Origin of the sequence: Micromonospora sp. MP36 (genome assembly GCF_008119785.1) — a bacterium.
In the GTDB taxonomy this organism is placed as follows: domain Bacteria; phylum Actinomycetota; class Actinomycetes; order Mycobacteriales; family Micromonosporaceae; genus Micromonospora.
In genome coordinates, this window is record NZ_VSFA01000009.1 from 1 (window position 1) to 114,901 (window position 114,901).

The 114,901-nt window shown below is 72.8% G+C and carries 99 protein-coding genes and 3 tRNA genes (1 of these 102 cut by a window edge); 51 read left to right on the forward strand and 51 right to left on the reverse strand.

All coding sequences use genetic code 11. The annotated features are described in order from the left end of the window. Positions 1-368 precede the first annotated feature (368 nt). Both FXF52_RS10730 and FXF52_RS10735 read right to left on the reverse strand, forming a co-directional pair. On the reverse strand, positions 369-773 hold the full coding sequence (locus tag FXF52_RS10730; protein ID WP_148796006.1) for a hypothetical protein: 405 nt from the start codon (positions 771-773) through the stop codon (positions 369-371). A gap of 2 nt (positions 774-775) precedes the next feature. Next, positions 776-1,573 (reverse strand): GNAT family N-acetyltransferase, encoded by a 798-nt coding sequence (locus FXF52_RS10735; RefSeq protein ID WP_148796009.1) that lies wholly within the window; start codon positions 1,571-1,573, stop codon positions 776-778. 41 nt (positions 1,574-1,614) lie between these two features. Here FXF52_RS10735 and FXF52_RS10740 point away from each other — a divergent pair, with 41 nt between their 5' ends. The 5 genes from FXF52_RS10740 (at position 1,615) to FXF52_RS44015 (ending at position 6,205) form a co-directional block, all read left to right on the forward strand. Beyond that, positions 1,615-2,001: a DUF202 domain-containing protein gene (locus tag FXF52_RS10740; protein ID WP_148796011.1), complete on the forward strand. Its 387-nt coding sequence runs from the start codon at positions 1,615-1,617 to the stop codon at positions 1,999-2,001. After that, the gene (locus FXF52_RS10745) at positions 1,998-2,297 is read left to right on the forward strand and encodes a DUF202 domain-containing protein (RefSeq protein ID WP_148796013.1); all 300 of its coding nucleotides are present in this window, start codon (positions 1,998-2,000) and stop codon (positions 2,295-2,297) included. The genes FXF52_RS10740 and FXF52_RS10745 overlap by 4 nt, the downstream gene beginning before the upstream one ends. A gap of 28 nt (positions 2,298-2,325) precedes the next feature. Continuing rightward, a complete protein-coding gene (locus FXF52_RS10750; RefSeq protein WP_148796014.1) occupies positions 2,326-2,733 on the forward strand; it encodes a PLD nuclease N-terminal domain-containing protein in 408 nt (135 codons plus the stop codon). A 38-nt stretch (positions 2,734-2,771) separates the two neighbouring features. Further along, positions 2,772-4,880, forward strand: coding sequence for a BTAD domain-containing putative transcriptional regulator (locus FXF52_RS10755; protein ID WP_148796016.1), 2,109 nt, complete (start codon positions 2,772-2,774; stop codon positions 4,878-4,880). Positions 4,881-5,887: 1,007 nt separating this feature from the next. Then, positions 5,888-6,205, forward strand: coding sequence for a hypothetical protein (locus FXF52_RS44015; RefSeq protein ID WP_370517930.1), 318 nt, complete (start codon positions 5,888-5,890; stop codon positions 6,203-6,205). Here FXF52_RS44015 and FXF52_RS10765 read toward each other — a convergent pair. The 4 genes from FXF52_RS10765 to FXF52_RS10780 form a co-directional block, all read right to left on the reverse strand. Beyond that, positions 6,189-6,998 (reverse strand): ABC transporter permease, encoded by an 810-nt coding sequence (locus tag FXF52_RS10765; protein WP_148796018.1) that lies wholly within the window; start codon positions 6,996-6,998, stop codon positions 6,189-6,191. The genes FXF52_RS44015 and FXF52_RS10765 overlap by 17 nt on opposite strands. Beyond that, on the reverse strand, positions 6,995-7,969 hold the full coding sequence (locus tag FXF52_RS10770) for an ATP-binding cassette domain-containing protein (protein ID WP_148796020.1): 975 nt from the start codon (positions 7,967-7,969) through the stop codon (positions 6,995-6,997). The genes FXF52_RS10765 and FXF52_RS10770 overlap by 4 nt, the downstream gene beginning before the upstream one ends. 153 nt (positions 7,970-8,122) lie before the next feature. Then, a complete protein-coding gene (locus FXF52_RS10775; RefSeq protein ID WP_148796022.1) occupies positions 8,123-9,745 on the reverse strand; it encodes an acetolactate synthase in 1,623 nt (540 codons plus the stop codon). Positions 9,746-9,856: 111 nt separating this feature from the next. After that, on the reverse strand, positions 9,857-10,630 hold the full coding sequence (locus tag FXF52_RS10780; protein WP_148796024.1) for an enoyl-CoA hydratase/isomerase family protein: 774 nt from the start codon (positions 10,628-10,630) through the stop codon (positions 9,857-9,859). Positions 10,631-10,727: 97 nt separating this feature from the next. On the opposite strand from FXF52_RS10780, the gene FXF52_RS10785 reads away from it, so the two are divergent. Further along, a complete protein-coding gene (locus tag FXF52_RS10785) occupies positions 10,728-11,246 on the forward strand; it encodes a DUF6232 family protein (RefSeq protein WP_148796027.1) in 519 nt (172 codons plus the stop codon). Here the strand turns inward: FXF52_RS10785 and FXF52_RS10790 are convergent. Beyond that, positions 11,192-11,629: a nuclear transport factor 2 family protein gene (locus tag FXF52_RS10790; RefSeq protein WP_148796029.1), complete on the reverse strand. Its 438-nt coding sequence runs from the start codon at positions 11,627-11,629 to the stop codon at positions 11,192-11,194. The two genes, FXF52_RS10785 and FXF52_RS10790, sit on opposite strands and share 55 nt — an antisense overlap. Positions 11,630-11,790: 161 nt before the next feature. On the opposite strand from FXF52_RS10790, the gene FXF52_RS10795 reads away from it, so the two are divergent. Next, positions 11,791-12,273 (forward strand): DUF6232 family protein, encoded by a 483-nt coding sequence (locus FXF52_RS10795; RefSeq protein WP_148796230.1) that lies wholly within the window; start codon positions 11,791-11,793, stop codon positions 12,271-12,273. A 50-nt stretch (positions 12,274-12,323) separates the two neighbouring features. Then, positions 12,324-13,070: a hypothetical protein gene (locus FXF52_RS10800; RefSeq protein ID WP_148796031.1), complete on the forward strand. Its 747-nt coding sequence runs from the start codon at positions 12,324-12,326 to the stop codon at positions 13,068-13,070. Between the two features lie 46 nt (positions 13,071-13,116). Here FXF52_RS10800 and FXF52_RS10805 read toward each other — a convergent pair whose 3' ends face one another. After that, positions 13,117-13,569: a rhodanese-like domain-containing protein gene (locus FXF52_RS10805; protein ID WP_148796033.1), complete on the reverse strand. Its 453-nt coding sequence runs from the start codon at positions 13,567-13,569 to the stop codon at positions 13,117-13,119. Positions 13,570-13,640: 71 nt separating this feature from the next. On the opposite strand from FXF52_RS10805, the gene ftrA reads away from it, so the two are divergent. Continuing rightward, positions 13,641-14,609, forward strand: coding sequence for a transcriptional regulator FtrA (gene ftrA, locus FXF52_RS10810; protein ID WP_187413436.1), 969 nt, complete (start codon positions 13,641-13,643; stop codon positions 14,607-14,609). Between the two features lie 4 nt (positions 14,610-14,613). On the opposite strand, the gene FXF52_RS10815 is transcribed toward ftrA, so the two are convergent. After that, on the reverse strand, positions 14,614-15,513 hold the full coding sequence (locus FXF52_RS10815) for a ribokinase (RefSeq protein ID WP_148796035.1): 900 nt from the start codon (positions 15,511-15,513) through the stop codon (positions 14,614-14,616). 17 nt (positions 15,514-15,530) lie between these two features. Further along, positions 15,531-16,430 (reverse strand): ABC transporter ATP-binding protein, encoded by a 900-nt coding sequence (locus tag FXF52_RS10820; protein WP_370517931.1) that lies wholly within the window; start codon positions 16,428-16,430, stop codon positions 15,531-15,533. Between the two features lie 27 nt (positions 16,431-16,457). Here FXF52_RS10820 and FXF52_RS10825 point away from each other — a divergent pair, with 27 nt between their 5' ends. Together FXF52_RS10825 and FXF52_RS10830 are read left to right on the forward strand one after the other, a co-directional pair. Then, positions 16,458-17,477 (forward strand): ABC transporter ATP-binding protein, encoded by a 1,020-nt coding sequence (locus tag FXF52_RS10825; protein WP_148796037.1) that lies wholly within the window; start codon positions 16,458-16,460, stop codon positions 17,475-17,477. Beyond that, positions 17,474-18,484 carry an ABC transporter permease subunit gene (locus FXF52_RS10830; RefSeq protein ID WP_148796039.1) on the forward strand — a complete coding sequence of 337 codons (1,011 nt, stop codon included), beginning with the start codon at positions 17,474-17,476 and terminating at the stop codon, positions 18,482-18,484. The genes FXF52_RS10825 and FXF52_RS10830 overlap by 4 nt, the downstream gene beginning before the upstream one ends. 111 nt (positions 18,485-18,595) lie before the next feature. Here FXF52_RS10830 and FXF52_RS10835 read toward each other — a convergent pair whose 3' ends face one another. Next, positions 18,596-19,771: an ROK family transcriptional regulator gene (locus FXF52_RS10835; RefSeq protein WP_148796041.1), complete on the reverse strand. Its 1,176-nt coding sequence runs from the start codon at positions 19,769-19,771 to the stop codon at positions 18,596-18,598. Positions 19,772-19,893: 122 nt separating this feature from the next. On the opposite strand from FXF52_RS10835, the gene FXF52_RS10840 reads away from it, so the two are divergent. The 4 genes from FXF52_RS10840 to FXF52_RS10855 all read left to right on the forward strand — a co-directional run bounded on the left by FXF52_RS10840 (position 19,894) and on the right by FXF52_RS10855 (position 23,715). Then, positions 19,894-21,345, forward strand: a complete 1,452-nt coding sequence (locus tag FXF52_RS10840) for a glycoside hydrolase family 3 protein (RefSeq protein WP_148796043.1) — start codon at positions 19,894-19,896, stop codon at positions 21,343-21,345. 657 nt (positions 21,346-22,002) lie between these two features. Continuing rightward, the gene (locus FXF52_RS10845; protein WP_255471842.1) at positions 22,003-22,578 is read left to right on the forward strand and encodes a hypothetical protein; all 576 of its coding nucleotides are present in this window, start codon (positions 22,003-22,005) and stop codon (positions 22,576-22,578) included. Then, positions 22,575-23,075 carry a thiol-disulfide oxidoreductase DCC family protein gene (locus FXF52_RS10850; protein WP_148796044.1) on the forward strand — a complete coding sequence of 167 codons (501 nt, stop codon included), beginning with the start codon at positions 22,575-22,577 and terminating at the stop codon, positions 23,073-23,075. The genes FXF52_RS10845 and FXF52_RS10850 overlap by 4 nt, the downstream gene beginning before the upstream one ends. After that, complete coding sequence (locus FXF52_RS10855) at positions 23,008-23,715, forward strand: TetR family transcriptional regulator (protein ID WP_148796046.1); 708 nt, start codon at positions 23,008-23,010, stop codon at positions 23,713-23,715. The genes FXF52_RS10850 and FXF52_RS10855 overlap by 68 nt, the downstream gene beginning before the upstream one ends. A gap of 199 nt (positions 23,716-23,914) precedes the next feature. Here FXF52_RS10855 and FXF52_RS10860 read toward each other — a convergent pair whose 3' ends face one another. Beyond that, positions 23,915-24,580 carry a GNAT family N-acetyltransferase gene (locus FXF52_RS10860; RefSeq protein ID WP_148796048.1) on the reverse strand — a complete coding sequence of 222 codons (666 nt, stop codon included), beginning with the start codon at positions 24,578-24,580 and terminating at the stop codon, positions 23,915-23,917. A 135-nt stretch (positions 24,581-24,715) separates the two neighbouring features. Between FXF52_RS10860 and FXF52_RS10865 the strand changes: the two genes are divergently transcribed. From FXF52_RS10865 to FXF52_RS10880, 4 genes are all read left to right on the forward strand, one after another. Beyond that, positions 24,716-25,411 carry a response regulator transcription factor gene (locus FXF52_RS10865; protein WP_148796051.1) on the forward strand — a complete coding sequence of 232 codons (696 nt, stop codon included), beginning with the start codon at positions 24,716-24,718 and terminating at the stop codon, positions 25,409-25,411. After that, positions 25,404-26,432, forward strand: coding sequence for a sensor histidine kinase KdpD (locus FXF52_RS10870; RefSeq protein WP_148796053.1), 1,029 nt, complete (start codon positions 25,404-25,406; stop codon positions 26,430-26,432). The genes FXF52_RS10865 and FXF52_RS10870 overlap by 8 nt, the downstream gene beginning before the upstream one ends. A gap of 64 nt (positions 26,433-26,496) precedes the next feature. Next, positions 26,497-26,685: a DNA repair protein gene (locus FXF52_RS10875; RefSeq protein WP_148796055.1), complete on the forward strand. Its 189-nt coding sequence runs from the start codon at positions 26,497-26,499 to the stop codon at positions 26,683-26,685. A gap of 126 nt (positions 26,686-26,811) precedes the next feature. Next, positions 26,812-27,330: a hypothetical protein gene (locus FXF52_RS10880; protein ID WP_148796057.1), complete on the forward strand. Its 519-nt coding sequence runs from the start codon at positions 26,812-26,814 to the stop codon at positions 27,328-27,330. Between the two features lie 84 nt (positions 27,331-27,414). Here the strand turns inward: FXF52_RS10880 and FXF52_RS10885 are convergent, their stop codons facing one another. Continuing rightward, on the reverse strand, positions 27,415-28,143 hold the full coding sequence (locus FXF52_RS10885; RefSeq protein WP_148796059.1) for a Clp protease N-terminal domain-containing protein: 729 nt from the start codon (positions 28,141-28,143) through the stop codon (positions 27,415-27,417). Between the two features lie 73 nt (positions 28,144-28,216). Next, positions 28,217-29,440 carry a discoidin domain-containing protein gene (locus tag FXF52_RS41570; RefSeq protein WP_187413437.1) on the reverse strand — a complete coding sequence of 408 codons (1,224 nt, stop codon included), beginning with the start codon at positions 29,438-29,440 and terminating at the stop codon, positions 28,217-28,219. Between the two features lie 166 nt (positions 29,441-29,606). Here FXF52_RS41570 and FXF52_RS10895 point away from each other — a divergent pair, with 166 nt between their 5' ends. Then, the gene (locus tag FXF52_RS10895) at positions 29,607-30,614 is read left to right on the forward strand and encodes an XRE family transcriptional regulator (protein WP_148796061.1); all 1,008 of its coding nucleotides are present in this window, start codon (positions 29,607-29,609) and stop codon (positions 30,612-30,614) included. A 32-nt stretch (positions 30,615-30,646) separates the two neighbouring features. Here the strand turns inward: FXF52_RS10895 and FXF52_RS10900 are convergent, their stop codons facing one another. The 4 genes from FXF52_RS10900 to FXF52_RS10915 form a co-directional block, all read right to left on the reverse strand. Then, positions 30,647-34,945 (reverse strand): LamG-like jellyroll fold domain-containing protein, encoded by a 4,299-nt coding sequence (locus FXF52_RS10900; protein ID WP_148796063.1) that lies wholly within the window; start codon positions 34,943-34,945, stop codon positions 30,647-30,649. A gap of 10 nt (positions 34,946-34,955) precedes the next feature. Beyond that, the gene (locus FXF52_RS43845; RefSeq protein WP_148796065.1) at positions 34,956-40,529 is read right to left on the reverse strand and encodes an RHS repeat-associated core domain-containing protein; all 5,574 of its coding nucleotides are present in this window, start codon (positions 40,527-40,529) and stop codon (positions 34,956-34,958) included. A 168-nt stretch (positions 40,530-40,697) separates the two neighbouring features. After that, a complete protein-coding gene (locus FXF52_RS10910; RefSeq protein WP_187413438.1) occupies positions 40,698-46,346 on the reverse strand; it encodes an RHS repeat-associated core domain-containing protein in 5,649 nt (1,882 codons plus the stop codon). A 196-nt stretch (positions 46,347-46,542) separates the two neighbouring features. Continuing rightward, positions 46,543-47,520 carry a bacterial transcriptional activator domain-containing protein gene (locus FXF52_RS10915; protein WP_148796069.1) on the reverse strand — a complete coding sequence of 326 codons (978 nt, stop codon included), beginning with the start codon at positions 47,518-47,520 and terminating at the stop codon, positions 46,543-46,545. Positions 47,521-47,812: 292 nt separating this feature from the next. On the opposite strand from FXF52_RS10915, the gene FXF52_RS10920 reads away from it, so the two are divergent. The 4 genes from FXF52_RS10920 (at position 47,813) to FXF52_RS10935 (ending at position 51,116) form a co-directional block, all read left to right on the forward strand. After that, on the forward strand, positions 47,813-48,202 hold the full coding sequence (locus FXF52_RS10920; protein WP_148796071.1) for a GntR family transcriptional regulator: 390 nt from the start codon (positions 47,813-47,815) through the stop codon (positions 48,200-48,202). After that, positions 48,199-49,098: an ABC transporter ATP-binding protein gene (locus FXF52_RS10925; RefSeq protein WP_148796073.1), complete on the forward strand. Its 900-nt coding sequence runs from the start codon at positions 48,199-48,201 to the stop codon at positions 49,096-49,098. Before FXF52_RS10920 ends, FXF52_RS10925 begins: the two co-directional genes overlap by 4 nt. Next, positions 49,095-50,135: an ABC transporter permease subunit gene (locus FXF52_RS10930; protein ID WP_148796075.1), complete on the forward strand. Its 1,041-nt coding sequence runs from the start codon at positions 49,095-49,097 to the stop codon at positions 50,133-50,135. The genes FXF52_RS10925 and FXF52_RS10930 overlap by 4 nt, the downstream gene beginning before the upstream one ends. Before the next feature lie 159 nt (positions 50,136-50,294). After that, positions 50,295-51,116 carry a transposase gene (locus tag FXF52_RS10935; RefSeq protein ID WP_255471852.1) on the forward strand — a complete coding sequence of 274 codons (822 nt, stop codon included), beginning with the start codon at positions 50,295-50,297 and terminating at the stop codon, positions 51,114-51,116. 172 nt (positions 51,117-51,288) lie between these two features. Here the strand turns inward: FXF52_RS10935 and FXF52_RS10940 are convergent. Further along, positions 51,289-51,364, reverse strand: a tRNA-Lys gene (locus FXF52_RS10940). 187 nt (positions 51,365-51,551) lie between these two features. Between FXF52_RS10940 and FXF52_RS10945 the strand changes: the two genes are divergently transcribed. Together FXF52_RS10945 and FXF52_RS10950 are read left to right on the forward strand one after the other, a co-directional pair. After that, positions 51,552-52,817 carry an Ig-like domain-containing protein gene (locus FXF52_RS10945; RefSeq protein ID WP_148796077.1) on the forward strand — a complete coding sequence of 422 codons (1,266 nt, stop codon included), beginning with the start codon at positions 51,552-51,554 and terminating at the stop codon, positions 52,815-52,817. 217 nt (positions 52,818-53,034) lie between these two features. Continuing rightward, positions 53,035-54,342: an Ig-like domain-containing protein gene (locus tag FXF52_RS10950; protein WP_148796079.1), complete on the forward strand. Its 1,308-nt coding sequence runs from the start codon at positions 53,035-53,037 to the stop codon at positions 54,340-54,342. Positions 54,343-54,446: 104 nt separating this feature from the next. Here the strand turns inward: FXF52_RS10950 and FXF52_RS10955 are convergent. Continuing rightward, positions 54,447-54,522 (reverse strand) — tRNA-His (locus FXF52_RS10955). A 90-nt stretch (positions 54,523-54,612) separates the two neighbouring features. After that, a complete protein-coding gene (orn, locus tag FXF52_RS10960; RefSeq protein WP_148796081.1) occupies positions 54,613-55,203 on the reverse strand; it encodes an oligoribonuclease in 591 nt (196 codons plus the stop codon). 74 nt (positions 55,204-55,277) lie between these two features. Between orn and FXF52_RS10965 the strand changes: the two genes are divergently transcribed. Then, positions 55,278-56,537: a glycosyltransferase 87 family protein gene (locus FXF52_RS10965; RefSeq protein WP_148796083.1), complete on the forward strand. Its 1,260-nt coding sequence runs from the start codon at positions 55,278-55,280 to the stop codon at positions 56,535-56,537. A gap of 150 nt (positions 56,538-56,687) precedes the next feature. Here FXF52_RS10965 and FXF52_RS44020 read toward each other — a convergent pair whose 3' ends face one another. The 4 genes from FXF52_RS44020 to FXF52_RS10985 all read right to left on the reverse strand — a co-directional run bounded on the left by FXF52_RS44020 (position 56,688) and on the right by FXF52_RS10985 (position 60,963). After that, entirely contained in the window at positions 56,688-57,671 is a 984-nt protein-coding gene (locus FXF52_RS44020; protein ID WP_370517932.1) for a hypothetical protein, read from the reverse strand. A gap of 150 nt (positions 57,672-57,821) precedes the next feature. Further along, the gene (locus tag FXF52_RS10975) at positions 57,822-58,559 is read right to left on the reverse strand and encodes a YcnI family protein (protein WP_148796086.1); all 738 of its coding nucleotides are present in this window, start codon (positions 58,557-58,559) and stop codon (positions 57,822-57,824) included. Between the two features lie 14 nt (positions 58,560-58,573). Next, the gene (locus FXF52_RS10980; protein WP_148796088.1) at positions 58,574-60,289 is read right to left on the reverse strand and encodes a copper resistance CopC/CopD family protein; all 1,716 of its coding nucleotides are present in this window, start codon (positions 60,287-60,289) and stop codon (positions 58,574-58,576) included. Positions 60,290-60,333: 44 nt separating this feature from the next. Further along, positions 60,334-60,963, reverse strand: a complete 630-nt coding sequence (locus tag FXF52_RS10985) for a zf-HC2 domain-containing protein (RefSeq protein ID WP_187413440.1) — start codon at positions 60,961-60,963, stop codon at positions 60,334-60,336. A gap of 123 nt (positions 60,964-61,086) precedes the next feature. Here FXF52_RS10985 and FXF52_RS10990 point away from each other — a divergent pair, with 123 nt between their 5' ends. From FXF52_RS10990 to FXF52_RS11005, 4 genes are read left to right on the forward strand one after another with little or no spacing between them, the layout of a single operon-like run. Then, positions 61,087-61,674 carry a sigma-70 family RNA polymerase sigma factor gene (locus FXF52_RS10990; RefSeq protein WP_148796091.1) on the forward strand — a complete coding sequence of 196 codons (588 nt, stop codon included), beginning with the start codon at positions 61,087-61,089 and terminating at the stop codon, positions 61,672-61,674. A 32-nt stretch (positions 61,675-61,706) separates the two neighbouring features. Next, positions 61,707-62,231, forward strand: a complete 525-nt coding sequence (locus FXF52_RS10995) for a MauE/DoxX family redox-associated membrane protein (protein WP_148796092.1) — start codon at positions 61,707-61,709, stop codon at positions 62,229-62,231. After that, a complete protein-coding gene (locus FXF52_RS11000) occupies positions 62,224-62,940 on the forward strand; it encodes a thioredoxin domain-containing protein (protein ID WP_148796094.1) in 717 nt (238 codons plus the stop codon). The genes FXF52_RS10995 and FXF52_RS11000 overlap by 8 nt, the downstream gene beginning before the upstream one ends. After that, positions 62,937-64,052: a hypothetical protein gene (locus tag FXF52_RS11005; protein WP_148796096.1), complete on the forward strand. Its 1,116-nt coding sequence runs from the start codon at positions 62,937-62,939 to the stop codon at positions 64,050-64,052. The genes FXF52_RS11000 and FXF52_RS11005 overlap by 4 nt, the downstream gene beginning before the upstream one ends. A gap of 114 nt (positions 64,053-64,166) precedes the next feature. On the opposite strand, the gene FXF52_RS11010 is transcribed toward FXF52_RS11005, so the two are convergent. The 4 genes from FXF52_RS11010 to FXF52_RS11025 are packed head-to-tail and all read right to left on the reverse strand — an operon-like array spanning position 64,167 to position 66,886. Then, entirely contained in the window at positions 64,167-64,943 is a 777-nt protein-coding gene (locus tag FXF52_RS11010) for an energy-coupling factor ABC transporter ATP-binding protein (protein WP_148796098.1), read from the reverse strand. Then, complete coding sequence (gene cbiQ / locus FXF52_RS11015; RefSeq protein ID WP_148796100.1) at positions 64,940-65,710, reverse strand: cobalt ECF transporter T component CbiQ; 771 nt, start codon at positions 65,708-65,710, stop codon at positions 64,940-64,942. Before cbiQ ends, FXF52_RS11010 begins: the two co-directional genes overlap by 4 nt. Before the next feature lie 13 nt (positions 65,711-65,723). Continuing rightward, positions 65,724-66,170, reverse strand: a complete 447-nt coding sequence (locus FXF52_RS11020; protein ID WP_148796102.1) for a PDGLE domain-containing protein — start codon at positions 66,168-66,170, stop codon at positions 65,724-65,726. Continuing rightward, a complete protein-coding gene (locus FXF52_RS11025) occupies positions 66,167-66,886 on the reverse strand; it encodes an energy-coupling factor ABC transporter permease (RefSeq protein ID WP_148796104.1) in 720 nt (239 codons plus the stop codon). The genes FXF52_RS11020 and FXF52_RS11025 overlap by 4 nt, the downstream gene beginning before the upstream one ends. A 142-nt stretch (positions 66,887-67,028) precedes the next feature. Here FXF52_RS11025 and bcp point away from each other — a divergent pair, with 142 nt between their 5' ends. The 3 genes from bcp to FXF52_RS11040 all read left to right on the forward strand — a co-directional run bounded on the left by bcp (position 67,029) and on the right by FXF52_RS11040 (position 68,260). After that, positions 67,029-67,499, forward strand: a complete 471-nt coding sequence (gene bcp / locus FXF52_RS11030) for a thioredoxin-dependent thiol peroxidase (protein ID WP_148796106.1) — start codon at positions 67,029-67,031, stop codon at positions 67,497-67,499. A gap of 73 nt (positions 67,500-67,572) precedes the next feature. Next, a tRNA-Leu gene (locus FXF52_RS11035) sits at positions 67,573-67,658 on the forward strand. 65 nt (positions 67,659-67,723) lie between these two features. Continuing rightward, entirely contained in the window at positions 67,724-68,260 is a 537-nt protein-coding gene (locus FXF52_RS11040) for a GNAT family N-acetyltransferase (protein WP_148796108.1), read from the forward strand. A 35-nt stretch (positions 68,261-68,295) separates the two neighbouring features. Here FXF52_RS11040 and FXF52_RS11045 read toward each other — a convergent pair whose 3' ends face one another. Then, positions 68,296-69,129 carry a class I SAM-dependent methyltransferase gene (locus FXF52_RS11045; protein ID WP_148796110.1) on the reverse strand — a complete coding sequence of 278 codons (834 nt, stop codon included), beginning with the start codon at positions 69,127-69,129 and terminating at the stop codon, positions 68,296-68,298. A gap of 126 nt (positions 69,130-69,255) precedes the next feature. On the opposite strand from FXF52_RS11045, the gene FXF52_RS11050 reads away from it, so the two are divergent. Further along, entirely contained in the window at positions 69,256-70,332 is a 1,077-nt protein-coding gene (locus tag FXF52_RS11050) for an LCP family protein (RefSeq protein WP_148796112.1), read from the forward strand. 30 nt (positions 70,333-70,362) lie between these two features. On the opposite strand, the gene FXF52_RS11055 is transcribed toward FXF52_RS11050, so the two are convergent. Genes FXF52_RS11055 through FXF52_RS11075 form a run of 5 tightly spaced genes read right to left on the reverse strand, consistent with a single transcriptional unit; the run spans position 70,363 to position 76,422 of the window. Then, positions 70,363-71,517: an endo-1,4-beta-xylanase gene (locus FXF52_RS11055; RefSeq protein WP_255471843.1), complete on the reverse strand. Its 1,155-nt coding sequence runs from the start codon at positions 71,515-71,517 to the stop codon at positions 70,363-70,365. After that, the gene (locus tag FXF52_RS11060) at positions 71,514-72,692 is read right to left on the reverse strand and encodes a polysaccharide pyruvyl transferase family protein (protein ID WP_148796114.1); all 1,179 of its coding nucleotides are present in this window, start codon (positions 72,690-72,692) and stop codon (positions 71,514-71,516) included. Before FXF52_RS11060 ends, FXF52_RS11055 begins: the two co-directional genes overlap by 4 nt. Continuing rightward, positions 72,682-74,076: a lipopolysaccharide biosynthesis protein gene (locus FXF52_RS11065; RefSeq protein ID WP_148796117.1), complete on the reverse strand. Its 1,395-nt coding sequence runs from the start codon at positions 74,074-74,076 to the stop codon at positions 72,682-72,684. The genes FXF52_RS11060 and FXF52_RS11065 overlap by 11 nt, the downstream gene beginning before the upstream one ends. Then, positions 74,057-74,950: a glycosyltransferase gene (locus tag FXF52_RS11070; protein ID WP_148796119.1), complete on the reverse strand. Its 894-nt coding sequence runs from the start codon at positions 74,948-74,950 to the stop codon at positions 74,057-74,059. The genes FXF52_RS11065 and FXF52_RS11070 overlap by 20 nt, the downstream gene beginning before the upstream one ends. Next, positions 74,947-76,422 (reverse strand): O-antigen ligase, encoded by a 1,476-nt coding sequence (locus FXF52_RS11075; RefSeq protein ID WP_148796121.1) that lies wholly within the window; start codon positions 76,420-76,422, stop codon positions 74,947-74,949. The genes FXF52_RS11070 and FXF52_RS11075 overlap by 4 nt, the downstream gene beginning before the upstream one ends. 415 nt (positions 76,423-76,837) lie before the next feature. Between FXF52_RS11075 and FXF52_RS11080 the strand changes: the two genes are divergently transcribed. After that, positions 76,838-77,683, forward strand: coding sequence for a glycosyltransferase family 2 protein (locus tag FXF52_RS11080; protein WP_255471844.1), 846 nt, complete (start codon positions 76,838-76,840; stop codon positions 77,681-77,683). Positions 77,684-77,710: 27 nt separating this feature from the next. Here the strand turns inward: FXF52_RS11080 and FXF52_RS11085 are convergent, their stop codons facing one another. Beyond that, positions 77,711-79,591 (reverse strand): trypsin-like peptidase domain-containing protein, encoded by a 1,881-nt coding sequence (locus tag FXF52_RS11085; protein ID WP_148796124.1) that lies wholly within the window; start codon positions 79,589-79,591, stop codon positions 77,711-77,713. Between the two features lie 151 nt (positions 79,592-79,742). Between FXF52_RS11085 and FXF52_RS11090 the strand changes: the two genes are divergently transcribed. The 8 genes from FXF52_RS11090 to FXF52_RS11125 all read left to right on the forward strand — a co-directional run bounded on the left by FXF52_RS11090 (position 79,743) and on the right by FXF52_RS11125 (position 90,594). After that, a complete protein-coding gene (locus tag FXF52_RS11090) occupies positions 79,743-80,588 on the forward strand; it encodes a MurR/RpiR family transcriptional regulator (RefSeq protein WP_148796126.1) in 846 nt (281 codons plus the stop codon). Between the two features lie 12 nt (positions 80,589-80,600). After that, the gene (hutU, locus tag FXF52_RS11095; protein ID WP_148796128.1) at positions 80,601-82,265 is read left to right on the forward strand and encodes a urocanate hydratase; all 1,665 of its coding nucleotides are present in this window, start codon (positions 80,601-80,603) and stop codon (positions 82,263-82,265) included. After that, positions 82,262-83,461 carry an allantoate amidohydrolase gene (locus tag FXF52_RS11100; RefSeq protein WP_148796130.1) on the forward strand — a complete coding sequence of 400 codons (1,200 nt, stop codon included), beginning with the start codon at positions 82,262-82,264 and terminating at the stop codon, positions 83,459-83,461. The genes hutU and FXF52_RS11100 overlap by 4 nt, the downstream gene beginning before the upstream one ends. Beyond that, the gene (locus FXF52_RS11105) at positions 83,458-84,810 is read left to right on the forward strand and encodes a formimidoylglutamate deiminase (RefSeq protein ID WP_148796240.1); all 1,353 of its coding nucleotides are present in this window, start codon (positions 83,458-83,460) and stop codon (positions 84,808-84,810) included. The genes FXF52_RS11100 and FXF52_RS11105 overlap by 4 nt, the downstream gene beginning before the upstream one ends. Beyond that, positions 84,807-86,090 carry an imidazolonepropionase gene (hutI, locus tag FXF52_RS11110; RefSeq protein ID WP_255471845.1) on the forward strand — a complete coding sequence of 428 codons (1,284 nt, stop codon included), beginning with the start codon at positions 84,807-84,809 and terminating at the stop codon, positions 86,088-86,090. The genes FXF52_RS11105 and hutI overlap by 4 nt, the downstream gene beginning before the upstream one ends. Positions 86,091-86,388: 298 nt before the next feature. Then, positions 86,389-87,732, forward strand: a complete 1,344-nt coding sequence (iscB, locus tag FXF52_RS11115; protein WP_255471855.1) for an RNA-guided endonuclease IscB — start codon at positions 86,389-86,391, stop codon at positions 87,730-87,732. Continuing rightward, the gene (hutH, locus tag FXF52_RS11120; protein ID WP_148796247.1) at positions 87,729-89,267 is read left to right on the forward strand and encodes a histidine ammonia-lyase; all 1,539 of its coding nucleotides are present in this window, start codon (positions 87,729-87,731) and stop codon (positions 89,265-89,267) included. The genes iscB and hutH overlap by 4 nt, the downstream gene beginning before the upstream one ends. 70 nt (positions 89,268-89,337) lie before the next feature. After that, positions 89,338-90,594, forward strand: coding sequence for a hypothetical protein (locus FXF52_RS11125; RefSeq protein WP_148796132.1), 1,257 nt, complete (start codon positions 89,338-89,340; stop codon positions 90,592-90,594). 28 nt (positions 90,595-90,622) lie between these two features. Here FXF52_RS11125 and rdgB read toward each other — a convergent pair whose 3' ends face one another. The 11 genes from rdgB to FXF52_RS11180 all read right to left on the reverse strand — a co-directional run bounded on the left by rdgB (position 90,623) and on the right by FXF52_RS11180 (position 99,933). Further along, positions 90,623-91,237, reverse strand: coding sequence for an RdgB/HAM1 family non-canonical purine NTP pyrophosphatase (gene rdgB, locus FXF52_RS11130; RefSeq protein ID WP_148796134.1), 615 nt, complete (start codon positions 91,235-91,237; stop codon positions 90,623-90,625). Between the two features lie 49 nt (positions 91,238-91,286). Continuing rightward, a complete protein-coding gene (rph, locus tag FXF52_RS11135) occupies positions 91,287-92,012 on the reverse strand; it encodes a ribonuclease PH (RefSeq protein WP_148796136.1) in 726 nt (241 codons plus the stop codon). A 69-nt stretch (positions 92,013-92,081) separates the two neighbouring features. Next, a complete protein-coding gene (locus FXF52_RS11140) occupies positions 92,082-93,233 on the reverse strand; it encodes a glycosyltransferase (protein ID WP_187413441.1) in 1,152 nt (383 codons plus the stop codon). Next, entirely contained in the window at positions 93,230-94,372 is a 1,143-nt protein-coding gene (locus FXF52_RS11145; protein WP_148796140.1) for a glycosyltransferase family 1 protein, read from the reverse strand. Before FXF52_RS11145 ends, FXF52_RS11140 begins: the two co-directional genes overlap by 4 nt. A 92-nt stretch (positions 94,373-94,464) precedes the next feature. Further along, the gene (locus FXF52_RS11150) at positions 94,465-95,211 is read right to left on the reverse strand and encodes an MBL fold metallo-hydrolase (RefSeq protein WP_148796142.1); all 747 of its coding nucleotides are present in this window, start codon (positions 95,209-95,211) and stop codon (positions 94,465-94,467) included. Positions 95,212-95,436: 225 nt separating this feature from the next. Next, positions 95,437-96,402: a PLP-dependent cysteine synthase family protein gene (locus FXF52_RS11155; protein WP_148796144.1), complete on the reverse strand. Its 966-nt coding sequence runs from the start codon at positions 96,400-96,402 to the stop codon at positions 95,437-95,439. Positions 96,403-96,413: 11 nt separating this feature from the next. Next, positions 96,414-96,767 carry a MoaD/ThiS family protein gene (locus FXF52_RS11160; RefSeq protein WP_148796146.1) on the reverse strand — a complete coding sequence of 118 codons (354 nt, stop codon included), beginning with the start codon at positions 96,765-96,767 and terminating at the stop codon, positions 96,414-96,416. 70 nt (positions 96,768-96,837) lie between these two features. Then, the gene (locus tag FXF52_RS11165; RefSeq protein ID WP_148796148.1) at positions 96,838-97,326 is read right to left on the reverse strand and encodes a Mov34/MPN/PAD-1 family protein; all 489 of its coding nucleotides are present in this window, start codon (positions 97,324-97,326) and stop codon (positions 96,838-96,840) included. A 55-nt stretch (positions 97,327-97,381) separates the two neighbouring features. Next, positions 97,382-97,879 carry a DUF2017 domain-containing protein gene (locus FXF52_RS11170; RefSeq protein ID WP_187413447.1) on the reverse strand — a complete coding sequence of 166 codons (498 nt, stop codon included), beginning with the start codon at positions 97,877-97,879 and terminating at the stop codon, positions 97,382-97,384. Between the two features lie 73 nt (positions 97,880-97,952). Beyond that, entirely contained in the window at positions 97,953-98,243 is a 291-nt protein-coding gene (gene clpS, locus FXF52_RS11175; protein WP_111242404.1) for an ATP-dependent Clp protease adapter ClpS, read from the reverse strand. 115 nt (positions 98,244-98,358) lie between these two features. Beyond that, entirely contained in the window at positions 98,359-99,933 is a 1,575-nt protein-coding gene (locus tag FXF52_RS11180) for a hypothetical protein (protein WP_148796152.1), read from the reverse strand. Positions 99,934-100,132: 199 nt separating this feature from the next. Between FXF52_RS11180 and FXF52_RS11185 the strand changes: the two genes are divergently transcribed. The 5 genes from FXF52_RS11185 to FXF52_RS11205 all read left to right on the forward strand — a co-directional run bounded on the left by FXF52_RS11185 (position 100,133) and on the right by FXF52_RS11205 (position 106,503). Further along, positions 100,133-102,811 carry a LuxR C-terminal-related transcriptional regulator gene (locus FXF52_RS11185; protein ID WP_148796154.1) on the forward strand — a complete coding sequence of 893 codons (2,679 nt, stop codon included), beginning with the start codon at positions 100,133-100,135 and terminating at the stop codon, positions 102,809-102,811. 17 nt (positions 102,812-102,828) lie between these two features. Beyond that, positions 102,829-104,115 carry a nicotinate phosphoribosyltransferase gene (locus FXF52_RS11190; RefSeq protein ID WP_148796156.1) on the forward strand — a complete coding sequence of 429 codons (1,287 nt, stop codon included), beginning with the start codon at positions 102,829-102,831 and terminating at the stop codon, positions 104,113-104,115. Positions 104,116-104,128: 13 nt separating this feature from the next. Continuing rightward, complete coding sequence (locus FXF52_RS11195) at positions 104,129-104,710, forward strand: isochorismatase family protein (RefSeq protein WP_148796158.1); 582 nt, start codon at positions 104,129-104,131, stop codon at positions 104,708-104,710. Between the two features lie 65 nt (positions 104,711-104,775). Beyond that, positions 104,776-105,990 carry an MFS transporter gene (locus tag FXF52_RS11200; RefSeq protein ID WP_148796160.1) on the forward strand — a complete coding sequence of 405 codons (1,215 nt, stop codon included), beginning with the start codon at positions 104,776-104,778 and terminating at the stop codon, positions 105,988-105,990. A 303-nt stretch (positions 105,991-106,293) separates the two neighbouring features. Then, positions 106,294-106,503, forward strand: a complete 210-nt coding sequence (locus FXF52_RS11205; protein WP_148796162.1) for a hypothetical protein — start codon at positions 106,294-106,296, stop codon at positions 106,501-106,503. A 253-nt stretch (positions 106,504-106,756) separates the two neighbouring features. Here the strand turns inward: FXF52_RS11205 and ctaD are convergent, their stop codons facing one another. From ctaD to FXF52_RS11220, 3 genes are all read right to left on the reverse strand, one after another. Then, positions 106,757-108,514: a cytochrome c oxidase subunit I gene (gene ctaD / locus FXF52_RS11210; protein WP_148796164.1), complete on the reverse strand. Its 1,758-nt coding sequence runs from the start codon at positions 108,512-108,514 to the stop codon at positions 106,757-106,759. Between the two features lie 143 nt (positions 108,515-108,657). Continuing rightward, positions 108,658-109,764 carry an FAD-dependent monooxygenase gene (locus tag FXF52_RS11215; RefSeq protein ID WP_148796166.1) on the reverse strand — a complete coding sequence of 369 codons (1,107 nt, stop codon included), beginning with the start codon at positions 109,762-109,764 and terminating at the stop codon, positions 108,658-108,660. 171 nt (positions 109,765-109,935) lie between these two features. Beyond that, positions 109,936-110,724 (reverse strand): aldo/keto reductase, encoded by a 789-nt coding sequence (locus FXF52_RS11220; protein ID WP_148796168.1) that lies wholly within the window; start codon positions 110,722-110,724, stop codon positions 109,936-109,938. Between the two features lie 137 nt (positions 110,725-110,861). Here FXF52_RS11220 and FXF52_RS11225 point away from each other — a divergent pair, with 137 nt between their 5' ends. Both FXF52_RS11225 and FXF52_RS11230 read left to right on the forward strand, forming a co-directional pair. Further along, positions 110,862-111,896, forward strand: a complete 1,035-nt coding sequence (locus tag FXF52_RS11225) for a DNA polymerase ligase N-terminal domain-containing protein (RefSeq protein WP_148796171.1) — start codon at positions 110,862-110,864, stop codon at positions 111,894-111,896. 8 nt (positions 111,897-111,904) lie between these two features. Further along, a complete protein-coding gene (locus FXF52_RS11230) occupies positions 111,905-113,092 on the forward strand; it encodes a threonine synthase (protein ID WP_148796172.1) in 1,188 nt (395 codons plus the stop codon). 50 nt (positions 113,093-113,142) lie between these two features. Here the strand turns inward: FXF52_RS11230 and FXF52_RS11235 are convergent, their stop codons facing one another. Continuing rightward, positions 113,143-114,901, reverse strand: the 3' portion of a protein-coding gene (locus FXF52_RS11235; protein WP_148796174.1) for a glycoside hydrolase family 15 protein. It continues 26 nt past the right edge of the window; 1,759 of the gene's 1,785 nt are visible here — the last part of the coding sequence; its start codon lies beyond the right edge, outside the window — the gene reads right to left on this strand; the stop codon is at positions 113,143-113,145.

Below are 114,901 nucleotides of genomic sequence, written 5' to 3' on the forward strand. Positions count from 1 at the left end.
GTTTGGTGTAGCGATCACTCGCCCGGTCACGGGCGCAGCCTCCCGCGTGACTTAACGATCGGTCAACCACGGGCTGCTGTGCAGTTGCCCACGGGCCTATGTTACCCGCAAGTAGCATCAGCGCTCTGGGGGCTCAGAGTGACACAGGTCACGGAGGGTCGCTACGGCGGGTAGGCTCCCAAATCGGGAGGTGACGTACATGTCGGGAGACAGGGCTTCGATGAGCGGGCGCGATCCGGCGGGAGGCCTGCGTACCTCCCGCCGGGCCTGTCGCCGGATGATCCCGGACACCTACCGGTGTGCCTGCGGCCGGGTCCGCGACCGCTGCGTACGGGCCAGCGTCCGCGCACTCTGGTCCGCCGAGCCGATCAGGCGGGTCCGGCCAACGCGTCCCTGATCTTGTCGATCACCGCCGCCTCGCTGCCCGACACCCCCCGGTGCGCCTTTGCCACCTGGTCCGCCGCGGCCAGCACCACCGACCGGTACGCCTCGACGTCCGCCGGGGACTTCGCCCGGAGGATCTCCACCGCCCGACGCAACGCGGGCAGCACCGTCGCCTCGACCTCCAGCGCGGAGTCCCGGGGCAACTGCGGCAGCGGGCCGTTGGTGAGTGCCTCCTTCACCACCCCGCTGGCCTCGCCGAGCGCCCCGGACGCCGCGAAGCTCTCCCGGACCAGGGAGAGCATTCCCGGCTCGGCGTTGGAGACCAGGAATACGGCGCCGAAGGCCCCGGTCTTGAGGGTCAGCCGTTCATCCCCCGTCAACGATTCCATGATCACGGAGTGTAGACGTACGGAGTGGTCGTGGTGACCGCAACGAGCCCCAGCCGCTCCAGGACCGGGCGGCTGTCCGGCGAGCAGTCCACCTGCACCAGGGTCTTGCCGCGCTGCTCGGCCAGCCGCGCCCGGTTCGCCACCAGCGCCCGGTAGATGCCCTTCTTCCGCCACTCTGGCAGGGTCGAGCCACCCCAGAGCGTGGCGAAGCTGGTGTCGCGCAGATAGCGCACCCAGCCGGCACTGACCACCACGCCGTCCGCCTCGGCGACGACCACCGTGATCGACTGCGGGTCGGCCGCGATCTCCTTCGCCAACCCGATCACCAGGTGGCTGCGGTCCTCGTGCCAGACCGCCTCCTCCATCGCGGCGATCCGCTCCAGATCCTCGCGGGCGGTCACCTCACGCAGCCGTACCCCCTCGGGCAGGACCGGAACGGCGGCGGCCAGGGCCGCGACCGGACCGACCACGACGGTCTCCAGATCCTCCGGGACGAAGCCGGCGGCACTCAGCCGGTCGCCCAGGTCGGCCGGCTCGTCGTGGCCGTTGAGCTTCCACTCGACCGCCTCGCCCCGGCGGCGGAAGAACTCGACCTGCCGGGCGATGAGCGCGTCCAGCTCCGCGCCGGCCAGCCCGTCCAGCGTCCGGTAGGTGATGAAGCCGCGGTGGTCCAGGCCCAGGATGCGGACCAGGGGACCATCCCGGTCGACGGTCACGCCGGCCGGCAGCGGGTTCGGGATCTCCGGGCGGATCTGTGCGTCATAGATATCGCGCAGACCGCGCGCGTCAAGATCAGTCATCTCACCAGGCTACGCACGGGGCAAAGCGGATAATCGATGACGTGTGGAAGGCGATCCGAAGCTGGTTCGACCCGCGCGAGCTGCGGTCGGTCGGCACCACGCCCGACTACCGCTTCTCCCTGGCCAACGAGCGGACCTTCCTGGCCTGGCTACGGACCGGCCTGGCGCTGATCGCCGGCGGGCTGGCCGCCGCGCAGTTCCTGCCCCGGCTGCCGCTGGCCCACCTGCGCGAGGTGATCGCCGTCGCGCTGCTGCTGCTCGGCGCCGCGGTCGCGGTCCGGGCGGTCGACCACTGGGCGCGTACCGAGCGGGCGATCCGGCTCGGGGAGGAACTGCCCGCGTCCCGGTTCCCCGCGATCCTCGCCCTCGCCGTCGCCGTCGGCGCGCTGCTGCTCGTCGTCGCGGTCCTGGCCCGGGGGGTCGGGTGACCGGCGACCCGGGGCTCCAACCGGAACGGACCCGGCTGGCCTGGCGGCGTACGCTGCTGTCCCTCACCGGGGTCACCCTGCTGCTGGTCCGGCTCGCGCTCACCGGCGGCCGCCCGGGCGCGCTGCTGGCCGGGCTCGCGGTGCTGTCGTGGCTGGCCGCGCTCGCCGCGACCTGGCACCGCGCCACCGGCACCGGCCCGTCGCGGGGCCAGCGCTGGTCGTTCCCGCTCGCCGCGCTGACCGCCGCGGGTCTCGCCCTGCTCGGCGTCGTGGCGGTGGTGGCCGGGCTGCGCTGAACCGCGACGGTGGGCCATGATGTGCGGCATGGTTCGCCTGTACGGGCTTCTGTTCATGGCGCAGATCGTGCTCGCCATCTTCGCGCTGATCAGCTGTCTCTCCGCCGAGGAGGGTGAGATCCGGGTGCTACCCCGGATCGCCTGGGTGCTGATCATCCTGTTCTTCCCGCTGATCGGCTCGGTCGCCTGGTTCGCCGCCGGCCGGGAGCACACCGCCCGCCGGCCCCGCACCGCCTGGCCGATGGGCAACGGGTTCTCCGAACAGGACCGCCGCCGGCCGGTGGCACCGGACGACGACCCGGCCTTCCTGTCCTCCCTGGCCGAGCGGTCCCGCCGTGACGACCAGGAGCTGCTCCGACGCTGGGAGGAGGACCTGCGCCGGCGCGAGGAGGAGCTGCGCCGCCGGGAGAACGACAAGGACCGGCCGGAGGTCTGAACACGGCGACCGAGCGCCGGCCGGGCAGAATCGACGGCGTGCGGATCAGCCTGCTCGGCCCTTTGGAGCTGCGCGCCGACTCCGGTGCGCCGTTGCCGCTCGGCGGCGCCCGGCTGCGCCGGCTGCTGATCCTGCTCGCCTTGGAGCCCGGCCGGACGGTCACCGTCGGTCGGCTCGCCGAAGCGGTCTGGCCGCATGCCCCGCCGACCGCCAACGCGCTCCAGGCCCTCGTCTCCCGGCTGCGCCGCAGTGCCCCCGGGCTGCCGGTCGAGGCGCGACCCGGCGGCTACCGGCTGGCCCTGACGCGTGACGAGGTGGACCTGCACCGGTTTGAGGACGCGGTACGCGCCGGCTGCGCGATCCTGGCGGAGGATCCCGCCGACGGGTGCCGGCGGCTGACCGAGGCGTTGGCGCTGTGGCGCGGGCCAGCCCTGGCCGACGTCGCGGACGCCGACTTCGCGCGCGCGCCGGTGGCCCGCCTCACCGAGCTGCGGCTCGCCGCCACCGAGGACCTGCTCGAGGCGTGGCTGGCCGGGGAGCCGCCGGACGCGCTGCTGCCGCAGCTGCGCGAGATGGCCGCCGCCCACCCGCTGCGGGAACGGCCGACCGCGCTGCTGATCCGGGCGTTGCACCGAGCCGGCCGCTCGGCCGAAGCCCTGGCCGAGTACGAGCGGCTACGCACCACGCTGGCCGACACCCTCGGCACCGACCCGGGACCCGAGCTGGCCGCCCTGCACCTGGAGATCCTGCGCGGCGGGCGGGAGCCGGCGCACCCGGCTACCGGCGCTCCGCCGGTAGCCGCCGCCGTGCGGGTGGCCCCCACCCGCCGGCCTGCCCGGCCCCACGGTGGTCTCCCGGCCGACCCGACGGAGGCGCTGGAGGCGAACGGTGCAGCAGCAGCCTCGCGTGTGGTCAGCACCGGCCCGGCCGCGAGCGACCACCGCGCCGCGACCAGCGGGTCCGGCCGGCTCCCCGCGCCGGCGCGGGGCAACCTGCCCAACACGCTGACCAGCTTCGTCGGCCGGGAGGAGGCCGTCGAGCGGGTCGCCGCGCTGCTCGACCGGCACCGACTGGCCACGCTCACCGGCCCTGGCGGGGCAGGCAAGACCCGGCTGGCCGTCGAGTCGGGCCGGGCGGTGGCGGACCGCTTTCCGGACGGGGTCTGGCTGGTGGAGCTCGCCCCGGTCACCGACCCGGCCGAGGTGCCGCAGGCCCTGCTCGCCGCGCTCGGCCTGCGCGAACAGGCGCTGCTGGCCCGCGTCGGCCGGGGTGCCCCCGAACCGGTCGAGCCGGTCGACCGGCTGATCGACGCGCTCGCCAGCCGCTCCGCCCTGCTGCTGCTGGACAACTGCGAGCACCTGCTCGACGCAGCGGCGGGCCTCGCCGAGCGGCTGCTCACCGCCGGCCCCTGGCTGCGGGTGCTGGCCACCAGCCGGGAGCCGCTGGGCGTCACCGGGGAGGCGTTGCGACCGGTGGAGTCCCTGGCCCTGCCGCCGGCCGACGCGGACCCGACGACCGCGCTGACGTATCCGGCGGTGCGGCTCTTCGCCGACCGGGCCGGCGCGGTCCGCCCGGGCTTCGCCGTGGATGACACCACGGTCGGCCCGGTGGTGCGGATCTGCCGCGCGCTGGACGGCATGCCGCTCGCCATCGAGCTGGCCGCGGCCCGGCTGCGCGCGATGACCGCCGCGCAGGTGGACACCCGGCTCGACGACCGGTTCCGGCTGCTGACCTGGGGCAGCCGGACCGCGCTGCCCCGGCACCAGACGCTGCGGGCGGTGGTGGACTGGAGCTGGGACCTGCTGGACGACGGGGAGCGGACACTGTGGCGGCGGCTGGCCGTCTTCGCCGGTGGGGCAACCGCGGACGCGGTCGAGCGGGTCTGCGCTGACTCGCCACCACTCCCGCTCGCCACCACTCCCGCTCGCCGCAGCTGCCGCCGGGCAACCGCCCGGAGCCGTCGCGGACGTGCTCGACCGGCTCTCCGCGCTCGTGGAGAAGTCGCTCGTGGTCGCGGGCGGCGACGCCGAGCCGCGCTACCAAATGCTGGAGACCATCCGGGAGTACGGCCTGCAGCGGCTGGCCGAGGCGGGCGAGGCGGACCGGATCCGGCGGGCGCACGCCACCGAATACCTGGCCCTCGCTGAGACGGCCGAGCCACGGCTGCGCAGCCGGGAGCAACTCGACTGGCTGCGCCGGCTCACCGCCGACCACGACAACCTGCACGCCGGGCTGCGGCATGCCATCGCCGCCGGGGACGCCCCGGTCGCGGTCCGGTACGCCGCCGCGCTCGGCTGGTCCTGGTGGCTGAGCGGCCAGCGCGCGGAGGGCGCGGAGCTGGCCGCTCAGGTGCTCGCGCTGCCCTGGGTGGACGAGCAGGCCGACCCCGACCGGCTCGCCGTGACCCTCACCATGGCTGCGCTCAACCTGGTCTCCACCCACAAGGACACCGCCACCGGCATGGGTTGGCTGGAGCGCGCGGCAAAGCTGGCCGTCGGGCACGAGGCCAGGCATCCGGTGCTGCGGCTGGTCGGACTGGTCGTCGCGGCGTTCCGCAACGGATTGCCGCCGCAGGCACCGGAGATGCTCGTCGCGCTCTTCAAGGACCCGGACCCGTGGGTGGCCGGCACCGCCCGGCTGTTTCAGGCGCACGCGTACCTGAACGCGGGACTGTCCGACGAGACGGCCGAGGCGGACCTGCTCGCCGGGCTGGAGCATTACCGCACGGTCGGGGACCGCTGGGGCATGTCGTTCGGGCTGACCTCGCTGGCCGACCTGTTGGACCGACGGGGTGAGGCGGCCCGGGCCACCCCGTTCCACGAGGAGGCCCTCGCGTACTTCGAGGAGCTGGGGCTCGAGGAGGACGTGCCGGAGATGCGGCTGCGCCTGGCGCAGAACCTGTGGCGGCGCGGTGACCACGATCGGGCCCTGGCGGTGCTGGCCCGGGCCGAACGGGAGGCGGAACTGAGCCGCTCCCACGAGACCCGCGCGGCGGTGGTGCACGGGCGGGCCGAGATCCTGCGGGCCCAGGGCGACTGGGCCGGGGCGCGGGCGTGTCTCGCGGAGAGCATCGGGCTGCTCGGCGACCGTACCGCAGTGGCGGGCGCTGCACGCCAACAACCTGGCCGCCCTCGACGCGGTCGAGGGCGACCTGGTGAGCGCCCGGGCCCACCACGACCGGGCACTCGAACTGGCCCTCGGCTCGCAGGACGCCCCGGTGGTGGCGGCAGTGCTGGTCGGCTTCGCCGACCTGGCGGTACGGCTGGGCCGCCCGGCCGCCGCAGCCCGACTGCTCGGCGCGGCGAGCGGCGTCCGGGGCGGCCCGGATCGCGCGAACCTCGACCATCCCCGGGTGGAGGCCGCCGCCCGCGCCGCGCTCGGCGAGGCTGGTTTCGCCGAGGCGTACGCGGGCGGGCTGGGTTACCGGTTGGAGACCGCTGGTGAGGTGGTCCGGGTCACGCTCGACGCCTGAGCGCCCGGACCGCGAGCGGGGCGAACACGGCGAGCAGGACGGCCGCCCAGATCAGCGAGCGAGCCACCGGGCCGGCCACCGGGCCGGAGACCAGCAGGCCGCGCAGCGCGTCGGCCAGGATGGTGGCCGGGTTGATCTCGACCCACCGCTGCAGCCAGGACGGCATCTTGTCGGTCGGTACGAACGCGTTGCTGGTGAAGGTGAGCGGGAAGATCACCATGAAGCCGAAGATCTGCACCTTGTCAGGCTCGCTGACCAGCACCCCGACCAGCACCGAGATCCACGAGGCGGCCAGGGAGAAGACCAGCAGCAGGGCGAAGGCGGCCAGCAGCCCGGCGAACCCGGTGCCCACCCGGAACCCGAGGAGCATCCCGACGCCGAGCAGCAGCGCCACCGACCACGCCTGCTTGACGGTGTCGGCGACGATCCGACCGGCCAGCGGTGCCCAGCGGGCGACCGGCAGCGACTGGAGCCGGTCGAACACCCCCTTGGTCAGGTCGTTGTTCAGCCCGAAGCCGGTGGTCATGGTGGCGAAGAAGGCGTTCTGCACGATGATCCCGGGCAGCGCGAACGTCAGGTAGTCGCCCGGGGAGCCGGCGATCGCCGTGCCGAAGACGTACGTGAAGAGCAGCACGAACATCACCGGTTGGATGCTCAGGTCGAGCAGTTCCATCGGGTTGTGCTTGATCTGTACCAGGCTCCGCCAGGCCAGGGTGAAGGTGTGCCGCAGCCCGGCGGCGAGGCTCGGCCGGCGGGCTGGGGCGAGCGGAGCGGCGAGGGTTGCGCTGCTCATACGAGGATCCTTTCCAGGTCAGCGTCGGTTGGGGCGTCCTGCTCGGCCCGGTGACCGGTCAGGGAGAGGAAGACCTCGTCCAGGCTGGCGCTGCGCAGGGCCAGCTCGGCGACGGCGATCTCGGCGGCGTCGAGCCGGCGGACCACGGCCGGCAGCACGGCCGGGTCGTTCACCGGCACCGCTACGGTGGACTGGGCGACCTCGGGAGCGGCCCCGGTCACCTCGCCGGTGATGGCCAGCACGGTGGGCAGGTCGGCGGGGTCGATCGGCCGCACGGCGAGCACCTGGCCACCGGTGCGGGCCTTCAGCTCCTCCGGCGTGCCCTGGGCGATGACCCGGCCGTGGTCGACCACGGCGATCTCGCCGGCGAGCTGGTCCGCCTCCTCCAGGTATTGGGTGGTGAGCAGCACCGTCACCCCGTCGGCGACCAGGTTGCGGACGATGTCCCACAGCTCGTTGCGGCTGCGCGGGTCGAGCCCGGTGGTCGGCTCGTCGAGGAAGAGCACCTGCGGCCGGCCGACCAGGCTGGCGGCCAGGTCGAGGCGGCGGCGCATGCCGCCGGAGTAGGTCTTGGCCGCCCGCTCGGCGGCGTCGGTGAGCTGGAAATCGGCGAGCAGCTGCCGGGCGCGGGACCGGGCGTCGCCCCGGGACATCCCGAGCAGCCGGCCGATGAGCAGCAGGTTCTCGGTGCCGGTCAGGTTCTCGTCGACCGAGGCGTACTGGCCGGTGAGGCCGATCAGTTGGCGCACCCGGTGGGCGTCGCGGCGGACGTCGTACCCGCCGACGGTGGCGTGTCCCTCGTCGGCGGCGAGCAGGGTGGCCAGCACCCGGACGGCGGTGGTCTTGCCCGCCCCGTTCGGCCCGAGCAGCCCGAAGACCGTCCCGGTCGGGACGGCCAGGTCCACCCCGGCCAGGGCGGTGGTCGCGCCGAAGCGGCGGACCAGGCCCTCCGCGCGGATCGCGTACGTCATCGACAACTCCTGTCGTTCTCGCTGGTCACCCCACCTTGAGCGACGGCGCTGACGTTACGGCGACAACCGCTGACAAACCGCTGATTTACCTGCGGGCAGAAACGACGCGACCGCCGCGCCGGTCACCCGGCGACGGCGGTCGCAGTCCGGCCGTCAGGCCAGGTTGGACGAACGGGGGTACGCGTCGGCCGGGTCGGTCAGCACGTTGACCAGGTACGGCACGCCGGCGTCGAAGGCGCGGGTCAGGGCCGGGCCGAGGTCGGCGGTCTTCTCCACCGTCTCGCCCGCGCCACCGAGCGCCTCGACCACCTTGTCGTAGCGCAGCCCGGGCTGGAGGTCGGCGGCCACGTCGTAGCCGTACATGGCCCGCATCGGGTGCTTCTCCAGACCCCAGATGCCGTTGTTGCCGACCACGATGACCACCGGGAGCTGCTGCCGGACCAGGGACTCCACGTCCATCAGCGAGAAACCGGCGGCGCCGTCGCCCATCAGCACGCAGATCTGCCGGTCGGGGTGGCTGACCCGGGCCCCCATGGCGTAGCCCATGCCGGTGCCGAGGCAGCCGTACGGGCCGGGGTCGAGCCAGGTGCCCGGCTGCGCCGGCTCCAGGTACCTCCCGGCGTACGAGACGAAGTCACCGCCGTCGCCGATGGTGATCGCGTCGGCGGCGAGCACCCGGCGCAGCTCACCGTAGACCCGGGCCGGGCGGATCGGATCGGTCTCGGCGGCCATCTCCTCGGCGTCGCGGGCCTTCGCGGCGTCCTCGGCGACCCGCAGTTGGGCGATCCAGTCGGCGTGATCGGCCCGCTCGCCGGGGTGCTCGGCCAATGCGGTGAGGATGAGCCGCAGGTCACCGGCGGGGCTGGCGGCCGGCTGGACGTGCCCGGCACGCTGGCTGGGCGCGTCGACGATGTGCACGACCTCGGCGTCGCCGAAGTCGCCGAAGCCCAGCCGGAAATCCAGCGGGGTGCCGATGACCACGACCACGTCGGCGCCCTTGAGGGCGACCCGGCGGGCCTTGGCGAAGGCGAGCGGGTGCTCCGGCGGCAGGGCGCCCCGGCCCATGCCGTTGGTGAAGACCGGCACCTGGAGCGACTCGGCGGCGGCGCGCAGGGCGTCGATCGCGTCGCCCGCGTAGACGTCGGAGCCGGCGATGATCACCGGGCGGGTCGCACCGGCGATCAGCCCGGCGGCCCGCGTGAGCTCGTCCGGGTCCGCCTCCAGCGGGGCGACCGGAGCGACGGCCGGAAGGTCGGCGTCGCCGACCGAGAAGACCGCCTCGAGGGGGAAGTCGAGGAAGGCCGGGCCGCGATGCGGGGTGAGCGCCGCGGTGAGGGCGGCGGTGACCGCGCGCGGGATGTCGTCGGCGGTGAACACCGTCTCGGCGTGCTTGGTCACCGGGGCGACCAGGGGCAGGTGGTCCATCTCCTGCAGGCTGCCGGAGCCCCAGCGGAACTGCGGGGCCCGCCCGCCCAGCACCAGCACCGGCGAGGCGTTGAAGAAGGCGCTGGTCAGGCCGGAGACGCCGTTGGTGACGCCGGGGCCGGCGGTGAGCACGGCCAGGCCGGGGCGGCGCTGGAGCTTCGCCACGGCCTCGGCGGCGAAGACGGCGGACTGTTCGTGCCGGACGTCGTAGATCGGGAAGCCGGTCTTGTGCGCGGCGTCGTAGAGCGGGAAGACGTGCCCGCCGGAGAGGGTGAACATCTCCCGTACGCCGTGCGCGCGCAGCGCCGCCAGCGCCAGTTCGCCGCCGTGCCCCTCGACCCGTTCCGTCATCGCCGCTTCCCTTCGTAGCAGGACCGGAGTCACACGCTACTGGCCGGTAGCCCGGATGTGAACCGGCCCCGGGTCGACGGCGGCAGGTGGCCCGTCGACCCGGACCGGGGCTCAGCGGCCGGTGAAGTCCGGCTTGCGCTTCTCGACGAACGCGGCCATCCCCTCGCGCCGGTCGTCGGTGGCGAAGAGCGCCGCGAAGAGCTGACTCTCCCAGGCAAGGCCCGAGTTGAGGTCCATGTCCAGGCCACCGTCGACGGCCAGCTTGGCGGCCCGCAGGGCCTGCACCGGGCCGGTCAGGAACGGCTTGACGTAGGCGGCGGCGGCGTCGTACACCTCGGCGGCCGGGACGACCTGGTCGGCCAGGCCGATCCGCAGGGCCTCCTGCGCGTCGACCATCCGGCCCGTCATGATCAGGTCCTTGGCGCGCGCCGGGCCGACCAGGCGGGCCAGCCGCTGGGTGCCGCCGGCGCCCGGGATGATGCCGAGCTTGACCTCCGGCTGGCCGAGCTTGGCGTCGTCGGCCACGATCCGCCAGTCGCACGCGATGGCCAGCTCGCAGCCGCCGCCGAGGGCGTATCCGGTGATCGCGGCGACCACCGGCTTCGGGATCCGGGCGATGGCACCCAGCGCGCTGGACAGGTCGGCGGCACGCGCGGCCATGTCCACGTAGGACATGTCGGCCATCTCCTTGATGTCCGCGCCGGCGGCGAAGACCTTCTCGCCGCCGTACACGATGACCGCGCGGACCTCTGCGTCGGCGGTGGCCGCGGCCGCGGCGGCGCGCAACTCCTCCTGCACCTGGGTGTTGAGCGCGTTCATCGGCGGCCGCTCCAGCCGGATGGTGCCGATGCCGTCCTTCACTTCCAGCCTGACGAACTCGCCCACGCTGCCCTCACTTCCTCGTCGAAGTCGCGTGCCAACCTTACGACCCGGGTCGTTGGGCAAGTAGTCTGGTACACGCCCCGCCACCGGGAGTCCGGCCATGATCACCTATTACGACGACAGGTCCGTGCAGGTCACCTCGACCGCCGTGCGCGTCGACGGCCGGACGTTCCCGCTCGCCGAGATCAGCGTGGTGTGGCACCGCCGGGGCAGCCGCTCCTGGCGGGTGCTCGCCGGCCGAGGCGCCATCGGGGCCGCCCTCGCCGGGCCGGTGGCCGCCGCGCTGGTCGGGGTCGGGCTGGCGATCTGGCTGCGGCCCTCGCCCGTGGTGATGGTCGCCGTCGTCGGCGCCTCGGTGCTGGTCGGCCTCGGGGTCGGGCCGCTCGCCGACGTCCTCTTCGAGCACCTCGACCGGTCGTACGACCGGGGCAGCCGGGAGCTGGAGATGTGGGCGCGCTGGCGCGGCCGGCCGGTGCGGTTGCTGCGCAGCGGCGACGCGCTGCGATTCGGCCAGATCTACCGGGCGGTGCAGCGCGCCATGGAGAGCGGGCCGGCGCCCCGGCGTCAGAAGGCGAGCGACTCGTCCGGCAGCATCGTCAGGCCGCGCAGCAGGCCGTAGAGGTCCTGCTCGCCCCAGAACTGGACGATGCGGCCGCCGGCCAGCCGGTACATCTTGCAGGCGCTCTGCACGGCGGTCGCCCCCGTAGCGTCCCGGCGATACGTCTGCGCCATCGAGACGACCACCCGGTCCTCCGCCGCGAACAGCTCCAGGATCTCCTGGTCGACCACGGTCAGCCCGGGCGAAGAGATCGCGCCCTCGACGTGGTGCCGGCCGCGCACCGCCGCGCCCGAGCCGTAGATCTGCACGTCCTCGGCGACCACCTCGGCCAACTCGGCCAGGTCCTTGGTGACGAACGTCCGCAGGTACCGCCGGACCACCTCGACGTTGCGCTCCCGCTCGCTCTCCCCCGCCGGGCCGCCGGCGCCGTTCCGGTCCGTCATGGGCCCGGACGCTACCCGGTTGGTCGTCCCTCCGCTGCCCCAGCGGCTGCCGGGTCGAGTCGATATCGCAAGCGATTCAGCTCCACGGGAGGCGTGCATCAACCTGGCCGCCGGCCTGTCGCCGACAACAGACACTTGAACCGCGGTGGTTAGCCTTAATGATGGCCCTCTATTACCGGGACGACGCGGTACAGGTCACCTCCGAGGCCATCCGTGCGGGTGGGCACGTCGTCGCTCTCGCCGAGATCACGTACGTCTGGCACGCGCGCGGCCCGACCACGCTGGCCGTCCGGTCCCGGGTCCTCGGCCGCGGTGTGCTGGTCCTGCTCCTGTCGCTACCGCCGCTGGTGGCGGTGGTCTGCGTGCTGTCCCTCGCCTGGGCCGCGCAGGACCGGGGCAACTGGAAGCTGGCCCTGGTCGTCCTGGCGGGCTGCGCGGTCGCCGCGCTGGCGCTCGCCCCGTTCCTGGAGGTGCCGCTCGGCTGGCTGGACCGCTCGTACGACCGGGGCAACCGGGTGCACGAGCTGTGGGTGCAGCACCACGGGCGGGAGGTGATGCTGCTGCGTACGCCGGACGCGCTGCGGTTCGGGCAGATCTACCGGGCCGTGCAACGCGCCGTCGAGCAGCAGGGCGACCGACGGTGACCGGCCGCCGCCACCCGGCGGTGCTGGCTGCGGCGACGCACACTGTGGGCATGGCAATTCCCCTCCCCCGCCCCGGCGCCGTCGTCGGCCTCACCCGTTCCGCCCTGGACCAGGCGCTCGGCTCGGCCGCCGCGTTCGCCGCCGTGCCGGCCCGCGCCTTCGCGGTGCTCGACGACGTGGAGGCGCTACTGCGGCGGATCAACGCGGTGGTCGACCGGATCGAGGGCACCCTCGACCGCACCGACCGGGTGCTCGCCGACGCGGAGACGGCGGTCAAGGAGGTCGCCGTGATCAGCGCCGCCGCCACCGAGGCCGTGGAGACCGCCACCGGAGTCGCCACCGCCGCCGCCGTGCTGGTCGGCGAGGCCGAGCGGGTGACCCGGGCGGCGGGCACGGTGGTCGCCGAGGCCGACGCGGTGGCCGGGCGGGCAGCCGGCACGGTGGTCGCGGCCGAGGCGGCGGCCGGCACCGCCGGTGAGCTGCTGGCGGCGTACGAGCCGGCGCTGCGGCGGGCCGCGCCGATGGCGGCCCGGTTCGTCGAGCAGCTCAGCCCGGAGGAGGTGACCGCCGCGATCCGGCTGGTCGACGAGCTGCCGAAGCTGAAGGAGCACCTGACCTCGGACGTCCTGCCGATCCTGGCCACCCTGGACCGGGTCGGCCCGGACCTGCACGACCTGCTCGCCGTCACCCGGGACCTGAAGCTGGCCGTCGCCGGCATCCCCGGCCTCAACATGCTGCGCCGGCGGGGCGAACGCCGCAGCGACGAGCCGGCCGATCGCGAGGGCGTGGCCGACTGAGCCGGGCCGCCCGCTGGAGCCGACCGGACGAGGCCGGGCGGACGGGTCAGCAGGCGCAGACGGCAGCGGCGCGGGGCGCGGTCAGCTCGTCCACCCGGCGGCGGACGGTCCCCTCCGGGGTGACCACCGGCAGGCCTTCCCGCGCCCAGTACTCGAAGCCGCCGATCATCTCCTTCACCGGCCAGCCCAGCCGGGCGAACTCCAGCGCCGACCGGGTGGCCCCGTTGCAGCCCGGCCCCCAGCAGTAGGTCACGACCGTCGATCCGGCCGGCACCAGCTCGGCGGCCCGGGCGGCTGTCTCGGCGGTGGGCAGGTGCACGGCGCCCGGCAGGTGGCCCTGCCGCCAGGCCGCGGCGCCCCGCGAGTCGACCACCACCAGGCCGGGCGTGCCCGCCTCCAGCGCCGTGTGCACGTCGCTGACGTCGGTCTCGAAGCTGAGCCGGGCGAGGAAGTGGGCGGCGGCGGTCGCCGGGTCGGCCGGCGGTACGGAGAACGTCATGCGGTGATCCTGCGGCCTGGGCGGGCAGTGGCGGGAGTGGCGTGATCGCCGTCCTCCGCTAACATCCCGCCATGGCTCCCGTGGACCGGACCGTGGCGGTGCTCGCGTACCCGGGGATGTCGGTCTTCGAGACCGGCATCGTGACCGAGGTCTTCGGGCTGCCCCGGCCCGAGCTGGAGGTCGACTGGTATCAACTCATCGTCTGCGCGGAACGTCCCGGGCCGGTGCCGGTCGTCGGCGGCGCCGCGCTGCACACCCCGTACGGGCTGGCGGCCCTCGCCGAGGCCGGCACGGTGATCGTGCCCGGGGTGCCGGACGTCACCGCCGACCCGTCGCCGGAGCTGGTGGCCGCGCTGCGCCGGGCGCACCGCCGGGGCGCCCGGCTCATGTCGATCTGTTCCGGCGCGTTCGCCCTCGCCGGCGCGGGTCTGCTCGACGGTCGGCGGGCCACCACCCACTGGCGGTACGCGGATCTGCTGGCCCGCCGTCACCCGGCGGTCACCGTCGACCCGGACATGCTCTACCTGGACGACGGCGACATCCTCACCAGCGCGGGCAGCGCCGCCGGGCTGGACCTCTGCGTGCACGTCGTCCGCCGCGACTTCGGCGCGGCGGTCGCCAACGCGGTGGCCCGCCGGCTGGTGATCCCGCCGCACCGCGACGGCGGCCAGGCCCAGTTCATCGAGGCGCCGGTGAGCGTCGACCCGGACGACGACCGGATCGCCGCCAGCGTGGCCTGGGCGGTCCACCACCTGGCCGAGCCGCTGACCGTGGCGGCGCTGGCCAGGCAGGCGCACATGTCGACCCGCAGCTACCTGCGACACTTCGCCCGGGCCACCGGTGTCAGCCCGATCCGCTGGCTGATCGACCAGCGGGTCCGGGCCAGCCTGCCCCTGCTGGAGACGACCGACGCGCCGGTGGCGGAGATCGCCACGGCGGTGGGTTTCGACAGTCCGGTCACCTACCGGCACCACTTCGGCCGGGCGATGCACACGTCGCCGTCGGCGTACCGGCGGGCGTTCCGGGCCGGCGCGGCGTAGCCGGTCAGGCGGGCGGGGAGTACAACTCGTCGATTTCCACTCGGCGGGGCAGCGCCACCCACGCGCCGAGCCGGCGTGCGCAGGCCGCCCCGGCCGCGGCTGCCCAGTGCACCGCGTCGAGCAGGTCCCGGCCCTCGCCCCAGCCCACGGCGAGGGCGGCGGTGAAGGCGTCCCCGGCGGCGGTCGAGTCCACCACGTCGACCTTCACCGCGGGGACGTGCACCGACGCGCCGTCCCGGTCGCCGTACCAGGCGCCGTCGGCGCCGAGGGTCAGCACCGCCCGGGGCACCAGCTCGAGCAGCGCGTCCGGCTCGTCCCGGCCCCGCCCGGTGAGGGCGTACGCCTCGGGCTCGTTGACCACCAGCAGGTCCACCGCGGCGAGCAGCTCCGCCGGCACCGGCCGGGCCGGCGCCGCGTTGAGCACGACCCGGGTGCCAGCCGCCCGGGCCGCGACCGCCGCCTCGGTCACCGTCTCGACCGGCACCTCCAGCTGCGCGACCAGCACGTCCGCCGCGCGTACGGCGTCCAGCTCGCCCTCGGTGAGGCCGGTGAACGCGCCGTTGGCGCCGGGGGTGACCAGAATGGCGTTCTCCCCCGCCCCGCCCACCATGACCAGGGCGACGCCGGAGGCCCCGTACACCACCCGGAGCTGGCCGGTGTCGACGCCGGCCGCGGTGATCCGGGCCTTGAGGGTGACCCCGAAGGCGTCCGAGCCGATCGCGCCGAGGAAGACGCAGGACGCGCCCGCGCGCACTGCGGCGATCGCCTGGTTGGCGCCCTTGCCGCCGGGCAGCATCACGAAGTCGCTGCCGAGCACGGTCTCGCCGGGGCGGGGCAGCGCGGCGGCGGTGCCGACCAGATCCATGTTGGCGCTGCCCACCACGGCGACCCGGGTCTGCGGCACGCTGCTCCCTCCTCCGCTCAGGCGGCGCGGGCGGTCCACCGATCGCCGACGCGCTGCACGACCAGCGGCAGGCCGAAGGTCTTCGACAGGTTGTCGGCGGTGAGCGTGTCGGCGAGCAGGCCCTGGGCCACCACCCCGCCCTCGCGCAGCAGCAGGGCGTGGGTGAAGCCGGGCGGGATCTCCTCGACGTGGTGGGTCACCAGCACCAGGGCCGGGGCGTCCGGGTCGTACGCCAGCTCGGCGAGCCGGGCGACCAGGTCCTCGCGCCCGCCCAGGTCGAGCCCGGCGGCCGGCTCGTCGAAGAGCAGCAGCTCCGGGTCGGTCATCAGGGCGCGGGCGATCTGCACGCGCTTGCGCTCCCCCTCCGACAGCGTGCCGTACGCCCGCTCGGCGAGGTGGGCGACGCCGAGCTGGCGCAGCAACGCCTGGGCGCGGATCTCGTCGGTGCGGTCGTAGCTCTCCCGCCAGCGGCCCACCACCGACCAGGCCGCGGTGACCACGACGTCGGTGACCCGCTCGTCGGCGGGGATCCGCTCGGCCAGGGTGGCGGTGGAGAGGCCGATCCGGGTGCGCAGCTCGTTGACGTCGGTGCGGCCGATCCGCTCGCCGAGGACGTGCACGGCGCCGGTGGTCGGGTGCAGCCGGCCGGCGGCCAGGTTGAGCAGGGTGCTCTTGCCGGCGCCGTTCGGGCCGAGCACCACCCAGCGTTCGTCCAGCTCGACCCGCCAGTCGACGTCGTGCAGCAGCGCGTTGCCGGAGCGCTTGACACCGACCCCGTCGAGGCTGACCACCAGATCCAGGTCATCAGTCACCGGTCCATCCAACCACGCGGCCCGCGAGGTGCCCCCCACGGGCGGGGTCGCCGCCATAGGGTGGGGCACCGTGTCGTTGGTCACCACACCCGGAGGATGGTTCATGCCCGACACCTTCCAGGAGCCGCGGGGATGACCGCGGTCATCGAGATCGCCGGTCTCCACAAGGCGTTCCACTCGCTGCGCCAGGGGCGCCGGGTCGCCGTCGACGGCTTCGACCTGCTGGTCGAGTCGGGGCAGATCCACGGCTTCCTCGGGCCGAACGGCTCGGGCAAGACCACCACGCTCCGCGCCCTGCTCGGGCTGGTCCGGGCCGACGGCGGCCGGATGAGCGTGCTCGGGGCGAGTTCCCCGGAGCGGCTGCCGGAGGTGTCCGGGCGGGTCGGCGCGATCGTGGAGAGCCCGCAGTTCTTCGGCAACTTCACTGCCCGGCGCACGCTGCGGCTGCTCGCCGTGGCCGGGGGCGTGCCCACCAGCCGGGTGGACGAGGTGCTGGAGCAGGTCGGCCTGCGGGACCGGAGCGAGGAGCGGGTCAAGGGCTACTCGCTGGGCATGAAGCAGCGGCTGGCGGTCGCGTCGGCGCTGCTCAAGAACCCGGAGCTGCTGATCCTCGACGAGCCGGCCAACGGGCTGGACCCGGCCGGCATCCGGGAGATGCGGGACCTGATGCGCTCCCTCGCCGCGTCCGGGGTGACCGTGCTGCTGTCCAGCCACATCCTGGCCGAGATCCAGCTGATCTGCGACCACGTGACGATCATCAGCCGGGGCCGGCGGGTGGCGTACGGGCGGGTGGACGAGGTGCTGGCCGGCTTCGACCAGCACGAGTGGCAGGTCCGGGTGGCCGAGCCGGAGCGGGCCGTGGAGCTGCTGGCCGAGGCTGGCATGGCGGTCACCGTCCACCCGGAGCACCTGGTGGTGGCCGGGGTGGACGAGCCGGAGCTGATCACTCGCACGCTGGGCGAGCAGGGTCTCTGGGTGCGCGAGCTGATCCCGCTGCGCCCCGATCTGGAGAGCGTCTTCCTGGAGCTGACCGGGACCACCCCGCACCCGGCGGTGCCCCGGCAGGTGGACGGGTCGGTTCGCCCAGCCGGCCACCCGGACGACGTGGTGATCGATCTGGACGCGCGCGAGAACCAGGAGGTGGACGCGTGAACCTGGTCCGTGCCGAGCTGGAGCGGCTGACCGCCCGCCGCTTCGTGCAACTGATGGTGGTGCTGCTGCTGGTCGCCTTCGCGGTGACCGCCGCGACCACGCTGGCCGGCTCGCACAAGCCCTCGACGGAGGAGCTGAGTCGGGCCCGGACGCAGGCCGCGGAGCAGATCGCGCAGCTGGAGGCGACGCACGACCGGTGCCTGGCCATCAAGGCCGGGACGGTGCAACCGGAGGAGCACGACTACGTGCCCAAGGACTGCGCCGAGGTGGACCCGGCGCGGATGGAGAAGCTGCCGACCACGGCGGACTACCTCAGCGGGGTGTTCGTCTTCGCCACCGAAGCGAAGCCGCTGCTCTACTTCCTGGTCGCGTTCCTGGTGCTGTTCGGCTTCCTGGTCGGGGCCTCCTACATCGGCGCCGACCTGAACTCGGGCGGCGTGGTCAACCTGCTGTTGTGGCGGCCGCGCCGGTGGGCGGTGCTCGGCGCCAAGCTCGGCACGCTGCTCGGCGGGCTGCTGGTGTTCTCCGCGGTGGCCTCGGCGGCGTACCTGACGGTGTTCTGGCTGATCGGCCAGACGGTCGGGCATCCCGGCCTGGTGAACGGATCGTTCTGGGCGTCGCTGGGTGCCCAGCACGGGCGGGGGATGGTGCTGGTGCTGCTCGCCGCGGCGATCGGCTTCGCCATCGCGACGCTGGGCCGGCACACCGCCGCGGCGCTCGGCACGGTGGCCGCGTACGTGGTGGTGTGGGAGTTGGGCGCGCGGCTGGTGCTGCAGATCCTTGACGCGGCCCGGCCGGACCGGTGGATGCTCTCGAGCTACCTGGGCGCCTGGCTCAGCGGTGAGGTCGAGTTCTGGGACAACCACGCCTGCCAGGGTGACACCGCCGGCTTCTGCGAGGGCTTGTACACGTTGACCTGGCGGCCCGGGCTGGCGGTGCTGCTCGGGTTGGCGGTGGTGCTGGTCGGGGCCGCGTTCGCCGCGTTCCGCCGCCGGGACCTGATCTGAGTCGGCCGGTGCGGACCCGGCGGCGGGGCCGCACCGGCAACTCCTTGCAGACGCTCGCCAGCTGGTGAAGAATTCCTTCACATGGCGGGGTGGGCGACGACGAGCGGAAGGTCAGCCGACCGTCGAGCCGAACACCTCGTCGCGCACCGCGTCCAGCGCGGTGCGCAGCGCGCCGCGCAGGATCGGCTCCTCGGTGAGCCCGGTGGCGACCACCCGCGGCCGGACCAGGGTGATCGCGGCGACCTCGTGCTGCACCCGCTCGGCCAGCGCCGCCCCACCCGCCTGGCCCACGTCGCCGGCGAGCACCACCAGCGGCGGGTCGAGCACCACGCAGGTGCTGGCCACCCCGAGCGCGAGCCGGCGGGCCAGCTCGTCCAGCATCGGTCCGCCGGTCGTGCCGGCGGCGATGGCGGCGCGTACCGCGTCGGCCGCGCAGGCGGCGGCGAAGCCGTGCTCGGCGGCCACCGCGCGGACCGCGTCGGCGCCCGCGAGCTGCTGGAACGCCGGCTTGGCCCGCTTGGAGACGTCCCGCGGAATGGGTACGCCGGGCACCGGCAGGTAGCCGATCTCGCCGGCCGCGCCACTGCTGCCGTGGTGCAGCCGGCCACCGAGCATGATCGCCAGGCCGACGCCCGCGCCCACCCAGACCAGGACGAAGTCCGAGACGCCCTGCGCCGCGCCGGACTGGGCCTCGGCGACGGCGGCCAGGTTGACGTCGTTCTCGAAGACCACCGGGGTGTGCAGGTCCTCGCGGAGCGCGGCGAGCAGGCCACGGTGCCAGCGCGGCAGGTTGAACGCGAAGGTGATGTCGCCGGTGCCCGGGTCCACCAGGCCGGGGGTGCCGAGCACGACCCGCCGTACGCTCGACAGCTCCGCGCTGGCGCTGCTTGCCGCCTCGACCACCGCGTTGTGCACCACACCCACCGGGTCGTCGGTGTCCTTCGTCGACTGCTCGACCCGGCCGATCACTGCGCCGGTGATGTCGGCGCACGCCGCCACCACGCGCTCGGCGTCTACGTCGACGCCCACCACGTACGCGCTGCCTGGGCGGACCGCGTAGAGCTGGGCGTTCGGGCCCCGCCCGCCGGCCTGCTCGCCGACCCGGGTGACCAGACCGCGCTCCTCCAGCCGCTCCACGAGCTGGGACGCGGTCACCTTGGAGAGCCCGGTCAGCTCGCCGAGCCGGGCCCGGGTGAGCGGCCCGCGTTCGAGGAGCAGTTCCAGCGCCGCGCGGTCGTTGAGCGCCCGCAACAGGCGGGGGGTGCCGGGCAGCCGGGTCGCACTCATGCCAGGTCCTCTATTTTCAGTAAAGTTTGCTAACCACAAAAGTCCTGCCGAGGGTGTCCGCTAGCGTATCGGCCACCCCGATCCGGAGTCGTCGGACGACCCGGCAGGGAAAGGGGAGACTCGTGGGCCTGGATCCAGGACTTCGCCGGCTGGCGCTGGGCACGTTGCTGGCCGCGTACCCCGGCCCGGTCCCGCCCGACTGGGCGGTGGACCTGCTCGCCGAGGGACTCGCCGGACACACCCTCTTCGGCACCAACATCCACGACCCGGCCCAGGTGGCGGCGACCACCGTCGAACTGCGGGCCGGCCGCCCGGACGCGATCATCGCGATCGACGAGGAGGGCGGCGACGTCACCCGGCTGGCCCACGCCACCGGCAGCCCGTACCCGGGCAACGCGGCGCTCGGCGCGGTCGACGACGCGACGCTGACCCGGCAGGTGTACGCGGCGATCGGCGCCGAACTGGCCGCGCTCGGCATCACCCTCGACCTGGCGCCGACCGTCGACGTGAACACCGCCGACGAGAACCCGGTGATCGGGACCCGCTCGTTCGGCGCCGACCCGGTCCGGGTGGCCGCCCACTCGGCGGCGGCGGTGACCGGCCTGCAGTCCGTCGGGGTCGCCGCCTGCGCCAAGCACTTCCCCGGCCACGGCGCGACCGTCGCCGACTCGCACTACGAACTGCCCACCGTCGACGTGCCCCCGGCGGTGCTGCGCGAGCGGGACCTGCCGCCGTTCGCCGCGGTGGTCGACGCCGGAGTACGCGCCATCATGACCGCGCACATCCGGGTGCCGGCGCTGACCGGCGACGGTCCGGCCACCTTCAGCCGGGCGGTCCTGGTCGACCTCCTGCGCCACGAGTACGGCTTCACCGGCACGGTGATCACCGACGCGCTGGAGATGAAGGGGGCGGCGCTGGCCGCCGGCGGGGTCGGTCCGGCCGCCGTACGCGCCCTGGCCGCCGGGGCGGACCTGCTCTGCATCGGCGCGAAGGTGGACGCCGACCTGGTGGAACGGGTGGTCGAGGAGATCGTCGGGGCGCTCGGCGACGGCCGGCTGGACCGGGCCCGGGTCGAGGAGGCGGCCGGCCGGGCCGCCGAACTGGCCGCCTGGACCGGCGCCGCCGGCACGCCGACCCCCGGCCCGGACGGCCTCGGCTACGCCGCCGCGCTGCGCGCGGTACGCGTCGAGGGCGACGTCACCGGCCTGACCGCGCCGCTGGTGGTGCAGGTGCACGCCGCCTCCACCATCGCCGAAGGGCGGGTGCCGTGGGGCCTCGGGCCGCACCTCGCCCGAGCCGAGGAGGTCCGCGCCGTCGCGGGCGAGACCGACCCGGAGGAGCTGCGCCGGCAGGCCGGAGACCGGCCCATCGTGCTGGTCGGCCGCCACCTGCACCGACTGCCCGGAGCGCGGGAACTGGTCGAGGCGCTGGCCGCCGCGCACCCGGTGACCGTGGTGGAGATGGGCTGGCCGGGGGCCTGGCGGCCCGTCGGCGCCCGCGCTTTCGTCACCACCTACGGCGCCAGCCACGCCAACGGCCGGGCGGCGGCGGAGGTGCTCGGGCTGATCGGCTGAGCCGGCCCCACCGCAGCGGTGGGGGCTCGGCCTGGCCGGCTGAGCCGCCTCACCGCAGCGGTCGTCGCCGAGCGCGGACCGGGCCCGCTGCTCGGTCCGTGAGCACCACCAGGCTGACCAGACGCGCCAACTGCCACCGCAACTGCGATGTCGCCCCCGCCCGGCGCCGCGCCGCCGCGTCGGCGCAGCCGGGATCGAGCGTCGTCGTGTCGGGCGACCCACGTGGCGTGGCCGCCGCCTCCGCGGTTCGCGGGCGCCAGCCCGATGAGCGTTCGTGGGGCGACGCGCCACCCCGGCCACCAGCAGCCCGAGGGCGAGCACGCCGGCCGCCGGTCGGGTCCCTGCTCGGCCCCTACAGACCTGATGGCGTGAACGATTCAGCCCGGTCGCCGTGGCCGAGTCGTTCACGCCATCAGCTCGACAGGGCCCGACGAGGACAACCTCCGTCGGGCCGATGCGTTCACGTCATCAAGTTCGTAGCGCCGCGACAGGAACCCCGCTGACGGATTGGTTCCGCTTCGCCGGCCGCCCGCTCCGGCGCGGCCGGCGACCCGTCCCCGCGGCCGGGCCCTGGTATCACCCTCTCTTGAACGCGTTCAAATTCTGTCGTACGCTGAGCGCGACCTCGATTTGAACGCGTTCAAGAAGGGCGACGAGATGGACGTGAAGGTCTGGATGTACCTGGCCTACCTCGCGGTCAGCATCGGTCTGACCATCTGGGTGGCCCGGGCGCTGTCCCGCAACGGGCTGGTCTTCCTGGAAGACGTCTTCGCCGACAAGCGGCTGGCGGACGCGGTCAACAGCCTGCTGGTGGTCGGCTTCTACCTGCTCAACCTCGGCTACGTGACGGTGGCGATGAAGGAGGCCGACGCGGTGGGCACCACCAGCCAGGCGCTGGAGGAACTGTCCATGAAGGTGGGCTGGGTGCTGCTGGTCCTCGGCGCGCTGCACTTCTTCAACGTCTTCGCGCTCGGCCGGTACCGGCGCGGCCGGCTCCGCCAGCAGCAGGCCGCCGCCCACCCGCCGCTCGCCCCGGTGGGCTACCTGCCCGCCCAGCCCGGCGCCCGGCCGGTCAACCCCGCCACCCCGATGCCCCAGACCACCCCGATGCCCCAGACCGGCCCGATGCCCCAGACCGGCCCGATGCCCCAGACCGGCCCGGCGCCCCAGACCAGCCCGACGCCGCCCACCGGGCCCACGCCACCGGCCGGCCCGACGCCTCCGGTGCGATGACGCTCCTGCCGAGCGGGCAACCGGCGGATCCCACCGGGCACGGGGCCGGTGGGATCCGCTGGTTCACCGTCCTCTACGACGCGCACTGCCCACTCTGCCGGGCCGCCCGGCAGTGGCTCGCGTCGCGCGCTCAGCTCGTACCCCTGGAGTTCGTGCCGGCCGGCTCGGCGGAGGCCCGGCGGCGCTTCCCTGGGCTGGACCACGACGCGACCCTGCGGGACCTGACCGTGGTGGCCGACACCGGCGCGGTGTACGCGGGCGACGGCGCCTGGTTCGCCTGCCTCTGGGCACTGGCCGACCATCGCCGGACGGCGGACCGGCTGGCCCGCCGCGACCTGCTGCCGCTGGCCCGGCGGGTGGTGGCGACCGCCTCCTCGGTACGCGAACTGGTCCGCCAGCCCTGGCCGGACCCGGGATACGGTGACGACGATGACCGAGCAGACTGCGGCGACGACCGGTGCGGATGGCCCGACCACCGGAGCGACGGCCCGGGGTGAGCAGACCCGGCAGCTGATCCTGGAGACCGCGATGCGGCTGTTCCGGGAGCGGGGCTACGCCCGCACCACCATGCGCGCGATCGCCCAGGAGGCCGGCGTGGCGGTGGGCAACGCCTACTACTACTTCGGCTCCAAGGAACACCTGATCCAGGAGTTCTACACGGGCACCCAGCACGAGCACCGGGCGGCGGCCGCGCCGGTGCTCGCCCGGGAGCGGGACTTCGCCGCCCGGCTGGCCGGGGTGCTGCACGCCGGCGTGGACGTGCTGACGCCGTACCACTCGTTCGCCGCCACCTTCTTCAAGACGGCGGCGGAGCCGACCTCGCCACTCAGCCCGTTCTCGGCGGAGTCGTCGGAGCCCCGGGAGGCGTCGATCGCGCTCTTCCGCGAGGTGGTGGAGGGCTCCACCGCCCGGGTGGACGCCGAACTACGGCCGGCGCTGCCGGAGCTGCTCTGGCTCGCGTACATGGGTGTGGTGCTCTACTGGGTGCACGACCGCTCGCCGGGGCAGCTGAAGACGCGGCAGCTGATCGACGGCGCCGTGCCGCTGGTCGACCGGCTGGTCGGGCTGTCCCGACTGCGCGTGCTGCGTCCGGTGACCCGCCAGGTGCTCACCCTCATCCACACCCTGCGTCACTGACCCGCCGAGGCGGCCCGCCCGGAGTAAACCCGCAGGTCAAGTCCACTACCGGACAGCACCGAACCGCCGATCACCACTTGCTCCGGCACCTCGCCGACACTTAGCGTTACCCATGACGGGACCTGGGAGGAGAGGCTGCGGACCGTGGATCCGGCCCGGGATCCACGGTCCGCGCCCACCCGCGCGCCGGGCTCACCGGTCAGCGGGGGAAGACGCCGTACGAGGTCCAGCCCCGGTCCGGGAAGCCGGCCGCCTCGGCCACCCGCGCCGAGGCGTGGTTGTCGAAGTTGTGCAGGTAGGTGGGCACCGCCCCCTCGTCGAGCACCCGCCGGGCCGCCTGCGCCACCAGCCGCCGGGCCAGGCCCCGGCCCCGGGCGCCCGGCACCGTGCCGACGGCCAGCTCGTGCCCGTACGCGTCGTGCCGCTTGATCCCCGCGCCGGCCAGGTAACGGCCGCCGGCGTCGCGGACCACCAGTACCTCCTGGTCGAAGAGCCGCAGCCAGGGCGGCAGACCGGGCGCGGTCGGCGGGATCCACTCGCCGGCGTCGGGCAGCGGCGCCGGGGCGGTGCTCCACCGGAACCGGCCGGCGTGGGTGGTGAACTCCGGCAGCCCGACCGCCGCCGGCAGGGCCGGCAGCAGCTCCTCGACCGACCGCGCGGGCACCAGGGCCCGGACCGCCGGAACCCGGTCGGGTGGCACCGAGAGGATCGCGCAGTCGGGCGACGCGACCGCGAGGGCCGGCCGCAGCCGCCCGTCCCAGGCCGGCCGGGCCCGGCGGTGTGAGCGGACCACGTGCAGCCCGGGGCCGGCCGGCCACTGCCCCAGCCAGGTCGCCAGGTGCAGGAACAACCGCCGGTCCAGCACCGGGGCCACACCTCCTCGCCCGGCCGCACGCCCTGTCGTGATCACGGTACGCCCGGCCGATCCGTTCGTAAGGAACCCGCAATAGATCGACTACCCGACCCGTCGATACGCTGGCCCGACGACGGGAGGTACGCGGTGGCGCAGCGGGTGCTCGTGGTCGACGACGATCGGACGGTCGCCGACGTGGTCTGCCGGTACCTGGAGCACGCGGGCTACGCGGTGAGCCACGTCGGGGACGGGGCGAGCGCGCTCGCCTCGGTGGCCCGGCAGCCGCCGCAGCTGGTGGTGCTCGACCTGATGCTGCCGGTGCTGGACGGGCTGGAGGTGTGCCGACGGCTGCGGGAGCGGCCGGACGACGTACCGATCGTCATGTTGACCGCGCGTGGCGACGAGGCGGACCGGATCCTCGGCCTGCAACTGGGCGCGGACGACTACCTGAGCAAGCCGTTCTCCCCCCGGGAGTTGGTGCTGCGGGTCCGCTCGGTGCTGCGGCGGGCCGGCGGTGAGCCGGTCGACGTACCCCCGGAGGTGCTGGCCGACGACGGCCTGGTGGTGGACACCGGGCCCCGGGTGGCCCGGCTGCACGGCCGGGAGCTGACCCTGACGCTGCGGGAGTTCGACCTGCTGGTGCACCTGATGCGGCATCCGGCGCGCGCGTTCCGCCGGGCCGAGCTGCTGGAGCGGGTGTGGGGGTGGAGCTTCGGCGACCAGTCCACGGTGACGGTCCACGTGCGACGGCTGCGGGAGAAGATCGAGGCGGATCCGGCGAACCCGCGCCGGATCGTCACCGTCTGGGGCGTCGGCTACCGGTACGAGTCGGGCGATGCGTGACCTGGCGCTGATCTTCGGGGTGGCGCTGCTCGCGGCGCTCGGCGTCGGGCTGGTCGGCGCGGTCGCCCTGCGGCTGCTGCGCGGCCGGTCGATCACCGGGCACATCGTCGTGCTGCTGGCCGTCACGGTGGGGGCGGTGGTCGCCGGGGTAGCGGTGGTCGCCGAGGCGATGTTCCTCTCCCCGCACGACCTGGAGGTGGTGTTGATCACCGTCTCGGCTGCGGCGGTGGTGAGCCTCGCGGTCGGCTGGCTCTTCGGCCGCCGGCTGGCCGCCGCGGCGGTGTGGGCGGATCAGGCGCGGGAGCGGGAACGGCGGATCGAGAAGGGCCGCCGGGACCTGGTCGCCTGGGTCTCGCACGACCTGCGCACCCCGCTCGCTGGGCTGCGGGCGATGGCCGAGGCGCTGGAGGACGGGGTGGTCGGCGACCCGGAGACGGTGGCCGAGTACCACCGCCGGATCCGGGTGGAGACCGACCGGATGACCCGGCTGGTGGACGACCTGTTCGAACTCTCCCGGATCAACGCGGGCGCGCTGCGGCTGTCGCTGTCCGCGGTGCCGCTCGGCGACGTGGTCTCGGACGCCCTGGCCAGCACCGCGCCGCTGGCCGCCGCCCGGCGGATCCGGCTGGTGGCCGCCGAGTCGGGGTGGCCGACGGTGACCGCGAGCGAGCCGGAGTTGGCCCGGGTGGTGGGCAATCTGCTGCTCAACGCGGTCCGCTACACCCCGGACGACGGCACCGTCCGGGTGGATGCCGGCGGCGACTCCGACACCGCGTGGCTGGCGGTGACGGACACCTGCGGCGGCATCCCCGAGGCGGACCTGCCCCGCCTGTTCGACGTGGCGTTCCGGGGCGAACCGGCGCGTACCCCGCGCCCGGGCAACGGCGCTGTCGAGGCGACGGGCGGGCTGGGGCTGGCCATCGTCCGTGGGTTGGTTGACGCGCACGGCGGGCGGGTAGACGTACAGAACGTCGCCGGCGGCTGCCGATTCATCGTCCGGCTCCCGGCGGCGGGAACCTGACGCATCGGCGCTGCGTCATATCCATTTCCATGCATGTACAAATTTCTTTGGGACGGTAATGGTCATGCCGAATCAGCCGAATGACCGGTACCAGCAGGACACTGAGCGCAGCTGGCCGGCGGACGGGCCGGCCGGGCAGTTTCCGGCGCAGCCCGCGTACCGGGAGGCGCGGAGCGGTGGGCGGCTCTCCTGGGCCCAGCTGAACGCGCTGCCGGCCGGCGCCTCGACCCGGCACGGCCTCAACACCCGCTGACGTCCCACCGGCGGACGGGGGCGAAAGCGACGACACACCCGGGCGCTCCACCCGGGCTCTTCGCACATGTGTGCGGTAGCGTCTTGTGGTCCGAAATCCCGGTCTACGACAGGAGAAGCTCCGCGCATGGGCAAGAAGACGATCCACGTCTCCGACTTCAGTGGCACGGTGCTGGGCGCCGACGACGAGGTGGTCAAGGTCGTCGTGCTGGAGCACCCTGACCTGGTCGCCGGGCCCGTGCAGCTGGACGCCACCCCGGTCGAGGTGGAGAGCATCGACGACGCGGCGCTGGACGTGGCCGTGGTGGAGATCCACGACAGGCACGGCGGCGGCGAGCCGCGCCGGGTGGTGCTGACCGCCAGCGAGTTCGACGCGATGGCCACCGACGTGCCCATGGCGCAGCTCCTGCGTACCGCCGAGCGGGTCAAGCCGCCGAAGGCTCGGCGGAGCGCGGAGAAGATCGACTACGGCACCCTCGAGCACGCCGGGAAGCCGCATCGCGGCCGGGTCACCGAGGAGGAGGCGCGGCTGGTGCGCGAGCGCCTCGACGAGGTCAACAAGCGCCTGGCCGACGCCGGCATCCGCCAGATCGACCCGGCCGACCCGGAGCACGCCGAGCGGTACGGCTTCCCCACCGCCGGCTGACGTCGCCGGACCGGCCGGGTACGCGTCGCGTGCCCGGCCGGCGGTGCCACCCGGCCGACCGCCGACCCATGCCCGCGCCGGCGGTCAGCGCTGCCGCGTGATCTCGGCCAGAGCGGCGGCGACCGCCGTCTCGATGGCACCCTTCTCCAGCCCGAGGCCGGTCAGCACCCCGTCGCCGTCCTCCTCCTCGAGCAGGGCGAGCAGGATGTGCTCGGTGCCGATGTAGTTGTGGCCGAGCCGCAGCGCCTCCCGGAAGGTGAGCTCCAGGACCTTCTTGCCGCGGGCACCGTAGGGGATCAGGTCGGGGACCTGGTCGACTTTCGCCGGCAGGGCCGCGGTGACGACCTCCCGCAGCCGCTCCAGGGGTACGCCCTGCGCCGCGATCACCTGGGCCGCCAGCCCGTCCGGCTCGGCGAGCAGGCCGAGTGCCAGGTGCTCGGGGCCGATCTCGGCGTTGCCGGCGGTGCGGGCCTCCTGCTGGGAGGACATCACCACGTTGCGCGCCCGGGAGGTGAAGCGGCCGAACCCGGCGTTCGGGTCGAGCGCGGCGGCCGTCTCGGCCTTCGCGACGGACCGCTTCTGGGCGGCCTGCTTGCTGACCCCCATGCTGCGGCCGATCTCCGTCCAGGAGGCGCCCGAGCGCCGGGCCTGGTCCACGAAGTGCCCGATCAGGTGGTCGGCGATGTCGCCCAGGTGGTCGGCGACCAGGACGGCGTCGGCGAGCTGGTCCAGCGCGTCGGTGTGCGCCTTCTTGATGCCTTCGATCAGGTCGTCGAGGCGTACGGGGTGGGTCATCTTCAAGGGCTCCGTCATGCGTCAACCATAGGTTGACGCATCCTGGTCGTCAACCACCGGTTGACGGCCGTCGTGGCGCGTCAGCGGTGCGCTACGACCACACCGCGAGTTCGTTCAGCTCGGTTATCTCCTGACCGCTCTGCTGGGACAGCCGAACGTATCTGGCGCTGGTCCCGGTCGGCAGGGTGACTTTGAGGAAGCGCACTCGGCGGGCCTCCGCCCGCGGCGACCAGGTGGTTCCGTCGTCGCTCGTTTCGATCACGACCGGGCTCGACACGGACAGGCCATGCGCGAACACCGCCGCGACCGGACGTCGAGCGCCGAGGTCGACCTGGAGAAACGTGTTGGACCGGCAGGCTCTGGCCGATCGGGTCGCCGGCGGAGTTGGCGGAGCGCCGGAGGGACCCGTTTCCTGGCATCCCTGGTGGCGATAGGACTGTCCGTAGGCGCCGTCGGTCAGGGAACACGGCACGAGGGGTGTCGCCCGGCCTCGCTGGTCGGCGACCGCGCACTCCTCGTCACGTGATCGGGGCGGTCCGAGAGCCCCGACCAGCCTGACCCGCTGACTGTCCTGGCGGGTGGTGTATTTCGTGCCGTTGTCCTCGATCTCGGCGGTCGCGGTGACGTAGAGGTAGCCGCGAAGGTCCCCGATTGCCCGCGCGTCCAACGCTTGGCCCGGCCGCACGCCCTCGGCCACCCACACCACATCACCGGCCTCGTCGTCAGTGATCGCCGTGGCCGTGTACTGCGGGGATTTCCGACCCTGCTGGGTCGGGCGGTCGGCCCACCTCACGCTGACCTTGCTGGGGTCCGGACGGACGGCCAGGTCCGCCGGCTCCCAGAAGGCGAGGGTGGGTACGGCGAGCTCGGTGCGCTGGATCTTGAATCGGGCATGTACGGCGGGCCGGCCCGCCGTCTCGCCGGGGAGTTGGGCACTGAGTGCCATTGTCGACGCGGTACCGAACGTGCCCTGGGTATCTCGACCGGTGAGCCGGAACATGTAGGTGCCAGTGCTGTCGGTCTTCGCCTTCCGGGCGCCCTTGCACACTTCCACGGCGCGAGCGAGGCACAGCAGGCCAAGACTGGTGACCGTGGCCAGGACGCCACCGACGACCTCCGCCGCGTCCGGCTCCTTGTACAGCACGACGCTCACCCCGGCCGCCGGGGCACCATCGGCTCGGGTCAGCCGCCCGGAGACGGTCACCTCGGCGTCGTCCGGCACCTTGCTGGCCGTACAACCCGCGACGAGCAGGGCAACCAGTGCGAGAGGTGCGACCACCCGGCGGCGAAGACGAGTGGGACGGGATGCTCGCATGACGGAACCATATAGTTAAATGCGCTTCCTTCGCTCTTGCCGCACAGCGGTCCGGTGACGGCGATGCGATGAGGCACGGCAGGATGAGACGGGCCCCGCACGGCCGCCCTGGATGATGCATGCTGGCTCCGTGGTTGCAGGCGCTCCTCTGGAACGAGTTGATCCCATGGCAGGACCTCCCCGCCCCGAGGAGGCACAGGACGCCGCGGAGCTGGTGGCGGCGCTACGCCGGTTGCGGTTGTGGTCCGGGCTGACGTACCGCCAGCTGGAGCGTAAGGCGGCGGCGGTTGGTGCGGTGCTGCCGAGCAGCACGGTCGCCACCGCCCTGGGTCGCCCCACACTGCCCCGCGAACAACTTGTCGAGACGCTGGTCAGGGCCTGCGGTCGCGGCGACGCCGAGGTGGACCGCTGGCTCGCCGCACGCAAGCGCATCGCGATGCTGGACGAGGGCACCCCACAAGCGGACGCCCAGACCGTGGCGCTGGAGCCGACAGAGTCCGGGGCTGCTCTCTCGTCGACGCCTTCCGAACCTGGCCTGCCGCGCGCCCGCCGACCACGTAAGCCGGTGCTGTTGACGCTTGTCGGGGGCCTGTTCCTGGCCGGACTAGGCGCCAGCGGGTACGCGCTGTCCACCGATAACGACAGGCCGGCGACCGCGCGGACGCCGGCTGCGGAGGTCGCGGCGCCTGGGCTGGGCCCACCCATCGGCGATGCCGGTAGTTTCGTCCAGATCCGGGCGGCGCGAGCCCCCGAGTTGTGCCTCAGCGAAGGGCGCGACGAGCGGGACCGCTACCCGAACGCGGTCGCCGCCCTCCGACCCTGCCCGGCCGCGCCCCCTCGCACATTCCTCGAACCGATCAGCGCCGAACTGGTGTTCATCAAGTGGCACAGCCCCACGGAGGGCATCGGCTGCCTCACGCTGCTGACCGACGGCGTCGCCGCGGACATGCTCGAGCCGTGGAACGACTGCAGCGAAGCCCGCCTCCAACAGCTGTTCCGGTTCGAGCGGCTCGACCGGGATCCGGCCGACCATTACCGCCTACGGTCCGCGTACACCGGGCGGTGCATCGGATTGCTCGACGGCACCGCCATGGCGGGCGCGACCGTGGTGCAGGAAGACTGCACTGAAGGGCCGGAGCAGCAGTTCCTGATCGACCTGTTGCCACCTGCCTGAGCCCGGGCCGGCACTGCCGGCCAGGGCCGCGATCAACCGCACCTGCTGGTGTAGCCGGACCTGCTGTAGGACCTGCCATCGCTCAACGTGACCGTCACGGTCCAACTGGCCCCGCTACCGCCGACGAACTCCCAGCCTGACCTGCTCGGGAAGTTACCGGTGAAGGAGCGCCCGCTTGTGCTCAGCGAAACGGTGCCCGACGGCGATCCATAGCTGGGGTCGACACCGCTTGCGGAGTACGACACGTACGCGCTGCTGATGTTCAGCGGCGTATCCGCGATGCTGCCGCTGACATAGACCCCCCAACCGCCTGGATGGCCGGTTGCCTCACAGAAGCCGGAGGCGCTGACCACGGGGGTCGGCGGCGGCACCGGCGGACTCCCCTTGATCTGCCCGACCTCGCTGGCTGCGGCGGCATGATCCAGGACGTGCACGTCGTCGGCCTCGCCCTTCCACCAGTACATCGGCGCCCGATAGCCGCCGCCGAACTCGCGGCCGACGATGAATGCCCGGTCGGCGAACCAGGTCGCCCGGTAGCTGGTCGATCCCACCAGTGAACCGTTGACATAGAGCTTCAAGGTTCCGGCCGAATGGTCATACACCCCCGCCAGGTGGGTCCACACGCCTGCCTGCGGACTGCCGCCGCGGGCAGCGGCGTACTCGTCGCTGGTCAGGTTGTCCTGTTTGGCCATGCGGAACGACCACGCGTTCGCGCTCTTGTCATAGAGCAGGCTGAACCCGCTGTCGTTGATCCCATCCTGGCTCAGCAGTGCGGCGGAGGCGTTCAGGTTGTCCAGGCGCCCCCAGCCCGCGACGGTGAAGCTACGACCCGCAGGTACGACCGGTCCGCCGGTTCGGCCATGCGCTCCGTCGTAGACCCAGTCCGGTCTGGTCTGCCCCTCCAGGCGCAGTGCCTTGCCGGACGGGACGTCGATCCGGCTCGCCCGCTCGACCAAGGCCAGCGTGTGGTCGTTGTCGCTCATGTCGGCCGCCAGCGTGCCGCTGGGCTCGTCGAAGGTCCACCGTGCGTTGGGACCCCACTTGGGCCAGTCCATCCACGTCTTGATCTCAGGGGCGGACAATGCCTGTTGCGTCACGTGGACATCGTCGATCGTTCCAGGCCAGGTGCCGACCCGGAAACCCTCGTCCTGCCAGCGCCCGAACACCAGCGAGCTGACGGCGGGTTGGGGGCCGGCGAACGGCGCGGTCCCGCTGAGCCGGCCGTTGACGTAGAGCCGGATCTGTCCTGCGGCCTGGTCGTACACGCCGGCCAGGTGGGTCCAGACACCGACCTGCTCCGCGATGTCGCTCTGGACCCAGGCGGGCTGACTACCAGCGACACGATCGTCGGGAGTGTCGGCGGCATTCACCGCGAACACCCACCCGTTGGGCATATCCCAGCCGCGGGAGACGCCGAGCTTGAACCGGCTGTCCCAGCGGCCGTCCTGGCTGACCGCGATGTACTGGTCCTGCGCTGGCAGCCGGTCGAGTTTGACCCAGGCGGAAACCGTGTAGCTGGCGTTGGGTTCGATCACCGGACCGTCCGTGTGCGCCCAGCCACCGGCGAATCCGGCCCCACCGCCGTGCCGAGCGCTCGTCCACCCGGCCTGGGAGTACAGCACCGCGGTGTGGCGATTTCCGGAGCTGTCGACCGCGGCGATGCCGCTGCTCTCATCGAGTCGCCAGTGCCCTTCGCTGCCGGGCTGCTCCAGCCAGCCCATGTCATTGCGGATCATCGCCTCCGACACGGCCGTGTCGAAGACAGTCACCTCGTCGAGGTCGCCGATCCACGCCGGGCTGTCCTGCAACGGCCCGATCCGGAAGGGGCCGCTGGCCGTCCACGGGGTGGTGAATGGCACGGCGCCGCTGAGCCTGCCGTTGACGTACAAGCGGATCTGGCCGGAGGCTGGGTCGTGCACTCCGGCCAGGTGGGTCCACACGCCAACCTGTGCGAGGGTGCCGGAGGCCGCGACGACTTCCGGAGCGTCGGCCGCCTCGCCCGTTCGCAGGGCGAACTGCCAGCGCTTGCCGCGTTTCTGGTATCGCAGGGCGAACCCGTTGCCGGAATGGCCGACGATGTCGAGTGCCTCATCGTTGTCGACGTCGTCGGACAGCAGTCGTACCCACGCCATGACGGTGAAGCTCTGCGCCGTGTCGACCGCGCTGTGCGCGGCCACGCCCCCGGCGCCGGGCGTGCCGTCCAGGTGTACGCCCTGCCCGGCGTAGCCGTCCACCCATGACACCCCGGGATTGAGCGTCAACGTACCGTCGGCGCCGGTCTTGGCCTCGTCGGATGCCGTGTTTCCCGGGGTGTCGGTGAAGTGCAGGTCGACGACTGCCGGCAGCTCGTTGACGCGGAACTGGTATCGCGGGTTCCTCGGGCCTCGTTTGCCCGCGGCGTCTACGCACCACACCCATATCTCGTATGTCATCGACAGTCCGCCGACCAGCGGCCGGTAGGACAGCGAGGCGGCGGCACCCGGTGACGGGGCCATGACGCGTCCCTGTACCGGGGTCTGCTTGGGCACCCGGATCTCGTAGTCGTACCCGGCCACGTCCGGGTCCCCACTTGCGCCAAAAGTGAACTGGCCGACCTGGTCGACCCGGATGCCGTATTGCCCGGACCTGACCGGGAGAAAGTGCGGTGACGTGACGGTCGGCGCCGTGGTCGGGCCGGTGACATCCACGGTGAACGGGCACCACGGGCTGTACGGGCCCGTGTCGACGCTGTCGCTCGCCCGCGCCCGCCACTCGTACCGGCCACCGTCGACCAGCACCCCCTCGGGCATGGCGTCGTACACGTACGTGCCGGGCACGGTCCGCGGTGGGGTGTGGAACGGCGACGCGGCACCGGCCGTGCGGATCTCGAAATCGATGCCGTGGCGGTCGCCGGTGTCGGCGTCAGCGACCGTCACCGACAGCTCGGGGGCCAGCGTGGTGACCCACATCGCCGGTGTGCCGGCGCATCCGGGCATGGTCGTGGTCGGCTGCACGACGGGTGCTTCCGGCACCGAGTTGTACACCACACCGATGCCGGGCACCTTGTGGGCGTAGCGGGCGTCGTTTTCGAAGACCTTGCCGCCCACGCCGGCCTCGTCGGCCGCGAGTGCCAGGGTGACGTGCTGCCATGACTGCGCGGCGGCCGTGGTGACCAGCGAGGTGGCGTCGAACTCGGCCAGCGGCGTCCCCGGGCAGGCCTCGTGGCCGGCCTTGATGGTGGTGACCGGGGCACCCACCTGGGAGATCTTGTTCGGCGCGTTGCTCCAGGTGGTACCGGAGTTGATCGTGCCGGTGTGCCACAGATAGACCGGTTCGGCGGCGCAGCTGTGGGAGTACAGCAGCGTGGCCCGGAAGGTCGCGCTGATGATGTGCTTGCCGGCGGCGAACGAGGTGTCGAGCTCGAAGTAGGAGCGCCATCGGCCGCCGGCGGGGTCGGCCGGGTCGATACCCACCTGCGCGTGCCATGACGTGTCGTAGTAGCTCTGGTTGGGCAACGCCGACCACACCATCGCCCAGTGCGGGCGAGGCGTCGGCACCTCGGGATCCAGGTGCAGCGGGTAGACCAGGTCCGGGTCGGACAGCACCGCTGGATCCGGGACGACGGTCAGGCTGTCCCGGCCGACCGCCACCTTCATGGGATGCTTGCGGGCCCGCGGCGACGAGTCCCACATGAAGGCGGGCAGCCGGTCGCCGGTCAGCGTCCAGTTCTCGGTACGCAGGCCGAACCGGATCCGCGACACGGCCGGGTGCCGTGCGGCCCCGGGCGTGTGCACCACCAGCTTCTCCGTGAACCCGGTGGGCGTGGCGGTGACGACGAGGTCGACCCCGGGCAGCACGGCCGGATACGTCGCGGAGTCGCCGGCCAGGCGCGGCCCGGGGAGGCGGCCAGGCCAGCTCAGCTCGACCCGCCGGGCGCTGTCGGTGAGGCTGGCGAGCGGGCCGTCACCGCCGGTGGAGAAGCGTACGTCCGCGGGGGACGCCTTCGGTGCGATGAACCCGCCCGCCTGCCGCGTCAGGGTGGTGTCGATGGGTGCCCAGCCGTTGCCCCGCCTGACCCGTACGGGGCTCGTCTTCACCTCGGCGTACATGGTGCCGTCGGGGCGGGCGAAGACCTGCCTGGTCGGGGTGGTCAGCGCGGTCACTTCCACCGGGCGGCCGGTGCGGCGGGCGGCCGCCAGACCGACGGCCTCCCCGACCGGGCCCGGTTCCTGGCCCGCGGCCGGCTCGCGGGCCGGAGGGGATACGGCGGGCGCGGTGCCGCCGGATCCAGGGACGGTAAGGATGCCCAGGACAACGAGACCCGACAGGGCCGCCGCCACACCACGTTTCACGACGCGCCGCCTACCGGTGACGAAGCAACGACGACCCGAGGCCGGGTAGCCATCCGATGCCCGGCAACGTACCGGAGTGGCGTGGCGGGTCCCAGATCATCGACGGCCATCGGTCCAGCGAGACCGAGGTGACGGGGCGGAGGCTACCCCAGCTCGATCCCGAGGAGGACGAGGACGCGGCGGGGGACCACGACGAGAACGAGGACGAGTAGCCGATGACGGAGGTCCCGATGTATGTCCCCGAGGACGACGAGGAAGTCCCGATGCGCGTCGCCGGGGACCACGAGACCGCGGTCGCGTCGCCGTAGTCGGCCACCCACCCGTACGGTCGCGGCGTCACGCACTGGCCGCCCCATCCCCCGCAGTCGGTCTGCTGGTAGGTGTACCGGACCTGCGGCTCGTCGTAGCTGTCGTCGTCGTAGCCGCCGAAGTCCCAGATGGTGTCGCCGTAGTACTCCCAGCCGCAGCCTTCGCACACGAAGTAGTCGTCGTACGGCTGGCTCAGGAGCCCGTCGATCACCACGTTGCGCAGCTTGTCGACGACCTTCTTGCCGGGGAACGATGTCGGCTTCTTGGCCTTGAGCCCGTCCGGGTCCGACATCGTCACTGGGCTGCCGTTGGCGTACGAGTAGCCGTGCATTTGCTGCGGATCGGCCGTGTCGACGACCGGATCGGCGGAGAGGAAGCGGCCGATCTCCGGGTCGTATTCGCGTGCGCCCAGGTGAACCAGCCCGGCCGGTCCGGCGGTGCCGCCGACGAATCCCCGTTCGCCGTCCCACCAGCCGGGCGTGGTGCCGCGGGTGGCGCCGAACGGAAGCTGGTGACGGCGGACGGTGGGCTGCCCGGCCTGGTCGGCGACCGCGGTCGTGGCCGTGCCCTGGTGGTCGTCGACCAGCCAGCTCAGCCGCGAGGGTGTGCGTACCGCGACGACGCTGTCGGCCTGCCGGTAGTAGCGTGTCGCGGTGACCGACCCGGATGCGGCCCGGTGCACCTCCGTGTCGGTGAGATAGACGGTGGTGCCGGTCGCGTCCCGCCGGATGAGCCGGTTGCCGTCGGCGTCGTAGACGGCGGCCTCGGTACCGCTGCTGGCCAGGCGTCCTTCGGCGTCCCAGGTGAGGGTCTGCCCGGGCCGCGAGGTGGTGTTGCCGGACGCGTCGTAGCCGTAGTTCGCGGTCGCGGACCCGGTGGTCACCGACCGCACCAGGTGTGGCTGGGTTGCCTGGTACGTATAGGTCCGCCTGGTGTCGCCGGCCGCTTCGTGCCACACCTCGCCGAGCCGGTTGCCGATCCGGTCGTAGCTGTAGTCGTGCCAGTACGGCGCGGGGCCGTCGAGGCCACCGGTCGTCGGCGAAGCGGTGCAGTCACCGGTCGGCGTCCAGGCCTGAACGAGCCGTTGGAGATGGTCGTATCGGAAGCACTGGCGGTCGGTGGTGTCGTCCAGGCTGTCCGTGATGGAGGTGACGTTGCCCGTGGCGTCGTAGGTGTACGCCCGGTCGGCCAGCGTTGCCACGTCGCGGTACGCCGACGCGTACGACAGCCGTCGGGTGGCTGGGTCCCAGCCGTACTGGCGGTGGACCTGCCGCCCGGTGGGACCGGACGAGCGCGAGTACAGCATCCCGAGTTCGTCGTAGGCCGTGTCGGCGACGTAGGGCGCGAGCCCGGTCAGCGTCGCCGGGTTGCCCAGTGTGTCGTAGCCGTGGGTCAGGGTCTCCTGCGCCAGGCCGCCGACCGCCGGCAGTGTTGTGGTGGCGGGCTGGTCGTCCTCGTGGTGGGTGAACGTCGTGGTGTACGTGCCGGCCAGCCCGGTCTCGACGGCCGGAATGGTCACGGCCACGCCCTTGCGCCGGCCCCGCTCGTCGTAGCCGGTGACGGCCGAGACGTACGCCGCGTTGCCGGAGTACCGCGTCGATGACGCGAGCAGCCCCTTGCCGCCCGGTGCGGTGTCGTAGACCCACTCGGCCAGCGTGGTGCTGCCCTCGCGGACAGCTGTGCGCCGGTCCAGGTCGTCGTAGGCGTAGGTGACGGTCCGGCCACGTGCGTCCATACGGGAGACGAGCCGGTCGGCGTCGTCGTAGCCCAGGACGACCGCGCCGGTGTCCGGCGCTTCGGCCCTGATCTGACGCCCGCGGCTGTCGTAGGTGTCGCGCCGTACGTTGCCGGCCGGATCCGTGATCGTCTCGAGCCGGCCCAGCTTCGTGTACGTGTACCGGGTGGCGTCGTACGCGCCGGTCGGTGCGCCACCGGCATATTGCCGCAGCTCGACGGTCCGGCCGTGTCCGTCCAGCACGGCGGTCGTCGCCGTCCCACCCGGCGGCGGGTCGACGTCCACTCGGTCGCCACCGTACGCGGTCGTGGTGCGCCACTGCTGCGCCCCACCCGAGTAGAGGGCTTCGACGATGACCCGCCCCGCCCCGTCGTAGGTGTACCGCGTTTCCCGATCCGGGGCCGTGGGCGCGGCCAGCAGGCTCGTCCCTGGCGCCCCGGCGTCCCAGTGGTCGCTGACGTCCCGGGAGATCTGGCCGGCGCTGTCATAGATGGTGTCGCTGACGATGCGGCCGCCGTTCGGGGAGCTCGTCTGGCTCTGCGCCGGGCGCAGCAGGCCGTCGTACAGTTCGTGGCTGACCGGGCCGATCAACGGGCGGGTGGTCACCACCGACGGTCCGCTCGCCCGTACCAGGTATTCGTAGCGCACGTTGGGGGCCGCAGTGGTGGCCCGGCCTGGCCGCCAGACCGCGGTGAGGCGGCCCAGCGAGTCGTACGCGGTGCGCGTGACGTTGCCGTTGGCGTCCGCCGCGGCCGAGGCGGTCCCGCGCAGCGGCTCGTAGTCGGTGGTCACGGTGTGGCCCAGCGGGTTGGTCACCACGGTACGGGTCACCGGGCCACCGCTCGCCGGGGTGTATTCGGTCCGCGTGACGTGCCCCAGCGCGTCGTACTGCTCCAGCGGGCGGCCGTGGCGGTCGGGAACGGTGCGGGAGGCGGTGACGAAGCCGGTGCCGTTCCACTCCTCGACCTTGGTGAGGTCACCGGCGTCACTGTAGGTGTTCTTGACATCGGTCAGTGTCGTTGCGGTCGCGTCGCACGCCGCATCCAGGGTCTCCACCCGGCCGACGGTGTCGATGATCCAGGTCGTCGTGTTCTCCGTGTAGGTGTTGCGCACGCAGCTGTCGTCGGCGGTGGTCGAGGTGTCGCCGAGGTCGCTGGTGTGCACCAACCTGCCCCGGCTGTCGTAGCCGAAGCGCTTTTCCACGGTCCGCGTTCCGCCGCCCGTGAGCGTGATGACTCTCCGCACCGACACCTCGTCGGCCAGGGTCGCCTCGAGCGTGCCGGAGGCGCGTACCCGGGTCGCGGTGGTAGCCAGGAGCAGCGGCTGGGACGTGGTACGGCTGACCACGTTGGCTCCGTCGAACACGGTGGTCTGCCGGGCCATCCCGCTGAACGCCGCCCGGTCGTCGACGCCGTCCACCGTGATCAGTCGCCGGCTGCCGTCCGCCTTCTTGTCGTCGTACAGCCCGCGCAGGAAGAGGTACTCGGTCGCCGACTGGCCGCCGCTGCGCACCCGCACCCGCTGGTACCCGCGCCACTGCCCCCAGGACTGCTGCGTGGCGGGCAGTATCTCGGAGTCGTCGTGACTCCACAGCACGGCCCCGGGGTCGAGGTACTCGTACCGGGTGACTTTCGCCGCGCGCCCGGCGACCAGGTCCTCCTCGATCACCTCGTTGACGACGTATTTGTGGAACCAGTCCAGGGCGGGTCCAGTGCCGCCCGGGCTCCAGAAGACGGGGAAACACTTGCGCGCGTTGGCATCAGGACTGGGGGTGCTCCCTGCCACGCAGTCGGCCTGCGAGTAGTTGATCTTGGTCTGCCCACCGGCCTCGTTGATGATGCCTTTGACTCGGTATTTGCTCAGTGGCACCTTGCTGTCGATCGCCTCGAGGCGGTTGGGTTGCATGTCCCCGGCGAACCTGACCGGCGGGAGCGTGACGGTGCCGCCGACGTGCCCCGCATGGACGATCGACTCCAGCCAGAGCGCGGGTGCCGCGTCGTTACCGCCGCCGCCGGTGGCCGGGAAGGAGTGGGTCAAGGTCCACGAGTCGACGTCGCGGAAGCCGCCGCCGTCGTTGACCTGCGTGGTGATCTTCGCCAGTCGCTTGGTGGACCAGAACGTCGGCGCGGTGTAGGCGCAACTGCTGGTGCCGCACTCCTGGTCGTAGGGGACGTCGGGAAAGTTGGCCGGCTCGCTGCTGGCACAGGTCGACCCGGGCAGGCAGCGCCCCGCCACGGTGAACACCACCCGGGCCGCACCACCGCCGTACTCGACACCGGCCAGGTGGCCACTGCGCACGTACGGGGCGATCACTCCGCCCCGGCGGTAGTTGTTGGTCTCCTTCTCGTAGGTGTAGGCGATCACGTCACCGTGCGGGTCGACGACCTTGTCCAGCATCCACCGGTAGCCCTGCTGGCACCAGGAACCGGCAAACGTCGACTGGTGGCAGGGCTCGCCGCCGTCATCGCCGTAGACCGGCACCGTCCAGGCTGAGCTGGCGGCGGCGCTGCTGCCGAAGAAGTACTGCACGCCACCGGGCGAGGTCAGCCGCCAGTACTCGCCGTCGTTGTCCCCGTTGGCCGCGCCGAACAGCTGCTCGATCCGCCAGCCGCTCTCGCGCTGCGTCGCCCACTTGCCGGTCGCCTCATCGCGCACCAGCTCACCGGTCAGATCGGGCAGCACCGCGACGGCGTTGTGCGACAGGTAGCACAGGTCGGCGACGCCGGCCTGGCCGTCCTGGTCGCAGGCGTGGTAGGAGCGCTCGATATAGCCGGTCCGCAGGTCGAACCCCTCGCCGACCACCGACGGCTGATTGTTGGTCGACCCAAGGCGCCCGTCGACGGCGCCGGAATTGTAGGACAGGCTCAGGTCCGGGACCGGACCCGGCAGCTGGGGCACCGTGATCGGGTACGACCAGGTGAAGTCGCCCGAGCCCAGGCCCACCTGCCAGGTCGCCGAGGGCGCCAGGCTTGTCGCCCGGTAGCTGCCCGCGCTGCTGTCGGATGTGGCGGCCAGCGCGTAGACGCCATCACCGCCGGTCGTCGTGACCCGGCCCCGGGTCGGGTCGTTGCGGCTGCTGACTGCCTGGCCGTCGAGGCGTACGAGCTTGAGGCGGGCCGCGTAGTCGCCGCCGAAGGCGTGCCGGAACCCGGTGTAGTCCACCTCGATCGGCGCTCGCCCGCCCACGCCGGTGACGCTGAAGACGAGGCCGGAATCCTTGCCGGAACGCATCAGCCGCACAGTCGCCGACCGCCCGAGCCAGATCGGCAGCGTCCCGGCCCGCGCCAGCTTCGGAGCCTCCGCGTCGACCTTCTCGACGTCACGCGCCGGCACCTCGACCTTCGCCACGCCGGGTGCCGGCCAGGCGACCGGGGGCGCCTTGCGCCACGCGTTCCTGCTCGCCGGGTCGTTCATCGGTGCCTGGGCGGGCACGCCCGGCCCGGGTTGCCTGCTCAGCGCCGAACGCCCGGTCGCCCCGTCCGGTGCGGCCTGCACCGGAAGGGGTAGCGCCGTGAGCGACAGGGCGCACAGCAGTGTCAAGCCGAAACGTCGCACAACCAGCCTCCAGCAAGGAGTAGCCGGCCCACCGGAGAGGTGGGCCGGCAACAGTGTCGCTATGCCCCGCACATCAGGGCGCACGCCGCGACGTACATCGCTCGGGAGATGCCGAGCTACGACCGCCCGACGGCGATGGGATCGCTATGACGACTATGACGACTTGTATTCGAAGTCGATTCCGACGTTGATTCCGTACCCGGCCTCGCCGCCAAACCACAAGCCGCCCGACTTCTTCCACCCGGCGTGAACACAGCCACCGATACCCGCGTAGTAGCAGACCCCCCCACCCCAGGAACGGTCGTTCGCTGGAGTGTTATAGGCGCCCTGGGAAACCGAGAAACCCACGCCACCCTTGAGGCCTGCCCTTATCCCGCTCTTAGCTTCGAGGTGGTTTCTCGCGTCGTAGCCGACCTTTGCACCGATGTCACTGCCGCCCTTACCGTTGGCCTCCCATTTCCCCGCAAGGCAGACGCCGAAACAGACCTTGGCCGCCGTAAACCCACCGGAGGGAAGATACTTTACCGGCGGCACGGCATGCTCCCTTTCGATGGGCTTGTTCTTGTCGGCGACTCGGCGCTCCTCCGGGCTCATGCACTGTCTCTTCAAGACCACGCACTTGCCGCCGAAGGGGTTGCGCAACCTATCAAACGCATCCTTCGCCTTCTTCCGCGCGGCCTCGTCTTCGCGGTTGCGCTTGCCGTGAACCTGGTCTTCCTTGTCCTGCCGCGGCCGCGGCGTCGACTTCTTGCGGGCCTTCTCTCGATTCCGCGCAGCCTCGTCCTCGCGGTTGCGCTTGCCGTAGACCTGGTCTTCCTTGTCGTACCGCGGCCGATTCGCCTTCGCCTGGGCCTCGCGCTTCTTCTTCTGAGCCACGTCCCACTTCTTGCGCTTGGCTGCGTCCGCCTTCTGCTTTGCGTCGCTGCCGTCGCACTGCCGCGGGTTGGAGCACTTGTACTTCAACCCGTCCGGGTCCGAGAACGTGACCGGTGAGTTGTTCGCGTAGGCGTACCCGTGCATCTGCTGTGGGTCGGTGTCGTCAATGATCGGGTCGATCGAGATGAAGCGGCCGATGTCCGGGTCGTACTCCCGCGCGCCGAGATGCACCAGCCCGGTCGACGGATCGTTGGTGCCACCGACGAAGCCGCGCTGCGACGGCCAGCTCACGGCGGTGCCGCGTGACTGCCCGAACGGGGTTTGGTACCGCCTGGTCACCGACAGGTCCGACGCGTTGACGGCGATGTTGGCGGTGCCCTGGTGGTCGGAGACCAGCCAGCTCAACCCGGCCGAGGTGCGTACGGCGGAGTTGCCGTAGTAGCGGGTCGAGGAGAGGCTCCCACTGGTGCCGCGATGGATCTCCAGCCCGCCGAGGTAGAGCGTGGTGCCGGAGGCGTCACGACGGATCAGCCGGTTGCCCTCGGCGTCGTAGAGGAACGAGGTGTCCCCGATCCTCTCGAGTTGCCCCTCCGCGTCCCAGGTGAGGTCCTGCCCCTGCCTCGTCAGCATGTTCCCCGTGCTGTCGTAGGTGTAGGTGTCGGTCTTCGACCCCCCGGTGCCGGTGGTGGTCACCGACTTGAGGGTGTGTGGCTGCGCCGAGCCCGCCGTGGGATAGGTGTACGCCCGGGTGGTGTCCCCACCCGCCGCGTGCCGGACCTCCGACAGGCGGTTCCCGGTCTTGTCGTAGGCAAACGAGTGCCAGTAGGGCGCGGGCCCGCCCAGCGCGGTTGCGGATCGGGCGTCGCCGCAGTCGCCGGACGACGGGGTCCAGGCCTCGGTCAGCCGGGTCAGGTAGTCGTAGCCGAAGCACTGCTGGTCGCCGGAGACGGCGTCCGCGCTGGACAGCACGTTGCCGACCGGGTCGTAGGTGTAGGTCACCGCCGACACGCTCGGGTCGGACTCGTCCTCCCGGTCCATCGAGGCGAACTCCAGCCGCCCGGTCACCGGGTCGAACCCGAACCCGGACCAGACCTGATGCCCTGACGTGCCGTGTGCGGTGCTGATGACGCGGCCGAACTCGTCGTACGACGTATCGTTGACGTAGCTGTCCAGCCCCGACAGCTGCTGCGGCAGGTCAAACTCGTTGTACCTGTGGGTGAGGGCCTCGGCGGGCAGCCCCGGCGCGGACGGGAGCTCAGTCTTTGTGAGCCGCCCGAACCCGTCGTAGGTCAGGCTGGTGGTGTACGCACCAGCCAGACCTTCCTCCGATCCGGGGATGGTCACCTTCGACCCCAGCGCGCGGCCAGTTCCCTGCTGGTAGCCCGTGACCTCGCTGGAGTAGGCGTTTCCGTCGACGTACCGGATCGAGGCCACCGGCAGCCCCTTGCCGTTGGGGAGCGTGTCGTACGTCCACGCGGCCAGCTTCGTCTGCCCCTTGAACTGGCCGGTCTTGCGCCCCAGAGCGTCATAGGTGCTGGTCACCGTGCTGCCGCGGGAATCGGTGCTGGAGACCAACTGGTCCTCGTCGTCGTAGGCGCTGACCGTGACCCCGGAGTCCGGATCCTCGTCGCGGGTCACCCGGCCACGCAGGTCGTAGAAGGAGCGCCAGACGTTTCCAGCCGAGTCGGTCACACTCGCCTTCTGCCCGGCCTTGTTGTAGGTGTATTTCATCGCGTCGTAGGCACCGGTCGGCGAGTCGCCGTGAAACTGCCGCAACTCGACGGTACGACCTTCGAGGTCGAAGACCTCCATGGTCGCCGTGCCGCCTGCCGGCGGGTCGGTCGCCGTCCAGTTCGGGCCGTACGAAGTCCTGTTGCGCCACTTCTCGACGCCCTCCGACAGGAGGATCTCGTCAGTCTCCCGCCCCGTGGCGTCGAAGAGGTACCGCGTCTGCGCCAGCACGTTGGTCTCCGACACCTTGAACAACGAGGTCGCGGGGGCGGAGTCGGCGTTCCAGTAGTCGTCGTTGGTTCTGGAGACACGGCCCTGGCTGTCGTAGAAGGTGTCGGTGATGACCCGCCCGCCGTAGGGCGACGGGCTCTGCGTCTGGCGTAGCCGCAGGAACCCGTCGAAGAGGTTCCGGCTGACCAGGTACGAACCGTTGGACAGCAGCGCGCTGCTGGTGACGACCGAGGGCGCGTTGCCGCGCACCAGGTAGGAGAAGGTCGCCGAAGGTGACTGCTCGGCTGCCTTGCTGCGCCCGGGAGCCCAGCCCGCGGTGAGCCGGCCCAGCGGGTCGTAGGTCATGTCGGTACGTACCCCGTTGGCATCGAGCGTGGACAGGACGGAGCCCAGCAACGGATCGACCGAGGCGGTGTTGGTGTGCCCGAGGGCGTTGGTTTCCGCGACCGACGTCAGCGGCCCACCGGTCTCCGGGCGGTAGGTCACCCTGCTCCTGTCACCGGACGGATCCGTCGACTCGATCGGGCGGCCGTGCACGTCGTACCGCGCGGAACCCATCGGCACGTAGACACCCGGCTCGGACGCCTCCTCCGACTTCGTCAGATCGCCCTTCACCGGGGGTGTGGTGATGCTGGTCGCACCGTCGTAGTAGTGACGCTGGTCGCCGATGAGGTCAGCGTCTTTCGGCGGCACGTCGCATCCCACGCTGACCGTTTCCATCCGGGCCAACGTGTCGATGATCCACGATGTGAGGTTCTGCGTGTACGACGTCCGGGCGCACGTGTCGTCATCCGGGGTCGACACGTCTCCGCGATCGTGGGTCTGGATCACCCGGCCGTATTCGTCATACGAGTAGAGGGTTTCGGTGACCCACACCCCGGCCGGATGCTTGGTGTACTCGCGCTCGGACCGCTCCTCCGTCAGGTACGCCTCCAGCGGCCCGACGGGCCGGTTGCGGATGGCCGTCCTGCGGATCTCCAACGGTTCCGAGATCGTCTTGCTGAGCCAGTCGGTGCCCTGGTAGACGGTCATCTCGCGGGTGAAGCCCCGCCGCACCGGCTTGTCCTCGATGGTGCCGCCCTGCGAGTCGCTCACCCACACGTCACGGCGCGTACCGTTGGAGAGCAGGTCGTTGTCCATACCCCGCAGAAACAGGTGCTCCTCGACGCGCTGCGTCCCGGCCAGCGGATCGCCGTGCTTGACCCGGGTGCGCTGGTAGCCACGGAACTGTCCCCACGACTTGAACCGCGTCGGCGTCAGCTCACCCGTGTCGTGGGTCCACCCGGCGCCGCCGAGGTATTCGTATTCGGTGACCTCCGCCGCGTTGCCGCTGCCGGTCATGTCCCGCTCGACAACCCTGGTGACCATGCTCTTGTGGAACCAGTCCAGCGTCGGCTCGGTGGAGCCACCCATCAGCCAGTACCCCGGATAGCAGGCCATCGCGTTGCCGTCCGGCACTGGCAGGCTCGATCGATCGCACGCCGGCTCCGCGTACGTGACGTCGATTCGGCCACCGGTCTCGTTGGTGATGGCGTTTAGGCGCCACTTGCTGAACGGGTACGCCATGTCGAGCCCGTCGACCCGGTTGTCGCGCGGCTCCCCGTCGAACTGCACGGGCGGCATGCTCACCGTCCCGCCGACGTGCCCGGCGTGGACGATCGACTCCAGCCACAAGCCGGGAGCGGTGCCGTCACCGTTCGCGGGAAACTGGTGGGTGAGCGTCCACGACGCCACGTCGCGGTACCCGGAGTCGTGATAGACCTGGGTGGTTATCTTCGCCAGCCGCTTCGTCGTCCAGAACGTCGGGGTCGTGATGTCGCACGTCGTGCTCGTGCACTGCTGGTCCAACGGCACGTCGGGGAAGTTCTGCGGGTTGGTCGCCGGGTCGCAGACCGTGCCGGGGATGCAGCGCGGTGCCGTGGTGAACATGACCCGGCCCGGAGCGGGGGCGGTCGAACCGTCCCGGAAGCCGTACTCGATCCGGTTCAACTGTCCTGCCCGCACGTACTGCGCCCGGCTGTAGTAGTTGGTTTCGGTGTCGTAGTAGTACGCCATTGCGTCGCCGTGGGTGTCGACGACGTAGTCGAGGTTCCACCGGTACGCCTGGGTGCACCACGCGTTGGCGAACACCGACTGGTGGCACGGCTCCCCCGCGTCGTCGCCGAAGACCGGCACCGTCCAGGCCGACTTCGCCGACGCCGACCGGCCGAAGAAGTATTGCGTGCCATCCGGTGAGGTCAGCCGCCAGTACTCACCGTCGTTATCGCCGTTGGATGCGCCGGTGAGCAGCTCTACCCGCCATCCGCTGTCCTCTTCGGATTTCCAGACCCCGGTCGCGTCGTCGCGGACCAGCTCGCCGCTGATGCCGGGCAGCGCCACAGTCGCGTTCTGGGAGGCGAAGCACAACTCCTGCGAGGCAGCCTGCCCGTCCTCCTTGCACGACTGGTAGGAGCGCTCGATGAACCCGGCCTGCGAGTCGAAGCCCTCCCCGATGATCGACGGTTGGTTGTTCGTCGCGGCCATCCGCCCGTCGACACTGCCGGAGGAGTAGTTGAGGCCCAGATCGGGGGTCAACCCCGGGAGGTCGGGCACGCCGACCGGGTACGACCAGCTGAAGTCCCCGGAGTTCAACCCGACCTGCCAGCTCAGCGACGGCGTCAGGGTCGTGGCCTGGAAGCTGCCGTTCGGGCCGCCGGATGCGGCGGTCACCGCGAACAGGCTGGCTTGGGCGAAGGTCGGACCGTCATCCGCACGCTGCCCGCTCGGCAGGTGATACCTGGCCGGCAGCGGAAGATCGGCCCGCAGCCTTCCGTTCTTCAGATCGTTTCGGCCCGGGAACACCTTGCCGTCGTGGAGCCGCACGAACTGCAGGCGCGAGGCCCAGTCACCGCCGTAGGCATGCCTCAGGTCGCCGTAGTCGACCTCGACAGGCGCGGTCTTGGCCTCGTCGCTGGAGATTCGCAACAGCAGGCCCCTGACCCCGGCACGGGTGGCGGTTGCCCGGTCAAGCACCTCCGCGCGTACTCCGGTGGGCGCGGCGACCGTGGCCTGCCGGGTTGCGGCCGGCGAGGTGCGAAGGAATCTGGCCTCCTCGCGACCCGGCCGGTGTCCGGCGGTCTGAGCGGCGTTGGTGCCCGGCGTCGATGTCGGCTTGGGTAGGTCAGGACGGAGCGGGCGATCCGGTTTGGCCTGCGCCGGCACGGCCAGCATTGTCGCTGCCAACACCGCCCCGGTCGCTGACGCCACAACCGAGCGCCATCCCCTTACTCGTTCTCTCATGCGGGTAGGCTTGGCCAGCGCCGCACGTCCGTGCGCATTTCGGTGCGCACACCACGCCGGTGTCCCGGCACCAACCGCCTTGGTAGTGCGGCGCCGGAGCAGACCTGAGCCGTACCTGCGGATCTCCGCGCAGGATGGCCTCGTAGAGCGACGTCAACAGCGGACTCGGCCGCGCTTTGAGATCGTTGGCCAGATACCCACAGGCGCGCCGGTACGCGTCAACGGCGGCCGCGACATCGCCGCTGCTGCTACAGGCCACCATGAGATGACCCCAGGCCCGTTCGCGATACGGCTGACGGCCGAGAAAGTAATGCAACAGCAGGCGTGCACGGTCCGGCTCGCCGGCCTCGATCAGCAGTTCGGCGTACTCCTCGACGGCGGACTGCCATAGGACAAGCAGTGCCTGCGCGTGTCCAAACAGGGCCGGCCCCTGCGGCACGTCGAGCATCGGGGAGTCGCGGTACAGCGAGACCGCATCGGCGAAGAGCCTGACCGCCGTGGCCCGGTCGCCTCCGCGCCGCGCACCACGGCCTTCGTCGATCATGGCCTGGAACTGCAGCGCGTCGACGCTGCCCGCGATGGTCAACGACCAGCCGTAGCGCCCCTGGAAGAGTTGCCCGCCCAGGTCCATCACCCACAGCCGCAGCTCGGCAAGATAGCTGCGGAAGTTCGAGGCGGCCGAGGCGGGCACGGAGTTGCCCCAGAGTTCGGCATAGGCCGTCGCCCGACGCAGCATGCGGTCCCGATCGAGCAGCAGCATCGCCAGTAGTGTGCGGGCTTTCCCGGTCGGAATGGGTACCAGGCGACCTTGCTGCCGCACCTCCAAGGGGCCCAGCAAGTTCACCGCCAACTGCTCCATGGAAAAGATCGTCGATTCGTGGGGCGCGGGATGTCCACCGTCCCGAACGTGCGCGAACAAGCCCGAACAGCCAGCGTCTACCGGAGTCGCGGGCTCGGTGCGGTGATCGAGCACGGCACGCCAGAGCGGTGTTGTCGTGCTCGTCGAGGCTCTCGACGAGCACGGCGGCAAGCAGCTCGGCGACGACAGGAGCGGATTGGGCCTGGGCGGCGCTCAGGTGCGCACCGCTTGACACGCACCCGGCATTCATACATCCTAATTTCACTAGTAACCTAGTGAAACGGAATTATGGGTGATCGACTTCCACGTCGACGCGCGCTCGGGCATGGCGCCGTACCTGCAGATCGTCAGGCAGGTACGGCAAGCGCTGCTGCTGGGGCTGCTCACCGAGGGCGACAAGCTGCCCACGGTCAAGGAGGTGGTCGCCAAGGTGGCGATCAATCCGAACACCGTGAGCAAGGCGTACCGCGAACTCGAACACCTCGGCCTGGCCGCGGGAAAGCCGGGGGTGGGCACCTTCATCACCCAATCGCTCGGCCACGCATCGCTCACCGAACACGGTCCGCTGCAGCAGGAGCTGCGCGCCTGGATGGACAAGGCCCGCGCTGCGGGCCTGACCGAGCCGGGCATCGAGGCGATGTTCCAGAACACCCTGCGCGGAAGCGCCGAAGAGGAGAAATGAACGCGATCCTGCAAGCCCACGCGCTCGGCAAGAGATACGGCCAGCGCCAGGCGCTGGCCGACTGCACCCTGGAGCTCCCGCCGGGGCACGTCGTCGGCCTGGTCGGGCCCAACGGCGCGGGCAAGACCACGCTGCTGAAGATCGCCTGCGGCATGCTCGCGCCGACAACCGGGCGGATCGAGGTGCTGGGCGAGCAGCCCAACGGCGCACCCGCGCAACTGGCCCGGGTCGGGTACGTCGCCCAGGACACCCCCACCTACGCGAGCCTGCCCGTCGCCGACCACCTGACGTTCGGCGCCAAGATGAACCCGGCCTGGGACGCGAAGCTCGCACAGGCCCGCATCGAGCAACTCGGCCTGAACCCGAAGCAGAAGGCGGGCAAGCTCTCCGGCGGGCAGCGCGCCCAGCTCGCTCTGACCCTCGCGGTGGCCAAGCGACCCGAACTGCTCATCCTCGACGAGCCGGTCGCCAGCCTCGACCCGCTGGCCCGCCGCGACTTCCTGCGCCACCTGATGGAGTCGGTCGCCGAGCACGACACCAGCGTCATCCTCTCCTCGCACCTGGTCTCCGACCTCGAACGCGTCTGCGACTACCTGATCGTGCTGGTCTCCTCCCGCGTACAGCTCGCCGGCGAAACCGATGATCTGCTCGCGCAGCACCACCGGATCGTGTGCACGCGGCGCCAGGAGTCCGAACTGCCCGCGGGGTTGAAGGTCATCTCGGCGGAGCACACCGACCGGCAGTCCACGTTCGTGGTGCGAAGCGACAGCGAACTGCCCGCCGGGGACTGGTCCGCCGAACACCTCGAACTGGAGGACCTCGTGCTGACCTACCTGGAGCGGCCCGTCGACCACGGCGCCGATACCGCGATGCAACCGACGGGAGAAGCGCGATGATCTGGCTGACCTGGCGGCAGTTCCGTGCCCAGGCCCTCACCGGCCTGGCCCTGCTCGCCGCCGCGGCGACCGTGTTCCTGGTCACCGGGTTGCGGATGCACCACAGTTACACCGCGGCCCTGGCCGCGTGCGCCCCGCTGCACGCCTGCGACGGCGCGACCCCCGCGGCGCGGGCGTTGGGTGCCCAGCTCAGCCAGTTGCCGCGAAGCTATGAGCCCATGTTGATGCTCCTGCAACTCCTCGTGATCGCCGTACCGGCAGTGATCGGCATCTTCTGGGGCGCGCCGCTGATCGGCCGTGAGCTCGAAACCGGCACGCACCAACTCGCCTGGAACCAAACCGTCACGCGCACCCGGTGGCTCGCGGTCAAACTCACCGTCGTCGGCGTCGCCGCGGTCACCACCACCGCGATGCTCAGTTGGCTGCTGACCTGGTGGGCCGGGCCGCTGGACAACCTCAACGGCAACCTGTGGGCGGCGATGACCTTCGCCTCACGCGACATCGTCCCGCTCGGCTACGCCGCGTTCGCCTTCGCCCTGGGCACCACGCTGGGACTGCTGGTGCGCCGCACTCTGCCGGCCATGGCCATCACCCTGGCCGTGTTCATCGCCATCCAGATTCTCGTACCCACCCTTATCCGACCCCACCTGCTGCCGTCGACCGCAACCACTTTCCCGATCAACCAGGCCAGCGCCAGCCAGTTCCACGACTTCCGGGGCACGCAGACGGAATTCCACTTCGACCTGCCGACACCGCGAGGCGCCTGGCTGACATCCCAGCCGCCCGTGAAGAACTCGGCCGGCCAGGTGGTCCGCATCGACAGTTACCCCGAATGTTTCCCAGATAGCCAGGGCGACGCCCCAGACCTGAGTCAGATCGGCGCCTGCCTCGCCAAGTACGACCTCCACGAAACAGTCACCTACCACCCCGCGAGCCACTACTGGCCGCTGCAGTGGATGGAAACCGGGATCTTCATCGTGCTCGCCGGGGCGCTGGTCGGTACCTGCTTCTGGTGGATCCGGCGCCGACAGAACTAACGATCTTGTGCGCAATAGGAGGACGATTGGTGGTGTCCGTGCGGCGTAGGTGATGATCTCCGGGTGTCGATCCGGTGGGCGCGTCGTGTGTTCAGTCATCCCGCGTTCACCGGGATCTCCCGCCGTCATCTGCAACTGCTGCGAACCGAGCTGCGTGTGGTGTGGCTGGCCGGGCGGGAGGGCCGGCTGTATGCCCGGCGGGGTGGCCATCGGCGGCGGGCGGCTGGAGCCGGGCGGCGTTTGACGCTGCGGTTCACTGATCGGCTTGTCGTTACCCTCGCTCATCTGCGTCTGGGGGTGCCGCACGAGGCCCTGGCGGTGGCGTTCGGGGTGGACCGGTCGACCGTGACTCGGGCGATCGGGCAGGTGCGGCCCTTGTTGGCCCGTCGCGGGTTCGTCCGCCCGAGCGGGATCCGGCTGCGCACCCTGGCGGATGTGTTCGCCTATGCCGCCGCGGAGGGTGTGACACTGCGGCTGGACGCCACTGAGATCCGGGTCCGCCGGCCCCGTGCAGGCCGGCCTGGCCGTAAGGCGTTCGTGTCGGGCAAGGCGAAGCAGAACACGATCAAGGCCACCTTGGTGGCCGACGAGTACGGGGCGACCCTGTGGTGCGGTGGACACCGGCCAGGGCGGGTGCACGACACCACCGCCGCCCGCGTCGAGGGCATCGACGCCCTGCTGGACGCCTACCCGCAGGTGACGGTGCTGGTCGACGCCGGCTATCAAGGTCTGGCCAAGGACCACCCCGACCAGGTCACCGCTCCGCCGCTGAAACTACGCCCCGGCGCACCACCCGCACGTCAGCACGCGTGGGAAGCAGAGCGTAAACACCATTCCTCACAACGCATCCCGGTCGAACACGCCATCGCGGAGCTGAAGTGGTGGCGGCAGCTTCAACGCTTCACCGGCCGCCGTGAGCTGTTGCCCGAGACCATCGACGCGGTCGCCGGCCTGGTATCCGACCGCATGATCACCTGGTAACCGATCCACATCACAGCAGCCACGAACCCCCGGCAATTGCGCACAACGTCGTAACCGTTCGCCCGCCCCGATACTCGAAGACTGTCGCGAGTTATCTGTTGGATGCCTGACGTAGGGGCCACCAAAAGGGGTCAGGGCCGGTCTGAACGACCGGCCCTGAGGGTGTTACTGCTGGTGCGCCGCCAGGGACTCGAACCCCGAACCCGCGGATTAAGAGTCCGCTGCTCTGCCAGTTGAGCTAGCGGCGCTCGCTGGCAACGGGGAGAACATTAGCATGGCCCCCGACCCGGGTTCCAATCCGATCCCCGGCTCCCCCCTTCGGCCGAGCTTAAGGGACAAAGTTCCCCAAAACCGCCATCCGCGGCTCCGAAGGGCCCAAGGTCATGGCGTTGATACGGCACGATGTGCGCCAGGCACGCGAGAGCTGAGGTGGGGATGGGCAGGTTCGGGCGGGCCGGGGCGATGATGGGCGCCCTGGTTCTCACGGCGTCGTTGGCACTGACCGGGTGCGGGGACGACCAGAAGAAGCCGCCGGCCGCAAGCGGCGGGCAGCAGCAGGCCGGGACGGACATCCCGGCGGGCGGTACGCCGAGCGAACCCGCGAACGAGGCCCCGCTGCCGCTGCCGGTGAGCCCGGCCGACGGGTCGACCCGGCGCCCGGTCAGCACCGAGATCAGCGCGACGATCCCCGGCGGCGGCAAGGTGTCGAAGGTCGTCCTCACCGCGGCGAACGGCACGAGCGTCGCCGGCCGGATGCGGCGCGACGGCTCGTCCTGGGTGCCCTCCGCTCCGCTGAAGTACGCCACCCGGTACACCGCCACGGTCACCGGCACCGGCACCGACGGCCGGACCCACCAGGGCACCAGCACCTTCACCACGATGGCCAAGCCGAAGTCGATGATCGGGTCTGGGCTGTACCTGTTCAGCGGCAAGACCTACGGCGTGGCGATGCCGGTGGTGGCCGAGTTCTCGCCGGGCATCCCGAAGAAGGATCGGGCCGCGGCGCAGAAGCGGATGTTCGTCCAGACCGACCCGCCGCAGCCGGGCGCCTGGCACTGGGTCGACAACGGCACGCAGGCGTACTACCGGGCGCCGGAGTACTGGCAGCCGGGCACCACGATCACGGTACGGCTGGCGCTGGCCGGGATCCCGCTGAGCAACGGCCGGTACGGCAACGTCGACCGGAGCGCGACCGCGAAGATCGGCCGGGCCTTCGAGATGAAGGTCGACAACGCGACCAAGCGGATGAGCGTGTACGAGAACGGCGCGCTGGTCCGCACCCTGCCGGTGAGCCTCGGCAAGAAGAGCACCCCCTCCTCCAGCGGCACCATGGTGGTGATGGAGAAGAAGGAGTCGACGGTCTTCGACACCCGGGATGAGCCGGATCCGCGGAACCGGTACGTCACGAAGATCGACTTTGCCCAGCGGTTGACCTGGGGCGGCGAGTACATCCACGCCGCACCGTGGTCGGAGGGGGTGCAGGGGCGGCAGAACGTCTCACACGGCTGCGTGAACGTCTCGATGGCCAACGGGCGGTGGCTCTTCGGCCAGACCCTGGTCGGCGACCCGATCACCGTCAAGGGCACCGAGCGGAAGCTGGTGCCGGGCAACGGCTGGACGGCGTGGAGCATGAGCTGGTCGCAGTTCGTGGCGGGCAGCGCCCTGCCGGTGCCCGACGGCGGGTCCGAGCCGACCTTCTGAGCCTGGTCGAGGTGGCTCGGTGACCTGCCGGGCCACCGCCGGTGGCCGCCGGGCCGCGCCGGACCAGGGCAGAGACTGGCCCGTTCGGGCAGCGCTGCAACATTCCCGAATCGTTACATCGCGTTCGGCGTGTTTCGGTTCACTTCCGGCAACGGGTATCGGTACTCGCGCGTCTGTAGGGGACGATGGGACCGGGGATGACGACTGTGGGGGAACCATGCGAGCTAGCCAGGACGAGCTGATCCGGCGCGGCGCCCGGCACGGCACGCGGCGGCGCGTGTTCGCGGCCGCGGTGCTCGCCGCCGCGATGGCGCTGACCTCCGCCTGCACCGGCGGTGGTGGGGACGACAAGCCGTCGAGCTGGCAGGGGGGCGAGGAGAGCGGCCCGAAGGCCGCCGCCACCATCACCGAGCCCGCGGCCGATGCCAAGGACGTGGCCGCCTCGACCGCCATCACCTTCACCACCAAGGAGGCGAAGGAGACCACCGTCGAGCTGAAGGACTCCGCCGGCACGGCGGTCGAGGGTGCGCTCGCGGAGGACGGCAAGAGCTGGCTCCCCGCCGGCGCCCTCAAGTACGGCGAGACGTACACCGCGACGGTGACCGCGACCGGCGACGACGGCAAGCCGGCGACGGCGACCAGCAAGTTCACCACCATGGCCAAGCCCGCCAAGCAGATCCGGGTCAGCAGTTTCCTCGGTGACAACCAGACCGTCGGCGTGGGCATGCCGCTGATCGTCAAGTTCAGCCGGGCCATCCCGCAGGACTACCGGGACGACGTGCAGCGCCGGATGACGGTCACCGCGAAGCCGGTCCAGGAGGGCATCTGGCACTGGGTGAGTCCCACCGAGGTGCGCTACCGGCCGAAGAAGTTCTGGCAGGCCAACAGCACGGTGTCGTACCGGGTGCAGGCGGGGGGGCTCCCGCTCGGCGACGGCTGGTACGGCCGCTCCGACCTGACCGTCGACATCAAGATCGGCCCGTCGTTCATCATGACCGTCGAGAACCGCACCAAGCGGATGACGGTCACCAAGGACGGCAAGGTGATCCGCACGATCCCGGTGAGTCTCGGCAAGAAGACCACCCCCTCGTCCAGCGGCACTATGGTAGTGATCGAGAAGCTGCGCAAGACGGTCTTCGACACCCGCGAGGAGTTGGGCCCGCAGGAGGGCTACCGCACCGACATCGACTTCGCCCAGCGGCTCACCTGGGGTGGCGAGTTCATCCACGCCGCGCCCTGGTCGGAGGGGGTGCAGGGCAAGGTCAACGTCTCGCACGGCTGCGTGAACGTCTCGATGGCGGAGGGGGCCTGGCTGTTCACCAACACCCGGATCGGCGATCCGATCACGGTGAAGGGCACCGAGCGCAAGCTCCAGAACGGCAACGGCTGGACGGACTGGAACATGAGCTGGGAGGAGTACGTGAAGGGCAGCGCCCTGCCGTACGAGCCGCCGGCGCAGCCGGGTGACGACACCAGCCCGAGTGCCGGCCCGAGCGACCAGCCCAGCGCCACGCCGACCGCCTGACCCGGGGCGTACCGCCAGGAGCCTTCTCCCGACGGAGAGGGCTCCTGGCGCGTCCGGGCCCGGTGACGAACGAAGCCCCCTCCCGGAGGAGGGGGCTTCGTTGCTGGGGTGACTGATGGGAATTGAACCCACGACAACCGGGACCACAACCCGGTGCTCTGCCAACTGAGCTACAGCCACCATGCTCTCCGCGCCGGTCGAGCCGGGCGGGGCGCGGACTAATAATAGCCACACCCCTGCCGCCCCCGTCCACCGGGTTCCGGCGGGGCGTCAGAGCTGGGCGGCGATCGCCTTGGCGCTCTCCACGTCCGGGCCGGGCAGCGGGACGAAGATGGTCCGGCGGTAGTACTCCAGCTCCCGGATGCTCTCCCGGATGTCCGCCAGGGCCCGGTGGGCCAGCCCCTTCTGCGGCTGACCGAAGTACACCCGGGGGTACCAGCGCCGGCAGAGCTCCTTGATCGAGGAGACGTCGATCATCCGGTAGTGCAGGTGCGCGTCGAGGCGGGGCATGTCCCGGGCGATGAAGCCGCGGTCGGTGGCGATCGAGTTGCCGCACAGCGGCGCGCCGCCGGAGTCCTTGACGTATTTGGTGATGTAGTCGAGCACCATGTCCTCGGCCTCGGCGAGGGTGACCGTGGACCGGCGGGCGGCCTCGGTGAGCCCGGACTTGGCGTGCATGGTCTGCACGATCTCCGGCATCCCGTCCAGCGCCGCGTCGTCGGCGTGGATGACCACGTCGACGCCCTCCCCCAGCACGTTGAGGTCGGGGTCGGTGACGAGCGCGGCGACCTCGATCAGCGCGTCCCGGCCGAGGTCCAACCCGGTCATCTCACAGTCGATCCAGACGAGAAGATCAGCCACCGGACCAGACTACGCGTCGCCGACCCGCCCGCGCCTCGGCACCATGGCCGACGTGGACCAGTAGGGTTTGCCCCGTGCCAGCCGAACCCGTCGCACCACCCGCCGTCACCGACGACGATCCGGGCGGCCGTAGGGCCCGTCGGCTCGTCACGGTGGTGGCGCTCGCGGCGGTGCTGCCGGCGCTCTATCTGCCCGGCACGGTCCACGACTTCTTCGACCTGAAGATCTACATGCGGGCGATGGACTGGTGGGCGGCCGGCCACCCGCTCTACGACTACGTCCAGGCGGACCGGGTGCAGGGGGCGCTCTACTTCACCTACCCGCCGTTCGCCGCGCTGCTGCTGCGGCCGTTCGCGCTGCTACCGCTCGGCGCCACCGTGGCGATCTTCACGGTGCTGACCGTGGTGGGCGTGGTGGTGACGACCCGCTGGCTGGTGCTCCCGGTCATCGCGCGGCACGACCTGCCCAAGCTGTTCACCCTCGCGGTGGCCGTCCTGCTGGTGTTCGCGGTGGAGAGCACCCGGGAGACGCTCACCTTCGGCCAGATCAACATGCTGCTGGTGGTGCTGATCCTGGCCGACCTGCTCTTCGCCGTACCCGGGGGGCGGCCCTGGGCCGGGGTGGGCGTGGGGCTGGCGGCGGCGCTCAAGCTCTTCCCCGGCATCTTCGTGCTCTACCTGCTGGCCACCCGGCGCTGGCGGGCGGCGGCGCTCGCCTCGGGGACCGCGGCGCTGGCCACCCTGCTGGCCGCGGCGCTCGCGCCGGGCGACTCGTGGCGGTTCTGGACCCACGAGCTGTGGGCGACCGATCGGGTGGGACGCACCGACTACACCGGTAACCAGTCGCTGTTCGGCCTGCTCAGCCGGATCACCGCGCCGGAGAAGCCGGCTCAGCTCCCCTGGCTGCTGCTGGTGGTCGTGGTGGTCGGGTACGGGCTGTGGCGGGCGGCCCGCGCCGCCCGGGCTGGGGACGCGCTGGCCGGGCTCACGCTGACCGGCCTGGTGGGTGGCCTGGTCAGCCCGATCACCTGGACGCACCACCTGTACTGGTTCATCCCCGCGGTGGTGGTGCTGGTCGACGCCGGGCTGGACGCGGACCGGGACACGGTGGCGGGTGTCCGGCGGCGCCGCTGGCGATTCGCCCTGGCGATCGGTACCGCCTTCGTGATCATCTACGGGGTGGTGACGTTCCAGGACTGGGGCGTCGCGCCGGCGCGTACCGACAGCTTCGGCGAGTTCGTCGCGCGCAACGCGTACGTGCTGCTCAGCCTGGTGCTGCTGGCGGCGCTGCCCGCGCGCCGGGCGGCCGATCGGGACCGGACCGGCACAGCCTGAAAGTTGCACCAAATGGACAGACGTCGCGACGGGCGCTGTTCGGCGCTAATCTGGTCACAACTACCTCAGTTTTCTCCCAGGTAGCACCGATCCCCCGGTGACGGTGGCCCTTCGCGTCGGCAGCGCGGAGGGCCACCCGCCGTTCGGGCCCTAGGAGTCCAGCCCTGCGTCCCCGGGTGACGCCGCCGCCCGCGGCGGGACGTCCACCGGCCGGGGGGTCTGCGGCGTGGTGGCCGTGGGCCAGGCCCAGCTCGGGTCGGCCGGCAGGTCTGCCAGGGTCTCCGGGCGTCGGCTCGGCACCGGCTCGATCGCGGCCCGGGACCGGGCGGGGGCCGCCGATCCGACGGCGACCAGTTGCCGCTCCGGCCAGACCGGCCGCTCCCCCGCCACCTCGGGCGCGCCCAGCCCGCTGAGCGAGGTGACCCCGAGCCGCCCGGCGAGCACCGGGACCTGGTCGGGTTCGACGACGAAGACCACCTCGCGCGGGCGGACCGGGCGCAGCAGGAGCAGCACGGCGAGGACCACCAGCAGCACCCCACCGGCGAGCAGCGCCCAGGCCAGCCCGGGGAACCAGCCGGCGCGCAGCTCGGCGCGCAGGTCCAGGGCCAGGTCTCCGCGCCCGTCCGGCCGCATCACCACCAGGCTCAGCGACCGTCCGGCCAGCTCGGCGGGGCTCCACTCCAGGGCGCCGGTCCCCTCGCGTACCCAGAAGCCCTGACCAGCCGGGACGGTGGTGGCGGTGGTGGTGACCGGGCCGGCGGGCTCGAGGCGGACCGGCAGCGGGCCGCGGGCCAGCGCGACCCGGCTGACGGTGGCGTGCGGGACGGCCTCGAGCCAGCGGCCCACCTCATCGCTCGGGGCCAGGCCGAGGAAGGCCGGCCCGTCGGCGGTGCGGGCGGTCAGCCGCAGGCGGGCCTGCGCGGTCCGGACGAACGGCGCCTCGGCGCGGAGCAGGTCGTCCACGTCGGTGACCACGACGGCCTGCCCGGACGTGCGGACCGTCTCGAAGCGGGCGCCGAAGCCGCCGTCCGGGTCCGCGTGCCGGGCCACGGTCCAGAGCCCGGCACCCGCGAGGAGCGCCGGGATTCCCACGGCCAACAGCAGCATGCCGGCGATCGTTCGCACGAACCGCATTCGGGTCCTCTCCCTCGGTAGCCAACCACCCGGCCGACCTTACCGACGGGAACCGCACAATCGCCGGATATCCACGGCAAGCACCCCGAGGACTGTGGAAAGCGCGCCGGCCCGCCGGAAGATCCGACGGGCCGGCGGCAACCGCGCAGGTCAGGACTTCGCCGCGGGCTCCCGACGGGTACGCAGGAAGGCCAGCCCGCCGAGGACCAGACCGGCGAGGCCGGCGACCAGACCGGCCACGCCGAGGGCCGTGCCGGCGCCCCCGTCGGAGTCGTCGTCGCCGCCCGACGCGGCCGGCGAGGCGTTCGCGGCCACGTTGGCCGCCGGCGAGGCGGACGGCGACGCGGCGGTCAGCTTGAGCACCGGGGCCGGGTTCTCCGGCTCCTCCTTGCCCGGCGTCGGCACCTCGATCCAGCGGGACACGTTGCCGTCCGAGTAGGTCTGGATCACCTTGAACACCATCTGGTCGACCTGCGGCAGCGGCCCCATCGACACCGGGAACTCCTGGAACTCGCCCGGCTTGACCCCGCCGCCCGCCGCCGCGGTGAAGGTGAGCTTGGCCACCGCCTCGGTGAGCTGGCTGCCGTGCACCTCGATCGGCGGGTCCACCTTGCGCTTCTCCGACTGCACCGTCCACCCGGGTACCGGCATGGTGGAGACCGAGCCGACCGGCGCGTCCTCCGGCAGGAAGACCTCCACCTTGGTGGTCGAGGCCGTGTCGCTCTCGTTCGGCACCCGGAAGGCGAAGCGGCCGTAGCTGCCCTGGGTCGCCTCCTTCGGGTTGACCGTGACGTGCGCCGAGGCCGGGCCGGCGAGGCCGAGCACGGCGGTGGCGACAGCGGCGAGGGTGAGCGTGGCCGCGGTGGCGGGACGCCGGAGACGAAACATGGGCGGAGCCTCTCCTACTTGATCGGCACGGTGGCGGTCACCGTGGCCTGGTCGATGTCGGACGTACGGACGGTGAAGCGGAATTCCCACTGCCCCGCCGCCGGCAGGTTGATCTCACCGGTGGCATGGTTGTCGGTCAGTGGCAGCATCGGGATGTCGATCGGCTCGATCCCGGCCGACGGCAGCGCGGCGGTGGCCTTCCACTCCTTCACCGGCTGCGGTCGGTTGTCGGTGGTGTACGCGTACAGGTGCATCGAGTTGTTGCCCCGCTCGGCCGGGTCCAGCTCCAGCTGCAGCGAGTAGATCGGGCTGGTCAGCGTGGTGGTGAAGTAGCCGGTGGACGTGCCGGCCACGTTGGCGGCCTCGGTGCGGGCCGGGGTGGTCTGCACCAGGTTGGCCGTGACGCCGAGCACCACCGCGGTGATCACCAGTTCGGCCACCACCGCGCGCCGCATCAGCCCCGGGCGGCCCGCCGCGGTGCGCCGCCGCACCAGCGACCGGGAGTACGTGGCCACCGCGATCACCAGCACGAACAGACCGATCTTGGTGAGCAGCAGCTGCCCGTAGGTGGTGTCCAGCAGCGCCTTCGGGGTGGCCACCTCGATCAACCCCTGCACGGTGCCGGCGAGCAGCAGCGCCGCGACCGCCAGGGCCGCCCAGCGGGACCAGATCGGCAGGATCGCGTCCAGCTCCCGCTCGTCGGCCCGGCGCAGCAGGAACACGGCGAGCATCACCAGGCCGCCCAGCCAGACGGCCATGCTGCCCAGGTGCACCGCGTCCACCACCACCGAGACCGCCGGCACCGGTGAGGCGGCCGGGTGGCCGGCCAGCGGCCAGGTGAACAGCGCCGCCCCGCCGAGGACGGCCAGGATGATTCCGTCGGTCCGGCCGAGCGGCCCGGCGAAGAGCGGTCGCAGCAGGAACGCCGCCGCGGCGAGCAGGCCGAGCCGGACCAGGTGCGCCGTGCCGTACGTGCTGCCCAGCACGTCGCCGAGACCGGACCCGGTCACGGCGAACAGGCCACCGCCGGCCGTGTACGGCACCTGCAACCACAGCTCCGCCAACGTGGCGGCCACCAGCAGGCCCAGCCCCGACCACGCCAGCCGGGCCGGCCCGCGCCGGGACAGCCGGCGCGGCCACAGCGCGGCCAGCACCAGCGCCGCGCCGACCAGCAGCAGAAGACCCAGGTAGCTGAGGTACTTCGCCACCTTCACCGCGTTCTCCACCACCGGGTTGGCGCGGCTGTCCGTACCGGTGTCGGTCGGCGGGGTCGACGGGGCGCCCACCGAGTAGGTGAAGGCGCCGGAGACCGGGTGGCTGTCGGCGGAGATCACCCGGTAGCTGACCAGGTAGGTGCCGCGCGCGCCGGACGGGTCGACCGGGATGGTCACCACCGCGTCCTTGAACGTCGGCTCGCCCCGGTCGGCCCGGGAACCGTCGGGGGCGATCACCCGGATCTTGCCGGGGACCTTCCGGACCCCCTCGCTGAAGGTCAGCACCACCTCGGCCGGCGCGTTCGGCACCACGGCGGAGGCGGTCGGGCTGGTGCTCACCAGCACCGCGTGGGCGCTGGCCGGGGTGGCCGGGGCGAGGAGGAGGGCGACCAGGGTGACCAGCAGGCCGGCGACGGTCCCCAGCCGGGCGGCCCAGTGGCGGTCGGCGGCGGCCCGTCGGTCGGCCCGGCGGCGGTCGGCGGCGGGCACGGGCCGGCGGCGTACGGCAGCAGTCATGACCAACATGCTTCCCGACGCGACCGGCGATCGGCGACCCCTGATCATCCGCGTCCGGCGGCGAGCGCGGTGGAGCGGGGCCGGTCCGGCTCGCCGCTGACCCGGCCCAGCGCCCAGAGCAGGCCGGCCTGCACCACGGCGGCCAGGTGGCCCAGCTCGTGCACGGCGGCGGTGGTCGACGCGGCGATGTCCACCAGGCTGGTGCCGGCCAGACAGACCGCCAGCACCAGGGCCACCGGCAGGAACGCCCGGGCCCGCTCCGGCCGCCAGGCGGCCAGCGCGAAGCCGACGGCGAGGGCGGCGTCGAAGGAGGCCATCTCCCGGCTGGTGTGCGGGTCCGCCGCGACCCCCAGCCCGGCCAGCAGGATCGGCAGCGCGATGGCGAACTGCGTCGCCGCGGCCACCGCCACGGCCACCCGGAGCACCTGGCGGCGGGCCTGCACGGCGGCCGCGGCGCCGGAGCGCGCCGCCGCCCGGTCCGCGGCGACCGCGGCCAGCACCGGGGCGGTCAGATCGGGTACGTCCACCGCCTGCAACCGGGTGAGCCGCGTCACCCGCTCGGCGTGGGCCAGCCAGGAGCGGCAGCCCGGGCAGGAGCCGGTGTGCGCCGCCAGGGCCGCGGCCGGGGCCTGCGGGTCCTCCCCGTCCAGCCGGGCCGAGAGCGCCACGCGCACGTCGTCGCACGTCATGAGCGGGTAGTCGGAGAGCCGAGGGGAAAAGTTCCCGACGTGGGCGGGACCACGGAAAGGGCCGAAGGACCCTGCCCGACCCCGGTACGCCGCGTAACCTCGTCAGTCGTGATCCCCGCCCCGCGCGACAGCTCCGCCGGCCACCGTGCGGCGGGGCTCGACGCTGCGCCGGATCCGGCGACGCACTGGGCGCTGGCCGCCCGCGACGGCGATCCGGTGGCCCAGGCCGCCTTCGTCCGGGCCACCCAGGCCGAGGTGTGGCGCTTCGCCGCCGCCCTGGTCGACCCGGACAGTGCCGACGACCTGACCCAGGAGACGTACCTGCGGGCGTTCCGGGCGCTGCCCGCCTTCGAGGGACGGTCCACCGCGCGTACCTGGCTGCTCGGCATCGCCCGGCGGGCCTGCGCCGACCACCTGCGCACCGTGGTCCGCCGGCGGCGGCTCGACGAGCGGCTCGCCGCGCACGCGGTCACCGAGCGGCCGTACCCGGATCCGGCCGGGCAGCTCGGCGCGACCGACCTGGTCCGCCGGCTCCCCACCGAGCGGCGCGGCGCGTTCGTGCTCACCCAGCTGCTCGGCCTGTCCTACGCCGAGGCCGCCGCCGTGGAGGGGGTCCCGGTGGGCACCATCAGGTCCCGCGTCGCCCGGGCCCGCAGCGAGCTGATCGACGCCGTCGGCGACGCCCTCGCCGGATGATGGTGGAACTTTTCTCGGATCCGGGGCGACCAATGACCGTGACCGCACCGAGCACCCGGGCCATCCGCTGGCCCGCCGTCCGACCCTGGCTCGGCATCGCCGTCCGGCTCGGGCTGGCCGCCGTCTGGTTGTTCGCCGGCGCCACCAAGGTCGGCGACCTGGCCGCCTCCGGTCGCGCCGTCAACGCATACCAGGTCATGCCGTACGACGTGGCCGCCGTGATCGGCGCCGCGCTGCCCTTCGTGGAGCTGGCGCTGGGCGTACTCCTGCTCGTCGGGCTGGCCACCCGACTGGCCGCCGGCGTCTCCGCGGCCCTGTTGGTGGTCTTCATCACCGGCATCGCCTCGGCCTGGGTGCGCGGCCTGGCCATCGACTGCGGGTGCTTCGGCAGCGGCGGCCAGCTCGCCGCCGGCCAGGCCCCGACCTACCTCCCGGAGATCCTCCGGGACCTGGGATTCCTGGTCATGGCCGGATTCCTGCTGATCTGGCCCCGCACCCCGTTCTCCGTGGACGGCTGGCTGGCGGGCGCGGCACCCGAGGAGGGCGAGGATGAGTAGTCGGAAGGGCCAGAAGAAGGCGGCCCAGGTGGTCCGCGCGCAGATCGCCCGGGAGAAGCGACGCACCCGCACGATCATCACGTCGATCGCCGCGGTGGTGCTGCTGGTGATCGCCGGGCTGATCGGCTGGACCGTCTACTCCAGCCAGAAGTCGAAGTCCTTCACCTCCCCGCCGAACGCCAACCACACCGGCACCGGCATCGTCCTCGGCCAGGGCCCGGTCACCATCGACCTGTACGAGGACTACCTCTGCCCGGTCTGCAAGCAGTTCCAGGACACCAGCGGGCCGACCATCACCCAGCTGATCAACGAGAACAAGGTGCGGGTGGTCTACCACCCGGTCGCCTTCCTGAACCGCTTCTCCAGCACCCAGTACTCGACCCGCTCCGCGGCCGCCTCCGGCTGCGCCGCGCAGGGCGCGCGGTTCAAGGAGTTCACCGACGCGCTCTTCGCCAAGCAGCCGCCGGAGAACAGCGCCGGGCTCAGCGACAACGAGCTGATCGACATCGGCGCGAGCGTCGGGGTGAACCGGGACGCGATGAGCTCCTGCGTCCGGGACGGCACGTACAAGACGTGGACCGCACACGTCACGGACGACGCCGCCAAGTCCGGCGTCACCGGCACCCCGACCGTCAAGGTCAACGGCAAGGAGCTCACGGACCGCAGCCCCGAGGGGATCAAGGCGGCGGTGGCGGCGGCCGGCAAGTGAGCCGCGTACCGCTGCGCCGGGCGGGGGTGGTGGTCACCGCCGCGCTCGCCGCCCTCCTCGCCCTCGCCGCCCCGGCCGCCGCGCACGGGGCGGACGCCCCCGCCGGCACCGACTACCGGGCCGAGGTGACCTCGCTCAGCCCCGCCCGGCCCGGGCTCACCGCCCGCATGGTCGAGGCGGGGGCCCGGCTGGAGTTGACCAACCGCACCGGGCCGGAGGTCGAGGTGCTCGGCTACTCCGGCGAGCCGTACCTGCGCGTCGGGCCGGGCGGGGTGTACGAGAACACCCGCTCCCCCGCCACCTACCTGAACCGGACCATCACCGGTGACACCCAGCTCCCCCCGCAGGCCGACCCGGCGGCGGCACCTTCCTGGCGGCGGGTCTCCGACGGGCCGTCGGCCCGCTGGCACGACCAGCGGACGCTCTGGCTGGAGTCGGACCTGCCGCCGCAGGTCACCGCCGACCCCACCCGGGAGCAGCGGGTCCGCGACTGGGTGGTGCCGGTGCGCGCCGGCGGCGAGCCGATCGAGGTACGCGGCACCCTGGACTGGGTGCCGCCGCCCGACCCGTACCCGTGGTGGGCGGCCGCCACGCTCGGCTTCCTGCTGGTCGGCGCGGCCGGGCTGGTCCCGGGCGGCTCGGCGGCCGGTGGGCGCGCGCTGCGCGGGGTGGGCGCGCTGCTCGCCCTGGGCGGGCTGGCCACCGTGGCGCTCAGTGTCGGCCGGGCGCTCGACGCCGGGGCCGAGGGCGTCGGCGGGGTGTTGCTCGGGCTGGTCGGCGGACAGACCTGGCCGCTGCTCACCGGGCTCGGCGCGCTCGCCGCCGGCGGGTACGCGCTGGCCCGCCGGGAAGCCGCCGACTTCACGCTCGCCCTGGCCGGGGCGTGCCTGGCGCTCTTCGCCGGAGTGGCGAACCTGGCCGTGCTGTCCCGCTCGGTGGTGCCGGTGCTCTGGCCGGCGAGCCTGGCCCGGGTGTTGGTGACGCTGATCCTGGCCACCGGGGCCGGTGCGGTCGCCGCCGGCCTGCTGCGCCTGCACGCCGCCTCCCGCGCCGCGCGGCAGGCACCCCGCCACCCACGCCCCACCGCCGCCGCCGCGCCCGCACGTCACTGACCCACGCCCCGCCCGCACCCGGCGTGGCACTCAGTCACGGAAAGAGTGGCCATCCACGCCAGCAGGGGCACCTTGCCGTGTTTCTACGGATCTTGGGCGCCCTGGTCGGGGTGGTCAGGAGAGGTGGCGGGGAGCGGTGCGGGGGTTGAAGCCGTACGGGAGCTCCAGGCGGTGCTTCGCCAGGAGGGGCTCGTCGGTGAGGAGGTTGACCGTGGGGGCGTCGGCGACGATCCGGCCGGCGTCCAGGATCACCGAGCGGTCGCAGAGTTCCGCCGCGTACGGCAGGTCGTGAGTGACCATGAGCAGGGTCACCGGCAGGGCACGCAGGATCTCCGCCAACTCCCGCCGGGCCGCCGGGTCGAGGTTGGACGACGGCTCGTCGAGGACCAGGATCTCCGGGTGCATGGCGAGCACGGTGGCCACCGCCACCCGGCGGCGCTGCCCGAAGGAGAGGTGGTGCGGGGCGCGGTTTCGGTGCTCGCTCATCCCCACCGCGGCCAGGGCCTCGTCCACCCGGGCGGCCAGTTCCGCCCCGCGCAACCCCAGGTTGGCCGGCCCGAACGCGACGTCCTCGGCCACGGTGGGCAGGAAGAGCTGGTCGTCCGGGTCCTGGAAGACGATGCCCACCCGGCGGCGGATCTCGGCGAGGGTGTCCCGGTCCCGGCCGACCGTCAGGCCGCCCACGCTGACCGTCCCGTCCGTCGGGGTGAGGATGCCGTTGAGGTGCAGCACCAGCGTGGTCTTGCCGGCCCCGTTCGGCCCGAGCAGGGCCACCCGGTCCCCGCGCGGCACGGTCAGGTCCACCCCGTGCAGCGCGACGTGACCGTCCGGGTAGGCGTACCGGACGCCGCGTACGTCCAGGGAGGGAGGTGTCTGCACGTACCCGATCATCTCAGGACGACCGCGACGGCGGCGATGGTGGCCGCGGCCAGCGGCACCGTCGCGGCGACCGCCCACTGCCCGGCGGTGGCCGCCCCCGCGCCCTGCCACACCGCCGGCATCCGCCCCGTGTAACCGCGGGACACCATCGCCAGGTAGACCCGCTCGCCGCGCTCGAAGGCACGCAGGAAGAGCGCACCCACCCCGGCGGCGAAACCCCGGAGCTGCCAGAGGAACCGCGGGTCGTCGCCCCGGGACACCCGGGCCACCCGCATCCGCCGGGCCTCGCCCACCAGCACGTCCAGGTAGCGCAGCATGAACGTGGCGATCTGGGTGAGGATCTGCGGACAGCGCAGCCGGTCCAGGCCGACGATCAGATCCCGCGTCGTCGTGGTCGCCGCCAGCAGAAGCGACGCGAGCACACCGAGGGTGCCCTTGGCCAGGATGTTCCACGCGCCGTGCAGCCCGTCCACCGACAGGCTCAGCCCGGCCACCTCGACCCGCTCCCCCGTGCCGAAGAACGGCAGCGCGAACGCGAAGAGCACGAACGGCAGCTCGATCAACGCCCGGCTGAGCAGCCAGCGCGGGCCCACCCAGGCCAGCGCCGCCACGGCGACAACCAGCAGGGCGTACGCGCCGAAGGCCCAGTACGCCTCGCGGGGCGTGGCGACCACCGCGACGGTGAAGAGCACCATCGCGGCGATCTTCACCTCCGGCGCGAGGCGGTGCACCGGTGAGGCGGACTCGCGGTAGAGCACGTGGGCGTGCCCGGCACCCATGACGGCGGGTCCCTCAGCGGGCGCCGGCCGCGCGGGCATCCCGGTCGCCGGCCGGCTCGGACGAGCCGTCCGCCGGGCCGGTCGCGGTGCCGCCCGCCGGGGCGGTCGGGGTGCCGGCCGTCGCGGTGCCGCGGCGGCGGGCCAGCCAGAACAGGCCGCCGCCCAGGGCGAAGGTGAGCAGCACGCCGATCACGCCGGAGAGCCCGGTCGACAGGAACCCGTTGCCGACCCCGCGGACGCCGTAGTCGGCCAGCGGGCTGTCCGCCAACTCGTGGTCCTTGGCCCGCTGCGCCGGGCAGCTCCCGCCGGTGATCTCGTCCTCGGCGTTCACCGTGCAGCCCTTCAGCAGCGACGAGTCGAGCCCATCCGGGTGCGACGAGGCGTAGTTGCTGACCACGCCGGCGAGCAGCAGGGCGACCAGCAGACCGCCGAGGACGAAGGGCCAGGGACGCTTGCTCATCGGACACCTCCGGTGGCCGGGACGGCGGGAGCCGGCACGACCGGCTTGCGGGCGCGCAGCGCGTACACCAGGTCCGGACGGACCTTCGCGACGGTGACCACGGTGGTCGCGGTGATCAGGCCCTCGCCGATCCCGATCAGCAGGTGGACGCCGGCCATCGTGCCGGCCAGGCCAGCGAGGTTGCCGCCCAGGTCGACGGTGCCGCCCAGCCAGTACTGCAGGACGAAGCCCTGGCTGGCAACCACCACGCTGACCAGCGCGGAGACGAAGGCGGTGACGCCGAGACCCGCCGGGGTACGCGGCAGCACCCGCAGCAGCAGCGCGATCAGCAGGTACGCGGCGGCGGTGCCGAGGATCGCCATGTTGGTGATGTTGAGGCCGAGCATGGCCACCCCGCCGTCGCCGAAGACCAGGGCCTGCACGACCAGGACCACGGCCACGCAGAGCGCTCCGACCCACGGGCCGACCAGCAGCGCGGCGAGGGCGCCACCGAGCAGGTGGCCACTGACCCCGGCGGTGAAGATCGGGAAGTTGAGCATCTGCACGGCGAAGATGAACGCGGCCACCAGGCCCGCCATCGGGGCCAGCCGGTCGTCGAGGTCACGGCGCCCGCGCAGCACGCACAGGGTGAGCACGGCGAGCGCGAACGCCGCGAAGATCGCGGCGACGGGACCGTCGATGATCCCGTTCGAGATGTGCATCGCCAGCGTGTCCACTCGACCTCCTCCATGCCGACACCGGTGAGCTTATTGGCAGCCGATCGTTGTTGCCAATCCCTTGCAACAAGCCATGGTGATCATCACTCCGCCGCGCGTCGCCACCGCCCCCGTACGGCCGCGCGGCGGTATCGTCTCCGCCATGACCGACCGCCTCAGCCCCGGTGACCCCGCCCCCGAATTCACCCTCCCCACCGACAGCGGCGGGACCCTCTCCCTGGCCGACCTGCGCAGCCGCAAGGTCATCCTGTACGCGTACCCGGCCGCCATGACGCCCGGCTGCACCAAGCAGGCCTGCGACTTCCGCGACTCGCTCGCCTCACTCCAGGCCGCCGGCTACGAGGTGGTGGGCATCTCCCCGGACAAGCCGGAGAAGCTGGCCAAGTTCCGCGACCGGGACGCCATCACCTTCCCGCTGGTCGCCGACACCGACAGGGCCGTGCTCACCGCGTACGGCGCGTACGGCGAGAAGCAGCTCTACGGGAAGACCGTGACCGGGGTGATCCGCTCGACCTTCGTCATCGACGAGGACGGGAAGATCGAGCGGGCGCTCTACAACGTCAAGGCCACCGGGCACGTCGCCAAGCTCCGCCGGGACCTCGGCCTGGACTGAGGCTGTCGGACCCAGCCGCCGGCGGGCGGGACTGCACACCGTCTCAGCGCGACGCTCTAGACTCATCGGGTCGGCGGGAGTGGCGGAACGGCAGACGCGCAGGCCTTAGGAGCCTGTGTCCGAGAGGACGTGGGGGTTCGAAACCCCCCTCCCGCACCAGCAGCACTGTCGTGAAGGTCACGAAGGTGGGTTCACGCCGCGCCATTCGGCGCAGGATGGCGGGCGTGAACCTGCGCTTCGTCCTCGACCCCGATCTCACCCCCGAGCTGCGCGAGCAGATCGTCGCCCTTTGGGTGGACGTCACCAACGCCGGCGGCGCAGTCGGCTTCGTCGCCCCGGTGACCGCGGCCGAGGTCCGCCCCCTCGCCGAGGAGACCTTCGCGGGTCTGGTCGACGGACCGGACCGGCTGCTGGCGGGCTACGAGGGGGACCGCCTCGTCGGCATCCTGATCATCTCCGACAACCGGTTCCACCTGAAGACGCACTGGCGGGTGCTCAAGCGGGTGATGGTGCACCCCGACACGCAGGGCCGGGGGCACGGTGCCGCGTTGATGCGCGAGGCCGAGCGGATCGGCCGGGAACTGGGCCTGACGGCGCTGCACGTGACGCTCCGGGACGGCCTCGGCCTGGGCGCGTTCTACGGCCGGCTCGGCTACCGGGAGGTGGGGCGGCTGCCCGCCGCGCTGCGCCTCGGCCCCGGCGACGACCGGGACGAGGTCTTCATGTGGCTCGACCTGGACGCCGACGTCGCGGCGGCCTGACCGCGCCGGACCGGCCGCCCGGGCGGGCGGCCGGGTCACCAGGCGACGCCGATCCCGTCGCCCGGGTACCAGTGCCGGGCCGGGGTCTCCCGGTATGCGAGGAAGCGCCGGCCGGTGCGTTCGGCATGCTGGGCCAGGACGTTGGTGGCCGTGGCGTTGTCGGTGAGCAGCATCGCGTCGGGTGCGAGTTTCGCCTCGATCGTCTCGAACTCGCGCTGCTCGTGCACCCGGCTGTGGTCGCTGTCGTGCAGGAAAAGGTCGACCGGCCGGTCCAGCGCGTTGATGGAGGCGATGGAGTCGCCGATGACGAGGTCGACCACCTCGGCCCAGGGTGTGGCCCGGGCGAGGTAGCCGGCCTCGGGGTTGATGTCGAGCGAGGTGAGCCGGCCGGGGTGTCCTTCGGCGGCGTTGCGGAGCAGGGCGGCGGCCAGGACGCAGCTGCCGAGGCCCTTGTCCACGCCGGTCTCCACGACGTGGGCGGGTTTGCGGGCGCGGACGATGGCGTACCAGCCGATCCGGCGGGCGTAGCGGACGTGCCGGTCGGCCAGGCCGCGCCGGGACGCGGTGGCGGTGGCGGTCTCGATGTGCCCGCGTAGCTTGTCGTCGCCTTCCAGCTCGGCGAACCAGGCGCGCACCTGCCCGACGGGGACGTCGCACACCACGCTGACGAACCAGGCGAGGTGGTGCCGGCTGAGCGTGGTCAGGTCGTACGTGTAGTTGTGATGCTCCCGGGAGGTGAGCAGCCAGCGGGCGGAGGTGCGCAGCACCTTGGCGTCGTGCTTGGCGACCTTGGCCAGGCGGGTCGGAAAGGCGGCGACCGGCGCCAGCCGGGTGCGGGCGATGGCCCGACGGAGCTTCGTTGCGTCCACCTGTGCGGTTGTACCAGGTTGGGGGACGACTGGCGAGGAAAGTTTTGTCGCCGTCCGGATGGCCGGTGGGTGGCCGGTCGGAGGAGGGGCCCGCGCGCCGGAACGTGACTCAGTAGCATCGCCCACATGTCAGATCAGCAGCAGCTTGTCGTCGCCGCGCCGGACGAGCCCGCCCAGTCGTCCGAAGTGGAACACGAGGGCTCGGAGAGGGATCCGGCGCCGCCGCGGCGCCGGCGACGGGGCCGGCGGATCGCGCTGATCACGCTGCTGGTGGTGGCGTTGCTGGGCTTGGGCGGCGTCGGGGCGGGCGCCTTCTACCTGCGTTCGGTGGATTCGCGGGTCGAGCGGGTCGACGCCTTCGAGGGGGTGCCGCAGGAGGCCCGGCCGCCGGTCGCCGCCAAGGGCGCGATGAACATCCTGGTCCTGGGCAGCGACTCGCGGGACCCGGACAGCACCCAGGGCTCCCGGTCGGACACGATCATCATCGCCCACCTGCCGAAGGACCGGAAGAGCGCGGAGCTGATCGCTATTCCGCGGGACACCTGGGTGCACGTGCCGCGGTCGAAGGACGGCAAGCACGGCGACCGCGACGCGAAGATCAACGCCGCGTACGCCTGGGGCGGGGTGCCGCTGATGGTGCAGACCGTCGAGCAGTTCACCCGCGTACGGATCGACCACGTGGCGATCATCGACTTCGCCGGGTTCAGGGACATCATCGACGCCATCGGGGGCGTCGAGATCGACTCCGAACGGGCGTTCACCTCGATCCACCCGCCGTTCCGGAAGTTCGCCAAGGGCCCGCAGCACATGGACGGGGAGACCGCCCTCGACTACTCGCGGCAGCGCAAGCAGTTCCCGGACGGCGACTTCGCCCGGATCCGACACCAGCAGCAGGTGATCAGGGCGATCCTCGACAAGGCCGCCTCCGGAGGCATCCTCACCAACCCGGGCAAGCTCAACGACTTCGTCCGGGCGTCGTCGTCAGCGGTGTCGGTGGACAAGGGGATGTCGCTGCTGGACATGGCCACCGACCTGCGCAACCTGCGCGGCGGCAACCTGTTCTTCTTCACCAGCCCGACGAAGGGCACCGGCCGGGTCGGCAGCGAGAGCGTCGTGTTCCCGGACACCGCGAAGGCGCAGTCGTTCTACGACGCGGTGCGGCGCGACGCCGTCAAGGAGATCGTGGGCAGCGCGCGGCAGTGACCGTAGCGGCCGGCTGGTGTCCCCCGGCGGTCAGCCGCCGGGGGATGCCGGCAGGCCGCGGGGCCGACGCGTGCCGAGCAACTCGATCATGGCCTGGTGCGCAGGTTTCGGCCGGAACTGGGCGTCCAACAGGCAGGCCGCGCCATAGCCGCGGTGGTAGCCAGGTATCCAGCTGCGAGCGTCGGTGAAGCCCCAGACGGTGAGCGACACACAGGCGGATACGGACAGGCAGGCCGCCAGCACGTCACGGTAGACGGTGGCCTGCTGGTGCAGCTTCTCCGGGCTGGCCGGCAGCTTGATCCGGACGTCGAGTTCGGTGACGGCGACGGAGACGCCCAGCGCGGCGAAGCGCTGCAGGTTGCCGGCGAAGTCCTTGGGCGGCCGGTTCCACTCCAGGTGGCTCTGGAAGCCCACCCCGTCGACCGGCACCCCCTGGGCGCGTAGGTCCCGGACCAGCTTCAGCAGGGCGTCGGCCTTGCGGGTCCGGCCCTCGACGCCGTAGTCGTTGATGAACAGGCGCGCGCCGGGGTCGGCCGCGTGCGCCCACCGGAAGGCGTCCGCGATGTAGCCGGGGCCGAGCTTGCGTAACCACAGGGTGTCCCGGAGGGTGCCGTCCTCCGCCAGCACCTCGTTGACCACGTCCCAGGCCCACACCCGGTCCCGGTAACGGGAGACCACGGCGGTGATGTGGGCCCGCAGCACCGCGCGGAGCCGTTCCGGCGACCAGTCCGGCGAGACCCACTGCGGCACGTCGGTGTGCCAGACCAGGGTGTGGCCGTACACGGACTGCCGGTTGCGCTGGGCGAGGTCGACGAGTTGGTCGGCACCGACCCAGGTGTACACGCCCTCCGACGGCTCCAGGTTGCGCCACTTCATCGCGTTCTCGGCCGTCACCGTGTCGAACTCGGACGCCAGCACGTCCCGATAGGCGGGGTCGAGGTTCAGCGCCCGGCCGTCGATGGCCGTGCCGATCCGGACCCCGGGCGGCATGAGGTCGCGCAAGTTGTCGCGTTCTGGAGTTGGCGCGGCCGAGGGCGTCGGGGAGCTGGCGGCGGACGGGCCGGCGGAGCGCTCGTGCCCGCTGGCGGTGACGACCACCAGGGCCGCCAGCAGGACGGCGCTGACCACCAGGGTCGCCGCGAGGATCAGGATCGGCCGGCCGGGGCGGCGGGGAGCCTCCGTCACCGCGTCGACGGGTCCGCGGCGGCGTCGAGCGCCCACGGCGCCCGGGTGAAGTTCAGCCGGGCCCGGTCGGCGAAGTCCGCCCGGGCCAGGCCGGGCACCGCGTCGTCGGTGAGCATTGCGGCCAGTATCCGGGACACCTCCGCCGGGTCCCGGGGCACCCGCGCGAGTCGCCGCGCCGCCGGCTGGGCGATCTCGTCCAGGAAGTCGTCGCACTTCTTCTGGTATGGCACCAGGGTGAACGGCACGCCGGCCAGGTAGGCAAAGACGGCGCCGTGCAGCCGCATGTGCAGGCCCAGGTCGCACCGCTTCATCTCGTCCCAGCACGCCCGTACGCCGTCCCGGGCGGTCACCGTCCGCACGTCGCAGAGCCCGTCCACGGCGGCCTGCAGCCGCTGGCTGACCCGTTCGTCGCCGTGCACCGGATGGGTGTTGAACACGAACACCGTCAGGTCGACCGGCTCCTTGAGCACTAGGGCCCGTACGCCCTCGATTAGGGCGTCCTCCCGCAGCCGCGACTCCTCGTCGGCGGCCTCGTAGTCCACCCCGAGCAGGGTCACCCCGAGCCGGGCCCGGCCGCGCGGGGCGGCGCGGGGGGCGCCGGTCGGGACCGGCTCGCCGAGCGCCTCGGGCAGCAGGCCTGCGAGGTCCCCGGCGGGTACGAGCCGGCCCGGGTAGTCGGCGCCGCGCAGCAGTTCCGCGGAGGCGAGGTCGCGGACGCCGATGAAGTCGATCCGGCGCAGCACCTCGAGCAGCCGCCGCTCGGCGGCCGACGAGAGGAACGGCCCGACGGAGACACCGACGGCCGCCATCGGGTGGCCGGACACCCGGGAGAAGAGCGAGAAGAGCTTCTTCTCGCTGAGCGGGCCCATCTCGCGGAACACCGAACCGCCGCCGAAGACCACCATCGAGGAGTGCCGGAGCAGGGCGGCCTTGTTGAGCAGGGTGCCGGCCCGGCCGGTCACACCGGACCGGGCGTACCAGCGGGGGTCCATCCCGGTGCGGTCCTCGGGCAGGTCCACCAGCGGCGGCGCGGCGAAGATGGGCTCTCGGGCTCCCCAGTAGACCCGCATCGCCCAGTCCAGGACCACGCAGAAGGCGTTGTCGCCGACGTTGTCCATGCCGTAGTAGCCGACGACCAGGGGACGCCGGGCGGCGGGCGCCGGTTCAGGACGCACGGGAACCCTCCCTTGTCAGGCGCCGCCGGACGTCCCGCCAGGACGGTAGAGCCGCGTCTCGGACCACCCGCCGGCGCACCGCGACCCAGAACAGGCAGCAGAGCGCGACCTCGGCGACGACGGTGGCGGTCGCCGCACCCATGATGCCCCACAGCGGCGTGGCGACCGCCAGGGCGGCCAGGTAGACCGCCGCACCGGCGCCCTGGTATGCGACCTTGCGGCGGAGCAGGCCGCCGCTGGTGAGCAGGGACGCCACGGCCGCGCCACCGAACCGGAACGGGATGGCCAGCGCCAGTACGGCGAGGACGTCCGCCGAGTCGGCGTACTCCGGGCCGAGCAGGAGGGGCAGCACCGGGCCGGCGGCGACCGCCACCATCGCCGCGACGGCCGCCCCGAGCACGACCATGCCGGCCCCGCCGTAGCGGTAGGCCAGCAGGATGGCGTCCCGGTCGGAGCCGGCCCAGCGGTGCAGCTTGGCGAGGAAGTACTGCTGGTAGACGACCCGGGGCACCAGGTAGACGGCGGCCAGGACGGACATCGGCACGGACAGCAGGGCGGCCGCCTCGGGGCTGAGGAACTCGCCGGCCACCACCGTGCCGAGGTACATGCCGAGCAGGTAGAAGACGTTGCCCAGGACGAAGGGCAGGGCGGCGCCGAGCACGGCGCGTACCGCGACCGGCTGGGCCGCCGGGGCCGGGCCGGCGGGCCGGGGATGGCCCTCCAGCGGCATCGTGCCGCGGATGAACGGGCGCATCACCAGCAGGCTGGCCAGCACGGTCAACAGGGCGACGGCGGCGTAGCCGGCCGCCGCGGCGACCACGCCGAGGCCGAACGCCCACACCCCGAGCACCACCGCCACGCGGCCCAGGTGCGGCGCGAGTTGCAGCGCGGAGAGCCCCCGATAGTCGCCCCGCAACTGCTGCACCGAGGCGACCAGCCCCAGCGCGGCCTGGGCGAGCACGACGGCGGCCAGCAGGACGCGGACGGTCGCCGTCCGCGAGTCGGGCAGCGCGACGACACCCCACAGCAGCACCGCCGCGACGATCAGTGCGCAGCAGCCGGCGACCGCGCGCAGGGCGGGGCGCACCCAACGGTACGCCCCGGTGCCCTGCTGCCCGAACTGCTGCAACCAGAGTTCGGAGACGCCGAACACGGCCAGCGGGGCGGTCAGCGAGATCAGCGCCAGCGCGGTGGTGAACGTGCCGAAGGCGGCCTGGGAGAGGCTGCGAGCCAGCAGGATCTGCGTGCCGAACGCGGCGATCGTCACCCCGACCTGGCTGAGCCCCAGCATGCCGAGGTGCACGAGCATGGTGACCAGCCGGTTGCGGGCCCGTCGGGGCCGGGCCGGGTCGCCGGTGCGCAGCTCAACGGCCGAGGGTGACAAGCCACTTCCCCGCTTCGCTCAGCGTACGCAGGGCCTTGATGCCCAGGCCGCTCCCGGGCACCCGCGAGGGCCGGTACATGTCGACGAGGCGGAACCAGAACCCCAGCCCGCCCATCCGGCCCCGGGTGACGTTGCCGTCGTGGCGGCGGAACTGCACGACCGGGTGCGCCAACCGGCGCGGGTGAACCCCGGCCCGCAGCGCGCGCAGCACCAGCTCGATGTCCTCGAAGAGCCGGAAGCTCTCGTCGTATCCGCCGATGTGGTCCAGCACCCGCCGATCGATGGTGGTGCCCGAGTGCTTGAACGGAAGCCGGGGCCGGGTCAGCACGCCCAGCAGCATGCGGCCCGGTGTGGCGTACTCGGGCAGTCGGATGACCTGGCTCCGCCCCCCGCTGACCTCGCGATAGTCGGTGTAGATCCAGCTCGCCCCGGTGGTGGTGATCAGGTGGTGCAGCCGGGCGAGCGCGTCCACGGACAGCTCGTCGTCGGAGTCGAGCACGGTGACGTACCGGCCGGTCGAGGTGCGCAGGGCGAGGTTGCGGGCCTGGGCGATGCCGGTGGGTGGCTGGGCGACCACTCTGACCCGGGCGTCGGAGGAGAGCATCGCCTCGTCCATCACCTGCGTGACCGGCACCTGGGAGCCGTCGTCGACGACGACGACCTCGAAGTCGGGGAAGTTGTTCGCGAGCACGGACCGCACCGCGTTGACCAGCAGGACGGCGCGGTCCCGGACGACGATGCAGACCGAGAAGGTGGGCACCACTCGCGGTCTGTCGACCGGCAAGGCCAGCTGCCGACCGAGCGGGCGGGTAAGGCTGCGGTCGGGGAGCTCCTCACCGTGGTCCCGCAGCGACGTCGAGGACCAGGAGCTCATCGGCCTGCCTCCTCCGTCACCGGGCCGACGTCGGCGCCGTGCTGCGCGGTGGGGCGGTGCTGCGCGCCGTGCTCCGCCGCCGTCTCGCCGGTCTCCTGGTCGACGCTGAGGATCAGCAGCAGGCCGAAGACGAAGAGCCAGAGGAAGTACGGGTAGGCCAGCGGCTTCTGGGTCAGCCCGAACAGGACCAGGGTGGCGAACAGCACGACCAGGGGCAGCCGGCCGGCCCGGCTGATCCGGGCCCCGACCAGCCGGTAGAGGCCCACCAGGACGGCGAGGGTCAGGCCCACCCCGACCACGCCCCAGATGACGAGGACCCGCAGCCAGTCGTTGTGCATGTCCCACGGCTCGTAGCCGAAGCCGAACAGCCACACGTCGAACGGGGAGCGGTGGAGGATCTCGGCCACGTCGTTCCAGATGGCGCCCCGGCCGTGCATGAAGGTGTCGGAGCGGACGTCCAGCGACCCCACCTCGGTGAGGGTCACCCGGGCCTTGTTCCGGATGGTGGCGCTGCTCAACGCCCCGGCCAGCCCGACGACGACGGCCGCTCCCCCGACGACGGCCAGGGGCAGTCGCCGGCGTGCCGCGCCGGCCCGCCACCCGCGGAGCCGCCTCGCCTCGAACGCCGCCACGATGACGGCCAGGCACACGATGGTGAAGCGGTGCAGCGACACGATCCCGGTGGCGACGAAGAGGGCGATCAGTGCGTACCGCACCGCGGTACGCACGCGCAGTCGCGGACCCAGGACGTAGATCATGAACACCGCGAACATGAGCAGCCGCCCGAGCGACATCGGGTGGTAGTAGCCGCCGGACGCCCGGCCGATCTTCTGCCCCGGCAGCTCGAAGTAGAAGGAGTACGGGATCACCCCGGCCACCTGCAGCCAGGCCAGTACGCAGTGCACGACCGCCCCGGCCACCACGACCCCGGCGACCAGGGCCAGCCAGCGCTGCGGGATCCAGTCCCGCTGCAGCAGCATCAGGCCGAGCAGGGCCAGCGGGGCGAACCCGACGACCAGCCGCAGCGCTTCGGCCGGAATGGCCGAGGTGGGCTCCAGGTGGGGCCCGTAGATCGAGTAGCGGCGGACGTCGAAGAGGGCGAGCAGGTCCGCGCGGGCCGGGGCAGCCAGGTAGGCGATGCCGGATATGACGAGCATGGCGACGAGCGCCACCAGCATGAACAGCAGGGCACGGGCGGGCAGCCGGCGACCCGCGAGCACTGCCGCGGCGAGCGCGGCCAGCATCAGCAGGGCACCCACGACCGTGGTGATGACGCCGAGGTCGACGCTGTCGCCCGCCTTCGACTCACCGAGGTCGAACAGGGGCTTGACCGCGATCAGCGCCAGGGCCCCGATGACGGCGAGGCGGGCGAGGCGCTCGATCCGGGACGCCAAAGTGCCCGGCGGCACGGTGGCCGGTGCCGGATCCCGGGCCGGGTGGGTCAGCGTCTCCATCGGGCGTGTGTCTCCCATGGTCTGTCGCCACGACCCGACCGCCGGTGCGGTCGATCCGTCGTCGGCCCGGTCGGTGTCGGGCCCACGACCACGCCGTGGCGGCGGCGGTAGGCACCTGACCACCGTCCATGGTGTCTGGTTGGTGTTCGGGCCCGGAAAACAGAAGGACGATATCAGCGGGGTACGGCACCGCGATGCCCCGCACAGTGTGGCCCAGACCGCATCTCCGGCCGCCGAGCTGGGCTTTCAGCAGGCACTTCCGACCGATCCGGCTGATCCGACTTTCCCGCTTGGCGCGCTCTCTGCCCGATACGTCACACGCCTTGCGGCCAGCGCGACCGGTCCGGCAAGCTGGCAGCCGTTCACGGCCCGGGTCCGCCGCGACCGACGGATCGGATCCCACCCGGGCCGCCCCTCGCGAAAGTGTGGACGCGTGCCGGAACCGAGTGAGCCGAGATCGATCAGCGTGGTGATCGCCGCGCACAACGAGGCGACCGTGATCGGCGGTTGCCTCGACGCGCTGCTCGCCGACGCCGAGCCCGGTGAGCTGGACATCGTCGTCGTCGCCAACGGCTGCACCGATGCCACCGCCGAGGTCGCCGCCGCCCGCCAAGGGGTGCGGGTGGTGGAGCTGGCGGAGGCCGGCAAGGCCCGGGCGCTGAACGCCGGCGACGCGGTCGCGCGGGGATTCCCGCGGTTCTATATGGACGCGGACGTGGTGCTGAGCCCGGGCGCGTTGCGCCGGATGGCCGAGGCGCTCACCGTCGACGGGCCGGCGCCGCTCGCCGTGACCCCGCGCCGGGAGATGGTCACCGGTGGGCGTTCCCTGCCGGTGCGGGCCTACTACGCGGTGAACACCCGGCTGCCCATCTTCGGCGACGCGTTGTTCGGTCGCGGCACGGTGGGGGTGTCCGCGGCGGGACGGGCCCGCTTCGACGCCTTTCCCGGGGAGATCGCCGACGACCTGTTCCTCGACTCGCTCTTCTCCTCGACGGAGAAGTGTGAGGTGACGGCCGCGACGTCGTACGTGCAGGCGCCCCGTCGGACCCCGGACCTGGTCCGCACCCTGGCCCGGGTCCGGGCCGGCAACACGATGCTGCGCGCCACCCACACCGGGGTCCGCTCGTCCGCCCGCTCGTCGTGGTTGCGGGACGTGGTGCTGCCTCGGCCGTGGTTGGCCCCGGCGGCGGCGATCTACGTCACGCTGACCCTGGTTGCGGCGCTGCGGGCTCGCCGCCATCCACGCGACGGCTGGGGCCGGGACAACTCCACCCGGTGACGGTCCCGCAGCCCGCCGCCGGGGCGGTCAGCGCTGCCGACGCCGCAGGAGCAGGGCGAGCAGCCCGACCACCAGCGCCCCGCCCAGCGCGGCGAAGATGACGGCCGGCAGCGCGGAGGGGCTCGGCTCGTCGGCCTCGAGCCGGTCCCGGTCGGCGGCGCTCTGCCGGTACGCCTGCGCGAGCAGGTTCGTCGGCTGGGCGTCGGCGACCGCGTCCAGGTGGGAGACCGCGGTGGCGGTCCGCCCGCTGAACCAGGCGTCGAGGCCGCTGCGGTAGAGCTTGTCGGTGGCCGAGAGGGTGTTGTCGACCCCCGCCTCGGTGAGCAGCCCGGTGACGGTGGAGACCGGCACCAGGGCCCGGTTCGCCCCGCCGTCGGCGGCACGGTCGCTGTCGAGCACGCCGACGACCCGGCCGGCGGTGTCCACGGCGATGCCGCCGTGTGAGTAGATCCCGAGGCCGTCGTTGACCCGCTGGACGGCGACGCTGCCCTGGTTGCCGGTGCCGGTCACCTGGACCACCTTGGAGTCAAGGGTGAACCGGGCGCCACGGAAGGCGGTGTCGGTGGTCTGGTAGCCCAGCACCAGCAGCACGGTGCCCGGACCGGGCGGGGCCGCGGTGGCCAGTTCGACAGCGGGCAGCTTCGCCTGGGGCAGCTTGACGACGGCGAGGTTGCCGGCGTCGGGTTCCAGCACCCGCACCACCTCGCCGGGAATCGCCGGGCTGGTGGCCAGGTCGCCCCGGGCAACGTTGAACTGCGCCGACACCTGGCTGGTGAAGGGTGCGGCGGGGTCGGTGCCGGTGAACCGGGTGACGGCCAGCTTGGACCGGACGTAACCGTCGAGACCGGTGGGGGCGAGTCGCTTCTGGTCGACGAGGATCCGGCCCAGCGTGTAGAGGGCCCGCTCGCGGGCCGACTCGTCGGTCGGCCGTACGCACTGGCCGTTGGTGAGCACCGTGCCGTCGGAGTTCACCACGAAGCCGGAGCAGCGCCGCTTGAAGGTGACGGGGGTCGGGCTGATCGGAGCGCCGGTCTTGGTGTTGCGGAGGAAGCCGGTGAAGCTCGCCTCGACGAACACCAGGGACGGCGCGGCGATCGCCAGCGCCCGCTCCTCCGGGCTGTACGGCGCCGCCTGGGCCCAGGGCTTGAGTCCGGGCGCGCTGGCCGACGCCGTCGCGGGCGTCGTGGCGAACCCGGTGCCCGGGTCCGGCCGGTTCGGGGACGACTCCTCGCCCGAGTTCGCCCACAGCAGGGCGCCGGTGCCGGCGGCGGCCAACAGGACGACGAGCCCGGCGACGAGCGCCGCCCGCAGTCCACGTGACCGCGTCGGCGCGGGCGAGGGCTGGATGCGGCGGGCCGGGTCGGCGAACGGGTCGGCGAACGGGTCGGCCGGCGGCGCCTCGGTGGGCAGCACGGGCCGGGCCGGCGAGATCGGCGCGGCCTCGACCGGCTGCTGCGGCACCGCGGTGGCGTGCATCGCCCACGGCAGCGGAGCGCCGGACGTCGGGGTGGGCGTGCCGGAGACCGGGGCCCCGGAGACGGGCTGCGGCGGTTGGGCGACGGTGCCGGTGGCCGGGATCAGCACCTCCGCCTCCGACTCGGCCGGCTGCAGCTCCATGCCGAGGGTCTGGAACAGGCGTTGCGCGCCCATCCCTTCCTCCGACGCGTACGCCGCCCAGGGCCGCGCGGCGGCGAAGTCGGCGTTGACGTAGCGCTGCCCGCCCGGGGCCTGGGCCATCGCGTTGGCCGCGTTGGCGAACGCCTGCCGCCAGGGCTGGTCGGCGGCCGCGGCGCCCTCGAGCACGGCCACCGTCACCAGCCGGTCCTGTCCGTCGACGGCCCACCACGCCGTACCCACCTGGCAGACGCCGAGCGCCTCGGTGAACCTGTACGGACCAACCGGCTGCATGCCCAACTCCTCTGTTCACTCGCCGTGCGGATAGTACAGAGAGCCCGCCCGCGCTCTCGTCCTCCGGTCGAGGGGCACCGGCTGGCCCGGCCGGGTCCCGTCGGCGGGCCGGAGGTTGCGTTCTGAAAGTTTTCATGCATAGAGTCACGGCATGAATGAAGGAGCGGCGTCCGGCGAGCCGCTGCTCGACCTGTTCCACGGCGTGCGGCTCACCCCGACCCAGCGCCGGATCGCGCACTGCCTGGTGCAGCACGCGGCCGCGGCGGCGTACCTGTCCGCGGCCGAGGTCGCCGAGCTGGCCGGGGTGAGCCAGCCGTCGGTGACCCGGTTCGCGATGGCGCTCGGCCACGACGGCTACCCCGCGCTGCGCCGCCGACTGCGGGAACTGACCGCCACCGGCGCGGCCGACCCGGCCGACGCCGGCAACGCCCTGCAGCGGGCGGTCCGTGCCGAGATGGGCAACCTCGACCGGCTCGCCACCCAACTCGCCGACGCCGACCGGATCGCGGAGGTGGGGAAGCTGCTCGCGGCCAGCCGCCCGCTGCCGGTGCTCGGGCTGCGCGCCGCCGCGCCGCTGGCCGCGTACTTCGCGTACTTCGCCGCGAAGGTGCACCCGGACGTGCGGGTGCTCGACGACGGGGGCAGCCTCCTCGCCGACCGGCTCGAACAGGCCGCCGCCGCCGGGGCGAGCGCGCTGCTCGCGTTCGTGCTACCCCGCTATCCCCGGGAGACCCTGGACGCGCTGCGCGAGGCCCGGGACGCCGGGCTGACCGTCGTGGCGATCACCGACTCCCCGGTGAGCCCGGCCACCGACCACGCCGAGGTGGTGCTCCCCGCCGCCGTCGGCACCGACCTGGTCTTCGACCTGCACACCGCACCGATGACCCTGGCCATGGTGGTGCTCCAGGCGATCTGCGACGCCACCCCGGCCGAGACCCAGGCCCGACTCGAGGCGTTCGAGTCGTCCGCCGCCCGCCGTCAGTTGTTCCTCGGCTGAGAGGAGTACGCAATGCACCAGCCCGTCCGCGCCGCCCGCGGCACCACACGCACCGCCAAGGGGTGGCCGCAGGAGGCCGCCCTGCGGATGCTGATGAACAACCTCGACCCGGAGGTGGCCGAGCGCCCCGAGGACCTGGTGGTCTACGGCGGCACCGGCAAGGCCGCGCGGGACTGGCCGTCGTACCACGCGCTGGTCCGGACGCTGACCGACCTGCGCGACGACGAGACGATGCTGGTGCAGTCCGGCCGTCCGGTGGGCGTCATGCGTACCCACGAGTGGGCGCCCCGGGTGCTGCTGGCCAACTCCAACCTGGTCGGCGACTGGGCCACCTGGCCGGAGTTCCGCCGGCTGGAGCAGCTCGGCCTGACCATGTACGGGCAGATGACCGCCGGCTCCTGGATCTACATCGGCACCCAGGGCATCCTCCAGGGCACGTACGAGACGTTCGCCGCGGTGGCGGCGAAGCGCTTCGGGGGAAGCCTCGCCGGCACCCTCACGCTGACCGCCGGCTGCGGCGGGATGGGTGGGGCGCAGCCCCTCGCGGTCACCATGAACGGCGGCGCGTGCCTGATCGTGGACGTGGACCGCAGCCGGCTGGAGCGCCGGGCGCACGACCGCTACCTGGACGAGATCGCCGAGTCGCTGGACGACGCGGTCGAGCGGGCGCTCGCCGCGAAACGGGACCGGCGGGCGCTCAGCGTCGGGGTGGTGGGCAACGCGGCCACCGTCTTCCCGGAGCTGCTGCGCCGGGGCGTCGCCATCGACATCGTCACCGACCAGACCAGCGCGCACGACCCGCTGTCGTACCTGCCGGAGGGGGTGGAGCTGGCCGACGCCCGCGACTACGCGGCGGCGAAGCCGGCCGAGTTCACCGACCGGGCGCGGGCGTCGATGGCGAAGCACGTCGAGGCGATGGTCGGCTTCCTCGACGCCGGCGCAGAGGTCTTCGACTACGGCAACTCGATCCGCGGCGAGGCGAAGCTCGGCGGCTACGAGCGCGCCTTCGACTTCCCCGGCTTCGTGCCGGCGTACATCCGGCCGCTGTTCTGCGAGGGCAAGGGCCCGTTCCGCTGGGCGGCGCTCTCCGGTGACCCGAAGGACATCGCGGCCACCGACCGGGCCATCCTCGACCTGTTCCCCGAGAACGAGTCCCTGGCGCGGTGGATCCGGATGGCGGGCGAGCGGGTGGCCTTCCAGGGCCTGCCGGCCCGGATCTGCTGGCTCGGCTACGGCGAGCGGGACAAGGCCGGGGTGCGGTTCAACGAGATGGTCGCCGCCGGCGAGCTGAGCGCGCCGGTGGTGATCGGCCGGGACCACCTGGACTGCGGCAGCGTGGCGAGCCCCTACCGGGAGACCGAGGCGATGGCCGACGGCTCCGACGCGATCGCCGACTGGCCGCTGCTCAACGCGCTGGTCAACACGGCCAGCGGGGCGTCGTGGGTGTCCATCCACCACGGCGGCGGGGTGGGCATCGGCCGGTCCATCCACGCCGGGCAGGTCTGCGTCGCCGACGGCAGCGCCCTGGCGGGGCAGAAGATCGAGCGGGTGCTCACCAACGACCCAGCCATGGGCGTCATCCGGCACGTCGACGCCGGCTACGACGACGCCCGCGAGGTCGCCGCCCGCACCGGCGTCCGGGTGCCCATGGCGGAGGGCACGGAGGGTACGGCGTGAGCGATCTCGCCGTGCGGTTCCGCAAGCTGTGGGACGAGCTGGCCCCCGTCGGGCGGGACGCGGGCAGCGGCGGCTACCTGCGGTACGCCCTGACCGAGCCGGAGCTCACGCTGCGCGCGTGGTTCCGGGAGCAGGCCGGGCAGCGCGGCATGCCGGTCACCGAGGACGGCAACGGCAACCTGTTCGCCTGGTGGGGCGACCCGGCGGCCGGGGACGCGGTGCTCACCGGCAGCCACTTCGACTCGGTGCCGCACGGCGGCGCGTACGACGGGCCGCTCGGGATCGTCACCGCGTTCCTCGCCGTGGACGAGCTGCGGGCGGCCGGCGTCGCCCCGGTCCGGCCGGTGGCGGTGGCCGCGTTCGTGGAGGAGGAGGGGGGCCGCTTCGGCGTACCCTGCCTGGGGTCGCGGCTGCTCACCGGGGAGATCGCGGTAGAGCGCGCGGCCGGGCTGCGCGACGCGGCCGGGGTGAGCTTCGCCGAGGCGCTGGGCGACCGGCCGGCGGGCGCCGACCCGGGCCTGCTCGGTCGCTTCGCGGCCTTCGTGGAGCTGCACGTGGAGCAGGGCCGCGCGCTGGTCGACCAGGGCGCGCCGGTCGCGGTGGCCAGCGCGATCTGGCCGCACGGCCGCTGGCGCCTCGACTTCCACGGCGAGGGCAACCACGCGGGTACGACCCGGATGGCCGACCGCCGCGACCCGATGCTCACCTACGCGTTCACCGTGCTGGCGGCGAACAAGGAGGCCCGGCTGCGCGACGCGCACGCCACGATCGGCCGGGTGGCCGTCGAGCCGAACGCCACCAACGCGATCCCGTCGCGGGTGACCGGCTGGCTGGACGCCCGGGCGGCCGAGCCGGAGACGCTGCACGGCCTGGTCGAGGCGGTGCGGGCCAAGGCCGCCGAGCGGGCGCGCCGGGACGGCACCGAGCTGACCTGCACCGAGGAGTCGGCCACCCCGCTGGTGGCGTTCGACGGCGGGCTGGCCGACCGGCTGGCCCGGCTGCTCGACGCGCCGGTGCTGCCCACCGGGGCGGGGCACGACGCGGGGGTGCTGGCCGCGCACCTGCCCACCGCGATGCTCTTCGTCCGCAACCCGACCGGGGTGTCACACTCCCCCGCCGAATCCGCCACCGACGCCGACTGCGCCGCCGGGGTGACCGCCCTGGCCCGGGTGCTGGAGGAGCTGGCATGCCGCTGACCCGCTGGCTGGCCGAGTACGCCTGGCTGCCCGACCAGGCCGAACCCACGCCCGACGTGCTGATCGAGGCCGAGGGTGGCCGGATCACCGCGGTCACCCCGCTGGTCGGCGGCGGCACGCCGGCCGCCGGGGTCGAGGTGCTGCGCGACGCGGTACGGCTGCCCGGGCTCACCCTGCCGGGCCTGGCCAACGCCCACTCGCACGCCTTCCACCGGGCGCTGCGCGGGCGTACCCACTACGGGCGGGGCGACTTCTGGAGCTGGCGGGACGTCATGTACGCCGTGGCCCCCCGGCTCGACCCGGAGTCGTACCTGGCCCTGGCCCGGGCCGCGTACGCGGAGATGGCGCTCGCCGGGATCACCTGCGTCGGGGAGTTCCACTACCTGCACCACGGCCCGGACGGCACCCCGTACGCCGACCCGAACGCGATGTCGGCGGCGCTGGTCGAGGCGGCTGCGCACGCGGGCATCCGGATCACGCTGCTGGACACCGCGTACCTGACCGCCGGGGTGGACGGCGCGCCGCTGACCGGGCCGCAGCGGCGGTTCGGCGACGGGGACGCGCTGCGCTGGGCGGAGCGGGTGAGCGCGTTCCGCCCGGAGAACGACCACGCCCGGGTGGGCGCGGCGATCCACTCGGTGCGCGCGGTGCCGGCGGAGCAGCTCGCCACCGTGGCCGGCTGGGCGGACCGCAACGGCGTGCCGCTGCACGTGCACCTCTCCGAGCAGCCGGCCGAGAACGACGCCTGCCGGGCCGTGCACGGCTGCACCCCGACCCGGCTGCTGGCCGACCACGGGGTGCTCGGCCGGCACACCACCGCGGTGCACGCCACCCACCCGACCAGCGCGGACATCGCCCTGCTCGGGGAGAGCCGGACCGGGATCTGCCTGTGCCCCACCACCGAGCGGGATCTGGCCGACGGGATCGGGCCGGCCCGCCGGATGGCCGAGGCGGGCAGCCCGCTCAGCCTCGGCAGCGACAGCCACGCGGTGGTCGACCTCTTCGAGGAGGCCCGCGCGGTGGAGCTGGACGAGCGGCTGCGTACCCGCCGGCGGGGGCACTTCACCGCCGCCGAGCTGCTCGCCGCCGCCACCGTCGCCGGGCACGCCGCGCTGGGCTGGGGCGACGCCGGCCGGCTGTCCGTCGGGGGCCGAGCCGACCTGGTCACCGTACGGCTGGACAGCGCCCGCACCGCCGCCGTGCCGCCGGTCGGGGCGATCTTCGCGGCCGGCGCGGCCGACGTCACGCACGTGGTCGTCGACGGGCGCACCGTGGTCGCCGACGGCCGGCACCTGACCGTGGACGTTCCCGCCGAGCTGCAGGCCGCCATCGCGGAGGTGACCTCATGACCGGCTTCCCGCAGCGGCCGGTGCGACCGGGCGACCCGGCCCGGCCCGCGGTGCGCCACACCGGCAGCCTGCTGGTGGACAACATCGGCGAGCTGGTCACCAACAGCTTCGGCGAGGGCGAGGGCGGGCCGCTCGGCATCCGACGGAACGCCGCGCTGCTGGTCGAGGACGGGGTGGTGGCCTGGATCGGGCCGGCCCGGGGCGCCCCGGCCGCCGACCGGCGGATCGACGCCGCCGGCGCCGCCGTGCTGCCCGGGTTCGTGGACAGCCACGCCCACCTGGTCTTCGCCGGGGACCGGGCCGCCGAGTTCGCCGCCCGGATGGCCGGCGAGCCGTACACCGGAGGCGGCATCCGCACCACCGTCGGCGCCACCCGCGCCGCCTCCGACGACGAGCTGCGGGCCACCGTGCACCGGCTGCGCGGCGAGGCGATGCGGCAGGGCACCACCACCATCGAGATCAAGAGCGGGTACGGGCTCACCGTCGCCGACGAGGCCCGCTCGCTGCGGATCGCCGCCGAGTTCACCGAGGACACCACGTTCCTCGGCGCGCACGTCGTCCCCGCCGAGTACGCCGACCGCCCCGACGACTACGTCGGCATGGTGTGCGGGCCGATGCTGGCCGCCGCCGCCCCGTACGCCCGCTGGATCGACGTGTTCTGCGAGCGGGGCGCCTTCGACGTGGACCACGCCCGCGCGATCCTCGCCTGCGGGCAGGCGGTCGGGCTGGGCGTACGGGTGCACGCCAACCAGCTCGGCCCCGGCCCGGGCGTGCAGCTCGGAGTGGAGCTGGGCGCGGCCAGCGTGGACCACTGCACCCACCTGTCCGACGCCGACGTCGACGCCCTCGCCTCGCACCGCATCGACTGCATGTGCGCCGAGGGTCAGCACACCACCACGGTCGCCACCCTGCTGCCCGGGGCGGAGTTCTCCACCCGGTCGCCGTACCCGGACGCCCGGCGGCTGCTCGACGCGGGGGTGACCGTGGCGCTGGCCACCGACTGCAACCCCGGGTCGTCGTACACGTCGTCGATGCCGTTCTGCATCGCGCTGGCCGTACGCGAGATGCGGATGACCCCGGCGGAGGCGGTCTGGGCCGCGACCGCCGGCGGGGCGGCGGCGCTGCGCCGCCGCGACGTCGGCCGGTTGGCGCCTGGCGCCCGGGCCGACCTGTTGATCCTCGACGCCCCGTCCCACCTGCACCTGGCCTACCGGCCGGGGGTTCCCTTGATCCGCCAGGTTCTGCACACCGGAGTGCCGCAGTCAACTTCTCGGCCCTGAGGGACCGTACTTGTTCGGTCCTACAGGGTGGTTGACCAGCCCCAGAAACCTCTGAAGGGAGGGATCTACGTTGTACACAGGTCAGAAGACCCACTCCGGGGTGCTTCCTCAGCCCCGGACCCTGGAATCCGCGTCAGCAGACACGGCCCCGAGAAGCCACGAAACGGGACGCGGACGCCACCCGGCAGCCGGTGTGCGACATGGGCGAGGGGAGACCGGCGCAAGCCGGCGTCACCCGGAACCTGCCTCGGCGGGAACCGGAGCGGGCCGTGAGGCCCAAACCCACCCGGCGGTGTTCGTGGTTGACCGCCATCACCGGCCGTTGCAGCCGTGCACGCCGGCACGAGCACGCAAGCTGATCGCGGGCGGGCGTGCCGTGGTCCACCGGCACACCCCGTTCGTGATCCGGCTCAAAGACCGCGAGCTCGCCTCCTCGCAGGTGGACGGGGTTGAGGTCGGGATCGATCCGGGGTCGAAGTTCACCGGCATCGCGGTCTTCCGCACAGAGAACGCGGATGACGACATGGTCCGGACCGGCTTGTTCGGAATTGAGGTTCGCCATCGGGGTGGGCAGATCCGGGACAGGTTGGCCGCCCGCGCCGATCTACGGCGTGGCCGTCGGTCGCGGAACCTGCGCTACCGGTCATCCCGATACGCCAATCGGCGTAGGCCGCAAGGGTGGTTGGCGCCATCGTTGCGGCACCGGGTCGACAACACCATGTCCTGGGTTCAGCGGCTTTGCCACTGGGCACCCGTGACCCGGCTGCATGTGGAGCGGGTCGCGTTCGACACCCAACTCCTGCAGAACCCCGACATCTCCGGCGTCGAGTACCAGCACGGCACCCTGCACGGCTACGAAGTCCGCGAGTACCTCCTCGCGAAGCACGGACGCAAATGCGCCTACTGCGGGGCAGTCGGAGTGCCGCTGAACATCGACCACATCGTGCCCCGCTCACGCGGCGGCTCCGACCGGGTGTCGAACCTGACCTTGGCCTGCATCCCCTGCAACCAGGCCAAGGCCGCCATCCCCATCGGCACCTTCCTCGCGGACCAGCCCGCCGTGCTGGCCCGGATCCGACGACAACAGAAACTGCCACTCCGGGATGCCGCAGCGGTCTCGACGACTCGGTGGGCGTTGTGGCACGCCCTTGTGGCCACTGGCCTGCCAGTGCAGGTCGCCACCGGCGGGCGCACCAAATGGAATCGACACCGCACCGGCGCTCCGAAGAGCCACACCCTCGACGCCCTCCACGTCGGCGTACTCACCACCGTGTGGTCCTGTCCGAAGCAGGTGCTCGTGGCCACCGCCACCGGGCGCGGAAGCTATGCCCGCACCCGTGCCGACCAACACGGCTTCCCCCGACTACGACTACCCCGAACCAAAACCATACGCGGCTTCCAAACCGGCGACCTGGTACGCGCTGTCGTACCCACCGGCAAGAACACCGGCCGGCATGAGGGCCGAGTCGCTGTCCGAACCACCGGCCGTTTCAACATTCGCACCCGCCACACCCTCGTACAGAGCGTGCACCACCGACACGTCCACCTGCTGCAACGCGCAGACGGATGGGCCTACACACGAGAGGAGGAACGGCGCTTCCACCCGGCCCCCAACGACCGGGTGTCCACGCCGCATACCTGATGACCGTCACCATCCAGCCCACCGGGATCTCCCCCGCCGACGTGCTCGCCGTGGCCCGCGGCACCGCCAAGGTCGTCCTCGACCCGGCAGCCGTAGACGCCATGACGGCCAGCCGGTCCATCGTGGACGGCATCGAGGCGGCCGGCCGGCCCGTCTACGGCGTCTCCACCGGCTTCGGGGCGCTCGCCAACACCTTCGTGGCTCCGGAGCGGCGGGCCGAGCTGCAGCACGCGCTGATCCGCTCGCACGCCGCCGGGGTGGGCGCGCCGATGCCCCGCGAAGTAGTCCGGGCCATGATGCTGCTGCGGGTTCGCTCGCTCGCCCTCGGCCGCTCCGGGGTCCGGCCGCTGGTCGCCGAGGCCCTGGTGGACCTGCTCAACCACGAGGTCACCCCGTGGGTGCCCGAGCACGGCTCGCTCGGCGCCTCCGGCGACCTGGCCCCGCTGGCGCACTGCGCGCTGGTGCTGCTCGGGGAGGGCTGGGCGCTCGGCCCGGGCGGGGAGCGGATCCCCGGCGGCGAGGCGCTGCGCCGGGTCGGCTTGGCGCCGATCGAGCTGGCCGCCAAGGAGGGGCTGGCGCTGATCAACGGCACCGACGGCATGCTCGGCATGCTGCTGCTGGCCATCCACGACGCCCGGCACCTGTTCGCGATGGCCGACGTCACCGCCGCCCTCGCGATCGAGGCGATGCTCGGCTCGGAGCGGCCGTTCCTGCCCGAGCTGCACGCCATCCGGCCGCATCCGGGCCAGGCGGAGTCGGCGGCGAACATCCACAAGCTGCTGCAGCACTCGGCGGTGATGGACTCGCACCGGGACGACCTGGCGCACGCCGTGCAGGACGCGTACTCGATGCGGTGCGCCCCGCAGGTCGCCGGCGCGGCCCGGGACACCCTGGACTTCGCCGCCACCGTCGCCGGGCGGGAGCTGCTGTCCGTGGTGGACAACCCGGTGGTGCTGCCGGACGGGCGGGTCGAGTCGACCGGCAACTTCCACGGCGCGCCGCTCGGCTTCGCCGCCGACTACCTGGCCATCGCCGCCGCCGAGGTGGGCGCGATCGCCGAGCGGCGGGTCGACCGGCTGCTCGACGTCACCCGCTCCCGGGATCTGCCCGCGTTCCTCTCCCCCGACGCCGGGGTCAACTCCGGGCTGATGATCGCCCAGTACACGGCGGCCGGGATCGTCGCCGAGAACCGGCGGCTGGCCGCGCCCGCGTCGGTGGACTCGCTGCCCACCAGCGGCATGCAGGAGGACCACGTCTCGATGGGCTGGGCGGCGGCCAAGAAGCTGCGTACCGTGCTGGACAACCTGACCAGCCTGCTCGCGGTGGAGCTGCTGGCCGCTGTCCGCGGGCTCCAGCTCCGCGCCCCGCTGACGCCGTCGCCGGCGGGCCGGGCGGCGCTGGCCGCGCTGCGCGACGTGGTGGGCGAGCCCGGGCCGGACGTGTTCCTCGCCCCGGTCATGGAGGCCGCCCGCGACGTGGTGCGCGGTCCGGAGCTGCGCGCGGCGATCGAACGGGAGGTCGGACCGCTCGGCTGACCGGATTCGGGCCGCCGGCTGACGTCGATGCCCGGGTGGCTGTCGGTCGCCCCTGCTACCGTTCCGCGCCGTGACCGACGACGAGGCCGTGGTGACGGCTGACACCCCGGGCCGTGCCGGCGCCCCGGACGACGACGGGCTGGCACTCGACGACGAGATACGGGCCTTCGTCCGCCGCCAGGTGGCGCTGGCCGAGCTGCCGGCGGCGGCGATCGTCGCCGAGACGGTGGAGTGCCTGGACGGCGAGGCCGACCGGGTCCGGATCGCCGAGCTGGCCTGGCCGGTGGTGGCCGAGGAACTGACCGCGCACCTGACCGCGCAGCAGAGCTGGCCGGCGAGGACCGACAGCGACCGGCTGGCCGCCGCGTTCCGGGCGCTGTCCGCCGCCGGCATCGTGGCGCGGGAGAGCTTCGCCTGCTGCCAGAACTGTGGTCTCGGCGAGATCGGCGCCGAGGTGCCGCGTGAGGTCACCCCGCGCGGATACGCCTTCTACCACCAGCAGGACGCAGAGCGGGCGGTGGACGGGTCACCGGTGTTCCTCGCGTACGGGCTCTTCGAGCAGCCGCCGTCGGTGGAGATCGGCGAGGAGGTGGCGGCGGCGCTGCGGGCCGAAGGGCTGACCGTGCGGTGGAACGGCGACACCGGCAGCCGGATCCAGGTGCCGATGGTGTGGCGGCGTCGACGGGTGGGTCGCCTCGCCGCCGTGCCGCCCACCCTGGATGACGACGTCGACGTCGAGGTGGGGCTGCTCAGCGCCTGGACGGGGGTGCATGCCCCGCGCGACGGGGTGCAGTCCGCGGCGCGGCTGAGCGCTCTGCACCTGCCGTGGATGCCCGCGGACGCCCGGCTGCGCCTGTCCACCGAGTCGCTGACCGTCACTGTCCGCCGTGCGGGCGACGCGCTGGTCGGCGAGTATGCCGATCCGGACCGCCGCCCCGTCACCGTCGGTCGGTACGAGGGTCTGGCGCTGCTGGGCGGACCGCCGGCCACCGTCCCCTCGCCCGCCGACTACGTCGATGCCACCTACGAACACTCGACCGGGCGCGGCAACGCGGTGGCACTGGAGGCCGCGGAGGCCATCGCGATCACCCATCGCCTGCAACCGCACACCCGCGACTTCCTCTCCTGCCTCGGCCGCTCCGGCGGTGTGGTGCAGATGGGCTGGGAGGCGGACCGGCTCTGGCTGGAGACGCCGCACCCGGAGACGGCCACCGTGACCGGCCGGCACGTCAGCCTCGCCGAGGCGGCCCGTATGATCACGATCCTGGCAACGGAGGACCGGGTCGCCGTCGACGAGCTGGGCAACACGGTGACCAAACCCTGGTGACCGGTGGCCGGGTTTGGTGCCCCCGGTTTCAGGGCTGCGGGAGCACCTTGGCGGCCAGCTTGGCCAGCTCGCGCAGCGCCTTGCCGCGGTGGCTGACCGCGTCCTTCTCCTCCGGGGTCAGCTCCGCGTTGGTCCGCTCCTGGCCGTCGCCGAGGAAGATCGGGTCGTACCCGAAGCCGCCGTCGCCGCGCGGTGCGCGCAGCAGCTGGCCGGCTTGGCGGCCGTCGACCAGGTGTTCCTTGCCGCTGGGCAGCACCAGCGCGACGGTGCAGACGAAGGAGGCGCCCCGGTGCTCGTCGGGCAGGTCGGCGATCTGGTCCAGCACGAGCTGCAGGTTGGCGTGGTCGTCGCCGTGCCGGCCGGACCAACGGGCGCTGAACACGCCCGGCATGCCGTTGAGCGCGTCCACGGCGAGCCCGGAGTCGTCGGCGATGGTCGGTAGCCCGGTACGCCGGCAGCCCTCCCGGGCCTTGATCAGCGCGTTCTCGCCGAAGGTCAGGCCGGTTTCCGGCAGCTCCGGATATTCCTCTACGTCGTCTAGGCCGAGCAGGGCGATGCGGTGCGCACCGAGCGCACCGTCGAGGATGCGCTGGAGCTCGACCAGCTTCTTCCGGTTCCGGGTGGCGAGCAGGACCTTGTTCATCGATGATCACCTTCGTTCGCGACTGCGGGGCTCGCAACGCTCCGCGCGCTCACTGGAGCGCCTTCCGCTGCGCCTCGGCCAGATCCAGGCAGCCCACCACGCCCAGATCGAGCAGGGCGTCGAGCTGCTCACGGGCGAAGACGCCGGCCTCGCCCGTCCCCTGCACCTCGACGAAGTCGCCGGTCCCGGTGCAGACCACGTTCATGTCGACCTCGGCGGCCACGTCCTCCTCGTAGCAGAGGTCCAGGCGCGGCTCGCCGGCGATGATGCCGACGCTGACCGCGGCCACCGAGCGGTGCATCACTTTCTCCACCTTGCCGGTCAGGGCCTTGCGCTCGGCCAGCCAGGTCACCGCGTCGTGCAGCGCCACGTACGCGCCGGTGATCGCCGCGGTCCGGGTGCCGCCGTCGGCCTGGAGCACGTCGCAGTCGAGCACGATCGAGTTCTCGCCGAGCGCCTTCAGGTCGACGCAGGCCCGCAGGCTGCGGCCGATCAGCCGGGAGATCTCGTGGGTCCGCCCGCCGATCTTCCCCCGCACGCTCTCTCGGTCGGAGCGGGTGTTGGTGGCGCGGGGCAGCATCGCGTACTCGGCGGTGACCCAGCCGAGCCCGGAGCCCTTGCGCCAGCGGGGCACCCCCTCGGTAACGCTGGCCGTGCAGAGCACGCGGGTCGCGCCGAACTCGACGAGGACGGAGCCCTCGGGGTGGGTGCTCCAGCCCCGGGTCAGGGTCACCGGTCGGAGTTGGTCGGGCCGCCGCCCGTCAGGTCGCGCCATGCCTGCACCTTATGCGGTGCCCTGATCGAGGCGTTCCGGGGTGTGCCCGAACGGGCGGCGCGGCGCGGGTCAGGGCGTGCCGGGCGCCGCCGGGGCGGAGTCGGCCGGCGCGACGCCGTGGGCGCGGAGGAGGCCGGCGACCGCGGCGGGCCAGCCGAACTCCTCGGCCCGGCGGCGGGCGGCCGACCGCCGCGCCGCCGTCGGGCGCTCCAGCAGCCGGACGACCGCGTCGGCGATCGCCGACGGGGTGCCGTGGGCGGCGAGCCCGCCCGGCCCGATCACCTCGGGCAGCGCGCCGGCCGCGTTGGCCACCACCGGGGTGCCGCTGGCCAGCGCCTCCAGCCCGGCCAGGCCGAAGGTCTCCACCGGGCCGGGCGCGAGCACCACGTCCGCGGTGGCCAGCAGCGCGGCGAGCGCGGTCCGGTCGGGCAGGAAACCGGCGAAGTGCACCGGCAGGCCGGCCGCGCGCCGGGCCAGCGCGGGCCGCAGCGGCCCGTCGCCGACCATCACCAGCACCGCGGGTACGCCGGCGCGGCGCAGCCGGGCGAGGGCGGCCACCGCCAGCTCGGGGCGCTTTTCCACCGACAGCCGGGCGCAGTGCACCAGCAGCACCTCGGTGTGGTCGGCGTACCGCTCGCGCAACACGGGGTCGGCGCGGCCCGGGTGGAACGTGGTCAGGTCGACCCCGAGCGGCACCAGGTCCACCGGCGGGCCGGCGAGCCGGTCGAACTCCTCCGCCGCCCAGCGGGTGGTGCAGACCACCCGGTCGTAGTGGCGCAGGGTCTCCCGGTTGAGCCGGTCGGCGACCCGCCGGGCCGCGCCGTCCGGCAGCCGCCACTGCCCGAGCAGCCCGGTCAGGCTCTCGTGCGAGACCATCACCGACGGCACGCCGTGCGCGCGGGCCCACCGGCCGGTCCAGCGCAGGGTGCTGCGGTCGGAGACCTCCAGCCGGTCGGGCGCCAGGTCGGCGAGCACGCCGGCCAGCCGGCGCCGGTCGGCCAGTAGCCGGTATCCGCCGCTGCCCGGCAGCACCGGTCCCGGCAGCGTGACCACCCGGCCCCACGGCTGGCGGGTGTCGCCGTACCGCTCGCCGGGGATCACCAGCACCGGTTCGTGGCCGGCGGCCAGGTAGCCCGCGCCGAGGTGCCGAAGGGCGGTACGCAGTCCGCCGGAGCGGCCGGTGACGAAGTTGGCCAGCCGGACGATGCGTACGCCGGTCACCTGGGAGCCCGCAGGCCGGCGAGTGGCGTGCCGGCGACGGCGGCCTGGTAGTGCCCGAGCAGTTCGTCCCCGACGGCGCTCCAGCTGCGGCGGCTGACCGCCGTTCGCGCGGCGGCGCCGTAGCGGGCGCGGCGGTCGGGATCGGTGGCCAGCTCGGCCACGGCGGCGGCGAGCGCGTCGCCGTCGTCGGGTGGGACCAGCAGCCCGGTCACGCCGGATTCGACCAGGTCGACCGGGCCGCCGCTGGCCGGCGCCACCACGGGCACCCCGCTAGCGGCGGCCTCCTGCAGTGTCTGCCCGAACGTCTCGTGCGGACCGGTGTGGACGAAGACGTCGAGGCTGGCGTAGAGGCGGGCCAGCGCCTCCCCGTGCTGCACGCCGAGGAACCGCACCCCGGGCAGGGCGCGTTCGAGCTGCCGGCGGGCCGGGCCGTCACCGGCCACCACGACCCGTACGCCGGGCAGCCGGGCGGTCGCCGCGAGCAGTTCCACCCGCTTCTCCGGGGCGAGGCGCCCGACGTAGCCGACGAGGAGTTCGCCGCCGGGTGCCAGGGTCCGGCGTAGCGGGTCGCTGCGCCGGGTCGGGTGGAACAGTTGGGCGTCCACGCCCCGCCGCCAGAGCCAGATCCGCTGGATCCCGTTGGCGATCAGGTCGGCGGCGGCGCGGGTGGAGGGCGCGAGGTTGCGCTGGGCGCAGTTGTGGATTTCGCGGAGCCGGCGCCAGGCCGCGGCCTCACCCCAGCCCACCCGGTACGCGCGGGCGTAGGAGGCGACGTCGGTCTGGTAGACCGCGACGATGGGCAGGTCGTGCCGGACGGCCAGGGTCGCCCCGGCGGCGCCGAGGACGAACGGGCTGGCGAGGTGGACGACGTCCGGCCGGTGGCCGAGCAGCGCGGCGGCCAGGCCGGCGGTCGGCACGCCGAGCCGGAAGCCCTGGTAGCGCGGCAGCGGCAGGCTGGGGATCCGTACCACGGGCCAGGGGTGCCGTTCGGCGGGCCGGTGTCGGCCGCGGGCCGGTGCCGGCGCGATGACCAGCGGCTCGTGTCCCCGTGCCACGAGGTGCTCGGCGGTCCGGACGACGGAGTGCGCCACGCCGTTCACGTCCGGCGGGAACGACTCGGTCACGATGGCGATCCGCATGGCCCGAGGGTGCGGGCCGGACGGGTGCGTCAGGCGACCAGCCGCTGACGGATCGGCGAACAGTACGGCAACGCGGCGCGCCGCCGTCGTGGTCAGACCTCGTAACAGGCGCCGGGGCGCACCACGTCCAGCGGCCCGGCGTACGCCCCCGACGCCGACTCGACGGTGTGCGCCTCGCTGCCCCAGGCGGCCACCAGGTGGGTGAGCAGCAGCCGGCCCACCCCCGCCTTGGTCGCCGCCTCGCCGGCCTCCCGGCCGGTCAGGTGCAGGTCCGGCGGGTTTTCCACGCCGTCGAGGTAGCTGGCCTCGCAGAGGAAGAGGTCGGCGCCCTGGGCGAGGCGCAGGAGCGCGTCGCAGGGCGCGGTGTCCGACGAGTAGCAGAACACCCGGTCGCCGTGCTCCAGCCGCACCCCGTACGTCTCGATCGGGTGGTTCATCCGGTCGACGGTGACGGTGAACGGGCCGATCGGGAAGGTGCCGGGCTGGAGCCCGTAGAACTGGTACACGTCCTCGACCGTGCTGTCCTCCTGCCCGTAGGCGGTGGCGATCCGGTCCGGCGCGCCGGAGGGGGCGTAGACCGGCATCGGTGGGTACGGGCCGTCCGGGGCGTACCGGCGGACCACCACGTAGGACACCGCGTCGAGCATGTGGTCGCAGTGCAGGTGGGTGAGGAGGATGGCGTCGGGGGCGTGCAGCCCGACGTAGCGCTGGAGGGTGGAGAGCGCCCCGGAGCCGAAGTCGATCAGGAGGCGGAAGCCTTCCGCCTCCACCAGGTAGGCGGAGCAGGGGGACTCGGGGCCGGGGAAGCTGCCCGCACAGCCGAGGACGGTCAGTCGCATCCGGTCGCCCCGATGTCACGCTTCGTAGTCGACACGTCGGCAGTCACCCCGCCGATGATCACAACCGACGCGTACGCCACGCTGCGCAGCCTACGCGTCGGTCCGGGCGGGCAAGAATGATCCAACGGAAGTTGTCATCAACGTGACACCCGTACACGTCCGGTGACGGCACGGCGCGGTCGAGCCGGCCGGCCGGCGCCGCCGACCGGCCCGAACCGCGGACCGTCAGGCCCAGAGCTGACCCTCGAGGGCGTCCTCGGCATCCGCCAGGGTGCCCCCGTACGCCCCGGTCGACAGGTACTTCCAGCCGCCATCGGCGACCACGAACGCGACGTCGGCCGGACGCCCCGCCTGGACCGCCTCGTGCGCCACCGCCAAGGCGGCGTGCAGGATCGCGCCGGTGGAGAAGCCGGCGAAGATCCCCTCCACCTCGACGAGCTGCCGGGTACGCAGCACCGCGTCCCGGGTGCCCACCGAGAACCGCCGGGAGAGCACTCCCGCGTCGTAGAGCTCGGGGACGTACCCCTCATCGATGTTGCGCAGGCCGTAGACCAGCTCGCCGTAGCGGGGCTCCGCCGCGACGATCTGGATGCCCTCGACCTTCTCCCGCAGGTAGCGCCCGGTGCCCATCAGGGTGCCGGTGGTGCCCAGACCGGCCACGAAGTGGGTGATCGTGGGCAGGTCGTGCAGCAGTTCCGGCCCGGTCGTCTCGTAGTGCGCCCGGGCGTTCGCCTCGTTGCCGTACTGATAGAGCATCACCCAGTCGGGGTGCTCGACGGCGATCTGCTTGGCGGTGGCGACGGCCTGGTTGGAGCCGCCGGCGGCCGGCGAGAAGATGATCTCCGCGCCGTACATCCGGAGCAGCTGGACCCGCTCGGTGGAGACGTTCTCCGGCATCACGCAGACCAGCCGGTAGCCGCGCAGCTTGGCCACCATGGCCAGCGAGATCCCGGTGTTGCCACTGGTCGGCTCCAGGATGGTGTCACCCGGACGGAGCCGGCCCGCCTCCTCGGCGGCGCGGACCATGAACAGGGCCGCCCGGTCCTTGATGCTGCCGGTCGGGTTCCGGTCCTCCAACTTGGCCCAGAGCCGCACCGGCGGCGCCCCGTCGGGCACCGTCGGCGAGAGCCGGGGCAACCCGACCAGGGGCGTACCGCCGCAGGCGTCGAGCAGGCTGTCGTACCGCGCCATGCCGACCGCCGTCAGCGGGCGCGCGCTGCGCGCACGCCGGCAGCAGCCGCACTGTGCTGCGCGATCGCCGCAGCGGCGGCGAAGCCGAACGCGCCGCCGGCCACGGCCGGCAGGATGGTGACGCTGTCACCGTCGCTGAGCTTGGCGTCGAGCGCGCCGAGGAAACGGACGTCCTCGTCGTTGACGTAGACGTTGACGAACCGGTGCAGCGCGCCGGCGTCGGTGACCAGCCGGGCCTTCAGGCCGGCGTGCCGCGAGTCCAGGTCGGTGAGCAGGTCGGCGAGCGTGTCGCCGGCGCCCTCGACGACCTTCGCGCCGCCGGTGTAGCTGCGCAGGATGGTGGGGATGCGAACCTCGATGGCCATGATGTCTCGTGCTCCTTGAACGGGTCGTGCCAGGTGACGGGAGAAAGGAAGAGGTGCCGGTGCTGGAAGGTCAGCGGCCGGAACACTCGTAGTCGACCGTCGCCGGGCTCTGCCCGAACATGTAGGACTGGACGGCGTGCGGGTCCACGGCGGCATCCACGATCCGGACCGGCTCCTCGGTCACCACGCCGTCGACGATGCGGAAGGAGCGGATCTCCTCCGTGTCGGGCTCGCGGGTCGAGACGAGCAGGTAGTGCGCTCCCGGCTCACCGGCGAAGGAGATGTCCGTGCGGGACGGGTAGGCCTCCGTCGCGGTGTGCGAGTGGTAGATGACGACCGGCTCCTCGTCGCGGTCGTCCATCTCCCGCCACACCCGCAACTGCTCCATCGAGTCGAACTCGTAGAAGGTCATGGAGCGGGCGGAGTTCTCCATCGGGATGTGCCGGGTCGGGGTGTCGCTGCCGGCGGGACCGGCGACCACGCCGCACGCCTCGTCCGGGTGGTCCCGACGCGCGTGGGCCACGATCGCGTCGATGATCGACCGGTCGATGCTCAGCACGCCGACCAGCCTAGCGCCTGGCCGTGCGGGGCGGCGAGGTGGTGGCCGTCACGAATCAGTCGATCAGGGCGTTGAGCAGGGATTCCTGCAGATACCCCAGGTACGCGTAGACCGACAGTTGGAACACCCGGGAGGAGGTCGGGTCCTCGGCGACCGCGTCGTCGAGCTCCTCCCCGAGGTCGGTGCCGTCCTTGATCTCCAGCCGGACCCCCATCGCCAGCCGGGCGTCGTTGAGCGCCCGCAGCCACGCCTCGGCCGCCTCCGCGTCGAGGCGTACCTCGCCGCCGACCTCGCCGTCGGGCAGCGCGGCGAGGATCGCGCCGGCCTGGTCGATCTTGGCGGTCTTGAGGTCGCCCTCCGTGTAGCGGCGGAACTCCGCGGTGCCCGCCGCGTCCTCCGGGTAGACCGCGGGGAAGAGCCGGCCGACCACCGGGTCGCCGTGGTCGAAGCCGTCGGTGAGCAGGCCGACCACCTCCGAGGCGACCTTGCGCAGCACCCGGGCCTCGTCCACCGCGAAGGTGGCCACGTAGCGGTCGCCCTGGCGACGGAACATGCTCACGCCACCGCCTCCCCGCGGCCGGCGCCGGCGTACGGCGTCGTCGCGTTGCGCCTGATGGTTCGCTCGCTCACGACCGGTCCACCGTCGCCCAGAGGCCGTACGCGTGCAGCTGCGACGCGTCATGCTCCATCCGCTCCCGGGCGCCGCTGGAGACGACCGCCTTGCCCTTGTGGTGCACGTCCAGCATGAGCTGCTCGGCCTTCTCCCGGCTGTATCCGAAGAGCTTCTGGAACACCCAGGTCACGTACGTCATGAGGTTGACCGGATCGTCCCAGACGATGGTCACCCAGGGCCGGTCGGAAGCCGGCACCTCGTCAGTGTCCGGCGTCTCGACCGGCGCAACCTGTGGAGCCGCCATGCCCCCCATCGTGCCACCGGATCCGGGGAACCGATGAACCGGAACGCCACCCCGGTCCGGATCACCCGCCCGGGCCGCGTACGGCGACCAGGTCGACCGGTCGGCGACCCCGACCTCAGGCGAGCAGGATGCCGTGGTCGACAGCATCGGTGAGCACCGCGCCCAGCGAGAGCCGGATCACCTCGAAGCGACGGGACACCTCGCGGGACAGGTCCAACTCGACCTCGCGCAGCGCCCGCTGCGCCCAGGAGCGGGCGCCGTTCGGGTCGTCGTTGACGGGGGCGCGCCAATGCTGCCAGCAGCCACCGGAGAGCGCCACCCCGACGGGTGGCAGCACCTCGTCGCGCTGCGCGCCGGGGAACCCGGCCAGGGCGTCCATGGCCCCGGTGCCGCTGAGGCCGGCCACCCCGGCCGTGCTGGTCACCAGCAACACCCGGTCCAGGTCCCCACTGGCCGGCTGGTCGGCGAGACCCCACCGGACGGCGTGGGTGATCCGGCGCCGGACCCCCTCGGCCAGCGGCGCGCCGAACACCCGGGCCGCCAGGTCGTCGACGATGCCCCGGACCGCCTCGTCGCACTGGGCGGTGGCGAGCAGCGACAGCGCCTCCATCTCCCGGTCGAGCAGCTGCGGCAGGCCCGCGCAGCCGACCCCGAAGACGACCTCCTGGACCACCCGGAGGTGGATGTTGGCCAGTTCCAGGGCGAGGTGCTGACGGATCCGCTGGGCGCAGGAGCGGGCCTGGCGGTCGAGGCATTCGGTGAGGTCGCCCGGGTCGAGCCCGGGCAAGACGGCCACCCGCTGGTGCGCGCCGGGCGGCTCGGGCGGGTCGGCGCTGGCCCGTCGTAGTCCCTCGTCGGCCGCCCAGCTCACCAGGGCGCGGCGCAGGTCCGAGTGGTCCTCCTGCCGCGCCGGGTACCAGCGGGCCGGGGCGAGGCCGGGCACCGCGGACAGCAGGGCGGCCCGGTGCGCCGCCAGGGTGACCTCCACCGGGTCGACCCGGTGGCCGGCGGAACGCGGCGCGGGCGGCCCGGTGCGGCCGGCCGGCGGGACGAAGGCCCACGGGTCCTCCGGCATCGTCGGGCCGTCCGCCGGGGCCGCCCAGCCGGCCGCCCCGGGGGTGACCGCGAAGAACACCTCGACCCGGGCCCGGGCCACCTCGGTGAGCAGGTGCAGTTCGGCGGCGGTGAACGCCTGGTCGGCGGAGATCACGAAGAGCAGGGCGCCGGCCCGGCCGACCGCGTCGAGCAGCACCCGGTCACCGGCGACGCCGAGGGAGCCGGTGTCCGGCGTGTCGAGCACCGCGAAATGGCGCAGCAGCGGGTCGGGCAGGCTGAGCTCCACCCGGCGCGGCGGCCGGGCCAGCGCCGGGCCGGCCGCAAGCGGATCCGCGCCATACGAGTGCGGCTGGCGGTAGCCCGGCACGTACGCGGCGCGGGTCGGCACCTTGGCGTGGTTGACGAGCAGGTAGCTGCCGGCGGGCACGGCCAGCATGCCGGGCGCCTGCCCGAGCAGGCCGGCGAGCAGCTCACGCCGCCCGGCGCCGGCCGGACCCGCGACGACGACGGCCAGCGGCTCCTCCGGGCCGGGCTCGGTCACCCCGAGGCGGGTGGGCAGCGGGGCGCAGCGGGGTGGCTCGGCCGGCGCACCCGGATCGGGCACGTCGATCGAGGGCAGCGGGCGCTGCTTCATCAGGTGGCCTCCCAACCAGGCGGCCGGCTGTGGTCCGGTCGCGTGGGAAATCCGGGGGGTGACTCTCGGTGCCGGAAGCCTACTTCTGTCGCAAGTCCGACAGCGAACACTCCCGATACTCAGGGCTAATCGGCCGGTTACTCAACTTCCCTCCGTGACGCTGCGGGTGCGCGGGGATTAGCGTCGATATGCTGCTCGGATGAGTCGGTGGGACTTCGTCGGCCGGACGGATGAGCTCAACCGTCTGTTGTCCACGGTGGGCGGCCCCGAGGGGCGCGGGTTGTTCTTCAGCGGCAGCGCCGGGGTCGGCAAAAGCCGTCTGCTGCGCGAAGGGGTGGCCGCCCTCCCCACCGACCGGTACGCGGTCTGGTCCGTCTCGGCCAGCGCCACCACGGCCGCGCTGCCCTTCGGTGGGCTGGTGCAGGTCCTCCCGGCCGAGCAGCCACAGGGGCTCTCCCCCGCCGGCATCCTCCGCTGGGCCGTGGACATGCTCCAGCAGCAGGCCGCCGGCCGGCCCATCGTGCTCGCGATCGACGACGCGCACCTACTCGACCCGCCCTCGGCCGCGCTGGTCCACCTGCTCGCCCGGGTCGAGAACGCGACCGTGATCGGCACCCTGCGCAACGGCGAGCAGATCCCGCTGCCGATCCGCGCCCTGTGGACCGACGACCTGGTCGACCTGGTCGAGCTGGGTCCACTCGGCCCTACCGAGACCACCGGCCTGCTCGCCGCGATCCTGGACGGCCCGGTCGACGCCAAGACGTCCGAGCGGTTGTTCCAGCTCTCCGCCGGCAACCCGCTGCTGCTGCGCGAGCTGGTGCTGGCCGCCTCCGGGGGCGGCGAGCTGCGCCGGACGTACGGGATCTGGAAGTGGACCGGCCGGCTGGAGCTGGCCCCCAACCTCACCGACCTGATCGACATCCGGATCGGCCAGCTCACCCCCGGCGTACGGTCGGTGGTCGAGCTGGTCGCGTTCGGCGAGCCGCTCGGCCTGCAACTGCTCGAGAAGGCGGTCGACCCGACCGACGTGGAGGTCGCCGAGGAGCGTGGCCTGATCACCTTGGTCCACGACGACCGCCGGTTGAACGTCCGGCTCGCCCACCCCCTGTACGGCGAGGTGATGCGGCGGCAGTGCCCGGTCAGCCGGACCCGCCGGCTCCAGGCCACCCTGGCCGGGCTGCTCGAGCAGGTCGGCAAGCGCCGCCGAGACGACCTGCTCCGGGTGGCGGTGTGGCGGCTCGACTCGGGCACCGCGCAGGACCCGGCGCTGCTGCTCGACGCGGCCGCCCAGGCCTTCGGCCGGTACGACGTGCCGCTGGCGACCCGGCTGGCCCGGGCCGCGCTGGACGCCGACGGCGGTTTCGACGCCGCCGAACTGCTCGCCACCATCCTCATGTTCGGCGACCGGCCGGACGAGGCCATCCAGGTGCTCGACTCCGTCGCCGGGGAGATCGGCTCCGACCGGCGCCGCAGCCGCTGGCTGACGGTCCGTGGCATGGTCAGCTACTGGGGGCTCAGCCGCGAGTCCACGGTGGAGGAGATCGCCGCACGCGGCGACGAGCTGACCGACTCGGCCGACCAGACCCGGGTCCGCGCCTTCGAGGCGATCATGCGGCTGCACCGGCTGGACACCGACCGGGCGCTGCGGCTCGCCCAGGCCGTGCTGGACCGCCCGGCCGCCCCCATCGCGGCCCGGGAGCTGGCCCGTTGCACGATCGCTCACCTGCACGCCGCGCAGGGGCAGTACCTGCGCAGCGCCGCCGCCATCGCCCGGGTCCAGACGGAGGCGGCGCGCTGGCGGGGCGACATGCCCTACCTCCAGCTCGCCATGGAGCTGGCCCGGGGCACCCGGCTGGCGCTCTCCGGCGACCTGGCCGGCATCGACGCGATCGTGGCCGACGAGTTCGCCGACCAGGCCGGCGCGGGCGACTTCCGGCTCGGCACCGGCTACCTGGCCATCCTCCAAGCGTACGCGGCGAGGCTGCGCGGGCGTGGCGACGAGGCGCTCAAGACCAGCCTCGGCGCCTGCGCGGTGCTCGCCACCAGCCGGGTGTACGCCGGGCTGGCACACGCCGAACGCGCCCAGGCGGCGGCGCTGCGCGGCGACGCGACGCACGCGGCCGAGGCGATGGCCGAGGCGGACCGGACCCACGCCCCGGGCATGGCGATGCTGTACCCGTGGCTGGAGCAGGCCCGGGCCGCGGTCTACGCCGCCACCGGTGACCTGCCGACGGCCGGCAAGCACCTGTGCGCGCTGGCCGACCGGCTCCGCGAGGACAACCTCGCCGGCCACGAGCTGCTGGTCCTGCTCGACCTGGTCCGGCTGGACCAGGCCGCCGCCCTGGTCGGGCCGATGTGCACCGACGGCGGCCGGCGCACGGTGGCCCAGCGCCTGGCCGAGCTCTCCGAGCGGATCGACGGGGTGCTACCGCCGCTGGTCGCCCGGTACGCCCGCGCCGCGGTCGAGGGCTCCCCCACCGAACTGCTGGCCGTCGCGGACGGCTTCGCCGCCCGGGACCTGATCGTGTACGCCGCCGAGGCGGCCGCGATGGCCCTGCACCGGCTCGGCCGCAGCCGGACCGGCGCGGCCGCCCCAGCCCGGGAGCGGCTCGCCGGCCTGCTCCGCCGCTGCGACGAGATCTCCACCCCCGCCCTGCGGCGGCTGCGCCCCGCGCTCACCGACCGCGAGTGGGAGGTCGCGCGGCTCGCGGCCGAGGGGGTCACCAGCCGGGCCATCGCCGAACAGCTCTACCTGTCCACCCGCACGGTGGAGAACCACCTCCAGCGGGTCTACAGCAAGCTCGGGGTGACCGGCCGGGCCGAGCTGCGGGCCGCACTGCGGTCGATGCCGGGGCACGACGGCGGGGATCCGACCTGAACTCTTAGGGTGGAGCGGTGAGCACCCTTCGCCCCGCGCTGCTGACCGACCACTACGAGCTGACCATGGTCAGCGCCGCGCTCCGCGACGGCAAGGCCGACCGCCGCTGCGTCTTCGAGGTGTTCACCCGGCGGCTGCCGGCGGGCCGCCGCTACGGGGTGGTCGCCGGGACCGGGCGGCTGATGGAGCTGATCCGGGACTTCCGGTTCGACGCCGAGGAGATCGAGTTCCTCCGCCGCAGCCGGGTGGTGGACGACCGGGCCGCCGAATGGCTGACCAACTACCGCTTCACCGGTGACGTCGACGGCTACGCCGAGGGCGACCTCTTCTTCCCCAGCTCCCCGATCCTCACCGTCTCCGGCGGCTTCGCCGAGTGCGTGGTGCTGGAGACGCTGGTGCTGTCGGTGCTCAACCACGACTGCGCGGTCGCCGCGGCGGCCGCCCGCATGGTCACCGCCGCCCGCGGCCGGACCCTGATCGAGATGGGCTCCCGGCGGGCGCACGAGGGGGCGGCGGTGGCCGCGGCGCGGGCCGCGTACCTGGCCGGGTTCCGGTTCACCTCCAACCTCGCCGCCGGCCACCGGTACGGCATCCCCACCGCGGGCACCGCCGCACACGCCTTCACCCTGCTGCACGACGACGAGCGGGCGGCGTTCGCCTCGCAGGTCGCCACGCTGGGCAAGGACACCACGCTGCTGGTCGACACGTACGACATCAGCGAGGGCATCCGCAACGCCATCGCGGTGGCCGGGCCCGAACTGCGGGCCATCCGGATCGACTCGGGCGACCTCGCGGTGATCGCCCAGCAGTCCCGGGAACTGCTCGACTCGCTCGGCGCCACCGAGACGAAGATCATCGTGAGCGGCGACCTCGACGAGTACGCCATCGCCGCGCTCGCGGCCGAGCCGGTCGACATGTACGGGGCCGGCACCGCCGTGGTGACCGGCTCCGGCGCGCCGACCGCCGGCCTGGTCTACAAGCTGGTGGAGGTCGAGGGCCGCCCGGTGGTCAAGCGCTCCGAGCGCAAGGCCACCATCGGCGGCCGGAAGGTGGCGGTACGCCGGCACAAGCCGACCGGCACCGCCACCGAGGAGATCATCGTGCCGCAGGGGCTGCCGGACCGGCAGCCGAACGACCGGCTGCTCCAGCACTCGTTCATAGTCGGCGGGGAGCCGATCGCGCTGCCCACCCTCGACGAGTCGCGGGAGCACCTGCGGCAGTGCCTGATCTCCATCCCGTGGGAGGGCCTGAAGCTCTCCGGCGGCGACCCGGCCATCCCGGTGACCGTCGTACCCGCGACCTGAGGAGGACGCCGGCGTGAGCAACGCGTTGATCATCGTGGACGTGCAGAACGACTTCTGCGAGGGCGGCTCCCTGGCCGTGGCCGGCGGGGCCGGCGTGGCGGCCGGCATCTCCCGGCTGCTCGCCGCCGAGCCGGACCGCTGGGACCACGTGGTGGCGACGAAGGACTACCACGTCGACCCGGGCCCGCACTTCGGCGATCCGCCGAACTATGTCGAGTCCTGGCCCCGGCACTGCGTGGTCGGCACCCCCGGATCGGAGTTCCACCCCGACCTGGAGACCGGGCGGGTGGAGGCGATCTTCCACAAGGGCGAGTACGCGGCCGCGTACTCGGGGTTCGAGGGGCACGCCGAGGACGGCGAGTGCCTGGCCGACTGGCTGCGGCGGCACGACGTCGACCGGGTCGACGTGGTGGGCATCGCGACCGACCACTGCGTGCGGGCGACCGCCCTGGACGCCGCCCGGGAGGGGTTCCGGACCACCGTGCTGCTGGACCTCACCGCCGCCGTTGCACCCGACACGCTGGACGTGGCGCTGCGGGCCATGGACGGGGCCGGGGTCACCATGGTCGGCGCGCCTGTGATCAGGGCCGCTTGACCAGGTAACCGGTTGCCGACTGTCGTACCCCCCGTCGAGGATGGGCGCCGGAGGTACGGACCGTCGTGAACTTGAAGCCTTACCGGGAGGCGCTCGCCCTGCCCGGTCTCCGGTCGCTGCTGCTGGTGTCGGTGCTCGCCCGCATCCCGCTCACCGCGACCGGGGTGACGCTCACCTTCCACGTCGTGCTCGACCTCGGCCGGGGGTACGGCGCCGCGGGCCTGGTCGGCGCCGCGTCGACCGTCGGCGCCGCGCTCGGCTCCCCGCTGCTCAGGCGGCTGGTCGACCGGCGCGGGCTACGCCCGGTGCTCCTGCTGACCACGATCGCCGAGGGCATCTTCTGGGCCAGCGCCCCTGAGCTGTCGTACCCGGTGCTGCTGCCGGCCGCGTTCCTGGCCGGGCTGCTCACCCTGCCGGTCTTCTCGGTGGTCCGCCAGTCGGTCGCCGCGCTGGTGCCGGCCGAGCGGCGCCGCCCGGCGTACGCGCTGGACTCGATGTCGGTGGAGCTGTCGTTCATGGTCGGCCCGGCGCTGGCCGTGGCCCTGGCGACCGCCGTCTCCCCGCGGCTCACCATGTGGGCGGTGGGCGTCGGCATCGTCGCCTCCGGGATCGGGTTCTGGCTGCTCGACCCGCCGACCCGCAGCGCCGACGAGCCGGCCGGCCCGCACCGGAAGGTGCCCCGCCGCGAGTGGCTGACGCCCCGGCTGCTCGCCGTGCTGGCGGTGAGCCTGGCTGCCACCCTGGTGCTCGGCGGCACCGACGTCGCCGTGGTCGCCGTGCTGCGGGCCGGCGGCGAGGTCGGGTGGACCGGGGCCGTCCTGACCATGTGGGCGGTGGCGTCGCTGGTGGGCGGCTTCGCGTACGGGGCGGTCACCCGCTCGTTCTCCCCGCTGGTCCTGATGGCGGTGCTCAGCCTCACCACGATCCCGGTCGGCCTGGGCGGGGCCCACTGGTGGCTGCTCTGCCTGGCGCTCATCCCGGCTGGTGCGCTCTGCGCGCCCACCATCGCCTCGACCGCCGACGCGGTCAGCCGGCTCGCCCCGGCCGGCGTACGCGGTGAGGCGATGGGCCTGCACGGCTCCGCCGTCACCGTCGGCATCGCGCTCGGCGCGCCGCTCGCCGGCGCCGTGATCGACGCCTCGACGCCGCCGTGGGGCTTCGCGGTCACCGGGGCGATCGGCGTGCTGGTCGCCCTGGCGGTGCTCCCGATCGAGCTGCGTCACCGCCGCCAGGCCACCGCCGAACCGGCCACCCCGGAACTGGCCCCCGCCACCCTCTGATCCGTCGCCGTCTCCCCGCCCGGGCGCCCCGGCACCGGCGGGGAGCCTTCCCGGGCCGACCGGCCCTCGTCGCGCCTACGAACCTGATGACGTGAACGGATCACCGGGGACTGTCTGCCTGGTCTCACAGGATCGCTGACGACACGGCGTCGCAGAATGCTTGACGCAAGGTCATGACCGATCCTTGCTGGTCCTGCTACCAGTGATGATCGGACCGCTTACCCAGGTGCTGCGATCGGTGGCGAAGTCATCTCGTGTGGGGGGATCCTGGCTATGGGCTTAGCTGACGACCTCGCGGAGTGGGTGGACGTTGACTACGCCCAGTTCTATCTGGGGCGAGCGATAGGCCTATTCGCGGACAGATCGTTCCTGCAGGCAAAGAGTGTCTTCTGGACTGAGAACCCGCTCGGCGACGCGTTGTATCAGATGCTTCGCGCTCTGGTGATGGCCGGTGTCCTGGAGTGCCGCGACGAGCCGGAGCTCCAGTTTCGATGGAAACCTGGCGGCCCGTGATGGGCCCCGCGCCGGGCAGCGGGCCCGGCCGCGTCAGTCGGCCGCACGAGGGTGGAAGTCGCCTTCAGGTCCACGAGGGTGCAGGTCGCCACCACCGATGAGCTGAGCGAATCGTTTACGTCATCAAGTTCGTAGCGGCTGGGGAGTCATCTCTCGACGCGCGGGCTGACAGCCCTCGGGGGCAGGGGCCGCAACGGCGACGGGCGCCGCACCCTTTGGGGTGCGGCGCCCGTGGCGCGGTGTCGGCGGCGGGTCAGCGCCGGTCGAGGTTGCCGGAGGTGTCCTCCTGGTAGCTGGCGCCACCGTTGGACTCGCTGGTCAGCGGCTTGGCGCCACCCTCCGGCGGGCCGGCCAGGCTCTGCCCGGCGGCCAGCTCCGGGAACTTCAGGTCGAACGCCGGGCGCTCGGAGCGGATCCGCGGCATCCGGTCGAAGTTCCGCAGGGGCGGCGGGGAGGTGGTGGCCCACTCGAGCGAGTTGCCGTAACCCCACGGGTCGTCGACCTCGACCACCGGACCGGCCTTGTACGACTTCCAGCAGTTGTAGATGAACGGCAGGGTCGAGATACCGGTGATGAACGCGCCGAGCGTGGAGATCGTGTTCAGCGTGGTGAAGCCGTCGCCGGGCAGGTAGTCGGCGTACCGCCGCGGCATGCCCTCGTTGCCCAGCCAGTGCTGCACCAGGAAGGTGGTGTGGAAGCCGATCATGGTCAGCCAGAAGTGCACCTTGCCCAGGCGCTCGTCGAGCATCCGACCGAACATCTTGGGGAACCAGAAGTAGATGCCGGCGAACACGGCGAACACGATCGTGCCGAAGAGCACGTAGTGGAAGTGCGCCACCACGAAGTACGAGTCCTGCAGGTGGAAGTCCAGCGGCGGGCTCGCCAGCAGCACACCGGTCAGACCACCGAAGAGGAAGGTCACCAGGAAGCCGACGGAGAAGAGCATCGGCGTCTCGAACGTGATCTGGCCCCGCCACATGGTGCCGATCCAGTTGAAGAACTTCATACCGGTCGGCACGGCGATCAGGTAGCTGAGGAAGCTGAAGAACGGCAGCAGCACCTGGCCGGTGGCGAACATGTGGTGCGCCCAGACGCTCATCGACAGGGCGGCGATGGAGATGGTCGCGGCGACCAGACCCTTGTAACCGAAGATCGGCTTCCGGGAGAAGACCGGGATGATCTCGGAGATGATGCCGAAGAACGGCAGCGCGATGATGTAGACCTCGGGGTGGCCGAAGAACCAGAACAGGTGCTGCCACAGCATCGGGCCGCCGGTGGCCGGGTCGTACACGTGGGCGCCGATCAGCCTGTCCGCGGCGAGCGCGAAGAGCGCGGCGGCCAGCAGCGGGAAGACCAGGATGACCAGCAGGCTGGTGACCAGCATGTTCCAGGTGAAGATCGGCATCCGGAACATGGTCATGCCGGGGGCGCGCAGGGTCAGGATCGTGGTGATCAGGTTGACCGCGCCGAGGATGGTGCCCAGACCGGAGATGGCCAGGCCGACCACCCACATGTTCCCGCCGACGCCCGGCGAGTGCTCGCCGTTGCTCAGCGGCGTGTACGCCGTCCAGCCGAAGTCGGCCGCGCCACCGGGGGCGATGAAGCCGGCGGTGGCGATGGTGCCGCCGAACAGGTACAGCCAGTAGGCGAACGAGTTCAGGCGGGGGAACGACACGTCGGGCGCGCCGATCTGCAGCGGCACCACGTAGTTCGCGAAGGCGAACACGATCGGTGTCGCGAAGAACAGCAGCATGATCGTGCCGTGCATGGTGAAGAGCTGGTTGTACTGCTCGGGCGACAGGAACTGCAGGCCCGGCCGCGCCAGCTCGGCGCGCATGATCAAGGCCATCAGGCCGCCGATCATGAAGAACGCGAACGCGGTGACCATGTACATGATCCCGATCTGCTTCGCGTCCGTGGTACGCAGCAGCCGCGCGATGGCCGACCCCTTGACCGGCTGGCGGACCGGCCAGGGCCGGGTCACGACCGGCTTGGGTGCGACGGTGGTCACGAGTGGCCTCCGGTTCTGGGTTGTCCCGCTCGGCACGCGCTGGTCATCTGCGCAGCCGTCATCCGCAAGGAGGATAGTCCCCGGCAGGTGGCACCGCCTCCGGGGGTCGGCGGCTACGATCACCGCCGCTCGGCGTCGGGCCCTCAGAGCGGGCCCACGAGAAGTCGGTAGTGCTCCTGGAAGATGCGTCCGCCACGACCACGCAGCAACGGGTCGCGCAGCGCGGGCGACACGTCGCGGGTCCGGTTGCGGTCCCGGGTCCGGTCCCGCACCCAACGGGTACGCGGCCGCCGCCGGCTCTCGTACGCGACCAGCGCGGCATCCACGTCGCTGGCGGCCTTCAGCGACTCGGCGAGCACCACGGCGTCCTCCAGCGCCATGGCGGCGCCCTGGGACAGCGTCGGCGCGGTGGCATGAGCCGCGTCACCGACGAGCAGCACTCGGCCGTGGAACCAACGCCCCAGCTCGACCTCCTCGGTGATCTCGGCGTGCACGCCGTGCAGCGCGGCGAGCACCTCGGGGACCGGGCCGCCGTAGTCGCCGAACAGCTCGTGCAGCCGGGCCAGGGGGTCGGTCGGGACGGTGGTGCCGGCCTCGTCGGCGTAGCAGTGCAGCCGCCCGGCGCCGATGGGCACCACCAGGAAGCCGGCGCGCTGGCCGAGCAGGGCCGTCCAGTCGGTGACCCGCGGGCCGTCGCGGACGATGGCCCGGTAGACCACCTGGCCGGCGGGGCGGGGCGGGCCGCCGAGCGCGGCCAGGGTACGCACCGCGGAGTGCGGCCCGTCGGCGCCGATGACCAGGTCGTACTCCGCGCAGGTGCCGTCGGTGAAGCCGACGGTGACGCCGTGGGGGCGCGGCTCGACGGCGCTGACCTCGGCACCGTGCCGGACCGCGCCGCCGGCGCCGGTGAGCAGCACCCGGTGCAGCTCGGCGCGGGGCAGTGCCCGGCACTCCCCGACCCCGACCCACAGGGCGTCGAGGTCCACCTCGCAGAGCGGGGCGCCGGACGCGTCGAGGAAGCGCTGGCGGTGGATGACCTCGCCGAGCGGGCGCAGCGGGCCGTCCAGATCGAGCCGGCGCAGCGCCCGGGCCGCGTTGCCCGGCAGGTAGAGACCGGTGTCGGCGCGCTCGGTGGGCGGCAGTTTCTCTGTGACGTCGGGCCGGAACCCCGCCAGCCGCAGCGCTCGGGCCACGGCGAGACCGGCGATGCCTGCGCCGACGACGAGGATGCGCAGGGGTGAACCACCCATGGTGGGGTACGCCTCCGGAGGGGTTCGGCACGCGTTGGAGGCACGACACTACTCCCCGCAATCGAGGGGCGAAAGGGCCCATTGGCCCTGACGGGCCCGCCCGTCGGCGCGGGCGCACGATCCCACCGGCAGGAGTCCCACGCCGACCGGGGGAAGCCGGGGCGGTTGCGGTCAGCCGCCGAGGGCGTCGATGTCGCGCATCTCCTCGGCGGTGAGCGAGAAGTGGAAGACGTCGGCGTTGGCCCGGATCCGCTCCGGGGTGACCGACTTGGGGATCACCACGATCTCGTGGTCGATGTGCCAGCGGAGCACCACCTGCGCCGGGGAGACGTCGTGGGCCTGGGCGATGCGCACCAACACGGGGTCGGAGAGGTCGCTGGTCTTGAACGGGCTGTAGCCCTCCAGCACCACGCCCCGGTCCCGGTGGGCGGCGTGGGTGCGCCGGTCGTACAGCGTCGGGCTCCACCGGATCTGGTTGACCGCCGGGGTCTCCTCGGTGGCCTGGATCAGCTCGTCGATCTGGCTGGTGCTGTAGTTGCTCACCCCCACCGTGCGGGCCAGGCCCTCGTCCCGGGCGGCCAGGAACTCCCGCCACACAGGGATGCTGTCGCCCGGGGATGCCGGCGGCCAGTGGATGAGCCACAGGTCGATGTAGTCGGTGTCGAGGGCGCGCAGGCTCGCCTCGATGGTCTCCCGCTCCCGGCCCGCCCGCTCCGGTGGCAGCTTGGTGGTGATGAAGACGTCCTCCCGGCGCAGCCCGCTCTCCTTGACCGCCCGCCCCACCTCCTGCTCGTTGCCGTACATGGTGGCGGTGTCGATCATCCGGTAGCCCGCGTCGAGGGCGGCGAGCACCGCGTCGTATCCGGCCTGGCCGGTGGCCTGCCAGGTGCCGAACCCGAGCAACGGGATCCGGACGTCGCCGGAGAGCGGGACGGTGGGCTGCTGGTCAACACCTGTCATGGCGGCTGTTCTACCCCTGATCGGCCCCACCATGCCCGCGACCCGCCGGAGGGCGGGTCGGGCGGCGACGGCGGAAACGGGACGATCCGCCCCGCGACACCCCTGCGGATCACCTCGGCGTACCGGACAATGCGGGAGTGGCTGACCGGCTGGAGGAGTACCGGCGGAAGCGGGACGCGGCGCGTACCCCGGAGCCGGTGCCGGAACGGGCCCCGGAGCGGAAGCGGACCTCCCGGCGCAAGCCCCGCTTCGTCATCCAGCAGCACCACGCCCGCAGCCTGCACTGGGACCTGCGGCTGGAGCACGACGGCGTGCTGGCGTCCTGGGCGGTACCGCGCGGCCTGCCCCGCGACCCCGGCCGCAACCACCTCGCCGTGCACACCGAGGACCACCCGATGGAGTACCTCACCTTCCACGGCGAGATCCCGGCCGGGGAGTACGGCGGCGGGAAGATGACCATCCACGACACCGGGACGTACCGCGCGGAGAAGTGGCGCGACGACGAGGTGATCGTGGTGCTCGACGGGAAGCGGACGAAGGGCCGGTACGTGCTCTTCGCCACCGGGGGCCGGGGGCGGGACTGGATGGTCCGCCGCACCGGCCCCGCTCCGGAGGGCTGGACCCCGATGCCTGAGCTGGTCCGCCCGATGCACCCCACCCCCGGCAAGCGCCTACCGAAGGACGAGACGGCCTGGGGGTACGAGCTGCGCTGGGGCGGGGTGCGGACCGTCGCGTACGTCTCGGGCGGCCGGCTGCGGCTGCTCGACGAGTCGGACGAGGACGTCAGCGGGACGTACCCGTGGCTGCGGGCGATGGCCGAGGAGTTGGCCCCCACGGAGGCCGTGCTGGACGGGGTGCTGGTCCGGATCGACCCGGCCGGGCGGGTGAAGGCGCCCACGAAGCGGGACGGCCAGTTCCTCGCCGTCGACCTGCTCTGGCTGGAGGGCGTGATCACCCTCGACGTGCCGTACGCCCAACGCCGCGAGCTGCTCGACGGTCTGGCGCTGGCCGGGAAGCACTGGCAGACTCCGCCGTGGTTCCCGGGAGTCGGCGCGGACGCCCTGCGGACCGCCCGCGAACAGGGGCTGCCTGGAGTGGTGGCCAAGCGCCTCGACTCCCCGTACGAGCCGGGCCGGCGCAGCCGGCACTGGCTGAGCATCGACCCGAGCTGAGGATCACGATGCACCTGACGCACCTGGACTGCCCGCGCTGCGGCCGGGAGCATCCGGCGGACAAGCTGCAGAACCTGTGCGAGTGCGGGTCCCCGCTGATGGCCCGCTACGACCTGGCCGCGGTGGCCGCGTCGATGACCCCGGAGCAGTTCGGTCTGCGGCCGGCCGACCTGTGGCGCTACCGGGAGCTGCTGCCGGTGGCCGACCAACGCTTCGTGACCACGCTGGGCGAGGGCTGGACGCCGCTGCTGCGCGCCCCCGCGTACGGCGACGAGATCGGCATCCCGGACCTGATCGTGAAGGACGAGGGGCTCACCCCGACCGGGTCGTTCAAGGCCCGGGGCGCGGCGGTGGGCGTGAGCCGGGCCCGGGAGCTGGGTGTCGAGCGGATCGCCATGCCGACCAACGGCAACGCCGGGGCGGCCTGGGCGACGTACGCGGCCCGGGCCGGGATGGGCGCGACCATCGCCATGCCGCTGGACGCGCCGACCATCTGCCGCCGGGAGTGCCTGGCGGCCGGGGCCGACCTGCGGCTGGTCGACGGGCTGATCAGCGACGCCGGCCGGTGGGTGGCCCGGCTGGTCGCCGAGTCGGGCGGGCGGATCTTCGACGCCGGCACGCTGCGCGAGCCGTACCGCCTGGAGGGCAAGAAGACCATGGGGTACGAGATCGTCGAGCAGCTCGGCTGGCAGGCGCCCGACGTGATCATCTATCCGACCGGCGGCGGGGTGGGGCTGATCGGCATCCACAAGGCGCTGCACGAGCTGCGCGAGCTGGGCTGGGTGGAGGACCGGCTGCCGAAGCTTGTCGCGGTCCAGTCCACCGGCTGCGCGCCGATCGTCCGGGCGTTCGCGGCCGGGGAGCCACGGGCCACACCGTGGCAGGACGCGCAGACCGTGGCGTTCGGCATCACCGTGCCGGCCCCGCTCGGCGACGAGCTGATCCTCACCGCGCTGCGGGAGAGCGGCGGGACCGCGATCGCGGTGGACGACGCGGAGATCCTCGCCGACCTGCGCGACTTCGCCGCCCGGGAAGGGCTGCTGCTCTGCCCGGAGGGGGCGGCCTGCCTGACCGCGGCCCGGCAGCTGCGGGCCGGGGGCTGGATCCGGGCCGGCGAGCGGGTGGTGGTGCTCAACACCGGCGCCGGCCTGAAGTACCCGGAGACGGTGGACGTCTCCGGCGTGCCGATGGTGTAAGGAGGGGCACCTTCTTAACCCCTACCGGTGGAGCAGGGTTGACAGCCGCCTCAGTCGGTGGTCGGGTCGGTCAACCGCCAGGCCGCGTTGATCAGGCCGATGTGCGACAGCGCCTGCGGCATGTTGCCGAGTTGCGCGCCACTGTCCAGGTCGATCTGCTCGGCGAACAGGCCCAGGTCGTTGGCGTGGCCGAGGACCGTCTCGAACAGCGCCCGGGCCCGGTCCGGCTCCCCGGCCATCACCAGGCACTCGACCAGCCAGAACGAGCAGAGCACGAAGCCCGCCGGGTCGGTGTTCCAGCGCCGCACCAGGCCGTCCTCGGTGCCCAACTCCCGCTCGACCACCTCGATGGTGGAGCGCATCCGCGGGTCCGTGGCGGGCAGGAAGCCCACCACCGGCAGGAACAGCGCCGAGGCGTCCAGCTCCGCCGAGCCGAACGCCCCGGTGTACGCGCCGATCCGGTCGTCCCATCCCTCGCGCAGCACGGTCTCGCGGATCTCGTCCCGGATGCCCGCCCAGCGCCGCGGGTCGGCCCGGTCCCCGAGCTGCGGCGCGAGCTGCACCGCCCGGCGCAGCGCCGCCCAGCAGAGCACCTTGGACGACAGGTAGTGCCGCTCGACGTCCCGGGTCTCCCACATGCCCCGGTCGGGCAGCCGCCAGGTCGCGACCACCTGCTCGGCCAGCCCGACCACCATCTCCAGCAGTTCCGCGTCGAGCGTCTCGCCGAGGTAGTGGTGCAGCCGCCAGACCGCCGAGATCACCTCGCCGGGCACGTCGAGCTGCCGCTGCCGCCAGGCGTCGTTGCCGATCCGCACCGGCCGGCTGTCCGCGTACCCGCGCAGGTGCGCGCAGTCGTGCTCGGAGAGGTCCCGTTCCCCCTCCAGCCCGAACAGCACCGGCACCGGCTGGTCACCGACCCGCCCGATCGACCGGGCCGCCCAGGCGAACAGGCGCGACGCCTCGTGCGGGCAGGCCGCCACCCAGAAGGCCCGCATGGTCATCGAGAAGTCGCGCAGCCAGGCGTAGCGGTAGTCGTAGTTGCGGTCGCCGCCGATCTGCTCCGGCAGCGAGGTGGTCGGCGCCGCGGCGACCGCGCCGCTACGGGCGTACGTCAGGCCGGTCAGCACGGTCGCGCTGGCGCGGACCGGGTCGGGGTAGTGGCCCGGGTAGTGGTGGCTCTCCCGGTACGCCTCCCACGCCTGCGCCGTCTCGTTGAGCGTGACGACCGGGTCGAGCCGGGCCGGCGGACCCCCGTAGACCGGGGCGTACGCCAGGTCGAAGCCGATCTGCTGGCCGGCGGCCACCTCGAAGGTGTGCCGCACCCGGTCCCGGTCGGTGCGCAACGCCTGCCCACCGCCGCGCAGCGTCAGGGTCACCGGCCCGGCGGCCGCCAGCACCCCGCCGCCCGGCTGCTCATGCAGATACGGGGTGAGCAGCCCGTACTCAGGTCGGGGCGCGAAGTCGAGGTGCATCCGGACCCGCCCGGACAGCCCTTCGACCACCCGGATCAGCACGGCGGGTGAGTTCATCCCCAGTTCGTGCCCCCGGGCACCCACTTCGGCGGCGAGCGCGTCGGTGACCGCCACGCTCCCCTCCGGGGTGTGGTGGACGGTGCGCAGCACCAGGGTGTCCGGCCGGTACGCCCGCTCCACCCGGCTGGCGGCCAGCGGGGCGATCCGCCAGTGCCCGCCGGCCGGGTCGAGCAGGCGGGTGAAGACGGACGGGGCGTCGAACCGGTCCGGGCACCACCAGTCGACCGAACCGTCGCGGCTGACCAGCGCCCCGGAGCGGCAGTCGGAGAGAAATCCG

Coding starts and splice junctions, on each gene's coding strand:
- FXF52_RS10820 (WP_370517931.1), bottom strand. CDS start 16,430: ATGAACCATCCTCCGGGTGTGGTGACCAACGACACGGTGCCCCACCCT.
- FXF52_RS10735 (WP_148796009.1), bottom strand. CDS start 1,573: ATGACTGATCTTGACGCGCGCGGTCTGCGCGATATCTATGACGCACAG.
- FXF52_RS10925 (WP_148796073.1), top strand. CDS start 48,199: ATGAACGCGATCCTGCAAGCCCACGCGCTCGGCAAGAGATACGGCCAG.
- clpS (WP_111242404.1), bottom strand. CDS start 98,243: ATGGCGGCTCCACAGGTTGCGCCGGTCGAGACGCCGGACACTGACGAG.
- FXF52_RS10915 (WP_148796069.1), bottom strand. CDS start 47,520: ATGGAGCAGTTGGCGGTGAACTTGCTGGGCCCCTTGGAGGTGCGGCAG.
- FXF52_RS10835 (WP_148796041.1), bottom strand. CDS start 19,771: ATGAGTGCGACCCGGCTGCCCGGCACCCCCCGCCTGTTGCGGGCGCTC.
- FXF52_RS10945 (WP_148796077.1), top strand. CDS start 51,552: ATGGGCAGGTTCGGGCGGGCCGGGGCGATGATGGGCGCCCTGGTTCTC.
- rph (WP_148796136.1), bottom strand. CDS start 92,012: ATGGCGCGACCTGACGGGCGGCGGCCCGACCAACTCCGACCGGTGACC.
- FXF52_RS10950 (WP_148796079.1), top strand. CDS start 53,035: ATGCGAGCTAGCCAGGACGAGCTGATCCGGCGCGGCGCCCGGCACGGC.
- FXF52_RS10765 (WP_148796018.1), bottom strand. CDS start 6,998: ATGAGCAGCGCAACCCTCGCCGCTCCGCTCGCCCCAGCCCGCCGGCCG.
- cbiQ (WP_148796100.1), bottom strand. CDS start 65,710: ATGGGTGCCGGGCACGCCCACGTGCTCTACCGCGAGTCCGCCTCACCG.
- FXF52_RS10775 (WP_148796022.1), bottom strand. CDS start 9,745: ATGACGGAACGGGTCGAGGGGCACGGCGGCGAACTGGCGCTGGCGGCG.
- FXF52_RS11160 (WP_148796146.1), bottom strand. CDS start 96,767: ATGGCCATCGAGGTTCGCATCCCCACCATCCTGCGCAGCTACACCGGC.
- FXF52_RS10785 (WP_148796027.1), top strand. CDS start 10,728: ATGATCACCTATTACGACGACAGGTCCGTGCAGGTCACCTCGACCGCC.
- FXF52_RS10870 (WP_148796053.1), top strand. CDS start 25,404: ATGCGTGACCTGGCGCTGATCTTCGGGGTGGCGCTGCTCGCGGCGCTC.
- FXF52_RS11070 (WP_148796119.1), bottom strand. CDS start 74,950: ATGAGCTCCTGGTCCTCGACGTCGCTGCGGGACCACGGTGAGGAGCTC.
- FXF52_RS10750 (WP_148796014.1), top strand. CDS start 2,326: ATGGTTCGCCTGTACGGGCTTCTGTTCATGGCGCAGATCGTGCTCGCC.
- FXF52_RS10995 (WP_148796092.1), top strand. CDS start 61,707: ATGACCGTGACCGCACCGAGCACCCGGGCCATCCGCTGGCCCGCCGTC.
- FXF52_RS11020 (WP_148796102.1), bottom strand. CDS start 66,170: ATGAGCAAGCGTCCCTGGCCCTTCGTCCTCGGCGGTCTGCTGGTCGCC.
- FXF52_RS10930 (WP_148796075.1), top strand. CDS start 49,095: ATGATCTGGCTGACCTGGCGGCAGTTCCGTGCCCAGGCCCTCACCGGC.
- FXF52_RS11230 (WP_148796172.1), top strand. CDS start 111,905: ATGCACCTGACGCACCTGGACTGCCCGCGCTGCGGCCGGGAGCATCCG.
- hutU (WP_148796128.1), top strand. CDS start 80,601: ATGCACCAGCCCGTCCGCGCCGCCCGCGGCACCACACGCACCGCCAAG.
- rdgB (WP_148796134.1), bottom strand. CDS start 91,237: ATGAACAAGGTCCTGCTCGCCACCCGGAACCGGAAGAAGCTGGTCGAG.
- FXF52_RS10980 (WP_148796088.1), bottom strand. CDS start 60,289: ATGACTGCTGCCGTACGCCGCCGGCCCGTGCCCGCCGCCGACCGCCGC.
- FXF52_RS11085 (WP_148796124.1), bottom strand. CDS start 79,591: ATGCAGCCGGTTGGTCCGTACAGGTTCACCGAGGCGCTCGGCGTCTGC.
- FXF52_RS10885 (WP_148796059.1), bottom strand. CDS start 28,143: ATGACGGAGCCCTTGAAGATGACCCACCCCGTACGCCTCGACGACCTG.
- bcp (WP_148796106.1), top strand. CDS start 67,029: ATGACCGACCGCCTCAGCCCCGGTGACCCCGCCCCCGAATTCACCCTC.
- FXF52_RS10895 (WP_148796061.1), top strand. CDS start 29,607: ATGGCAGGACCTCCCCGCCCCGAGGAGGCACAGGACGCCGCGGAGCTG.
- FXF52_RS10845 (WP_255471842.1), top strand. CDS start 22,003: ATGGACGTGAAGGTCTGGATGTACCTGGCCTACCTCGCGGTCAGCATC.
- FXF52_RS11090 (WP_148796126.1), top strand. CDS start 79,743: ATGAATGAAGGAGCGGCGTCCGGCGAGCCGCTGCTCGACCTGTTCCAC.
- FXF52_RS11150 (WP_148796142.1), bottom strand. CDS start 95,211: ATGCGACTGACCGTCCTCGGCTGTGCGGGCAGCTTCCCCGGCCCCGAG.
- FXF52_RS41570 (WP_187413437.1), bottom strand. CDS start 29,440: ATGCGAGCATCCCGTCCCACTCGTCTTCGCCGCCGGGTGGTCGCACCT.
- FXF52_RS11170 (WP_187413447.1), bottom strand. CDS start 97,879: ATGTTCCGTCGCCAGGGCGACCGCTACGTGGCCACCTTCGCGGTGGAC.
- FXF52_RS11180 (WP_148796152.1), bottom strand. CDS start 99,933: ATGAAGCAGCGCCCGCTGCCCTCGATCGACGTGCCCGATCCGGGTGCG.
- FXF52_RS10975 (WP_148796086.1), bottom strand. CDS start 58,559: ATGTTTCGTCTCCGGCGTCCCGCCACCGCGGCCACGCTCACCCTCGCC.
- FXF52_RS10795 (WP_148796230.1), top strand. CDS start 11,791: ATGGCCCTCTATTACCGGGACGACGCGGTACAGGTCACCTCCGAGGCC.
- FXF52_RS10805 (WP_148796033.1), bottom strand. CDS start 13,569: ATGACGTTCTCCGTACCGCCGGCCGACCCGGCGACCGCCGCCGCCCAC.
- FXF52_RS10770 (WP_148796020.1), bottom strand. CDS start 7,969: ATGACGTACGCGATCCGCGCGGAGGGCCTGGTCCGCCGCTTCGGCGCG.
- FXF52_RS11215 (WP_148796166.1), bottom strand. CDS start 109,764: ATGGGTGGTTCACCCCTGCGCATCCTCGTCGTCGGCGCAGGCATCGCC.
- FXF52_RS10790 (WP_148796029.1), bottom strand. CDS start 11,629: ATGACGGACCGGAACGGCGCCGGCGGCCCGGCGGGGGAGAGCGAGCGG.
- FXF52_RS11010 (WP_148796098.1), bottom strand. CDS start 64,943: ATGATCGGGTACGTGCAGACACCTCCCTCCCTGGACGTACGCGGCGTC.
- FXF52_RS44020 (WP_370517932.1), bottom strand. CDS start 57,671: ATGCGGTTCGTGCGAACGATCGCCGGCATGCTGCTGTTGGCCGTGGGA.
- hutI (WP_255471845.1), top strand. CDS start 84,807: ATGACCGGCTTCCCGCAGCGGCCGGTGCGACCGGGCGACCCGGCCCGG.
- FXF52_RS10850 (WP_148796044.1), top strand. CDS start 22,575: ATGACGCTCCTGCCGAGCGGGCAACCGGCGGATCCCACCGGGCACGGG.
- FXF52_RS10880 (WP_148796057.1), top strand. CDS start 26,812: ATGGGCAAGAAGACGATCCACGTCTCCGACTTCAGTGGCACGGTGCTG.
- FXF52_RS10730 (WP_148796006.1), bottom strand. CDS start 773: ATGGAATCGTTGACGGGGGATGAACGGCTGACCCTCAAGACCGGGGCC.
- FXF52_RS11185 (WP_148796154.1), top strand. CDS start 100,133: ATGAGTCGGTGGGACTTCGTCGGCCGGACGGATGAGCTCAACCGTCTG.
- FXF52_RS11075 (WP_148796121.1), bottom strand. CDS start 76,422: ATGGGAGACACACGCCCGATGGAGACGCTGACCCACCCGGCCCGGGAT.
- FXF52_RS10875 (WP_148796055.1), top strand. CDS start 26,497: ATGCCGAATCAGCCGAATGACCGGTACCAGCAGGACACTGAGCGCAGC.
- FXF52_RS10855 (WP_148796046.1), top strand. CDS start 23,008: ATGACCGAGCAGACTGCGGCGACGACCGGTGCGGATGGCCCGACCACC.
- FXF52_RS11220 (WP_148796168.1), bottom strand. CDS start 110,724: ATGACAGGTGTTGACCAGCAGCCCACCGTCCCGCTCTCCGGCGACGTC.
- FXF52_RS11155 (WP_148796144.1), bottom strand. CDS start 96,402: ATGGCGCGGTACGACAGCCTGCTCGACGCCTGCGGCGGTACGCCCCTG.
- ftrA (WP_187413436.1), top strand. CDS start 13,641: ATGGCTCCCGTGGACCGGACCGTGGCGGTGCTCGCGTACCCGGGGATG.
- FXF52_RS11145 (WP_148796140.1), bottom strand. CDS start 94,372: ATGCGGATCGCCATCGTGACCGAGTCGTTCCCGCCGGACGTGAACGGC.
- FXF52_RS11000 (WP_148796094.1), top strand. CDS start 62,224: ATGAGTAGTCGGAAGGGCCAGAAGAAGGCGGCCCAGGTGGTCCGCGCG.
- FXF52_RS11050 (WP_148796112.1), top strand. CDS start 69,256: ATGTCAGATCAGCAGCAGCTTGTCGTCGCCGCGCCGGACGAGCCCGCC.
- FXF52_RS10825 (WP_148796037.1), top strand. CDS start 16,458: ATGACCGCGGTCATCGAGATCGCCGGTCTCCACAAGGCGTTCCACTCG.
- FXF52_RS10800 (WP_148796031.1), top strand. CDS start 12,324: ATGGCAATTCCCCTCCCCCGCCCCGGCGCCGTCGTCGGCCTCACCCGT.